This window comes from Williamsia sp. z71, from assembly GCF_059553375.1.
This window is the reverse complement of record NZ_JCANWX010000007.1, coordinates 114,239-229,581: the sequence shown is the minus strand read 5'-3', so window position 1 is coordinate 229,581 and position 115,343 is coordinate 114,239. Positions and strand designations below refer to the sequence as shown.

General features: G+C 64.4%; 97 protein-coding genes and 2 pseudogenes (1 of these 99 cut by a window edge). 57 read left to right on the top strand and 42 right to left on the bottom strand.

The features are described from left to right. Positions 1-256: 256 nt before the first annotated feature. From AC51GR_RS18365 to AC51GR_RS18350, 4 genes are read left to right on the top strand one after another with little or no spacing between them, the layout of a single operon-like run. Positions 257-1,198 (top strand): ABC transporter ATP-binding protein, encoded by a 942-nt coding sequence (locus AC51GR_RS18365; RefSeq protein ID WP_496326240.1) that lies wholly within the window; start codon positions 257-259, stop codon positions 1,196-1,198. Further along, the gene (locus AC51GR_RS18360) at positions 1,195-2,013 is read left to right on the top strand and encodes an ABC transporter permease (RefSeq protein ID WP_496326084.1); all 819 of its coding nucleotides are present in this window, start codon (positions 1,195-1,197) and stop codon (positions 2,011-2,013) included. Before AC51GR_RS18365 ends, AC51GR_RS18360 begins: the two co-directional genes overlap by 4 nt. Continuing rightward, a complete protein-coding gene (locus AC51GR_RS18355; protein WP_496326083.1) occupies positions 1,953-3,167 on the top strand; it encodes a sensor histidine kinase in 1,215 nt (404 codons plus the stop codon). Before AC51GR_RS18360 ends, AC51GR_RS18355 begins: the two co-directional genes overlap by 61 nt. Continuing rightward, the gene (locus tag AC51GR_RS18350) at positions 3,164-3,784 is read left to right on the top strand and encodes a response regulator (RefSeq protein WP_496326082.1); all 621 of its coding nucleotides are present in this window, start codon (positions 3,164-3,166) and stop codon (positions 3,782-3,784) included. Before AC51GR_RS18355 ends, AC51GR_RS18350 begins: the two co-directional genes overlap by 4 nt. Before the next feature lie 36 nt (positions 3,785-3,820). Here the strand turns inward: AC51GR_RS18350 and AC51GR_RS18345 are convergent, their stop codons facing one another. Together AC51GR_RS18345 and AC51GR_RS18340 are read right to left on the bottom strand one after the other, a co-directional pair. After that, entirely contained in the window at positions 3,821-5,194 is a 1,374-nt protein-coding gene (locus AC51GR_RS18345; RefSeq protein ID WP_496326081.1) for an aspartate aminotransferase family protein, read from the bottom strand. After that, positions 5,191-5,652 (bottom strand): Lrp/AsnC family transcriptional regulator, encoded by a 462-nt coding sequence (locus AC51GR_RS18340; protein WP_482138426.1) that lies wholly within the window; start codon positions 5,650-5,652, stop codon positions 5,191-5,193. Before AC51GR_RS18340 ends, AC51GR_RS18345 begins: the two co-directional genes overlap by 4 nt. 190 nt (positions 5,653-5,842) lie before the next feature. On the opposite strand from AC51GR_RS18340, the gene AC51GR_RS18335 reads away from it, so the two are divergent. Continuing rightward, a complete protein-coding gene (locus AC51GR_RS18335; RefSeq protein WP_496326080.1) occupies positions 5,843-7,336 on the top strand; it encodes a gamma-aminobutyraldehyde dehydrogenase in 1,494 nt (497 codons plus the stop codon). Then, positions 7,303-8,769: an NAD(P)/FAD-dependent oxidoreductase gene (locus AC51GR_RS18330; protein WP_496326079.1), complete on the top strand. Its 1,467-nt coding sequence runs from the start codon at positions 7,303-7,305 to the stop codon at positions 8,767-8,769. The genes AC51GR_RS18335 and AC51GR_RS18330 overlap by 34 nt, the downstream gene beginning before the upstream one ends. 97 nt (positions 8,770-8,866) lie before the next feature. Here the strand turns inward: AC51GR_RS18330 and AC51GR_RS18325 are convergent, their stop codons facing one another. Further along, the gene (locus AC51GR_RS18325; RefSeq protein WP_496326078.1) at positions 8,867-9,733 is read right to left on the bottom strand and encodes a universal stress protein; all 867 of its coding nucleotides are present in this window, start codon (positions 9,731-9,733) and stop codon (positions 8,867-8,869) included. Between the two features lie 60 nt (positions 9,734-9,793). Continuing rightward, positions 9,794-11,311: an APC family permease gene (locus AC51GR_RS18320; RefSeq protein ID WP_496326077.1), complete on the bottom strand. Its 1,518-nt coding sequence runs from the start codon at positions 11,309-11,311 to the stop codon at positions 9,794-9,796. Between AC51GR_RS18320 and AC51GR_RS18315 the strand changes: the two genes are divergently transcribed. Then, positions 11,293-12,999, top strand: coding sequence for an HNH endonuclease signature motif containing protein (locus tag AC51GR_RS18315; protein ID WP_496326239.1), 1,707 nt, complete (start codon positions 11,293-11,295; stop codon positions 12,997-12,999). The two genes, AC51GR_RS18320 and AC51GR_RS18315, sit on opposite strands and share 19 nt — an antisense overlap. Before the next feature lie 9 nt (positions 13,000-13,008). Here AC51GR_RS18315 and AC51GR_RS18310 read toward each other — a convergent pair whose 3' ends face one another. Both AC51GR_RS18310 and AC51GR_RS18305 read right to left on the bottom strand, forming a co-directional pair. Further along, complete coding sequence (locus AC51GR_RS18310) at positions 13,009-13,884, bottom strand: SDR family NAD(P)-dependent oxidoreductase (protein ID WP_496326076.1); 876 nt, start codon at positions 13,882-13,884, stop codon at positions 13,009-13,011. Positions 13,885-13,902: 18 nt separating this feature from the next. After that, complete coding sequence (locus tag AC51GR_RS18305) at positions 13,903-14,550, bottom strand: TetR/AcrR family transcriptional regulator (RefSeq protein WP_496326075.1); 648 nt, start codon at positions 14,548-14,550, stop codon at positions 13,903-13,905. A 114-nt stretch (positions 14,551-14,664) separates the two neighbouring features. Between AC51GR_RS18305 and AC51GR_RS18300 the strand changes: the two genes are divergently transcribed. Genes AC51GR_RS18300 through AC51GR_RS18290 form a run of 3 tightly spaced genes read left to right on the top strand, consistent with a single transcriptional unit; the run spans position 14,665 to position 18,405 of the window. Further along, positions 14,665-16,014: a hypothetical protein gene (locus AC51GR_RS18300; protein ID WP_496326074.1), complete on the top strand. Its 1,350-nt coding sequence runs from the start codon at positions 14,665-14,667 to the stop codon at positions 16,012-16,014. Beyond that, entirely contained in the window at positions 16,011-17,471 is a 1,461-nt protein-coding gene (locus AC51GR_RS18295; protein ID WP_496326073.1) for an acyl-CoA reductase, read from the top strand. Before AC51GR_RS18300 ends, AC51GR_RS18295 begins: the two co-directional genes overlap by 4 nt. Positions 17,472-17,487: 16 nt before the next feature. Continuing rightward, complete coding sequence (locus AC51GR_RS18290; protein WP_496326072.1) at positions 17,488-18,405, top strand: HpcH/HpaI aldolase/citrate lyase family protein; 918 nt, start codon at positions 17,488-17,490, stop codon at positions 18,403-18,405. Between the two features lie 76 nt (positions 18,406-18,481). Here the strand turns inward: AC51GR_RS18290 and AC51GR_RS18285 are convergent, their stop codons facing one another. From AC51GR_RS18285 to sdhC, 4 genes are read right to left on the bottom strand one after another with little or no spacing between them, the layout of a single operon-like run. Then, a complete protein-coding gene (locus AC51GR_RS18285; protein ID WP_496326071.1) occupies positions 18,482-19,273 on the bottom strand; it encodes a succinate dehydrogenase iron-sulfur subunit in 792 nt (263 codons plus the stop codon). Then, positions 19,273-21,027 carry a succinate dehydrogenase flavoprotein subunit gene (gene sdhA / locus AC51GR_RS18280; RefSeq protein WP_496326070.1) on the bottom strand — a complete coding sequence of 585 codons (1,755 nt, stop codon included), beginning with the start codon at positions 21,025-21,027 and terminating at the stop codon, positions 19,273-19,275. Before sdhA ends, AC51GR_RS18285 begins: the two co-directional genes overlap by 1 nt. A 28-nt stretch (positions 21,028-21,055) precedes the next feature. Then, positions 21,056-21,508, bottom strand: a complete 453-nt coding sequence (locus AC51GR_RS18275; protein ID WP_496326069.1) for a succinate dehydrogenase hydrophobic membrane anchor subunit — start codon at positions 21,506-21,508, stop codon at positions 21,056-21,058. Positions 21,509-21,521: 13 nt separating this feature from the next. Then, entirely contained in the window at positions 21,522-21,926 is a 405-nt protein-coding gene (gene sdhC, locus AC51GR_RS18270) for a succinate dehydrogenase, cytochrome b556 subunit (protein ID WP_496326068.1), read from the bottom strand. Between the two features lie 224 nt (positions 21,927-22,150). Between sdhC and AC51GR_RS18265 the strand changes: the two genes are divergently transcribed. From AC51GR_RS18265 to AC51GR_RS18255, 3 genes are read left to right on the top strand one after another with little or no spacing between them, the layout of a single operon-like run. Further along, positions 22,151-22,573 carry a cytidine deaminase gene (locus AC51GR_RS18265; protein ID WP_496326067.1) on the top strand — a complete coding sequence of 141 codons (423 nt, stop codon included), beginning with the start codon at positions 22,151-22,153 and terminating at the stop codon, positions 22,571-22,573. Then, positions 22,566-23,873: a thymidine phosphorylase gene (locus AC51GR_RS18260; RefSeq protein WP_496326066.1), complete on the top strand. Its 1,308-nt coding sequence runs from the start codon at positions 22,566-22,568 to the stop codon at positions 23,871-23,873. Before AC51GR_RS18265 ends, AC51GR_RS18260 begins: the two co-directional genes overlap by 8 nt. Beyond that, positions 23,870-24,985 carry an adenosine deaminase gene (locus AC51GR_RS18255; RefSeq protein WP_496326065.1) on the top strand — a complete coding sequence of 372 codons (1,116 nt, stop codon included), beginning with the start codon at positions 23,870-23,872 and terminating at the stop codon, positions 24,983-24,985. Before AC51GR_RS18260 ends, AC51GR_RS18255 begins: the two co-directional genes overlap by 4 nt. Positions 24,986-25,079: 94 nt before the next feature. On the opposite strand, the gene AC51GR_RS18250 is transcribed toward AC51GR_RS18255, so the two are convergent. Continuing rightward, positions 25,080-26,375 carry a SatS C-terminal domain-containing protein gene (locus AC51GR_RS18250; protein WP_496326064.1) on the bottom strand — a complete coding sequence of 432 codons (1,296 nt, stop codon included), beginning with the start codon at positions 26,373-26,375 and terminating at the stop codon, positions 25,080-25,082. Between the two features lie 157 nt (positions 26,376-26,532). Here AC51GR_RS18250 and AC51GR_RS18245 point away from each other — a divergent pair, with 157 nt between their 5' ends. Continuing rightward, positions 26,533-26,697 (top strand): hypothetical protein, encoded by a 165-nt coding sequence (locus AC51GR_RS18245; protein WP_496326063.1) that lies wholly within the window; start codon positions 26,533-26,535, stop codon positions 26,695-26,697. Positions 26,698-26,716: 19 nt separating this feature from the next. Here AC51GR_RS18245 and AC51GR_RS18240 read toward each other — a convergent pair whose 3' ends face one another. After that, positions 26,717-27,820, bottom strand: a complete 1,104-nt coding sequence (locus tag AC51GR_RS18240) for a C40 family peptidase (RefSeq protein WP_496326238.1) — start codon at positions 27,818-27,820, stop codon at positions 26,717-26,719. Continuing rightward, the gene (locus tag AC51GR_RS18235) at positions 27,820-28,137 is read right to left on the bottom strand and encodes a type VII secretion target (RefSeq protein WP_496326062.1); all 318 of its coding nucleotides are present in this window, start codon (positions 28,135-28,137) and stop codon (positions 27,820-27,822) included. The genes AC51GR_RS18240 and AC51GR_RS18235 overlap by 1 nt, the downstream gene beginning before the upstream one ends. A 52-nt stretch (positions 28,138-28,189) precedes the next feature. Between AC51GR_RS18235 and upp the strand changes: the two genes are divergently transcribed. Beyond that, positions 28,190-28,813 carry a uracil phosphoribosyltransferase gene (upp, locus tag AC51GR_RS18230; RefSeq protein ID WP_496326061.1) on the top strand — a complete coding sequence of 208 codons (624 nt, stop codon included), beginning with the start codon at positions 28,190-28,192 and terminating at the stop codon, positions 28,811-28,813. Positions 28,814-28,829: 16 nt separating this feature from the next. On the opposite strand, the gene AC51GR_RS18225 is transcribed toward upp, so the two are convergent. The 5 genes from AC51GR_RS18225 to AC51GR_RS18205 are packed head-to-tail and all read right to left on the bottom strand — an operon-like array spanning position 28,830 to position 33,170. After that, positions 28,830-29,243 (bottom strand): VOC family protein, encoded by a 414-nt coding sequence (locus tag AC51GR_RS18225; RefSeq protein ID WP_496326060.1) that lies wholly within the window; start codon positions 29,241-29,243, stop codon positions 28,830-28,832. Between the two features lie 30 nt (positions 29,244-29,273). Next, a complete protein-coding gene (locus AC51GR_RS18220; protein ID WP_496326059.1) occupies positions 29,274-30,053 on the bottom strand; it encodes an ABC transporter ATP-binding protein in 780 nt (259 codons plus the stop codon). Positions 30,054-30,085: 32 nt separating this feature from the next. Beyond that, positions 30,086-30,682 (bottom strand): hypothetical protein, encoded by a 597-nt coding sequence (locus AC51GR_RS18215; RefSeq protein WP_496326058.1) that lies wholly within the window; start codon positions 30,680-30,682, stop codon positions 30,086-30,088. A 9-nt stretch (positions 30,683-30,691) separates the two neighbouring features. Next, positions 30,692-32,323 carry a phospho-sugar mutase gene (locus AC51GR_RS18210; RefSeq protein WP_496326057.1) on the bottom strand — a complete coding sequence of 544 codons (1,632 nt, stop codon included), beginning with the start codon at positions 32,321-32,323 and terminating at the stop codon, positions 30,692-30,694. A 7-nt stretch (positions 32,324-32,330) separates the two neighbouring features. Continuing rightward, positions 32,331-33,170: a purine-nucleoside phosphorylase gene (locus AC51GR_RS18205; protein ID WP_496326056.1), complete on the bottom strand. Its 840-nt coding sequence runs from the start codon at positions 33,168-33,170 to the stop codon at positions 32,331-32,333. A 109-nt stretch (positions 33,171-33,279) separates the two neighbouring features. On the opposite strand from AC51GR_RS18205, the gene AC51GR_RS18200 reads away from it, so the two are divergent. The 3 genes from AC51GR_RS18200 to AC51GR_RS18190 are packed head-to-tail and all read left to right on the top strand — an operon-like array spanning position 33,280 to position 36,431. Beyond that, the gene (locus AC51GR_RS18200; RefSeq protein ID WP_496326055.1) at positions 33,280-33,972 is read left to right on the top strand and encodes an enoyl-CoA hydratase/isomerase family protein; all 693 of its coding nucleotides are present in this window, start codon (positions 33,280-33,282) and stop codon (positions 33,970-33,972) included. A 41-nt stretch (positions 33,973-34,013) separates the two neighbouring features. Then, on the top strand, positions 34,014-35,213 hold the full coding sequence (locus AC51GR_RS18195) for an amidohydrolase (protein ID WP_496326054.1): 1,200 nt from the start codon (positions 34,014-34,016) through the stop codon (positions 35,211-35,213). 36 nt (positions 35,214-35,249) lie between these two features. Then, complete coding sequence (locus tag AC51GR_RS18190) at positions 35,250-36,431, top strand: M20 family metallopeptidase (RefSeq protein WP_496326053.1); 1,182 nt, start codon at positions 35,250-35,252, stop codon at positions 36,429-36,431. Between the two features lie 36 nt (positions 36,432-36,467). Here AC51GR_RS18190 and AC51GR_RS18185 read toward each other — a convergent pair whose 3' ends face one another. After that, the gene (locus AC51GR_RS18185) at positions 36,468-36,956 is read right to left on the bottom strand and encodes a gamma-glutamylcyclotransferase (protein WP_496326052.1); all 489 of its coding nucleotides are present in this window, start codon (positions 36,954-36,956) and stop codon (positions 36,468-36,470) included. Positions 36,957-37,075: 119 nt separating this feature from the next. On the opposite strand from AC51GR_RS18185, the gene AC51GR_RS18180 reads away from it, so the two are divergent. From AC51GR_RS18180 to AC51GR_RS18155, 6 genes are all read left to right on the top strand, one after another. Then, positions 37,076-38,494, top strand: coding sequence for an NAD(P)H-quinone dehydrogenase (locus AC51GR_RS18180; protein WP_496326051.1), 1,419 nt, complete (start codon positions 37,076-37,078; stop codon positions 38,492-38,494). Between the two features lie 147 nt (positions 38,495-38,641). Beyond that, complete coding sequence (locus AC51GR_RS18175; RefSeq protein ID WP_496326050.1) at positions 38,642-39,817, top strand: aminotransferase-like domain-containing protein; 1,176 nt, start codon at positions 38,642-38,644, stop codon at positions 39,815-39,817. Positions 39,818-39,894: 77 nt separating this feature from the next. Further along, the gene (locus AC51GR_RS18170; RefSeq protein ID WP_496326049.1) at positions 39,895-41,466 is read left to right on the top strand and encodes an HNH endonuclease signature motif containing protein; all 1,572 of its coding nucleotides are present in this window, start codon (positions 39,895-39,897) and stop codon (positions 41,464-41,466) included. A gap of 111 nt (positions 41,467-41,577) precedes the next feature. After that, complete coding sequence (locus tag AC51GR_RS18165) at positions 41,578-41,892, top strand: hypothetical protein (protein ID WP_496326048.1); 315 nt, start codon at positions 41,578-41,580, stop codon at positions 41,890-41,892. Positions 41,893-41,900: 8 nt separating this feature from the next. Then, a complete protein-coding gene (locus tag AC51GR_RS18160; RefSeq protein WP_496326047.1) occupies positions 41,901-42,500 on the top strand; it encodes a DUF3558 family protein in 600 nt (199 codons plus the stop codon). Between the two features lie 342 nt (positions 42,501-42,842). Next, the gene (locus tag AC51GR_RS18155) at positions 42,843-44,048 is read left to right on the top strand and encodes a hypothetical protein (protein WP_496326046.1); all 1,206 of its coding nucleotides are present in this window, start codon (positions 42,843-42,845) and stop codon (positions 44,046-44,048) included. Between the two features lie 12 nt (positions 44,049-44,060). Here AC51GR_RS18155 and glpK read toward each other — a convergent pair whose 3' ends face one another. Further along, the gene (gene glpK / locus AC51GR_RS18150; RefSeq protein WP_496326045.1) at positions 44,061-45,569 is read right to left on the bottom strand and encodes a glycerol kinase GlpK; all 1,509 of its coding nucleotides are present in this window, start codon (positions 45,567-45,569) and stop codon (positions 44,061-44,063) included. Between the two features lie 141 nt (positions 45,570-45,710). On the opposite strand from glpK, the gene glpD reads away from it, so the two are divergent. Beyond that, positions 45,711-47,456 carry a glycerol-3-phosphate dehydrogenase gene (gene glpD, locus AC51GR_RS18145; RefSeq protein ID WP_496326044.1) on the top strand — a complete coding sequence of 582 codons (1,746 nt, stop codon included), beginning with the start codon at positions 45,711-45,713 and terminating at the stop codon, positions 47,454-47,456. A 27-nt stretch (positions 47,457-47,483) separates the two neighbouring features. Here glpD and AC51GR_RS18140 read toward each other — a convergent pair whose 3' ends face one another. From AC51GR_RS18140 to AC51GR_RS18125, 4 genes are all read right to left on the bottom strand, one after another. Next, positions 47,484-47,891, bottom strand: coding sequence for a Zn-ribbon domain-containing OB-fold protein (locus AC51GR_RS18140; protein WP_496326043.1), 408 nt, complete (start codon positions 47,889-47,891; stop codon positions 47,484-47,486). Positions 47,892-47,905: 14 nt separating this feature from the next. Continuing rightward, entirely contained in the window at positions 47,906-49,117 is a 1,212-nt protein-coding gene (locus AC51GR_RS18135) for a thiolase family protein (RefSeq protein ID WP_496326042.1), read from the bottom strand. Between the two features lie 64 nt (positions 49,118-49,181). Beyond that, on the bottom strand, positions 49,182-49,793 hold the full coding sequence (locus tag AC51GR_RS18130) for a TetR/AcrR family transcriptional regulator (protein ID WP_496326041.1): 612 nt from the start codon (positions 49,791-49,793) through the stop codon (positions 49,182-49,184). Between the two features lie 108 nt (positions 49,794-49,901). Then, positions 49,902-54,488, bottom strand: a complete 4,587-nt coding sequence (locus tag AC51GR_RS18125; RefSeq protein ID WP_496326040.1) for an ATP-dependent helicase — start codon at positions 54,486-54,488, stop codon at positions 49,902-49,904. 337 nt (positions 54,489-54,825) lie between these two features. On the opposite strand from AC51GR_RS18125, the gene AC51GR_RS18120 reads away from it, so the two are divergent. The 4 genes from AC51GR_RS18120 (at position 54,826) to AC51GR_RS18105 (ending at position 57,681) form a co-directional block, all read left to right on the top strand. Next, complete coding sequence (locus tag AC51GR_RS18120; protein ID WP_496326039.1) at positions 54,826-55,005, top strand: CbtB domain-containing protein; 180 nt, start codon at positions 54,826-54,828, stop codon at positions 55,003-55,005. Positions 55,006-55,019: 14 nt separating this feature from the next. Then, the gene (locus tag AC51GR_RS18115) at positions 55,020-55,832 is read left to right on the top strand and encodes a CbtA family protein (RefSeq protein ID WP_496326038.1); all 813 of its coding nucleotides are present in this window, start codon (positions 55,020-55,022) and stop codon (positions 55,830-55,832) included. Then, positions 55,733-56,371 carry a histidine phosphatase family protein gene (locus AC51GR_RS18110; protein ID WP_496326237.1) on the top strand — a complete coding sequence of 213 codons (639 nt, stop codon included), beginning with the start codon at positions 55,733-55,735 and terminating at the stop codon, positions 56,369-56,371. The genes AC51GR_RS18115 and AC51GR_RS18110 overlap by 100 nt, the downstream gene beginning before the upstream one ends. Before the next feature lie 71 nt (positions 56,372-56,442). After that, positions 56,443-57,681: an acyl-CoA dehydrogenase family protein gene (locus AC51GR_RS18105; protein WP_496326037.1), complete on the top strand. Its 1,239-nt coding sequence runs from the start codon at positions 56,443-56,445 to the stop codon at positions 57,679-57,681. Here the strand turns inward: AC51GR_RS18105 and AC51GR_RS18100 are convergent. From AC51GR_RS18100 to AC51GR_RS18055, 10 genes and pseudogenes are all read right to left on the bottom strand, one after another. Further along, a pseudogene (locus AC51GR_RS18100) lies at positions 57,675-57,796 on the bottom strand (IS3 family transposase); the annotation flags it as partial. The gene AC51GR_RS18105 and the pseudogene AC51GR_RS18100 overlap by 7 nt on opposite strands. Positions 57,797-57,804: 8 nt before the next feature. Beyond that, entirely contained in the window at positions 57,805-58,878 is a 1,074-nt protein-coding gene (locus AC51GR_RS18095) for a porin PorA family protein (RefSeq protein ID WP_496326036.1), read from the bottom strand. Positions 58,879-59,128: 250 nt separating this feature from the next. Continuing rightward, entirely contained in the window at positions 59,129-59,956 is an 828-nt protein-coding gene (locus tag AC51GR_RS18090) for an SDR family NAD(P)-dependent oxidoreductase (protein WP_496326035.1), read from the bottom strand. Between the two features lie 46 nt (positions 59,957-60,002). Next, entirely contained in the window at positions 60,003-60,968 is a 966-nt protein-coding gene (locus tag AC51GR_RS18085) for a PDR/VanB family oxidoreductase (RefSeq protein WP_496326034.1), read from the bottom strand. A 35-nt stretch (positions 60,969-61,003) separates the two neighbouring features. Continuing rightward, positions 61,004-62,218 (bottom strand): cytochrome P450, encoded by a 1,215-nt coding sequence (locus tag AC51GR_RS18080; RefSeq protein ID WP_496326033.1) that lies wholly within the window; start codon positions 62,216-62,218, stop codon positions 61,004-61,006. A gap of 347 nt (positions 62,219-62,565) precedes the next feature. Continuing rightward, complete coding sequence (locus tag AC51GR_RS18075) at positions 62,566-63,342, bottom strand: SDR family NAD(P)-dependent oxidoreductase (protein ID WP_496326032.1); 777 nt, start codon at positions 63,340-63,342, stop codon at positions 62,566-62,568. A gap of 28 nt (positions 63,343-63,370) precedes the next feature. Then, positions 63,371-64,588 (bottom strand): TetR/AcrR family transcriptional regulator, encoded by a 1,218-nt coding sequence (locus AC51GR_RS18070; protein ID WP_496326031.1) that lies wholly within the window; start codon positions 64,586-64,588, stop codon positions 63,371-63,373. After that, the gene (locus AC51GR_RS18065) at positions 64,585-65,025 is read right to left on the bottom strand and encodes a MaoC/PaaZ C-terminal domain-containing protein (RefSeq protein WP_496326030.1); all 441 of its coding nucleotides are present in this window, start codon (positions 65,023-65,025) and stop codon (positions 64,585-64,587) included. Before AC51GR_RS18065 ends, AC51GR_RS18070 begins: the two co-directional genes overlap by 4 nt. Further along, positions 65,022-65,498: a MaoC family dehydratase N-terminal domain-containing protein gene (locus tag AC51GR_RS18060; protein ID WP_496326029.1), complete on the bottom strand. Its 477-nt coding sequence runs from the start codon at positions 65,496-65,498 to the stop codon at positions 65,022-65,024. Before AC51GR_RS18060 ends, AC51GR_RS18065 begins: the two co-directional genes overlap by 4 nt. Continuing rightward, positions 65,498-66,682 carry a lipid-transfer protein gene (locus tag AC51GR_RS18055; protein WP_496326028.1) on the bottom strand — a complete coding sequence of 395 codons (1,185 nt, stop codon included), beginning with the start codon at positions 66,680-66,682 and terminating at the stop codon, positions 65,498-65,500. The genes AC51GR_RS18060 and AC51GR_RS18055 overlap by 1 nt, the downstream gene beginning before the upstream one ends. A gap of 225 nt (positions 66,683-66,907) precedes the next feature. Here AC51GR_RS18055 and AC51GR_RS18050 point away from each other — a divergent pair, with 225 nt between their 5' ends. The 10 genes from AC51GR_RS18050 (at position 66,908) to AC51GR_RS18005 (ending at position 78,177) form a co-directional block, all read left to right on the top strand. After that, on the top strand, positions 66,908-67,732 hold the full coding sequence (locus AC51GR_RS18050) for an SDR family NAD(P)-dependent oxidoreductase (protein WP_496326027.1): 825 nt from the start codon (positions 66,908-66,910) through the stop codon (positions 67,730-67,732). Then, positions 67,729-68,598 (top strand): enoyl-CoA hydratase-related protein, encoded by an 870-nt coding sequence (locus AC51GR_RS18045; RefSeq protein WP_496326026.1) that lies wholly within the window; start codon positions 67,729-67,731, stop codon positions 68,596-68,598. The genes AC51GR_RS18050 and AC51GR_RS18045 overlap by 4 nt, the downstream gene beginning before the upstream one ends. Positions 68,599-68,625: 27 nt before the next feature. After that, a complete protein-coding gene (locus AC51GR_RS18040; RefSeq protein WP_496326025.1) occupies positions 68,626-69,615 on the top strand; it encodes a DUF7064 domain-containing protein in 990 nt (329 codons plus the stop codon). Positions 69,616-69,779: 164 nt separating this feature from the next. Continuing rightward, positions 69,780-70,988, top strand: coding sequence for an acetyl-CoA C-acetyltransferase (locus AC51GR_RS18035; RefSeq protein WP_496326024.1), 1,209 nt, complete (start codon positions 69,780-69,782; stop codon positions 70,986-70,988). A 40-nt stretch (positions 70,989-71,028) separates the two neighbouring features. Continuing rightward, complete coding sequence (locus tag AC51GR_RS18030; protein WP_496326023.1) at positions 71,029-73,206, top strand: 3-hydroxyacyl-CoA dehydrogenase NAD-binding domain-containing protein; 2,178 nt, start codon at positions 71,029-71,031, stop codon at positions 73,204-73,206. Continuing rightward, positions 73,199-74,341 (top strand): acyl-CoA dehydrogenase family protein, encoded by a 1,143-nt coding sequence (locus tag AC51GR_RS18025; RefSeq protein WP_496326022.1) that lies wholly within the window; start codon positions 73,199-73,201, stop codon positions 74,339-74,341. The genes AC51GR_RS18030 and AC51GR_RS18025 overlap by 8 nt, the downstream gene beginning before the upstream one ends. Next, positions 74,338-75,153 carry an SDR family NAD(P)-dependent oxidoreductase gene (locus AC51GR_RS18020; RefSeq protein WP_496326021.1) on the top strand — a complete coding sequence of 272 codons (816 nt, stop codon included), beginning with the start codon at positions 74,338-74,340 and terminating at the stop codon, positions 75,151-75,153. Before AC51GR_RS18025 ends, AC51GR_RS18020 begins: the two co-directional genes overlap by 4 nt. Beyond that, the gene (locus AC51GR_RS18015; RefSeq protein ID WP_496326020.1) at positions 75,153-76,205 is read left to right on the top strand and encodes a phosphotransferase family protein; all 1,053 of its coding nucleotides are present in this window, start codon (positions 75,153-75,155) and stop codon (positions 76,203-76,205) included. Before AC51GR_RS18020 ends, AC51GR_RS18015 begins: the two co-directional genes overlap by 1 nt. Before the next feature lies 1 nt (position 76,206). Further along, positions 76,207-76,617: a hypothetical protein gene (locus AC51GR_RS18010; protein WP_496326019.1), complete on the top strand. Its 411-nt coding sequence runs from the start codon at positions 76,207-76,209 to the stop codon at positions 76,615-76,617. 30 nt (positions 76,618-76,647) lie between these two features. Then, on the top strand, positions 76,648-78,177 hold the full coding sequence (locus AC51GR_RS18005; protein WP_496326018.1) for a long-chain-fatty-acid--CoA ligase: 1,530 nt from the start codon (positions 76,648-76,650) through the stop codon (positions 78,175-78,177). A 56-nt stretch (positions 78,178-78,233) separates the two neighbouring features. On the opposite strand, the gene AC51GR_RS18000 is transcribed toward AC51GR_RS18005, so the two are convergent. Then, positions 78,234-80,162, bottom strand: a complete 1,929-nt coding sequence (locus tag AC51GR_RS18000) for a flavin-containing monooxygenase (protein ID WP_496326017.1) — start codon at positions 80,160-80,162, stop codon at positions 78,234-78,236. Between the two features lie 361 nt (positions 80,163-80,523). Between AC51GR_RS18000 and AC51GR_RS17995 the strand changes: the two genes are divergently transcribed. Continuing rightward, entirely contained in the window at positions 80,524-81,726 is a 1,203-nt protein-coding gene (locus AC51GR_RS17995; RefSeq protein ID WP_496326016.1) for an acyl-CoA dehydrogenase family protein, read from the top strand. Between the two features lie 90 nt (positions 81,727-81,816). Continuing rightward, entirely contained in the window at positions 81,817-83,679 is a 1,863-nt protein-coding gene (locus tag AC51GR_RS17990) for an acyl-CoA dehydrogenase (RefSeq protein ID WP_496326015.1), read from the top strand. 65 nt (positions 83,680-83,744) lie between these two features. Here the strand turns inward: AC51GR_RS17990 and AC51GR_RS17985 are convergent, their stop codons facing one another. Both AC51GR_RS17985 and AC51GR_RS17980 read right to left on the bottom strand, forming a co-directional pair. Continuing rightward, positions 83,745-85,268 (bottom strand): AMP-binding protein, encoded by a 1,524-nt coding sequence (locus tag AC51GR_RS17985; protein ID WP_496326014.1) that lies wholly within the window; start codon positions 85,266-85,268, stop codon positions 83,745-83,747. Then, entirely contained in the window at positions 85,268-87,415 is a 2,148-nt protein-coding gene (locus AC51GR_RS17980) for an acetate--CoA ligase family protein (protein WP_496326013.1), read from the bottom strand. Before AC51GR_RS17980 ends, AC51GR_RS17985 begins: the two co-directional genes overlap by 1 nt. Before the next feature lie 316 nt (positions 87,416-87,731). Here AC51GR_RS17980 and AC51GR_RS17975 point away from each other — a divergent pair, with 316 nt between their 5' ends. The 7 genes from AC51GR_RS17975 (at position 87,732) to AC51GR_RS17945 (ending at position 94,754) form a co-directional block, all read left to right on the top strand. Then, positions 87,732-88,628, top strand: a complete 897-nt coding sequence (locus AC51GR_RS17975) for an alpha/beta hydrolase (RefSeq protein WP_496326012.1) — start codon at positions 87,732-87,734, stop codon at positions 88,626-88,628. A 33-nt stretch (positions 88,629-88,661) separates the two neighbouring features. Then, on the top strand, positions 88,662-89,177 hold the full coding sequence (locus AC51GR_RS17970) for a flavin reductase family protein (RefSeq protein ID WP_496326011.1): 516 nt from the start codon (positions 88,662-88,664) through the stop codon (positions 89,175-89,177). Then, positions 89,174-90,082, top strand: coding sequence for an alpha/beta hydrolase fold domain-containing protein (locus AC51GR_RS17965; protein WP_496326010.1), 909 nt, complete (start codon positions 89,174-89,176; stop codon positions 90,080-90,082). The genes AC51GR_RS17970 and AC51GR_RS17965 overlap by 4 nt, the downstream gene beginning before the upstream one ends. Before the next feature lie 256 nt (positions 90,083-90,338). Further along, positions 90,339-90,866: a TetR/AcrR family transcriptional regulator gene (locus AC51GR_RS17960; protein WP_496326236.1), complete on the top strand. Its 528-nt coding sequence runs from the start codon at positions 90,339-90,341 to the stop codon at positions 90,864-90,866. Then, entirely contained in the window at positions 90,863-92,401 is a 1,539-nt protein-coding gene (locus AC51GR_RS17955; protein WP_496326009.1) for a flavin-containing monooxygenase, read from the top strand. Before AC51GR_RS17960 ends, AC51GR_RS17955 begins: the two co-directional genes overlap by 4 nt. Continuing rightward, entirely contained in the window at positions 92,398-94,104 is a 1,707-nt protein-coding gene (locus AC51GR_RS17950; protein WP_496326008.1) for a GMC oxidoreductase, read from the top strand. Before AC51GR_RS17955 ends, AC51GR_RS17950 begins: the two co-directional genes overlap by 4 nt. Further along, on the top strand, positions 94,104-94,754 hold the full coding sequence (locus tag AC51GR_RS17945; protein ID WP_496326007.1) for a hypothetical protein: 651 nt from the start codon (positions 94,104-94,106) through the stop codon (positions 94,752-94,754). The genes AC51GR_RS17950 and AC51GR_RS17945 overlap by 1 nt, the downstream gene beginning before the upstream one ends. A 126-nt stretch (positions 94,755-94,880) precedes the next feature. Here AC51GR_RS17945 and AC51GR_RS17940 read toward each other — a convergent pair whose 3' ends face one another. From AC51GR_RS17940 to AC51GR_RS17930, 3 genes are read right to left on the bottom strand one after another with little or no spacing between them, the layout of a single operon-like run. After that, complete coding sequence (locus tag AC51GR_RS17940) at positions 94,881-97,613, bottom strand: molybdopterin-dependent oxidoreductase (RefSeq protein ID WP_496326006.1); 2,733 nt, start codon at positions 97,611-97,613, stop codon at positions 94,881-94,883. Between the two features lie 14 nt (positions 97,614-97,627). Then, entirely contained in the window at positions 97,628-98,440 is an 813-nt protein-coding gene (locus tag AC51GR_RS17935) for an FAD binding domain-containing protein (protein ID WP_496326005.1), read from the bottom strand. Continuing rightward, on the bottom strand, positions 98,440-99,798 hold the full coding sequence (locus AC51GR_RS17930; protein ID WP_496326004.1) for an 8-oxoguanine deaminase: 1,359 nt from the start codon (positions 99,796-99,798) through the stop codon (positions 98,440-98,442). The genes AC51GR_RS17935 and AC51GR_RS17930 overlap by 1 nt, the downstream gene beginning before the upstream one ends. Positions 99,799-99,930: 132 nt before the next feature. On the opposite strand from AC51GR_RS17930, the gene AC51GR_RS17925 reads away from it, so the two are divergent. Both AC51GR_RS17925 and AC51GR_RS17920 read left to right on the top strand, forming a co-directional pair. Then, entirely contained in the window at positions 99,931-101,412 is a 1,482-nt protein-coding gene (locus tag AC51GR_RS17925; protein WP_496326003.1) for an APC family permease, read from the top strand. A gap of 319 nt (positions 101,413-101,731) precedes the next feature. Beyond that, complete coding sequence (locus tag AC51GR_RS17920) at positions 101,732-105,115, top strand: pyruvate carboxylase (RefSeq protein ID WP_496326002.1); 3,384 nt, start codon at positions 101,732-101,734, stop codon at positions 105,113-105,115. A 57-nt stretch (positions 105,116-105,172) separates the two neighbouring features. On the opposite strand, the gene AC51GR_RS17915 is transcribed toward AC51GR_RS17920, so the two are convergent. After that, a complete protein-coding gene (locus tag AC51GR_RS17915) occupies positions 105,173-107,101 on the bottom strand; it encodes a flavin-containing monooxygenase (protein WP_496326001.1) in 1,929 nt (642 codons plus the stop codon). Positions 107,102-107,317: 216 nt separating this feature from the next. Between AC51GR_RS17915 and AC51GR_RS17910 the strand changes: the two genes are divergently transcribed. From AC51GR_RS17910 to AC51GR_RS17895, 4 genes are all read left to right on the top strand, one after another. Beyond that, positions 107,318-107,956, top strand: a complete 639-nt coding sequence (locus tag AC51GR_RS17910) for a nitroreductase family protein (protein ID WP_496326000.1) — start codon at positions 107,318-107,320, stop codon at positions 107,954-107,956. 88 nt (positions 107,957-108,044) lie between these two features. Next, entirely contained in the window at positions 108,045-109,631 is a 1,587-nt protein-coding gene (locus AC51GR_RS17905) for a class I adenylate-forming enzyme family protein (protein WP_496325999.1), read from the top strand. After that, positions 109,628-110,251, top strand: a complete 624-nt coding sequence (locus AC51GR_RS17900) for a TetR/AcrR family transcriptional regulator (protein WP_496325998.1) — start codon at positions 109,628-109,630, stop codon at positions 110,249-110,251. The genes AC51GR_RS17905 and AC51GR_RS17900 overlap by 4 nt, the downstream gene beginning before the upstream one ends. Further along, a complete protein-coding gene (locus tag AC51GR_RS17895) occupies positions 110,248-111,360 on the top strand; it encodes a CaiB/BaiF CoA transferase family protein (protein WP_496325997.1) in 1,113 nt (370 codons plus the stop codon). The genes AC51GR_RS17900 and AC51GR_RS17895 overlap by 4 nt, the downstream gene beginning before the upstream one ends. 22 nt (positions 111,361-111,382) lie before the next feature. On the opposite strand, the gene AC51GR_RS17890 is transcribed toward AC51GR_RS17895, so the two are convergent. Beyond that, positions 111,383-112,279 carry a hydroxymethylglutaryl-CoA lyase gene (locus AC51GR_RS17890; protein WP_496325996.1) on the bottom strand — a complete coding sequence of 299 codons (897 nt, stop codon included), beginning with the start codon at positions 112,277-112,279 and terminating at the stop codon, positions 111,383-111,385. Between the two features lie 129 nt (positions 112,280-112,408). Between AC51GR_RS17890 and AC51GR_RS17885 the strand changes: the two genes are divergently transcribed. The 3 genes and pseudogenes from AC51GR_RS17885 to AC51GR_RS17875 all read left to right on the top strand — a co-directional run. Further along, positions 112,409-113,053, top strand: a complete 645-nt coding sequence (locus AC51GR_RS17885; protein WP_496325995.1) for a GntR family transcriptional regulator — start codon at positions 112,409-112,411, stop codon at positions 113,051-113,053. A 153-nt stretch (positions 113,054-113,206) separates the two neighbouring features. Then, positions 113,207-113,838: pseudogene (locus tag AC51GR_RS17880) on the top strand (transposase family protein); the annotation flags it as partial. Between the two features lie 205 nt (positions 113,839-114,043). After that, positions 114,044-115,343: the 5' portion of an HNH endonuclease signature motif containing protein gene (locus tag AC51GR_RS17875; protein ID WP_496325994.1), read on the top strand. The gene runs 407 nt beyond the window's last position; only the first 1,300 of its 1,707 coding nucleotides appear in the window; it begins with the start codon at positions 114,044-114,046; its stop codon lies beyond the right edge, outside the window.

Genomic DNA, 115,343 nt, shown 5'->3' with positions numbered 1-115,343 from the left:
GTAGATCAATTCGTTTCGATGACATTTGTCATGGCTCTGGCATGAGTATCCGTTCGGCTTTTGATGATCGGGCGCACTGGTGGGGTCAACAGATGTGGGTGAGCCTTGAAGGCATGACGGCAACACATCGCAACCACCGAATTCATCCGCCGAGTCATCGCGAAACAGGCGCGCAATCAAGCAGTTTCGAAAATCTGATCAAAGACATCCATCGGATCGGCCCGGCACCCGTGGGCGGCCGAACGTGGGGGCAATGATGAAGACCGTGATCAGCGCCCGAGGGTTGCGCCGCACCTACGGCCAGGGCAAGGACGCATTCGAGGCGGTCAAGGGCGTCGATCTCGAGATCGCGGAGGGCGAGGTGTTCGCCCTGCTCGGCACGAACGGTGCCGGAAAGACGTCGACCTTTGACGTGCTGGAAGGGCTTGTCGCACCGTCTGCCGGCGAGGTCGAGGTCTTCGGCCTCGATCCACGCCGAGACCGCAAATTGGTGCGCCCGCACGTGGGCATCATGTTGCAGTCCGGCGGGCTACCTGCCGAGTTGACCGTCAGCGAGACCTTGGAGATGTGGCGCGGCACCAGCTCGAATCCGACCACCGTGGCCGCAGTCTTGGCGCAGGTCAACCTCACAGACCGCGTCCACGTGCGTGTCGGAGCGCTGTCCGGCGGTGAAAAGCGCCGCGTCGACCTTGCCTGCGCGTTGCTGGGGCAGCCCCGGTTGCTCTTCCTCGACGAACCGACCACCGGTCTGGATCCGGAAAGTCGTCGCGCCACATGGCGTTTGCTGACCGAGCTCAAGGCCTCCGGGGTGACGATCGTCCTGACCACGCACTACCTCGACGAGGCCGAAGAACTTGCAGACCGCATTGCGATCATGCACAAGGGCCAGATCGCCCGCCGCGGAACACTCCGTGACATCGTCGACGAGCATCCTGCGCGAATTGTCTTCGACCATCCCGGTCCGGCTCTGCCGGCGATGACCGGCGCGCGAGTCGACGCCCAGGAGCGCGTTACCGTATACACCCACGACCTGCAGGGTCACCTCTCTGAATTGCTGGCCTGGGCTGGAGGCCGTGGCCTGCAATTGGGTGGCCTCGAAGCCCGTGCCGCGTCCTTGGAATCGGTCTTTCTCGAGGTCGCAGCCGATCCGGCCGTCGCGTCGAAGTCCACCCCCGACCTGATCGGAGCACACCGATGATCAGCAGTACCGTACTTACCTCAGGCGGCTACGGGCGGCGTCCGCTGAGCGCTCTGGCCAAGGCGGAGTACCAGCAGTTTGTCCGCAACAAAACCCTCGTGGTGCTGGGAACAGTGTTCCCGGTGGTGCTTCCGCTGACGACGTACTTCATCGCCCGCGGTGAGTCCGGTGCCACAGCGGAGGTCGCGACCACGGGCCTGGAGATGTTCGCGTTGATGGCTTTTCTGTTCGTGCAGTACTACTCGGTGCTGTCGATGGTCACCACCCGCCGTGGGGAAGGAGTATTGAAGCGGCTGAGAACGGGTGAGGCAGCCGATTGGCAGATTCAGACCGCCCCGGCCGTGCCCGGCGCCCTGCTCACCGTGATCGGTGGTGTGATCGTTTCGGGAGTGATCTACGGCGCCGGTGCGCCCGCGCCCGTCAATCCAATCGCGCTGGTCATCGCGATGGCCGGTGGAATCATCGTCTTCTCGCTGCTCGGCCTGGCGACGAGTGTGGTCACCAAGAACGCGGAGGCAGCGCAGATCACCTCACTACCGGTGATGATGCTCGCGATGGCCGGCCTCGCATCGATCCGTGGCATCCTTCCCGATCGCCTCGGCGATGTGGTCTCCTGGACACCGTTTGCGGCTCTGTCCGAACTGATCTCGGTCGGCGCCTCCGGCCTGCCGGCCACTGCCGACGAGTCTGCCGCCACGCTCGATTTCGCGGGCACGTTCGGCGAGATGGCACAACCTCTTGCGACACTGGGCATATGGATCGCACTGTCGCTCGCAATCGTCTCGACAAGGTTCCGCTGGGACGACCGTGGATGACCGGGGTGGCGTCCCGGTGGCGGGAGCTGTCGGGGTCGGCGAAGTTCCGGCTCTGCAGTCAGCTCATACTCCTGTCCTCCATCGTCGTAGGGGTGGTCGTTTCGGTGGACAGAACGGGCGACGTTCCGTGGTCGGCGGCCGGGATCGTCATCTCCGGGGCCGCAGCTCTTCTCGCCCTGCAGACCCGGCCCGAGCTGTCGGCATGGCCCAACGTCGGACCGCGCAGTTGGGCACTACCGGTCGGATCCGCAATGTTCCTCGTGGTCTGGCTGTTCTGTGCGATCATGGCCAACCTGGCCACCGACGAATCCGACATCGACGCCGCACAGACGGTCGGCAACTTTGCCGCACTGCTGTCGATGCTGTCGATCATTCCTTTCTTGCGGGGCAAGTGGTGGTTCGTCCTCGGCGTCAGCATCGCCACCGGCGCAGCGTTCGAGGCTTCTGCGCCGTCGGCGCTCCGGGTGGCCGCGACCACGTTCTTCATCGGCGCCTTGTTCGTCGCCACCACGCTGTTGACGATGTGGGGCCTGGAGGTGGTCGACGAGCTGGAGCACACCAAGGCCGTCGAGGCCCGGTTGCAGGTTGCCGAAGAGCGATTGCGTTTCGCCCGGGACCTGCACGATGTGGTCGGTCGCGGATTTTCCGCCATTGCAGTCAAAAGTGAACTCGCCGCGACGCTTTCACGTGCCGGAGCGGGTGACCGGGCGGCCGGCGAGATGGATGAGGTGAAGGCACTCGCCGTCGAATCGATGAACACGATGCGCGAGCTGGTCCATGGCTATCGCGGCATCAACCTCGAAGGTGAGGTTGCCGGTGCCCGTTCACTCCTGGCCGCGGCGGGTTGCCTGCTTGTTGTCGAAGGTGATCCGGCCAAGGTGCCCGCACGTTTCCATGAGGTGGCGGCATGGGTGGTGAGGGAGGGTACCACCAACATCGTCAGACACTCAGCCTCGACTTCGGCGACCCTCTCGATCGGTGCAGGGGGAATGTCGCTGCGTAACAACGGTTCCCGTAAGGAAGTGGTGGAAGATCCCGGCGAGCATTCCGGACTTCGTGGCCTGTCGGAGCGTCTCGCGCATGTCGGTTCTGGCCTTGAAGCCACCATGAGCGGAGAGACTTTCACGCTTGAAATACTCTGGGAGAAAAAGTGATTCCGGTACTGATGGCCGACGACGAAACCCTCATCCGCACTGCCATGGCGGCCATGCTCGACCTCGAAGACGATCTCGATGTCGTCGCGAACGTCGGGTCGGGTGAAGAACTCCTGACCATGTGGCGACAACGTGTCGCCGAAGACCGGCCCCTTGCCGTCGCGGTAATCGACCTGCGGATGCCGGGGATCGACGGCATCGACACCGCCACCGAGCTTCTCGCGTTGACTCCGGGCGCCGGCATCCTGATAGTCACCAGTCACGGCCGGCCGGGTTACCTCAAACGTGCGCTCACCACGGGCGTGCGGGGCTTTCTGCCCAAGACGACGTCGGCTGCCACTCTTGCCGAGGTCATCCGCACGGTTCACGGCGGCGGCCGCCATGTCGATCCGCAGCTGGCCGCCGAAGCGATCAGCGCCGGCGACACGGTGCTGACCGCGCGTGAAGCCGACGTCCTCGAGTTCGCCATCGATGGTTCCTCGGTGGACGAAATCGCCACGCGCGCACGCCTGTCGGTCGGGACCACCCGTAACTACCTGTCATCGGCAATGGCGAAACTGGGTGCATCGAACAGGTACGAGGCGGCCCTCAAGGCCCGCAGACTCGGATGGATCTGAGCCGGTGCCTGCCGGTGTCGCCCGGTGCTCTGGTGCTCAGATCTTCGTGTACGCCTCGGTCAGCACCGAACGCAGGATCTGTTCGATCTCGTCGAACTCGGCCTGTCCGCAGGTCAGTGGGGGAGCGAGCTGGACCACCGGGTCTCCCCGGTCGTCGGCGCGGCAGTAGAGTCCGGCGTCGAACAGTGCGGTGGACAGGAAATCACGCAGGACCCGCTCGGATTCGTCCGGTGTGAACGTCTCCTTGGTGGCCTTGTCCTTCACCAATTCGATCCCGTAGAAGTAGCCTTCGCCGCGGACATCGCCGACGATGGGTAGATCACTGAGTTTGTCGAGCGTCCGCCGGAAGTCCGGGGCGAGTTGCTTCACCCGGTCGTTGAGACCTTCGCGTTCGAAGATGTCGAGGTTGGCCAGTGCGACCGCCGCCGAAACCGGATGTCCGCCAAAGGTGTAACCGTGGGCGAACGAGGTGGCGTTGTCGTTGAAGGGCTCGAACAGGCGATCGGTGGCGATCATCGCGCCGATCGGTGAGTAACCCGAGGTCATGCCCTTCGCGCAGGTGATGATGTCGGGGACGTAGTCGAAGTCGCTGCAGGCGAACATCGATCCGATTCGGCCGAAAGCGCAGATCACTTCATCGGAGACCAGCAGCACATCGTGCTTGTCGCAGATCTCCCGAACCCGCTGGAAGTATCCGGGCGGTGGCGGGAAACAGCCGCCGGCGTTCTGTACCGGTTCGAGGAAGACCGCGGCGACCGTGTCCGGTCCCTCGAACTCGATGGCCTCTTCGATGCGGTTGGCGGCCCAGAGACCGAACTCCTTGGGGTCGTCGCCGTGTTCGCCGGCCCGGTAGATGTTGGTGTTCGGAACGCGGAACGCTCCCGGCGTGAGTGGCTCGAAGGCTTCCTTCAGCGCCGGGATGCCGGTGATCGCCAGTGCGCCCTGCGGTGTGCCGTGATAGGCGATCGATCGCGAGATCACCTTGTGTTTACCGGGTTTTCCGGTCAGTTTGAAGTACTGTTTCGCGAGCTTCCAGGCGCTTTCCACGGCCTCACCACCGCCGGTGGTGAAGAAAACCCGGTTGAGGTCGCCCGGTGCGTAGTCCGCCAGGCGTTCGGCCAATTCGATGGCCGGCGGTGTCGCGTACGACCAGAGGGGGAAGAAAGCCAGTTCCTTGGCCTGCTTGGCCGCGGCCTCGGCGAGCTCGACGCGGCCGTGTCCGGCCTGCACCACAAACAGTCCCGACAGGCCGTCGAGATAGCTGCGGCCGCGATCGTCGAAGATCCGGACGCCCTCGCCGCGGGTGATGACCGGCGGGGTGGTGGTGTCGCCGTGCCTGGAGAAGTGGCCCCACAGGTGGCGGGCCGAGCGGTCGCCAAGGGTGGTGGTGTTGTTCTCGACTGCGGTCATCGGGTACCCCAATTGTATTGTTGTTTGACCAGTTTCAGGTAGACCAGGGTCTCTGTCCCGGTCACGCCAGGCTGCGATCGCACCTTTTTGTTCAGTACCTCGAGCAGGTGTTCATCGTTCTCGCAGACCACTTCGATGACCACATCGAATGATCCGGCGGTCAGGACCACGTAGTCGATCTCCTCGACCTCCGCGAGTGCCTCACCCAGGGCCGCGGTGTCTCCGGTGCAACGGATTCCGATCATCGCCTGGCGGGCGAAACCCACCTGCATCGGATCGGTCACCGCGACGATCTGGAGGACACCGGCCTCGCCCAGGCGCTGAACCCGGTTACGCACCGCAGCTTCCGAGAGTCCCACTGCCTTGCCCACCGAGGCGTACGAGCGGCGGCCGTCGGCCTGGAGCTCCTCGATGATCTTCTTGGAGATGTTGTCTAGGACTATTGGCTGCTCGGTCATGGCTCCGATTCTTCTCGATGCGCTGGCCGGTTCGATCGTTGCATCCCATATGCTACGGATTCCGCAATAATCTGCAACCCAAACGGGGGAAATTCGTTGTCTAGGGGCGGTATGCATCGCGGAATGCGCAGTGCCTCGGTATGGTGGCCGGCAGATACCCACTGAGGACGACGGCCCGCGAGGACTGAATATGACCACTGGTTCAACAACTTTTGCTGCCGGCTGGGTGGACGGGCGGGAGCGCGCCGGTGCCGGAGATGTCCACGATGTCATCGATCCGGCGACCGGTGTCGTCGTCGCGTCCACGAAGCTGGCCACGGCCGCAGATGTCGACGAGGCGGTCGTTGTCGCGCGAAATGCGTTGGGGCAGTGGTCCGGTGCAACACCGGCCGATCGAAGTGCGGCGCTGAGGTCGTTGGCGTCGGCGATGTCGGAGGCGGCCGATGACCTGGCAGCCGAAGAAGTACGTCAGACCGGCAAGACGATCCGCCTGGCCACCGAGTTCGACGTCCCGGGTTCGGTGGACAACGTCGAGTTCTTCGCCGGCCTGGCCCGCAACCTCGAGGGCAAGGCCAGCGCCGAGTATTCGGGCGATCACACGTCCTCGATCCGTCGCGAGGCGGTCGGGGTGGTCGGATCGATCACGCCGTGGAACTACCCATTGCAGATGGCGGTGTGGAAGGTCATCCCGGCGCTGGCAGCCGGATGCACGGTGGTGCTCAAACCCGCGGAGCTGACACCACTGACCACGTTGACGCTGGCCCGTCTCGCCACCGAAGCGGGCATCCCCGACGGTGTCTTCAATGTGCTGACCGGGACCGGGGCCGAGGTCGGGGCCGCGATCGCCGGCCACGCCGGGGTGGACATGGTCACGTTCACCGGGTCCACCGCAGTCGGTCGTCAGGTGATGTCGCAGGCCGCGGCCAATGGCACCAGGGTCCAACTCGAACTCGGTGGCAAGGCCCCGTTCGTGGTGTTCGAGGATGCCGACCTCGACGCGGCGATCCACGGCGCGGTGGCGGGCGCGCTGATCAACTCCGGCCAGGACTGCACGGCCGCGACCAGGGCCATCGTCGCCCGGTCGCGGTACGACGACTTCGTTGCCGGTGTCGGCGAACTGATGTCGAAGATTCGGTTGGGTGATCCCGGCGATCCGGCCACCGACATGGGCTCGCTGATCTCGTTCGGCCACCGGGACAAGGTGGCCGCAATGGTCGACCGCGCCCGGGTGGCCGGGATCCGGGTGGTCACCGGTGGTCGCGCACCCGACGGTCCGGGCGCCTTCTATCAGCCGACCCTGCTCGCCGACGTCCCCGAGGACGCCGAGGTCTACCGCGACGAGATCTTCGGTCCGGTGCTGACCGTCAGTGCTTTCGATGACGACAACGACGCGATCCGGATGGCCAACGACACCGTCTACGGTCTGGCGGCGTCAGCGTGGACGCGGGACGTCTACCGCGCCCAGCGGGCGTCACGCGAGATCCGCGCCGGATGTGTGTGGATCAACGATCACATCCCGATCATCAGCGAGATGCCGCACGGTGGGGTCGGGGCCTCGGGCTTCGGCAAAGACATGTCCACCTATTCGCTCGACGAATATCTCACCATCAAACACGTGATGAGTGACATCACAGGAGTACCGCACAAACCATGGCACCGAACGATTTTCACGCTGCCGCACTGAGCGGTTCGGGCTCGCAGAACGGCTGGGCTCTCGAGCCGACCGTTCGCGGAACCGCGATGGTGGCCGGTGCGACCCCGGCTCCCTACTGGCTCGACCGGCCACTGCGACCCGGGGCCCGACCCCGTCTGACCGGGCAGCACGGCGCGGATCTGGTTGTCGTGGGAGGCGGTTTCACCGGTTTGTGGGCTGCCGTCCAGGCGGCCGAGGCCAACCCGCAGCGATCTGTCATCCTGCTCGAAGGTGACCGGATCGCCGAGGGCGCGTCGGGCCGCAACGGCGGATTCTGCTCGGCGAGCCTGACCCACGGCCTGGTCAACGGTATGGAGCGGTACGAAGACGAGCTGCCCGATCTGCTCCGGATGGGGGTCGAGACCCTCGACGCGATCGTCGACGCGATCGCCAGACTCGGGATCGATGCCGACGTCGAGCGGACCGGAGAGCTCGATCTGGCCAGTTTCGACTGGCAGGTCCCCGGACTCAAAGAGCTTGTGGAGCAAGCGCATCAACTCGATCAGCCGTTGCGCTTCCTCGACGGTGACGAGCTCACGAAGCATCTGCGCAGTCCGATGGCTCGCGGTGCCGTGTACGACCCGGACGTGATGATGATCGATCCGGCGAAGCTGGCCTGGGGCCTGGCCGCTGCGGCCGAGCGACTCGGGGTGCGGGTCTTCGAGCACAGCGAGGTGACGTCGCTGACCTCGGTGGGAGACCGGGTGACCGTTGCCACCGGATACGGCAGCGTTGACGCGGCGCGGGTGGTGGTGGCCACGTCGGCCTCGAAGCCGTTGCGCCGCAAGCTCGGTTACCTGATGGTGCCGGTCTGGGACTACGCGATCATGACCGAACCGCTGTCCGAGCGGCAATTGTCTGCGATCGGGTGGTCCGGACGGCAGGGGCTGGCCGATTCAGGCAATCGATTCCACTACTTCCGGCTCACCGCCGACGACCGGATCCTGTTCGGCGGCTGGGACGCGGTCTACTACTACCGCGGTGACACCGATCCCCGCCTCGCCCAGAAGCCCAGTGAATTCGGTCTGCTCGCAGAGCATCTGCTCCAGGTGTTCCCACAGCTCGAGGGCATCACCGCGACCCACACCTGGGGCGGTGTCATCGATACGTGTTCGCGGTTCAACAACTTCTGGGACGTCAGCATGGGCGGCAAGGTCGTCTCCGTGCTGGGATTCACCGGACTCGGCGTGGGCGCCGCGCATTTCGGTGCCGCCACCGCGCTCGACCTCGTCGACGGCAAGGACACCGAACGCACCCGCCTGAAGATGGTGCAGTCCAAGCCGATCCCGTTCCCGCCGGAACCGTTGCGCTGGTTCGGGATCACCCTGACCCGTCGAGAGTTCGCGCGTGCCGACCGCAATCAGGGCCGCCGCGGACTCTGGCTCAAGGCGATGGAGGCCGTCGGCCTCGGCTTCGACTCCTAGCCCCCACGCCCCCGCACCCCGATGATGTGCCCTTTTGGCGGAGCCCACCTGGGGAAATGCTCGCCAAAAGGCCACATCATCGGGGTGCGGGGGCCGGTCAGGGGGTGAAGCCCTTGGGGACGACGACGATCGGGGCATCGGTGTTCTTCAGGATGCGGGCGGACATCGACCCGAGAAACGCCCGGCGCGGAGGGGCCAGGTGTCCGGAACCGATGACCACGACGTCACCGCGCGACCATTGCAGCTGTTCGAGTGCCTCTTCGACGGTATTGCCCTCGGCAACAAGGGATTCGATCTTCACCGCATCGCCACAGCTCTTTTTGGCGAGTTCCAGATTCGCGGTGGCCTGGCTGATGTGCCGTTGCCGGACCGCCATGGACTCCTCGTCTTCACCGGGTAGGTCGTCGTGCGAGACCAGGGAGAGCAACCGCAGATTCAGCCCGGCCTTCTTGGCCAGATCCAATGCGAAGGGCAGGGGGCTGTCTTTCGCATCCGTGGTGGGGATGGCAACGGTCAGGGTAGGGATGACCGGACGTTCGAGGCGGGCGTAGCCCCGCGGGGCCAGGGCAACCGGTACCGGTGACGCATGGGTGAGGGCCGACGAGATGCTGCCCAGGGTGTGTTTGCCCAGGATGCCGTCGCTGGTGCCACCGACGACGATCATCGTGGCATGGCTGTGCACCGCAAAGTCGATGAGCGCCTGCGGAAATGAGTTGGCCACCGGTGTGTGCAGGGCGACCTCGATGTCGTCGGGGATGTCGGCGGCTGCCTCTTCGAGCCACTGATGTGCCTTCTTGACCAGGGCTTCCTGGAACGTGACCCGGCCCGGGGTGCCGTCGGGTTCGACCTCCCGGACCACACACACCAGGTCGATCGCGGCACCGGTGGTCTTCGCGATGGCGATCGACAGGTTGACCCCGTCGTCGCCGGTATCGGTGTAGAGGTAACCCACTGTCAGTCTCATGAGTTGGTGCTCGCTTCCATCGATGCCGTTGGGGTGCACAGGTACCGGGCGACACCGTCGTCAGTAGACATCGGGCACCTTGACCTCGGTGTTGGAATTGAGCGTCCTGCCCTTCCAGAAATCCTTCGGACCGAATGCAAAACACAGCAACATCAACGGGATTCCGAGCACCAGCATGCCGACCCCCATGATGAAGACGCCACCGACACCGCCGATCGAGGTGGAACCGTAGTCGGTCGCGTACATGTCGAACGCGCTCTGGAAGAAGGCCCAGGTCATCGCCAGGGCTCCGATCAGCGGGAAGATGCCGCGGAAGAAGAGGTTTCGGGCCGACTGCCGCAGGGTCCGCCGGAAGTACCAGACACAGGCGTACGCGGTGATGCCGTAATAGAAGGCCACGGCGAGGCCGAGGGACGAGATCGAGTCGCCGAGTGTGTCCTCGCTGACCAGGGAGAGCACCAGGTAGAATATCAGCGCCGAGGCGCCCATCACGGCCGTGCCGAACGCCGGTGTCATGTACCGGGGGTGGATGGTGGCGAAGCGTTTCGGGATCGCGCCGTAGACGGCCATCGACAACGTTCCGCGGGCGGTCGGCAGGATCGTGGACTGGGTCGAGGAGAGTGCCGAAATCGACACCGTCAGCAACAACAGGGAGGCCATGATCGAGCCGGCGACAGGATCTCCGAGGATCGTCAGGACGTCGTCGGCGTTGTTCGGATTGTTCAAACCGATTCCGTCCTCACCGAATCCGGCAAATGACTGAATCGCGTAGGCGACCAGAACGTAGGTGCACACCAGGATGATCGTGGTGATGACCGCGGCCCGGCCGGGGGTCTTGGCGGAGTCCTTGGTCTCTTCACCGACCGCGAGGCACGCATCCCAGCCCCAATAAATGAAGATGCACAGGATCACCGCTTCGGCGATGGACGAAGCGGTCAGCCCGCTCGGCCACAGCCAGGACAGGCTCGGGTTGATGGCCTGCGGGCCGGCCTTGTCGAATCCGACCTTGAACAGTGCGATGACACTCGCGACGATCAGGACGCCGAATTGGATGACGACGAGGACGTTCTGCATGCGCTCGCTGATCAGGATGCCGCGGATGCTGACCCACGTCATCATCACGATCAGCGCGGAGCCGAGGATGACCTTGATCCAGAGGTTCTCGGCCCACGAGTCGAGGTTCAAGAACTTCAGCAGATAGACGCCGGCGATCTCGGCGACGTTGGCCAGCACGATGATTGCCGACACGGCCAGTCCCCAGCCGCCGATCCAGCCGATCCACGGGCCGAATGCCTTGGTGCCCCAGGTGAATGTGGTGCCGCAGTCGGGGGTGTCTTCTCCGAGTTCCCGGTAGGCGAAGGCGATGAGCAGCATGGGGATGAAGGCCAGGACGAACATCGCCGGTGCCTTCTCGTGCACGGCTGCCACCACAAATCCCAGGGTGGCGGCCAGACTGTAGGCGGGGGCCACCGCCGAGAGTCCGATGACCACGTTGCCGAAGAGTCCGAGCGATCCGCTGCGAAGGCCCTTGGCTGGAACAGTTGGACCTGGCGCTTCCGATGCTTCCGATATGGCCATGTATGTCTCCCGACGGTGAGGGATTCGAACACGCCCACAGTACGATTTTCGTGGTGTTGGCGCTGCACAACGACGGTATTGTTTCCAAACAAGAAACATCTCGACTGAATCGGTTGTCTGGATGCGATCCGAACGACATTCCGGCTATTCAGCTCGGCCATGGTGGAGTGGCGGGTCTTCCACAGTCCCGTAGGCCATCCACAGATGTGCGTTTTTCGCCGATGTCTGTCATGGCCCCAGAGCACAATAGGAAGCATGTTCGAAGACGGGGTGGAAGCAGCGTTCGGGGACCTGGGTGTGGCGTCCCCGAAGGTGTCCGGGAACGCCGCGAAAAAGCCGAGGATGGCCGCAGCTTCCAGAGGTACCCCACCCAGGACGGCTTGGCTGACATTGTCGCTTCGATGAGCGCCGAGAATGCGCTGTTGCTGGACAAGAGAGTGCAGGAGCTGGCGTCCAAGGTCTGCGGGGGAGATCCACGAACCAAGCCCCAGCGGCTTTCCGACGCGCGCGCAACGATGGGTGTCGACTTCGCCTGTGAATGCGGCGACGAGAATTGTGAACACGGATTCCGCGAGTCTGATGATGATGGCGACGGGTCTGCGCTTTTCGTTGTCCATGTGGTGGTGGACCAGGCGACGGCCGAAGGCCGGGCGAGTAACCCGGGCTTCATCGATGGGCACGGGGTGATCTCTGGAGATCACGCCGGCGACATCGCCCGTCGGCGTGATGCACGAATCCGGCCGCTCGGTGGCGAGTTGGCAACGAACCGGTCAACTGGAGAAGGGGCCGATGACAATGCCGGGGGCGTGAGCACATACGCCCCCGAAGCTCCCGAACGCGACCCTGAGATGACTACAGCTGAGCGACTCGCCGAATGGAAGCGACTTACGAAGTTGGGCAAAACAGTAGCGAAGGATGCTGCGGCGAAGCAAGATTCGGATGCCGCTCTCGGCGCAGAAGCCGAATGGGTGGCGAATGTCGCTACCGTCCCCGAACCCGCTGGGGCGTCGGCCGGCTCGGACGCCAAGAACCACACCGGTGAGGACGACGCTTTGCACGAAGTAGCGGCGGAAGAAGTTGAGCCAACGAGCACGGACAAGACCAGGAATGGCCGCAGCCACAGACGCGGCACGGGACCGTTCCCCACGCCCATTCCTATGTCCATGAGCATTCCGTCGAATCCCTATCGGCTGTCGACGGCGCTGGACGCGTTCATGCGTATTCGCGATGCTCATTGCATCTTTCCCGGTTGCAATCGTCCGGCGTGGCTATCCGACGTCGACCACACCGAAGAATACGACCACGAGAAACCTGAGGCCGGGGGACGGACCTGCCCGGAAGACACCATGTGCCTGTGCAGATTTCATCACCTGCTGAAATCCTTTGGCGACTGGATTGACGTCCAGGAGCTCGACGATGAGGGTCGCAGCCGGGTTGTGTTCATCAGCCCAGAAGGTGACCGCTTCAAAGGTCCCGCATGGACAGGTGAGGATCTGTTCCCAGAGTTGACGGTCATGACGTGGATCGGTGCGAAACCGCGACCGGCCAGTGAGGGTCTGCAGCTCCGGACGCAGACCCGCCTGGCAAGCAAACATGCTCGACGACAAGCTGAATGGGAACGTAACCGCCGAAGGCCTGCTGTGCCACTGCCTGAGGTAGGCCGTAAACGTCTGGTCGATACTGCCTGATAACCGGATCTAGATACCCAAGGCGGCCAATAGTTTTTCGCTCTCGGTCCACAGGCGGGCCGCTGCGGCATCATCGAGTGCGGCCGCGGTCGGCTCCTCTTCGTCCCGGAGATGGAAGTAGCGTCCACCGTCGCGACCGCCCTCGGAGTCGGTGGCCAGCCAGCGGAGAGTCTCGGCCGGTTCATCGGGTGCGACAGTGACGGCAGTGGACATGTGCGCCTGCATGTACTCATCGCCGTGTGAAGCGAAATTGCTGGCGACCACCCCCGGGTGCATGACCTGGGCCACGATCCCGTCGGCGGCCACCCGCCGGGACAGTTCCCGGGTGAACAAGATGTTTGCGAGCTTGGCCTGCCCGTATGCCGCGGCGGAGCGGAACCTGCTGAGGCTCTGCATATCGTCCCAGTCGATACCTCGGCTCATCTTGTGCGCATTCGAGGACACCGCGAGCACCCGGGTCGAACCGGGCGCCGAATCGTTTGCGTTCGCCACGAGCAGTGGCATCAAGTCCCTGGTCAGCACGAACGGGGCGAGATGGTTGGCGGCGAAGGTGGCCTCGGTGCCCTCCGGGGTGACCACGCGCCGATCCCGTACGCCGCCGGCGTTGTTGATGAGTACCTGGACGCGCGGCGTGAGCTCGGTGATCTCGCCGGCCACTCGCTGAACATCGGCCATCAGGTCGAAGTCACCGCGCAGCATGATGAATTCACCGCCGTCGCAGACGGATTCGGCGATCTCGAGCTCGGCGTCGGCGCAGCGCCCGGGGTCGCGGCCGACCCCGATCACCTGCCAGCCCATCGCGACGAGTTTGCCTGCGGTCGCCTTACCGATTCCCGAGCTGGCACCGGTGACGACGGCGACCGGACTGCTGGTACCGAATTCCATGGTTGTCTCCTCGTGTCGTCATCGTGGTCGAAGGCCGTTGAGTAGTAGGCCGACGGTGAAATGGACCTGCGTGTCGAGCTCGGTCGGGGTGGGTTCCCGGCCATTGACGATGGCGCGCACCCAGCCGCCGACCACCAGGGACAAGAACGCCCGGGCGGCGAGGTCGGTGTCGGTCGACGCGATCTCCTCGGCGGCGACCGCACGGTCGAACAGGCCGGCGACGAACTCGATCACCGGTTTGGCGCTCTGCCGATAGTTCGATGTGAAAAGCTCCGGGAACCGGTAGCTCTCGGTGTTGATGATGCGTTGCAGCCGAACGCCATTGGGTGTCATCACCTGACGGATACGCAGCCGGGCAATCGTCTCGAGGGTTTCGGCCAGGTCGCCTCGGTCGGCATCTTCGAGTGCCTGTGCGGGGACGACCTGTCGTTCGATGGCCCGCTGCGTGGCGGCGTGGAACAACGAGGCCTTGTCGGGGTGGCGCGCATAGACGGTGCGCTTGGTCATGTGGACCCGCGCGGCGATCATCTCGATCGTCGCGAGTTCGTATCCGTGCTCGAGGAACAGGTCGAGCGCGGCATCGAGTAGCTGTTCATGGCGGGCCTGGGCCTGTTCACGCGTCGGACGGCCTGCGCCACGGTGAACGGATGGCTCCCGTTCTGTCATCACACCCCTCGCCGAAGTTGCCTCTTGCGCTCTCGCATTCGGTACAGGTACGAATGATACGCACAAGGTGCCATTAAGTGGAACTGGCGCGACGATAATTGAAAGGTTGACCAAGTGACCTCAGCCATCGAGAAGTTGGTGAGTTCGGTCGATGCGGAGGACCGCTTCGATCATTCGCCCGCTGACCTGCTCCCGGTCCAGATCGAAGCGCTCGACGAGCGATTCCAGGACCGCAGAGGTCGCATCAAACTGCTCGGTCACCGGGCCCGGGAGGGCGGCATCTCCGAGGTCCGCAGTCGCGAGGACATGGTGGGGTTGCTGTTTCCGCACACCGCGTACAAGAGTTACCCCGAGAGCTTCCTGATCGAGGAGAAATGGGACCGCCTCGGCAAATGGCTCGGGACGGTCTCCCCGTATCCCATCGGCCCGATCGACACCGCTGACATCGGCGACATCGACGAGTGGATCGGGCGCCTGGCGGCTGCCGGGCACTATGTGTCCTGCTCGAGCGGCACCACCGGAAAATCGGCGATGCTGCCGGCCAGCGACAAGGACATGGCGTGGTCGAGGTTGGACACGGTCAACGTCTTCTCGTGGGGTTCGGGCGTCACGCCGGCCGCGGACCGGCGGATCATGGGATTGGCGCCCACCGCCTCGGTCCCCAAGAACGAGGTCATCGCGGATGCCCAGCTCGCGGCGTTCGGCGATCCGGCCCGGGAGCGGTTCCGGCTGCCGATCCCGCCGATCACGGTCGGCTCGCTGACCCGGATGGTGGTCCTGCGCAAGAAGATCGCCGACGGTACCGCGCGGCCCGAGGAACTCGCGGACTTCGAGCGGACGTCTCTGGAGCGTCAGGAAGGCCTCGACAAGGCGATGATCAGCGGCGCCGAGGCGCTGATCGAGTACCGCCACGAAAAGCTCTACCTCGCGGGGATGTGGAACTCGCTCTACCAGCTGGCAAAGCTGGTGCGCGACATGGGCTACTCCGCGAAGGACTTTCATCCCGACAACTGCATCTACGTCGGCGGTGGACTCAAGCGGGCGCAGCTGCCACCGGACTATCAGGAGTTCGTCCACCAGACCTTCAACATTCCGGCCAGCCGGGATTTCCAGAACTACTCGATGCAGGAACTCAACTCCGGAATGCCGAAGTGCCAAGCGGGGGAGCGCTATCACGTACCGCCGTGGATTGTGCCCTTCGTCCTCGACGAATCCGGTGAGGCCCTGCTTCCGCACGAGACCGGTGAGATCGAGGGGCGCGCAGCCTTCTTCGACCTCTCGCTCGATGGCCGCTGGGGTGGCGTCATCACCGGTGACAAGATCTCGCTCGACTTCAGTCCCTGCGCCTGTGGCTCCAAGGGTGCATCGATCCGCGACAACATCGCCCGCTACGCGGATATCAAGGGCGACGACAAGATCGGCTGTGCCGGCACCGTCGATGCATATGTGAGAGGTCTGTCATGACAACGATCGACACCGGCCGGGCCGTGAACACCGACGGGGCAGGGAACACCGGCAGGGCAGGGGACACGACGGTCTCGGCACCGTTCTTCCTTCGCGGGGAACTGTTCGAGGGCGACGAGGTCTCGCATCGCTCCCGCGATCTCGGGGTCACGTTCACCACTCCGGAGATCGCGATGGACAAGGTGGTGCACCCGCGCACCGAACTGCCGCCGCTACTCAACGTGCCCCTGGCCGAGATCATCGACTTCCTCGTCGAGACCGGCCGGCGGATGAACGATCCGGCAAACCCGTTCGTGCAGGACTGCATCGACCGGATGGCCTCGACGCACGTATTGCCGCGTTCGGTGCTGCAGGCGCAGGTCCGGGGTGCTGCCGCTTACCTCGACAAGCGGGTGCTCGAAACCGTCGTTGAGCAGAACTTCCCCGACCCCAAAGCGCTCGATGAGTGGATCCCGAAGGGGGACTTCACCGGTCGTAAGAGCTTTGTCCGCGCCTTCGCTCCACGGCTGGTCCATGTGCTGCCGGGCAACTCGCCCGGTGTCGCCGTCAAATCCATCGCCCAGGGTGCGATGGTCAAGGCCGTCAACCTGTTCAAGATGTCATCGAGTGATCCGTTCACCACCGTCGCGATCCTGCGGACCATGGCCGAGATCGATCCGGACCACGCGATCGTGAAATCGATGTCGGCGGTTTACTGGCGCGGTGGCGACGACCAGGTGGAGCGCGTGCTCTATCGCCCCCAGTACTACGACAAGATCGTGGCCTGGGGCGGCGGCGATGCGATCAACAACGTGGTCAAGTACCTCGGCCCGGGATTCCAGCTGGTGTCGTTCGATCCCAAGACCTCGATCTCGATGGTCGGCGGGGAAGCATTCGCCTCCGATGAGACACTCGACCTCGCTGCCGAGCTGGCTGCCACCGACGTCATGATCCTCAACCAGGAAGCGTGTGTGGCCAGCCGTTTCGTCCATGTCGAAGCGAACCGGGAGGACGCCGACCGGTTCTGTGAACGCCTCCATACGCATATCGTCGCTAAGGCCGCGGAGTCCGGCGACCGTCGGCCCCTGGAGATGGACCTGCGCGAGCAGGTCGACACATTGATGATGCTCGACGACGAGTTCCGGGTCTGGGGCAAGACCGACGGCACCGGCCTGGTGATCCGTTCCGATGAACCGGTCGACTTCCATCCGATCAACAAGACCGCCAACGTGGTGCGGGTCGACTCCCTCGACGACGCGATGAAGTACGTCAACGTGGCGACCCAGACCGTGGGCTTCTATCCGTTCGACCGGATGTGCGACTATCGCGATCGACTGGCCAGCGGTGGCGCGCAGCGGATCGTCCATCTGGGTGAGGCGGGACCGAGCACGATCGGCAATCCACACGATGCGATGTACCCGCTACATCGCCTGGTGCACTGGATGGCCCATGAGGATGGCGTCGACATCGGCCGATAGGGGATCATGTTCATTTGTGAACGCCTCTAAGATTTCCATCGCCACCGACCCCGACGACATCGGCTCGCGCATCGATCCGGTGCTCGCCCGGAGTTGGCTCCTGGTAAACGGTTTGCAGAACGAACGCTTCCAGCCGGCCGTGCAATCGCGCGCCGACATCGTTGTCCTCGACATCGAGGATGCGGTGGCCCCGAAGGACAAGGTCGCCGCCCGCGACCACGTCGTTCGGTGGCTTGCCGCCGGAAATCGCGACTGGGTGCGGGTGAACGGATTCGGGACCCAGTGGTGGGCCGACGATCTGGCCGCATTGAGCGACGTCAAGGTCGGCGGCGTGATGCTGGCGATGGTCGAGTCGGTGGACCACGTGACCGAAACCGCCAAGCGGCTACCGGGTGTGCCGATCGTGGCCCTGGTCGAAACTGCCCGGGGACTCGAGCGGATCAGCGAGATCGCCTCGGCGAAGGGCACGTTCCGCCTCGCCTTCGGTATCGGCGACTTCCGCCGGGACACCGGATTCGGCGATCAGCCGGCGACCCTGGCCTACGCGCGGTCACGGTTCACGATCGCGGCCAAGGCTGCGCACCTGCCGAGCGCGATCGACGGACCGACCGTCGGGTCGTCGGCGCTCAAGCTCAGTGAGGCCACCGCGGTCAGCGCGGAGTTCGGGATGACCGGAAAGATCTGTCTGACACCGGATCAGTGCGCCGCGGTCAACGAGGGACTGTCGCCCTCGCACGAAGAGGTCGCGTGGGCGCTGGAGTTCTTCGCCGAATACGAGCGCGACGGGGGAGAGATCCGCAACGGATCAGACCTGCCCCGCATCGCCCGCGGCACCAAGATCCTGGATCTGGCCCGCGCGTACGGCATCGAGTTCAACCAGGAATACGACGACCCGGACCATATGCCGGCGCCGTCGGACACCTACCACTACTGATCGCCCGTCTCGAACACGAAAATGGTCGCCGCCCTCGAAAGGGCGGCGACCATTTTGTCAGTCGGATCAGTGCGATCTAGCGGGCAAACATCAACGCGCGCTTGACTTCCTGGATCGCCTGGGTCACCTGGATGCCGCGAGGGCAGGCGTCGGTGCAGTTGAAGGTGGTGCGGCAGCGCCACACACCGTCGACGTCGTTGAGGATGTCGAGGCGTTCGGCGGCACCTTCGTCACGGCTGTCGAAGATGAACCGGTGTGCATTGACGATTGCTGCCGGACCGAAGTAGCTGCCTTCGTTCCAGTACACCGGGCAACTCGTGGTGCAGCAGGCACACAGGATGCACTTGGTGGTGTCGTCGAAACGGGCGCGGTCGGTCTGGCTCTGAATGCGCTCGCGGGTCGGCTCGTTGCCGCTGGTCATCAAGAACGGCTTGACGGCGCGGTACGCGTCGAAGAACGGCTCCATGTCGACGACGAGATCCTTCTCCACCGGCAGACCCTTGATGGGCTCGATGGTGATGGTGAGCTCTTTCGACTTGTCCTTGGGCAACATGTCTTTCATCAACAGCTTGCAGGCAAGGCGGTTCACGCCGTTGATCCGCATCGCGTCGCTGCCGCAGACGCCGTGTGCGCACGACCGGCGGAACGTCAGGGTGCCGTCGAGGTAGCCCTTGACGTAGTGCAGCAAATTGAGAAGGCGGTCGGTCGGCAGAGCCGGCACCCGGAAACTCTCGAATCCCTGTGCGTCGGGATTCTCCGGGTTGAACCGGCTGATCTTGAGCGTGACCATGGTCGCCTCTTCGGGGACCGGAGGCAACGGGGGGTTGTTGTCACTGTGCGCGGCGGCGATATCAGTGGTGAGAGTCATCAGTACTTCCGCTCCATCGGTTCGTAGCGGGTCTGGACCACTGGCTTGTAGTCCAATTCGATCGGGGCGATCAGGCCGTCGCCCTTTTTGTAGGCCATCGTGTGCTTCATGTAGTTCGCGTCGTCGCGGTCCGGGAAGTCCTCCCGAGCATGTCCGCCACGCGATTCCTTGCGGTTGAGCGCACCCACCACGGTAACCTCGGCCATTTCGAGCAGGAAGCCCAGCTCGATGGCCTCGAGCAGATCGCTGTTGAAACGCTTGCCCTTGTCGTGCACGCGGATGCTGTTGTAGCGCTCCTTGAAGCCGCGGATGTCGCCCAAGACCTTGGTCAGGGTCTCGTCGGTGCGGAACACCGAGGCGTTGGCGTCCATCGTTGCCTGCAGTTCGGTGCGGATGTCCGCGACGCGCTCGTGTCCGTGCTCGGACAGGATCGTCTCGAGCCAGTCATCGACCATGGCGGTCGGTGCCTCGGGGAGCGGGGTGAAATCGGTCGAGAGCGCGTACTCGGCGGCCGCGATGCCGGCGCGACGGCCGAACACGTTGATGTCGAGCAGCGAGTTGGTGCCCAGACGGTTGGCGCCGTGGACCGAGACGCAGGCACATTCGCCGGCGGCATACAGACCGTGGACGACCTCGTCGTTGTTGCGCAGGACCTCACCGTTGATCTTGGTGGGGATACCGCCCATGACGTAATGGCAGGTCGGGAACACCGGCACGTACTCGGTGACCGGGTCGACACCGAGGTAGGTACGGGCGAACTCGGTGATGTCCGGGAGCTTCTCGTTGAGGACGTCCTCGCCGAGGTGGGTCACGTCGATGTAGACGTAGTCCTTGTTCGGTCCGGCGCCACGGCCCTCGAGGACCTCCAGCACCATCGACCGCGCGACGATGTCGCGGGGCGCGAGGTCCTTGATGGTCGGGGCATAGCGCTCCATGAAGCGCTCGCCGTCGGCGTTGCGGAGGATTCCGCCCTCGCCGCGGACGGCTTCGGAGATCAGGATGCCGAGACCGGCCAGACCCGTCGGGTGGAACTGGTGGAACTCCATGTCCTCGAGCGGCAGGCCCTTGCGGAAGACGATGCCCATGCCGTCGCCGGTGAGGGTGTGGGCGTTGGATGTGGTCTTGTACATCCGGCCCGACCCGCCGGTGGCGAAGACGATCGACTTGGCGTGGAAGACGTGGATCTCACCGGTGGCGAGTTCGTAGGCGACCACACCGGTGGCCACCTGCTCACCCTGCTCGTTCTCGGTGAGGCAGATGTCGAGTGCGTAGAACTCGTTGAAGAACTCGACATCGTGCTTGACGCAGTTCTGGTACAGCGTCTGCAAGATCATGTGGCCGGTGCGGTCGGCGGCGTAGCAGGCGCGGCGGACCGGGCTCTTGCCGTGATCGCGGGTGTGTCCGCCGAAGCGGCGCTGATCGATCTTGCCCTCAGGGGTGCGGTTGAACGGCAGCCCCATCTTCTCCAGATCGAGAACGGCGTCGATGGCCTCTTTGGCCATGATCTCGACCGCGTCCTGGTCGGCGAGGTAGTCGCCGCCCTTGACGGTGTCGAAGGTGTGCCATTCCCAGTTGTCTTCTTCGACGTTGGCCAGTGCTGCGCACATTCCGCCCTGAGCCGCGCCGGTGTGGCTACGGGTGGGGTAGAGCTTCGTCAGCACGGCGGTGCGGGCGCGCGGCCCGGCCTCGATGGCCGCGCGCATCCCGGCGCCGCCGGCGCCGATGATGACTACGTCGTAACGATGTTCCTGCATGTGTTTGTTGCTCCGATTCGGGCCGGGTCTAGACGCTGTTCACGTCGAAGGTAAGCAGGGCGTAGGTGCCGGTGAGCAGCACCAGGATCATCGACAGGCCCAGCAGCACGTTCAGCCAGAAGCGGGTCGAGTCCTTGCGGGAGTAATCGGCGATCACGGTACGGACGCCGTTTCCTCCGTGAAGCTGGGCGAGCCACAGCATGCTGATGTCCCAGACCTGCCAGAACGGCTCTTTCCAGCGGGCGGCGACGAACGAGGCGTCGATCCGGTGCACACCGTCGTCCCAGGCCAACATGATGAACATGTGGCCGATGGTCAGGATGATCAGTGCAAGTCCGGAGAAGCGCATGAAGAGCCATGCGTTCTTCTCGAAGTTGCCGCCCTTGGGCCGGCGCGGTGAGCGCGGGTTGTCGAGGCTGGCCGGACGATCGTGGTCGGTGCCGTAGGTTTTGGCGATCCGAGGTGCTTGTGATGCGGTCATCTGCGGCGCCTTCCTAAATGTGTTCCACGAGCAGCTGCAGCAGACGTACCGTCGCTGCGCCGAAGATGATCACGAACAAGGTCAAGATCGTCCACAGCATCTGACGCTGGTACTTCGGGCCCTTGGACCAGAAGTCGACCAGGATGAGCCGGACACCGTTCAACGCGTGGTACAGCACGCAGGCGACGAGGCCGATCTCCATCAGACCGATGATCGGGTTCTTGTACGTCTCGATGATCTCGGAGTATTTGTCCGGATCGATCCGGATCACTGCCGTGTCGAGTACGTGTACAAAGAGGAAGAAGAAAATAGATACGCCGGTTATCCGGTGCAGCACCCAGGACCACATGCCTGGGTCGCCCCGGTACAACGAGCGCTTGCGCACCGGTTTGGGCGCGGTCTCGGTAGGAATGCTCATCGAGAAATTGGCCTCCAACATCGTTGATGGACGCGTCGAGCGCGGTTCCGGGCTGCTCGATCGTGGACCCACGTCACAAACCATAAACCTAAGCTGTTGTGAGAAAGAATCCTGCCCGAGTGGAGATGAGCTGCAACACATCTCGAATTAGGTTTGCCTTACCAAGGTTTTGGCGTGTACGTGACGTCCGGCTGCGTGGGCGTCGATGGCGAAAGGGTTGTCCTGTGGCACCGGAAATTGACTGGGAAGTATTGCGCGACAAGGCGGTTGGGGCAATGAGGTCTGCCTATGCGCCTTATTCGGGCTATCCGGTGGGTGCGGCCGCAATAGTCGACGATGGACGTTTTGTGACCGGTTGCAATGTGGAAAATGTCTCATATGGATTAGGCCTGTGCGCGGAGTGCACTTTGGCCGGAAACCTCCACGTAAGCGGTGGTGGGCGACTGATCGCTCTGAGTTGCACCGACAGCCGGGGCGAGATCCTGATGCCCTGCGGGCGTTGCCGGCAGGTGTTGCTCGAACACGGCGGACCGCAGATGTTGATCGATCACCCCGGTGGCCCGAAGTCCTTGGGCGAGTTGCTGCCGGACCATTTCGGTCCCTCTGACCTGGCCGCCGGGCGAGTGTCGGGTGACGGCCGTGGCTGAGGTTTTCGACGCGGTCTCGGTGATCCGGACAAAGCGTGATGGCGGGGCCCTGAGCGATGGCCAGATCGATTGGGTGGTGAGCGCCTACACCGCCGGCCTTGTCCACGACGAACAGATGTCCGCGCTGGCGATGGCGATCCTGTTGCGCGGCATGGACCGTCGGGAGATCGCCCGGTGGACCGCCGCGATGATCAACACCGGCGAACGCATGGATTTCACTGCGCTGCAGCGCGGTGGTGAGCGGTTGGTGACCGTCGACAAGCATTCGACCGGCGGCGTGGGCGACAAGATCACGTTGCCGCTCGCCCCGCTGGTGGCGTCGTATGGCATTGCGGTGCCGCAGTTGTCGGGACGTGGCCTGGGTCACACCGGAGGGACGTTGGACAAACTCGAAGCCATTTCGGGCTGGCGCGCCGACCTCACCAACACCAAGATCACCGAACTACTCGAATCGGTCGGTGCCGTGGTGTGCGCGGCCGGTTCGGCGTTGGCGCCCGCCGACAAGAAGCTGTACGCACTGCGCGACGTCACCGGAACCGTCGAGTCGATCCCGCTCATCGCCAGCTCCATCATGAGCAAGAAGATCGCCGAGGGGACCAGTGCACTGGTGCTCGACGTGAAGGTCGGTTCCGGAGCGTTCATGAAGTCGGAGGCCGACGCCCGCGAGCTCGCCCAGATCATGGTCGAGATCGGCAATGACTCCGGTGTGCGGACGACGGCGCTGCTGACATCGATGTCCGAGCCGCTGGGCCTGACGGCCGGTAATGCGCTGGAGGTTGCCGAATCGTTGGAGGTACTCGCCGGCGGCGGCCCGCCCGACGTGGTGGAACTGACCGTGGCACTGGCCCGCGAGATGCTGGCCGCCGGTGGCATCACCGGGGTCGACCCGGCCGACAATCTTCGCAACGGCAAGGCGATGGACCTCTGGGAGGCGATGATCGCCGGACAGGGCGGTGATCCGAATGCCCCTCTGCCGCAGGCGGATCACGAACAGGTCATCAGAGCCGGGAAAGCCGGGGTGATCGAGTCGATCGACGCGATGGCGGTCGGGGTCGCGGCCTGGCGTCTGGGAGCGGGCCGCGAACGCCAGGGCCAGGCCGTGCAGGCCGAAGCGGGCGTCCGATGGCATGCGGTGGCCGGGCAGACGGTGCGGGTCGGGGACCCGCTGTTCACCATGTACACGCAGACACCGGAGCGATTCAGCGCCGGAGCTCACGCACTCGCAGAGGCGGCGGTGATCGGTTCGGTGGCCCCGCAGACCGGGTCCCGGGTGATCGATCGGGTTACCGTCGAGGAATGACATCATCGCCGCTGGATCTGTCCTCCATCGCGCTCGCTCCCAAGGTGCTGCTCCACGATCATCTCGACGGTGGCCTGCGTCCGGAAACGGTGCTCGAGCTCGCTCACGAAGCCGGGTACACATCACTGCCCGCCGACAACAACGCAGACCTCGCGACATGGTTCCGGGAGGCGGCCGACAGCGGCTCGCTGGTCCGATATCTGGAGACGTTCGAACACACGGTGGCCGTGATGCAGACCGTGTCGGCTCTCGAACGGGTCGCCCGGGAGTGCGCCGAGGATCTGGCGGATGACGGCGTTGTCTACGCCGAGGTCCGGTTTGCGCCGGAACAGCATCTCGAGGCGGGGCTGACACTCGACGAGGTCGTCGAGGCGGTATTGCGCGGCTTCACCGACGGCACCGCCGAGGCCGCTGCCCGGGGCCGCCGGATCCAGGTTCGCACCCTGGTCACCGCCATGCGACATGCAGCGCGCTCCCGAGAGATCGCCGAGCTCGCCGTCCGATACCGGAATCAGGGTGTGGCCGGCTTCGACATCGCCGGCGCAGAGGCGGGCTACCCGCCGAGCCGTCATCTCGACGCGTTCGAGTACATGAGGGCCTCGAATGCACCGTTCACCATTCACGCCGGCGAGGCCTTCGGCTTGCCGTCGATCCATGAGGCCATCAGCTTCTGTGGTGCCGACCGGCTCGGACACGGGGTCCGGGTCATCGACGACATCACGTTGCCCGAGGGTTCCGACCTCGCCGCGGACGCATTCAATGGTGCGCAGCTGGGGGACGTCGCGAACTATGTCCGGGACAAGCGGATCCCGCTGGAACTGTGCCCGAGCTCCAATGTGCAGACCGGTGCGGTGGCGAGCCTGGCCGAGCATCCGTTCAATGTGCTTGCCCGTCTACGGTTCCGGGTCACCGTGAACACGGACAACCGACTGATGAGCGATACCAGTATGAGTCGGGAATGCAAGGTGCTCGTCGACCAGTTCGGCTACGGATGGTCTGATCTGGAACGCTTCACGGTCAACGCCATGAAATCAGCGTTCATCCACTTCGACGAACGCCTGTCCATCATCGACGACGTGATCAAGCCGGGTTATGCGGTGCTGATCGGCTGACCAGCCCTGAAAAACTGGCCAATACGGGGGCGGCGAGGGATATGTTCCCTCGCCGCCCCCTTATTTGACTGGTTTCAGGGCCACCCCTCGCGTACTAGCCGCGCTTCTTTTCCAAGCGGGTATCGAAGTCGTGCTCGAGTGCTCGCCACGCTTCGGACTCGTTGTCGAACGGCGGGCTCGGTGCCATCCGCTTCGGGTCGGGGTTGAGTGCGTAGTCGACAAACCAGCCGAGCGGGGTGGTCGAACCCAATGCCTCGGCCACCGAATCGTCGTCCGCATAATCTGCTGCGTCCGTGAGCAGTTCGACGGCCAATTCGAGTTGCTTGCGGTCGATGCGGCGGGGACCGTCGAGGATGTCGTCGGTCAGACCCGGCAGCACGTAGACGTTGTCCTCGTAGACGTCGATCTCCAGAGAGCCGTCGGTGGCCGCGACCTGGATGTCCTCGAAGGTGCTGATCGGCGACAGGTCGTGGTCGTTGTCGTCGGCCAGGTACCGCTCCAGCGCGCGCTTGGAGGTGAATGCGTAGATCTTGCCGTTCTTGCCGAGAAAGACCGGGTCGTCGTCCAGATAGCAACGGAGCGAGAAGAATTCACCCTCGGCGGTGACGATCTGGATGGGGTCGATACCGACCGAGGCCCAGAAGTCGTCTTCGTCGATTTCGTCGTACTCGTCGTCGTCTTCATCAACGAGGTCGTCGTCGTCGTCTTCATCGTCTTCATCGTCAACGTCATCACCGGCGACGATCTCGACGTCCTCGTCTTCGTCGGGCTCGTCCTCGTCTTCCGCGCTGGCAGCGGCGAGGAGCTCGGCCTCGGCCACCGCGACGGCCTCGGCGTCGACCTCGGGAGTGCTGATGACGTCGTCGATCGCGTCGATGACGTCGTCCCAACGCTTGTCGATGAGAGTGCCGATGCGCTCCCACAGTTCGGCGCCGTCTTTGCCGACGAAGTTGCGCGTACCTGTGGTGACCGCGCCCAGGATGGGATTGCCGTTGAAGAACTTGGTGATCGGCGTCAGTTCGCAGACCTCGCCGATGATCCGGACGATTTCGAGAACATCTTCGAGCTTGGCGATGACCTCGGGCGTCGGGTCTTCGGCAGCGAGTTCCGGGACAGCGATGAGGTCGTAGGACTTGTCCTGCGCCGGTTCGAACTCGTCGGCCTTGAGTCCGACGACGGTGTTCCAGGCGGGGTGCTCATCGAGATCGTTCTCGGCGCCCGAGCGGACGAACGCGACGAGGTCTGCGACCGAGCTGAATCCGTACAGATCTTCGTCGAGACCCAGGAACGCCTCCCACTCGTCATCACCCTCACGCCAGCGGGGAGCCCACAGGGTAAAGGTGTTGCCTTCAGTGATCACGAGTTCAATTGGGACGATGTCTCCGGCCATGGGGACAGAGCCTAGTCACCGATGATGACCATGGGCCACCTCGCCTCACCATTACCGCTGTGGCTTTGCCATGAATTTGTCACCGGCTCTGAGGTGGGCCGGTGAAAGCCCTCGAAAGTGGGGTGCGATCCGACCGTGCGATGGGACGATGGCGGGCGTGAGAGATCCAGAGACGATGGAGGATGCGGAGCTGCGCCCCGGCCTGGTTGCGGCGCAGCAGGCCCGCGAGTTGGCCATCGCGGTGGACGACGCCGACGAGTTGCCTTACATCGAGGCGCGGATCCGGCGCTACGCGGACGAAATCGTTCGCCGCGGTTTGTAGTCACCACGCGGGGTGGGGCTCACGTGGGCCGGTAGAAGCCCTCGAATGTCTGGTCGAGGTTCGTGGTCCGGACTGCTGAAACGCTGACCGGGTCGCCGGCCTCAACCATTTGGCCATTACCGATGTACATCGCGACGTGTCCGGACCAGACGGCGAGATCGCCGGGTTGGAGGTCGGCCTGGGAGACCGCGACCCCGGCGGTGTCCTGTTCTTGGGCGAGGCGGGGCAGTTCGACGCCGGCCTCGCGGTACGCCCACTGGGTCAGGCCGCTGCAGTCGAGGCCCACGCCCGGAGTGGTCCCGCCCCACACGTAGGGCACGCCCTGCTGGCTCAACGCGGCCCGCACTGCCTTGGCGGCGCGCTCGTTGGGGGCATGGGCGACGGAGCCGTCGGGCAGGGTGATCGCGACGCCGGTGCCGTCGGGGTTGATCGCGGACAGGCCGGCGGGGACCGTCGATGCGGCGTTCGGGTCGTGCGGCAGTCCGGTTTCCGGCGTGGTCGGCGGTGCGGCCGCGGTGGCTGGCCCGAAAGCGGCGTGTGCGAGATTGCCGAGTTCGGTGCCCACCCGGACGAGTTGGGTGGTGACCGGATCAGTGGTGGCCGGGCCGGTGGTGGCGGGTGCGGGTATCCGGCCGATCTGGAGGATTCTGTCGGTGTCGGCGGCCAGCTTCGTTCGGGTGCGTTCGACGACGTCGATACCGCGTTGCAGGTGGGCCATCGCGACCGGGAGGATCGCCGTGATGCCCGCCGGGGTGAACAGCGTCGGGCCCATTGCGACCGCGATCGTGACGAACGATTCCAGGATGGCCTCGAGTTCGAGGGCGCCCTGCCGCACGGTGTCACCGGCCGACTCGATGACGTCGGCGATGGCGACGCTGTCGTCGGAGTAGGTGGCCGCCGCGACGACCGCTTCGTCCAGAACTGCGATGGCCGAGTTCGCGCCGGTCCCGGACCACTGCGGTTTGAGTTCGGTGTTCACTCGGTACTGGCCGGCGCGCGAATCGTCGAGAACTGTTGCGATGGCCCTCAATTGGGTGGCGGGTGCACCACCGGGCAGGACGCCGGTCCCGAGGGTGGCGAGCAATGCCTGCAGCGGCGCGATCAGGATCTCGACGGGGATCATCACATTGCCTCGACCTGTTGGTCGCTGATCTGGCGCGCATTTCCGTGATCGGTGCCGGAGTACGTAGCGGCGGATTGCTGTAGGTCGGTGGCCAGCGCGTCGATCCGGGCCGCGAGGTCGGTGAGCGCGCGACTGTGCCGGTCGGTGACCATCACCGCGGCCGCCGCGAACTCCGCTCCCATGAGTCCGAACGCCGGCATGAGCGCGGCCGCCTCGATGCGCCCGGTGGCTGCGCATGCGGCGATCTCGGCGCCCACCGATCGCGTTCCGGCAGCAGCAGCGGTCAGGGCGGCGGGTTCCACGGATACCGAAGTCATGGGTTTACGACGCGATGAGACGGCGGTCTGGTTCCCCTCGTATGGTTATCGCATGCAGATCCGGACTGTCGATCATCCCTTGGCCGCGGCCAGACTGACCACCTTGCGCGACAAGAGCACCGATAACGCGGCGTTTCGCGGGGCGTTGTCAGACCTGACCCAGATGCTCATCTACGAGGCGCTGATCGGTGCTCCGGTGACCGAGATCTCGGTGTCGACGCCGGTGACCGAGACCAAGGGTGTCCGACTGGCCACGCCTCCACTGCTGGTACCCGTGCTGCGGGCCGGCCTGGGCATGGTCGAGCAGGCGCACGCGATGGTGCCAGAGGCCAATGTCGGATTCGTGGGCATCGCTCGCAACGAGGACACCCATCAGCCCGTGCCGTATCTCGAGTCGCTGCCCGACGACCTGTCCGGCCAGCCCGTCTTCGTCCTCGATCCGATGCTCGCCACGGGTGGTTCGATGATCCACACGATCGAGTTGCTGGTGACCCGCAAAGCCACCGACATCACCGCCGTGTGTGTGGTGGCCGCGCCCGAAGGTGTGACGGCACTGAGTGATTCAGGACTTCCGGTTCGGCTGGTGACTGCTGCCATCGATGACGGCCTCAACGACGTCGCCTACATCACACCGGGTCTCGGCGACGCCGGTGACCGCCAGTTCGGGCCCCGCTGACCGGGACGTAGCCGGATCAGATGGCCGGCCGGCGGGTGTAGAACTCGAGGGCGATGCCATCAGGGTCGCGGAAGGCGATGAGGTGTCCGATCATCCCGGCCACGATCCCGTTGTGTTCGATCTGGGCGGTGTCCAGTATGGATCGCCAACGTTCCAGTTCGTCGAGGTCGGCGACTTCGAAGGCCAGATGATCGAGCCCGGGGCGGAACTCGGAGAATCTGTCGGGTTTCGCACGCGCTCCGTGTGAGATGAGGCTGATGCTGAGCCCGCCGCTGTGGGTCAGCATCGCCTTGTCGGCGCCGTCCGTCTGTCGGCGGCCGGTGACCTCGAAGCCGAGGACCCATCGGTACCAGTCGATACTCCGGTCGAGGTCGGCAACAGTGATGCTGACGTGGTGGATGGCACCGATCGACGGAAAGTCAGCTGTCATGGGTTTGCCTTTCGGTTGTCGTGTGCGGCTCTAGCTGCTGCGCGCCGTCCACCGTCCGCCATCGCGGGTGACCGTGACCGGGTGGTCGAAGCACTTGGTGATCGTCGCCGATGTGAGGGCCACCTCGACGCGGTCGGCGATGACCGTTTCGCCATCCCGCAGCAGCAGGGCATGACTGGTGCTGGTCGGCAGGTCTTCGAGGTGGTGGGTGACCATGACACTGGCCAGGTCGGTGACCTCACTGCGGAGTTGGTCGATGCTGGTCAGCAGCTGTTCGCGGGCGGCGAGGTCCAGGCCGGTGGCGGGTTCGTCGAGTAACAGCAGTGACGGTCGCGGCATGAGTGCGCGCGCGATCAGGGTGCGGCCGCGTTCGCCCTGACTCATCGTGGTCCAGACCGATTCGCGGCGTGCAGACATCCCGAGCAGCTCGAGGAGGTCGTCGGCATGGCGATGCTCGGCTGCGGTGTAGGTGCGACGCGGGTCGAGTTCCGGGGTGTTGGTCAGTCCGGACAGGACGACGTCGTGTGCCCTCAACGGAAGATCAAGTCGGTGTCGCGGGTCGACATGTCCGATGTGCGTACGCAATTCCCGCATGTCGACGCGGCCCAGGCGGTGGCCCAGGACATCCACCGTGCCGCGGGTCGGGTGCCCGAATGCGCCGAGGATGTGCAGAAGCGTCGACTTGCCTGCCCCGTTGGGCCCCAGCAGTGCCCAGTGCTCACCGGGACGGACGGTGAAATCGATGTCCCGCAACAGATATCGTCCACCTCGGACCACGTCGATCGCGGCGGCGTGCAGAACCTCCGGCATGGGTGCAGTATCCGATTCGGTTGGTGTCACGATCAATTGGTCCAGTAGTAGAGCATCGGCTCACGCGAGGAGACCACGCCGTTGGTTGCGATGGTGAGGGTCGACGGCGTCATCTCGTACGTGGTGTCCAGGTTCAACGCCACGAACTGGTTCCCGGTACGGGTCGGACCCGGGATCTCGACGCCCAGACCGTTCGCCAGGCCCTTGTAGTAGTACGGGCCGGACGGGCCTGACTGGCAGATGACAATTCTCGACTGGTCCGTCTGGCCGACCATGACAACGCTGTCTTCCGGCCCGTTGCAACGCGGACCGCTGACAAAGCCCTGCTGATCGGTGCCCGGGACATTCGGGACCGGAGCGACGGGCGTCGAGGTCGTCGTGGTCGGTGTCGGCGAGGGGGTCGCGGTCACGGTCGACGGCTCGGCCGTCACGGTGTGCGTCGACACCTGCGGGCCGGCACTTGTGCTGCTGTCCTCGGCCTCGGCCGTGGAGTCATCCGACGGGATCAGGAGAAAGCCGAGGAGGACGGCCAGCGCCAACACGAGTGCGCCGGCCACGATCGCACCGATCACAACCGGTGACGACCATGGAGATCGCGGTGGGGGTGTCGGGTAATGGTTTCCGCTCACGCGCTCACCCTACCGGCGACCAGCGTCGCAGTAGGCGGTGATTTGAGCGGTGATCGCGGACATTCGAGCCTGCGCCGCACCTCGTGCGGTGGCCAACGGCGGGCCCGGGGTTTCGGCGACCTCCAGGTAGAACTTGAGCTTCGGTTCGGTGCCCGATGGTCTGGCGATGACCCGGATCCGGCCGGTTCCCGAGGTGCCGGTGAGCTGCACGGCATCGGTGGCCCGGCCCGGTGGACGTTCGAGTAGATCCTCGGCGTCGACCGCGATCCCGTCCAGGTGCTGCGGCGGATTCGTCCGCAGGTCCGTCATGATCGCCGCGATCTGGGCGAGGTCGTCGACCCGCAGCGAATACTGGCCGTTCAGGTGGACACCGTGCTCGGTTGCGATTTCGTCGAGACGGTCGGCGATGTCGCGATCGGAATCGGCGAGACCCTGGGCGAGGACACTGAGCGCGACCGCTGCACTGATGCCGTCCTTGTCCCGGACGGCGTCCGGGTCGACGCAGTGGCCGATGGCTTCTTCGTAGGCGTAGACCAGGCCGTCGCCGGCCCGGACCAGCCACTTGAACCCGGTCAGCGTTGCCGCGTAGCGGACCCCGGCCGCTGCGGCGATCTTCCCCAGCAGGCTGCCGGAGACGATCGTGTTGGCCACCAGCACATCCTGGCCGGCGTGCTCGGCGATGATCTGGGCGCCGAGGAGCGCACCGGTCTCGTCGCCGGTGAGCATCCGCCAGGTGCCGTCGATCAACGCGCCGACGGCACAGCGGTCGGCGTCGGGATCCAGGGCGATGGCGATGTCGGCGTCGATGTCGGCCGCGAGCGCCAGCAGCAGGTCCGCCGCACCGGGTTCTTCAGGGTTGGGGAACGCCGCCGTCGGGAAATCGGGATCGGGACTGTGCTGCAAGCCGACGACCGTGACGTCGTGAAAGCCGCACTCACGCAGGGCTTGTACCGCGATGTCGCCGCCGACCCCGTGCAGGGCGGTCAGGGCAATCCGGATCTTACGGTGTTCGCGGTGGCCGAACCGCGCCACGATGCGGGCCAGGTATTGCTCGATGTTGTCGCGGGCCCGGTTGTCGGGTGTCACCGCGGTCCGCGGTATGTCGATGGCCGGAGCGGTGGCCGCGATCAGCTGTTCGATCTCGGCGTCGGCAGGCGGAACCAGTTGTGCCCCTTGGTCCAGGTACACCTTGTAACCGTTGTCGGCAGGCGGGTTGTGTGAGGCGGTGATCTGGATTCCTGCGACGGCGCCCAGGCTCCGGACGGCGAAGGCGACGAGCGGGGTCGGGCCGGGGTCGGGCAGCGCGACCACGTCGAATCCCTGTGCGGCAAGGACTTCCGCGGTGGCGGCGTAGAAGTCCTCCGATCCGTGGCGGGCATCTCGCCCGACGACCACCGTGCCGCCGGCATGGCCGTGGTCGATCAGCCATTGCGCGACGCCGGCAGTGGCCTTGGTGACCACGGCGACGTTCATGCCCAGCGGCCCGCCGCGGACCGGACCGCGCAGCCCCGCGGTACCGAAATGGAGTGTGTCGGAAAATCTCTCGGCGAGATCATCGCTGTTCAACGCCGCGATCTCGGCTCGGGTCGCAGGGTCGGGATCGGCGTCGATCCAGGCCTGCACCGCATCCGGAGTCGTCATCGCCGCCTCAGATCTGTTCGATCACCTGGGCCAGCAGGTGGCCCATCCGGGTGGCCGAAGCGCGGCCGACTTCGAGAACTTCTTCGTGGTTCAGCGGCTCGCCGGTGATGCCGGCGGCAAGGTTGGTGACCAGGGAAATGCCCAGGACCGACATCTTCTCCGCGCGGGCGGCGATGGTCTCGTGCACGGTCGACATGCCCACCAGGTCGGCTCCCAGGACGCGCAGCATGTTGATCTCGGCGGGCGTTTCGTAGTGGGGGCCGGGAAGTCCGGCGTAAACGCCTTCGGCCAGCGTGGGATCCACGGCCTGCGCGATCTTTCTCAGACGCGGGGAGTAGGCGTCGACGAGATCGACGAATTGCGCGCCGATCAGCGGGGAGCGGGCCGTGAGATTGAGGTGATCACTGATCAGTACCGGTTGGCCGACCGCCATGTCACTGCGCAGACCACCGGCCGCGTTGGTCAGCACGATCGTCTCGACCCCGCACTTGGCGGCGGTCCGGACCGCGTGGACGACGCTGCCCAGTGGATGTCCTTCGTACGCATGGGTTCTGCCCAACAACACCAGCACCGAACGGCCGCCGATGCGCAGCGAGTGGACGGTGCCGGAGTGTCCTGCCGCACTCGGCGGGGTGAAGCCGGGCAGCTCCGCCATCGGGATGCTGGTATCGGCGGTACCCAAGGCGGCAGCGGCCGGCGCCCATCCCGAGCCGAGGACCACGGCCACGTCGTGACCCGGTTTGCCGGTTGCCGCGGCGATCGCGTCGGCGGCCGCCTGCGCTGCGCCGGTGGGGTCGATCGTCGGATCGGAGCTGGTTGGAATCACGTCGGGTCCGTCGGTTGCCATGGGACAACCCTAAGGCGAAATGGGGTGGGGTTCGCGCTCTGTGGGGGGTCTGCTGCAGACAGTGAGTGTCCGTCGAATCGAAAAAGGCGGCGACCGCTAGGCTCGCGACATGCCGTACGTGACCACACATGACGCCGTCCACACGCTCTATCTGGGCGCAGAGGGTGACGACAGTGATTCCGACAATCGCTTCGGAATCGACTGGCTCGACGCCATCAATGCCTGCCTCGATGAGGTCGCCGACAACAAGCCGGGCGCGCTGGTCATCACCGCGACCGGAAAGTTCTTCTCCAACGGCCTCGATGTGGACTACATCGGAGCCAATGGCGACAAACTTCCGGCGTACCTCGACCGCGTCCACGCCCTGTTCACCCGGATCCTGACGTTCCCGCAGCCCACCGTTGCCGCGGTGAACGGTCACGCTTTCGGTGCCGGTGCCATGTTGGCGCTGTGTGCTGACCACCGGGTGATGCGGACCGAGAGAGGTTTCTGGTCGCTGCCCGAGGTACTGCTCGGAATGCCGTTCACCCGGGGCATGGCGACGCTGATCCGGACCCGGTTGACCGACGCCACGGCCACCGAGGCGATGACCACCGGCCGTCGGTACGGCGGTCTCGACGCGGTTGCGGCCGGAATCGTCGAGCAGGCCGTCGACGTCGAGGCGCTGGTCTCCACGGCCACCGACATCGCCGGGGGACGTAGCGCGCTGGCCGGACCGGCTCTGCAGATGATCAAGAAGGGTCTCCGCGAACCACTGCTCGCCGACCTCGCATACCCGACGCCGCCCAACCTGGTTGGTTAAGTCGGATCAGGCCGCAATCGCGATGGTGAGACAATGAACCGATGACACAGATCGGGCAGCGAGGCGCGCGTGCCGTACAGGCAGTGGCCGGCGACCTGATCGAGTTGTCCCATTCGATACATGCCGAACCGGAATTGGCGTTCTCCGAACATCGCAGCGTCGCCAAGGTGACCAGTCTGCTCGACGGCTACGGCTTCGACATCACCACCGGGGTTGCCGACCTGCCCACGGCGTTCACCGCGTCCTACGGCTCGGGTGATCTGGTGGTCGGTCTGTGCGCCGAGTACGACGCCTTGCCCGGTTTGGGGCATGCGTGCGGCCACAACATGATCGCCGCGACCGCGGTCGGTGCGGCCCGTGGTCTGGCAGAGGTCGCCGACGAACTCGGCATCACCGTCGTGGTCCTCGGCACGCCCGCCGAGGAGACCGGCGGTGGGAAGATCGTGATGGCCCGGGCCGGCGTTTTCGATCCGGTCGCGATGGCCTTGATGGTGCACCCGGGCCGGATGGACGAAGTGGCCAGCCGGTCATTGGCCTTGGATGATCTGGCAATTCGGTACACCGGTGTCGAATCCCATGCCGCTGCTGCACCCGAACGCGGCCGCAACGCCGCGGACGCAGGCACCATCGCCCAGGTGTCCCTCGGATTGCTCCGTCAACACCTGAAGGCGGGCCAGCAGATCCACGGAATCGTCAGCGACGGCGGCACCGCCCCGAATATCGTGCCCGGGCACAGCGAATTGCTCTATTACCTCCGTGCCGTCGATGAGGCATCGCTGGCAGATCTTCGCGAGCGCGCCGAAGCGTGTTTCGCGGCCGGTGCGCTGGCGGCGGGTTGCACGTACGAGATCGCGACCGTGTCGCCGACTTATGTTGAGCTCCGGCACGATCAACGACTGCTCGCGGCCTACCGGGGTGCGATCGCCGACCTCGGACGCGAGGTCATGCCGGCCGCACTCGAGGGAGTTCGCCCCCTCGGCAGCACCGACATGGGCAACATCAGCCATGTGCTGCCGTCCATCCACCCCATGATCGGAATCGATAGCAACGGCGCCGGAACCCATGAGATCGAGTTCGCGGCCGCTGCGGCGTCGCCCTCGGCCGATCGGGCGGTTGTCGACGGCGCACTGGCGCTGGCAGCCACCGCCGCACGCGCAGCGGCAGATCCGCAGTGGCGTGAAGACCTCCTGCAGGAGCAGGAAAAACGAATTGGTTCAGTCCCGCGCAACGCGGGCAGATGACGATGAGTGTGTGACGAGAATATGAGTGGGCAATACGTGGACGCAGAACGTTTCCTGAAAGATCTGGACGGTTGGATCAACGCCAACACCGCGCAGTTGGTGGCGTGGCGTCGGGATTTCCATACCCATCCGGAACTGTCGCGAAGTGAGCTGCGCACCACCGGCATCATTGTCGACGAACTGACGAAGGCCGGCCTGTCCCCGCGGGTGCTGCCCCAGGGTGTCGGTGTGGTCTGTGACATCGGCCCGGCCGGGCCATTGGTGGCGCTGCGCGCCGACATGGACGCACTGCCGATCTCCGAGCTGACCGGGCTGCCGTTCAGCTCGAGCGTCGAGGGCGTCTCGCATGCTTGTGGGCACGACGGGCACACCGCGATGTTGCTCGGGGTGGGCAAGGCCCTGGCATCGATGGAGAATCTGCCGATCGGTGTACGGCTGGTGTTCCAGGCAGCCGAGGAAGTGATGCCCGGTGGCGCTCTGGATGCCGTCACCGCCGGTGTCACGCGTGGTGTGTCGCAGATCTATGCGCTGCATTGTGATCCGAAACTCGAGGTCGGCAAGGTCGGATTGCGGCGTGGTCCGATCACCTCGGCGGCCGATCATGTCGAACTGGTGTTGCATTCACCCGGAGGCCACACGTCGCGCCCGCACCTGACCGCGGACCTCGTGTACGCCATGGGCACCGTGATCACCGGACTGCCCGGGGTGCTGTCGCGCCGGATCGATCCGCGAACCAGCACCGTGATGGTGTGGGGTTCGGCACATGCCGGCGATGCGCCGAATGCGATTCCGCAAGAGGGCCGTTTGCGTGGCACGGTGCGTACGGGCGACCACGCCACCTGGGCGCTACTCGAGCCGTTGGTCCGGGAGATCATCGAAGGGCTGCTGGCGCCGTTGAGCGTGCGCTACGACCTGATCTACAAGCGTGGTGTCCCGCCTGTGGTCAACGATTCGATCTCCACCGAGATCTTCCGCGACGCGATCTTGTCGGTGAGCCCCGACGCACTGGCCGACACCGCGCAATCCGGTGGTGGAGAAGACTTTTCGTGGTATCTCGAAAACGTTCCGGGTGCGATGGCGCGGCTCGGGGTCTGGTCCGGCCGCGGACCGCAGGTGGACCTGCATCAGCCGAACTTCGACCTCGACGAGCGTGCACTCGCGGTCGGTGTGCGGACGCTGGCCGGAATTGTCCTGCAGGCGAGCCTGCGCAACCGCTAGCGGTCGCGGGCGGCCGGGCTGGCCGGGCTATCCGGGCTAGTGATCCGGTCCGGGGCTATCTGGTCCCGGACCGACATTCCGTGATTCGCGGACGCGGAGCTGATGCACGTAATCCGATGGTGCACCGGCGATTTCGGCTGCCTCGGACATGACGCCGAGGTAGCGCGCGGACGGCAGGCCACCTTCAAAGGCATCCAGGACGTACAGCCAGGCGAGGACCGGACCGTTGGCTGTGGTGATGCGGCAACGGATCTTGCGATGGATCCCGAGTTCGGACCCCTCCCAGCGGTCGAGGCTGGACTCGTCGTCCTCGGTGACGTCGTACAAGACGACAAATACGCGGGCATCGGGATCGTCGCGATCCTCGGTGACCGTTGCCAGTGCGCCTTCCCAGCCGATGTCGCCGCCGCCGAACGTCAGTCGCCAGCCGTACAGCCACCCGGTGCCCGCCATCGGAGAGTGCGGGGCACGCATGAGCATCTGCTCGGGATGCATGTTTGAGCCATAGGCGGCGTAGATGGGCACGGAGAGGAGCCTAGATGGTCAGCTCCCCATCGGGAAAGTGCAACAGGCGATCGACTAGATTCTCTAGTGGCGCCACCCCGCCGGCAGGCCCATCCGACATCCCTGGGAGTTGACCTGAAATGACCAAAATCGTGATCCTCGGTGGAGGACCCGCCGGCTACGAGGCGGCACTCGCCGCCGCCACCTACGGTGCCGACATCACCATTGTCGACAGCGACGGAATGGGCGGTGCCTGTGTCCTGTGGGATTGCGTGCCGTCGAAGACCTTCATCGCATCGACCGGGATCCGGACGGACGTCCGCCGCGCCGTTGACCTGGGAATCAACCTTCGATACGACGGTGCGCTGGTGTCACTGCCGCAGATCCATCAGCGCGTCAAGGACCTCGCCTTTGCCCAGTCGTCCGACATCCGCTCCCGGCTTCTGAGCGAGGGTGTCCGGATCATTCACGGCCGTGGCCGCCTCGCTACACCCGAGGCCGGATTTGCCCGACACAAGATTGTCGCGACGCCGTTCGGAGCCGACGGCAGCGAGGAAGCCGAAGAGATCCTCGACGCCGATGTGGTGTTGGTCGCAACCGGCGCGTCGCCCCGAGTTCTTCCGGACGCCAAGCCCGACGGTGAGCGGATTCTCACCTGGCGTCAGATGTACGACCTCAATGATTTCCCCGAACACCTGGTCGTCATCGGTTCGGGTGTCACCGGTGCCGAGTTCGTGCACGCGTACACCGAGCTCGGAGTTCCGGTGACGTTGGTCTCGAGTCGGGACCGGGTGCTGCCGCACGAGGACGAGGACGCAGCACTCGTCCTCGAAGACGTGTTGGCCGAGCGCGGCGTCACGCTGGTCAAGCACGCACGTGCCGACAAAGTCGAGCGCACGGCCGATGGTGTGAAAGTCATTCTTGCCGATGGGCGCACCGTTGAGGGTTCTCACTGTCTGATGACAGTTGGATCGGTTCCGAACACGGACGATCTCGGACTGGAGAATGTCGGCCTGGAACTCGGTCGTGGCGGTTACCTCAACGTCGACCGGGTATCGCGGACCGCAGTACCCGGTATCTACGCCGCCGGGGACTGCACCGGGCTGCTCCCGCTGGCATCCGTGGCCGCCATGCAGGGACGTATCGCGATGTACCACTCTCTGGGTGAAGGTGTGTCGCCGATCCGCCTCAAGACCGTTGCGTCTGCGATCTTCACGCGGCCCGAGATCGCGACCGTCGGTGTCAGCCAGCAGGCCATCGACTCCGGTGAGTACCCGGCCCGAACGGTGATGCTCCCGCTGGCGACCAATCCGCGAGCGAAGATGAGCGGTCTGCGCCGTGGCTTCGTGAAGATCTTCTGCCGTCCGGCAACGGGTGTTGTTATCGGCGGAGTCGTGGTGGCGCCCAATGCATCTGAACTCATCCTTCCGATCGCTCTCGCGGTGCAGAACAAGCTGATGGTCAGTGACCTGGCGCAGACGTTCTCGGTTTACCCATCGCTGTCCGGTTCGATCACGGAGGCCGCTCGGCAGCTCGTCCGGCACGACGACCTGGACTGACCCTTCCCACAATTTGGGAAACGCATTTCATTTTTCGATTAAGGCGCGCTAGCCTGGGTTTTGCGACTCACACTGGCGCGCCTTATTCGGTGACCACTCTCATCACCAAGCATCGTTGATACCTGCTGCTGTGGAGAGTGATTGCCTGTGTCTGTTGTCGAAAGTTCTTACGCACCATCGCACGCGTTGGCGAACATTCGCGGCTCGGCGATCCGCGATCTGCTGAAGCTGACCGAACAACCTGATGTGCTGAGTCTGGCCGGCGGTTTGCCTGCCACCGACTTGATCCCTGCGGCGCGGATCTCCGAGTCGGCTGCGCGCATCAGCGCTGATCCCGCCGCATTGCAATACACCGTGAGCGCAGGGGTGTACCCGTGCCGCGAGGCGGTGGCCCGATATCTCGGGACCGATGATCCCGGTCGCGTTCTGCTCACCCATGGCTCGCAACAGGCGCTGTTCCTCTTGGCGCATGCCCTCGTCAATCCCGGTGATCTAGTGGTGGTGGACGATCCGGTGTACGTGGGCGCGCTGCAGGTCTTCCAGTCGGTGCGGGCGCGAGTGCGTGCGCTACCGATCACTGCGTCGGGATGCGATGTCGGAGCATTGCGTGAGTTGCTCGAGGCGGGCGAGCGTCCCCGGATAGTGCACACCGTCAGCAACTTTCACAATCCTGCCGGTGTGACGGCCACGGCCTCGACGCGAATGGAACTGGCGCGGTTGTCCGATCGCTATGGATTCATCGTTGTCGAAGATGATCCGTACGGCCGGTTACGGTTCTCGGGTGATGACGTCGAACCGATTGCCGCGCATGGTGATCGGGTGGTCCGGTTGGGATCGGCATCGAAGATTCTGGCACCCGCGCTGCGGGTGGGTTGGATGACTGGTCCACCTGAGGTGATTTCAATGGTGGAATTGTTACGCCAGGGTGCGGACCTGTGCGGATCGACCTTCAGCCAGTTGATGGTGGCCGAGTTGCTCGATGACGAAGCGTGGCTCGATATGCATGTGGCCCACGTACAGGATGAATACCGTTTGCGTGCAATGGCTTTGACCGGTGCGCTGCGTCGATACCTGGGACAAATGGTTCAGTTTTCGGAGCCCGAGGGTGGCATGTTCTGCTGGGCACGGATGCCGGGAGTGGACACTTCGCAATTGTTGGTGAATGCCGTGGCCGGCGGTGTGGCATTTGTGCCGGGTGCTGCGTTCGGGGTGGAGGCAGACTTCAGCGACTGCCTGCGACTCAGCTTCTCTGCTCTTGGGCCCGAGGAGTTGGACGAGGCGGTTCGGAGATTTGCTGCGGCAGCGGAAAATTCATCGAAATAATTCGAAAAGGTGTTCGACATGAGGTGTCTTCTGGGGTAGACTGATTGAAAGCGTTATGATCAGATGTGCTGGGGGGCATGATGTCTGACGATCCACCTGTTGACTCTTCGGTTGATTCCTCGCCGGTTCCGGTACTGGTGCGCATGTACCTCGAGTTGGAGTTGCTCGTTGCCGATATCGCGGACTGCGCTGATTCCGATATGTCTGGCGCGGAAGTCAATGAGCTTGTGCGGGTGCATGAACGGATCGCCCGTAAGGTCGAGTTCACCGGGTTGCGTCACCTGTTGCGGGTCTCGGATCGGTCATCGTTTACCGAAGCCGGGTATTCGTCACTGTTCGGTTTCACCCGTAGCGAGTTGCGGCTGAGCAAAGGGCAAACCATGTCCCGGATCCGGGGCCTGGAGGCGGTCGGCCGATTCCATACGTTGCAGGGTGAGGTGTTGGCGCCGAAATGCCCTGCGGCCGAGCAGGCGTGGTCGAAAGGTTTGATCGGGGCGGCGCATATGGATGTGATGTTGGATGTGCGCAAGCAGATCCCGTCGGCCTCGGATCCGGCAGTGTATGACGTGGTCGATCATTGGATGACCGAAGAGGCCGTCGGCCAGGATCCCACCCAGTTGACCGCCGCCGGCCGCGCGGTGTTGGCCCGGGTCGACCCTGATGGCCGGTTGACCGATGATTCGGATCGGGCCCGTAAACGGTCGCTGGGTATCGGGGATCAGGGGGTGGATTTGATGGCCAAGATCACCGGCACCCTCGACCCCGAAACGCTGGCCTTGTTGAGGACGGTGATGGATGTGTGGGCGGCGCCGGGGATGAACAATCCGGCCGACCCGAACTCGCCGACCGGGGCGTCCGATGATCCGAAGCAAGATCAAGAGCTGATCAAGGCTGCCGCCGAACGCGATACCCGCTCGAAGGGCGAACAATTCCACGACGCGCTCAAGGCGATCCTGAAGACGATTTTGGAGTGCAATCTGCTTGGGAAGTCGCATCGGGGTTTGCCGGCGCAGTTGGTCATCACGATGACCAAAGAGCAGCTTGACGAGTGTGCGGGGATCGCCAGAACGGCGTCGGGGGTGGACATTCCGGTCAACGAGGCCCTGAATTTGGCGGCGCGGTCGGACAAATATCTGGCTGTCTTTGCTGACCACTCCGCTGAGGTGTTGTATCTCGGCCGGACCAAACGCACTGCGCAGAAGGGGCAACGGTTGGCGTTGTTCGTCCGGGATCGGGGGTGTTCGCATCCTGGTTGTACCAATCCGGCGACCTGGGTCGAGGCCCATCATCTGCTTGCCTGGATCAATGGTGGTTTGACCGATATCGACATGATGGGATCGGCGTGCCCGCCGCACCACAAACTCATCGGTGATGGACCGCATCAGTGGCAGACGATCATGATCACCGAAGGGCCCGACACGGGTCGGGTCGGCTGGATACCGCCGGCGTCGGTGGATCCGGAACGGAAACCGCGGGTCAACCGGGCCCAGCATGTCAACGAAACCTTGGCAGCAGCCTGGGAGAAGGTACTGGCCGATCGCCGGGCCGTGTTGGCCGAAAAGTTGGCGGAACTGACGGACCGCGAACCTGAGGTCCAACCCGATCCCGAGTCGAATGGGCCTGACCAGGGCGAACAGTTGGATGAGTAGCGGGACCGCCCACATCGTGTTCAGCGAGATTGCCGAGTTCAACACTGGTTGGAACCGAACGCTACCGGCTAACGTCGTACCTCAGGTGGGAGATCTCTGCGAGGAGGGGACATGGCCGACGAAGTGCAGTTCACCGATGAACAGTGGGAAACGGTAGCCAAGGCTGCAGAGACGTTTGCTCAGGCGTTGGTGGAAGAGGAGGCGGCCTTGCGAGATCTGCTCGCCGTCAACTGGGCCGGGAACTGCGTTGAGGGCAAGGCCGTATTTGAGAATCTCCGGCAGCTCTTGCATGGTGCCGACGGCTCGTTCAGTCAAGCTATGGATTCAGAGTCAAGTTACCTTAACCGGCTGGCAGCTCAGTGCCGTTCGTCGAAGTTGGATCTTGTCGGCGTTGACGTGGAAGCTGCCGACGGGATTTCCAATTGAATTGTCGCGTGGCCGGACTGCTGGCAACTTTGTTCTTCGTTGTGTCTTGCCAGAGTGTCGCTGAGACAACTGATGCCGTCTCGGCACCCAGCGATTCTGGGCCAAGCCTTACAGAGACGTCGGGTACTCCAGTTCCGTTGCCGTTCGAGACTAAGTTTCCCGAACGATGGAATCCATCCAATGACGGGACTCCTTATGAGCCGTGCGTCGCATTTTCGAGCGCTGAGCTTAAGCGATTCAATATCGACCCAGGGGAAATTGAAGATGCTGCCATTGTGAACGGCCAGGGCGTGCGGGGATGTAGATGGATAATGAGAGAGACGTTTTCGCTCGGGCAGGTTGTAACGAATTCGGTCTCGCTGAATGAATATCGAAAAACCACACCGGAGTTAGATTGGAAGCCAGACATCCTTGTAGAGGGGAGGGCAGTTGGGGTGTTTGGTCTTAATGATCACGAAGGTACTTGCTCAACGTATGTGCAGTCGTTCTCGGCTGCCGTGGTTACGAACGTCCTAATATCGACGGCGCCCGAAGCGCGTTCGACGATGGAGTCTTGTCGAATAGCGGAGGACTTCACGCGTGCATACATTGGAAAAATTCCGGGGTGAAATAGTGAATACGATCGCCTTCGGTACGGGATTCCGTCCTTGTTTGATTCTTCAAAGTATATCTTGTTTTTCGGGCTACTGATTTCGGACGAATCGCTGTAGTTTGGTTGCTTCGCGGTAAGGCCGCTGTGACTATCGATGGGTTAGGACGGACCAGACGCATGTTGACGTGCGTCGTCACTTCGATGACGTTGCGGGAACCGTTGCTCTACACTTCTGCAGCAAGTCGGCGCTGGGGAGTGCTGTGAGGGGGATCGGGGGGAGATTGTGGCGCCGAGGTCGATTGATCCGACGGATTGGGTGAGCCATGCGCTCGATGAGATGCGTCGGGTGTGCGCGAGTATGCAGCCCAGTTCGGCAGAGGCTGATGCTGAGGCGATCAGGCTGATTGCCAGTCGAATCCAGGCAGCTGCGGCGGTCTATGAATCCGCTCTTCCGAAGCTGTATCCGGAAGGGGAGTTCAGCGGTGAAACTGTCAATGGCTCGCACCGAGCAACGGTCGCCGGGATTCGACACACCGACAGTTCGGCAGCAATCGGACTGAAAATCGCGGATCAGATTTCAGCCATCGCGGGGATTCTGTCGCAAACGCAGGGCAACGTTGCAGATCTGGACGCCAAGTTCGGGGACGGTGGCGGTGACAACACCATGGAGCGAGCGGTGCATCGGGCCCTGATCGCAAAGACGATGACGGATTCGTACAGCAACCCGGTCATCGGCGCGAACGGCTCACTGCCCGAGTACGACGCCGCCCCGCTGCCGCAACTCGGTGCGGGCTTTGAGCCGAGTCTGGCGAATGCCCTTGGTGGAGGTGGTTCGGGCGGCGGACCAGGAGACACCGGTCCTGCGCTACTCGCGGGATCGGGCGCGATCGGTGCAAATGGCCCAGACGGTCCAGGCGGGCCGAATGGCCCAGGCAATGATCAAGCTGCCTACATGGGAGGTCAGGCCGGCGACACGCCTTTCACTCTCGGAAGCGGTCGTGACGGTTCTGGTGAGAGCGGAGACGGATCGACGCCCGGCCCGCTCAACGGGGCGTTCGGTGCGCCGGTGGCCGGCGGTGCCGGTGCCGGCGGACTGACGTCGGCCGCGGCGCTGAACGGTGCACGCGGTGGGGTGTCCGGTATCGGTTCTGGAATGGGTTCGGGCGCCGGACGCGCCGGTGGCGGGGGAGTCGGAGGCAGCGCACTCGGAGGCGCCGGCTCGGAAGCTGGTCCGCTCGGGCGTCGGATAGCTGCTCCGCTGGTGACACCGGCAACCGGCGCCAATCAATCGGCCGGCGCCACACCCTCGGCCGGTTCCCGGGGCGGAAGTCCGATGGGGTCACCTGCCGGCGGCCGCGGAGCGGGGAAAGACAAGGACGGGGAGCATCGCGCGCCGTCGTACCTGCACACCCGCGAGAACGGGGAAGAAATGGTCGGGCGCCTGCCGCTGGTGGGTCCACCCGTCCTCGGTGATTGGGCCCGTGTCCTGGATCTGGGACCAGATGAAAGCTCAAAATCACCCGACGCGCCTGGCGGTAAAGGCCCAGACGACACACAACAGTAGCGACCGCCCAGCTCAGGCCAGGTCGTAGCTCCGTTCGACGGCGGTGTTCCACTCGGCGAAGCGCTCATCTCGATCGTCGACGGCCATCGCGGGTTCCCACGATTTGTCCGCTGCCCAGTTGTCGCGGATCTCCTGCTCGCTGTCCCAGTAACCCACCGCCAACCCGGCCGCGTAGGCGGCACCCAGCGCCGTGGTCTCGTTGACAACCGGCCGGACGACCGGAACGCCGAGAATGTCGGACTGGAACTGCATGAGCAGCTCATTGACGACCATTCCGCCATCGACCTTGAGGGTCGACAACGTCACGCCGGAGTCGGCCTGCATTGCCTCGATCACCTCGCGCGTCTGGAACGCGGTGGCCTCCAACGCCGCTCGCGCAATATGACCCTTGTTGACAAACCGGGTGAGGCCAACGATGACGCCACGCGCGTCGGGCCGCCAGCGAGGTGCGAACAGGCCGGAAAAGGCAGGCACGAAGTAGACGCCGCCGTTGTCGTCGACGGTCTGAGCAACCTCTTCGATATCGCCTGCGGCACTGATCAACCCCAGATTGTCGCGCAGCCACTGGATCAGGGATCCGGTCACCGCGATCGAACCCTCCAGTGCGTACACGGGCTTGTTGTCGCCGATCTGATAGCAGACGGTGGTCAGTAGGCCGTGTTCGCTGTGGACCACTTCTTCACCGGTGTTGAGGAGCAGGAAATTACCTGTGCCGTAGGTGTTCTTGGCTTCACCGACCGCCAGGCAGGCCTGTCCGAATGTGGCTGCCTGCTGATCGCCGAGGATGCCGGCGATGGGGACATCGGCGAGTGGACCCCGCTCGCGGACATGGCAATACACCTCCGACGAACTGTGGATCTCCGGTAACAGGCTCATCGGGATCTGCATCTCTCGGCAGATGTCCTCGTCCCAGGCCAGCGTCTCCAGATCCATCAGCATGGTTCGCGAGGCATTGGTGACATCGGTGAGGTGTCGTCCGCCGGATGGTCCGCCGGACAGATTCCAGATCAGCCAGGTATCCATTGTGCCGAAGCACAATTCGCCGGCCTCGGCGCGTTCTCGAACGCCCTCTACGTTGTCGAGAATCCACCGGATCTTCGGGCCGGAGAAGTATGTCGACAAGGGCAGTCCGGTGCGCTGCTGGTACCGGCCGGGACCGTCGTCACCGGCCAGTTCTTCACAGAGCGCTGCCGTCCGGGTGTCCTGCCACACGATGGCGTTGTACACCGGTCGGCCCGTCGAGCGATCCCAGACCACGGTCGTCTCACGCTGATTGGTGATTCCCAGCGCCACGATGTCGGCGGTCTCGAGGTCTTCGGCGGCTATCGCAGCCGCGACGACCCGGCGCGTATGGCGCCAGATCTCCAGGGCATCATGCTCGACCCATCCGGACTGCGGGAAGATCTGCGTGTGCTCGACCTGCTCCGAGCTCACGACACGTCCGGAATGATCGAAAATCATGCAGCGCGTCGACGTCGTTCCCTGGTCGACTGCGGCTACGTACCCCCTGCTGTTGCTCACGTCCCCGAGTGTTCCATGAACTGCCCGTAGAGTCCGCTGTGTGGCCCTCGACGTGTCACCGGTGCCGGTTGGAGTGGCCAGATAGTTACCAGCGGGTAACCTTGGCGCAAGAGTGTCCGCCCGGCTGAATGGGAGATCGCGATGAGCGCAGCAACTTTCGATCCGGATCGGCCCGCAGACCTCGGGCCCCGCTACCGGGAAAACGCCTGGCAGCGCCTCTCGACCGAACAGTTCGACGTGGTGGTCGTCGGCGGCGGCATCGTCGGCGCCGGAACTGCGCTCGACGCCGCAACCCGCGGTCTGCGGGTGGCCCTGGTCGAAGCCCGCGACATCGCATCGGGCACGTCGAGCCGGTCGTCGAAGATGTTCCACGGCGGACTGCGCTATCTCGAACAACTCGAGTTCGGTCTGGTCCGCGAAGCGCTGCACGAACGTGAACTGTCCCTGAGGACGCTGGCCCCGCATTTGGTGAAGCCCCTCCCGTTCCTCTACCCACTGACCCACCGTGTTTGGGAGCGTCCCTACGTCGCAGCCGGACTCTTTCTCTACGACTCGCTCGGTGGGGCGAAATCGGTTCCCGGACAACATCATGTGACCCGTTCGGGGGCGCTGCGGATCGCGCCGTCGCTGAAGCGGAACTCGCTCACCGGCGGGATCACCTACTACGACACTGTGGTCGACGACGCCCGGCACACCATGACCGTGGCGCGTTCAGCCGCCCACTACGGCGCGGTGATCCGGACCTCCACCCAGGTCACCGGCTTCCTCCGGGAGGCCGATCACGTCAGCGGTGTCCGGGTCCGCGACACCGAGACCGGCGAGATGGCCGACATCCGCAGCCACTGTGTGATCAATGCGGCGGGGGTCTGGACAGATGAGATCCAGGCGCTGTCCAAGCAGCGTGGACGCTTTCGGGTCCGCGCCTCCAAAGGTGTGCACATCGTCGTTCCGCGTGATCGCATAGTCAGTGAATCCGCCATCATCCTTCGAACGGCCAAGTCGGTGCTGTTCGTGATCCCGTGGGAGACCCACTGGATCATTGGCACGACCGACACCGACTGGAATCTCGACCTCGCCCACCCGGCTGCCACGGCCGCCGACATCGACTACATCCTCGAACGGGTCAACGAGGTACTGGTGACCCCGCTGACCCACGCCGACATCGAAGGCGTCTACGCCGGTCTGCGTCCACTGCTGGCCGGAGAGAGCGACGAGACGTCGAAACTCTCCCGCGAGCATGCGGTTGCCGAGGTGGCGCCGGGCCTGGTTGCCATCGCCGGCGGCAAATACACCACCTACCGGGTGATGGCCGCAGATGCGGTGGACGCCATCACCGACTTCATCCCCGTCCGGGTGGCACCGTCGATCACCGAGAAGGTGCCGCTACTCGGCGCCGACGGCTACCACGCGTTGATCAACCAGTGCGATCAGCTCGGACAACGACATGGGCTGCACCCGTACCGTATTCGTCGCCTGCTCAATCGCTATGGCTCGATGATCGACGAGGTCTTGGACTACGCCAAGAAAGATGCAAGCCTGCTCGAACCACTGACGGGTGCCCCGCAATACCTGCGGGTCGAGGTTGTGTACGCCGTTGTCAGTGAAGCGGCGCTGCACCTCGAAGACATCCTCGCCCGGCGGACCCGGATCGCGATCGAATACCCCGACCGCGGTGTGAACTGCGCGGCCGAGGTCGCGGATCTGGTTGCGCCGCTGTTGGACTGGGATGCCGAGCAAACCGCGTTCGAGATCGAGACCTACCTGGCCCGTGTTGTCGCCGAAGTCGCCTCGCAGCGTCAGCCCGACGACGAATCCGCCGATGCCCTACGTGCGGCCGCTCCGGAATCACGGGCCGAACTCCTGGAGCCGGTACCGGTTCCGGACTGACACTGCCAAAAGTCGGCAGACGCCAGATCAGGCGGGCTCGTACCGCAAAAGCGTGACGTCGTCGTCGGGGTAGTCGAAGAAGACCGGCTTGACCCGCATGCCCACCGTGATGTCCTCGGGTGCGACGTTGACCAACTCGGTCGACAGGCGGGGACCCTCGTCCCACTGCACCACGGCCACCAGCTGCGGCACCGAGTCTGCGAAATGCGGGGACACCGGCTTACGCGCGATGGTGAAGGTGTAGAGCGTCCCCAGTCCGGAGATCTCGCGCCACTCGAGGTCGTCGGCCAGCGTGCCGGGCGCCAGGATGCGCGGATAGAACACGTACTGCTGCAGCGACGGTGAATACTGGATACGGATCTTGTGCTCCGCCAACGCATCCCAGAAGGGTGCGGTCACCGGCGTTTTCACCGGCATCGGTTTGGTGAACGTCATGAGGTGATCGCTTTCTAGTCGCCCTGGAGAACAAGTGTGGTCTGCTCGCCCATCACGCCGCCGTTGCCGGAGACGAATGCGCGGTTGCAGTCATCGACCTGCGCGGCCCCGGCCCGGCCCATGATCTGGCGGGTCGCGTCGCACACGTGGTGCATGCCGCCGGCCAGTCCGGCCTGTCCGAAGCCCAGCTGGCCACCGGCGGTGTTCAGGGGGAAGTCGCCGCGGAACGTCAGGTCATGTGAGTTGACGAACTCCATGCCCTTGCCCTTTTCGCAGAAACCCGCGTCTTCCAGGCTCATCAACACCGTGATGGTGTAGCAGTCGTAGATCGAGACCATGTCCATGTCGCTGCGCTCGAGGCCACTCATCCGGAATGCGGAGTCCGCGGCCTGGGTGATCGGGGTCTGCAGCAGGTCCTCGGCATAGCTGGGGGTCTTGTAGGCGACATGCTCGCCGAATCCCTTGATCCACACCGGCCGGTTCTTGCTCTTCTTCGCCAGCGCCGCGGACGTCACCAGCACGGCGGCACCACCGGAACACGGCATCACGATCTCGAGGCGGTGAAGCGGATCGGCGATCATCGGGCTGGCCAACACGTCGTCGATGGTCAGGGTCTTCTCGTAGAAGATCGCATCAGGGGTGTGATTGGCGTTGACCCGTTGATCCACAACAATTTTCGCGAGTGCGCGCTCGTCGTATCCGTACGCGGAGCGATAGAGCTGCGCGATCTGACCATACGGTCCGTTCTGGCCGAGGTTGCCGAACGGGATGTCGAACTCGGCCTGCGGTGAGCCGTAACGGTTCGACGACGACCCGTAGAGCAAGATGTCGGTGAGGCTCTCGGGCAGCGGCTTCTTCTCGTTGTACGGCACGCCGTAATCGGCAGGCAGCACACACAGAACGGCTTCGCAGATACCGAGTTCCACGGCCGCCGCGGCCCGCCAGACCATCGCGGAAGCCGATGCTCCACCGAGGTCGACGATCTCGGCGAAGTTAACCTTCGCGCCGAGGTACTCGGCGATGGTGGAGGGCACGAACATCTCGGACTCGAGCAGCGTCGAGGTGACGATCCCATCGATCGTGACACCGGTCAGGCCGGCGTCCTCGATCGCCGACGCCGACAGCGTCGCCCACTGTTCAAGGGTGAAGCGCGGCGTCCTGGTGGAAACCTTTTGCGGTGGTAACTCGGTATAACCGACGATTGCCGCATCGCCTTGAAACCCCATGGATGCTCCTGCGCGTGGAATAAGTGGAAGTGACGGTCATCCGCCAACCTACTAGAACCCGAATCTAGTTTTCAACAGTCTGCTCGACCGGGCCGAACAGGAAGTCCATGAATCGGTTGCAGAGCCGGTAGACGTCCTCCATCGTTCCGTCGTGGTAGATCGCCGACGTGAGGGCGGTGTTGATGATCGACCACAACATGATTGCGGCATCGGCGGCAGCACCCGGGCCGAGCCGGGCGAAGTCACCGGCCAGGGTCTGTTGGCAGACGGTGAAGAACTCGCCGAGCAGCGCTTTTGCGTTGGCGTCCGAACTGGACTGCAGGATCACATGGACCTTGAAAAAGTGCGGGCGCCGCTCGAAGGAGGAGATGACCGCGTTCATCTTGGCGCGGATCTGATGCTCCGACAGGTTCTCCCCGGACCGCGCATAGGCCGGCGCCGCCCAGTCCAACAGCACCGCCGCATAGAGATGCTCTTTGGAAGAGAAGTAGCGGTAGAGGGTGCCGAGAGCGACCCCGGCTTCCTGGGCCACGTCACGGATCTGGATCTGCTCGTACTCCTCGGCCTTGAGTGCGGCGTTGGCGGCCTTGATGATGCTCAGCCTCCGTGCCTGCTGCCAGGCAGGCAGCTCCGAACTGAGCGTTGCCGCCGCAGTGGAAGGTGCCTGTTGCGCCATGAAGGTGTTCCTTTGCGTGTGGGAGCCGTGAACTGCCCGGTGTTTGCCGAGCTAGGTACACAGTAAATTGTGCCAACCGACCCTGTCCGCCACCCGCGAGGTTTCGGGTCAGCCGGTTCTCCGCAGCCGAAGCCCCCGGGGTGTGGCGGCGAATCCGCTTTCGCGTAGATGTGATGCCAGGTCACTGGTCTGGACCGGGTCGCCGTTCACCCGTTCGACGTGTAGCCGGTCGACGTGACCGCGGACGACCACCTTTGCCAGAGCTCCGGCGGCCGCCTCCAGATGCGCGACGCTTTCACTGAACGTCAGCACCGTCTTTCCGCCGCGTTCGACGAACAACACCAGGTGCCCATCGACGAGAACCACAAGCGCACCCGGCTTCCGGCCGGGCCGGTGCCCTTCGAGCTGTTTCGGCCACGCCAGTGCCGCACCGTACGGGTTGGCCGGGTCGGTGGCGGCGAGCGCCAGCGCCGAGGTCCCGGTGGTCTCGGCCTCGTCGCGGAGCCGATCGACCGTTGTGGTCGCGGCGAACTGGGCGCCGCCGAGCCCGTCGATGTAATACCCGCGACGCACCTTGCCGCTGTCCTCGAACCCGCTGAGTGCCTTGTACACCCGTGAGAAACCGCCGGCGATGCCCTCGTTCATGACCGCGCCCTTCGTCACCACGCCGTACCGATCGAGCAGTGCCGAACACTGCGCGGCCACTGCTCGGGTCGGGTCGGACGTGGGCTCGGGCAGGGCAAACCACCGTCCCGTCATCGACAGCGGAGCCGTACGTGGGGTGCGGGCGAACCGGCTGCGACCGCGATGTGCCGGGGCACTGCGGGTGGCTCCCGACTTGCGACCGGGGCCGAGCAGCGCCCGCACCGGGGTGAAGGTGTCGTTGCTGATCCGTCCGGCCCAGGCCAGATCCCACAGCGCCGTCTCCAGGTCGGCGGCCAGTGGAGCGACTCCGCCGAGCGTCAACGCATCGCTGAGTTGCCGAAAGAAGAAGGCGCCCCCGGAGGCGAGCTGGTCGAGTAGCCGGTTGTGCAGATCCGTCATGTCGATCTCGACCGGGATCGGGAGGCTGTCCTCGGCCACATCCGCCGGATGAAGGCTGATCCAGCCATCAGACCCGGAGAGTCTTCCGTGGCCGGCCCAGAGCACCTCGCCGCCCGCGGTCAATTCGTCGAGCATGTCGGGGCGATAGTCGGCCACCCGGGCGGGCAGGACCAGTGACTCCCACGCCGAGGCCGGAATGGGTACTCCGGCAAGTTGATCGATCACCGCGGACACACCGTCGATGCCACGCAACCGCGAGCGCTTGGTGACGTGCTGCCAACCGGTGACGAATCGGGCATATGTCTCGTGACTGACCGGCGCGATCTCGGCGCGGCTCGCAGCGAGTGAACCCCGACGCAGCACCGCGAGTACCTCGGTGTTGCACCACTGTTCGCCGCCACTCATGGTGCCTGCGGGCTCGGGCCGGAAATCGCCCTCGACGACCCGGCGCTGTCCGGCCAGCCGGACCAGGGTGTCGCGCACCACAGCGATACTCAGGCCCAGCCCGGTGGCGGCGTCGGATGCCACAAACGGTCCGTGGGTGCGTGCGTAGCGGCCGACGATATCCCCGAGCGGGTCGTCGACCGGTTCGAGGAACGCCAGCGGGAGTCCCTGGGGCGGAGGAATTCCCAATGCGTCCCGCAGTCGTCCGGCGTCTTCGGCGGCCGCATACAACTGTGCCTCGCCGCGCTGGATCGTGATGGCCCGGCCCGAGGCGACGAGTTCGTCGAGCAGCGGTTGTGGATCGTCACCGGTGAAGCGCAGGCCCACATCGGAGGCGCTCAGTGGTCCGAGCCATCGCAACAGGTCGGCGATGCCTTCGAGGTCGCGGGCCTGTCGATCCGGATGTAGCCGCTGCAACTTGGCCTCGGTATCGGCGATCACCTTCGCGTCGAGCAACTCCCGCAGATCGACGCGACCGAGAAGTTGGGCCAGCAACGCCGTGTCCAGGGACAGCGTGGCCGCCCGGCGCTCGGCCAGCGGCGCGTCGTCGGAATACATGAAGGCGCCGACATAGCCGAACAACAGCGATGAGGCCATCGGAGACGGGGTCTGTGTTTCGATCTCGATGATCCGCAGCCGCCGCGTTGCGATGCGGGTGAGCAGGTCGGTGAGCGCAGGCAGGTCGTACACGTCCTGCAGGCATTCGCGAAACGCCTCGAGGATGATCGGGAACTGCGGGTACTTGCGGGCCACGTCGAGTAGCTGCGCACTGCGCTGACGTTGCTGCCACAGCGGCGCGCGACGTCCCGGATTGCGGCGCGGCAAAAGCAATGCCCTGGCTGCACATTCGCGGAATCGGGAGGCGAACATGGCAGATCCGCCGAGTTGCTCGGTGACGATCTGCTCGATCTCGTCGGCCTCGAACCCGAACAACGCCGCGCCCGGCGACTGGTCGTCGGTATCGGGAAGTCGGACGATGATCCCGTCGTCCGCTGCCGAGACCGCTCCGTCGATGCCGTAATCCTGCTCGAGTCGTGCCGCGACAGCGCTGGCCCACGGCGCATGCACCCGTAAACCGAAGGGGGAGTGCAGGATCACCCGCCAGTCGCCGAGCTCGTCACGGAATCTCTCGACCAGCAGGGTGCGGTCCGTGGGCAGATGCCCGGTCGCGGCCTGCTGCTCGGACACCAGCTGGGCCAGGTTGTCGCGGGCATAGTCGTTGAGCCCCAGCCGCTTCGCGTGCGACTGCAGCTTCTTGTCGTCGATGAGTTCGCCGACAAACCGGCCGATGGCCTCACCCAGTTCGGCCGGTCGGCCGATGCTGTCGCCATGCCAGAACGGCAACCGTCCGGCCTGTCCGAACGCCGGCGTGACCAGGACTCTGTCGTGGGTGATGTCCTCGATCCGCCAACTGGTGGCACCCAGGGCGAAAACATCGCCGACCCGCGACTCGTAGACCATCTCCTCGTCGAGTTCGCCTACCCGCGTCTGCTTTTCGCCGACCATGTACACCGCGAACAACCCGCGGTCCGGAATCGCACCGCCCGAGGTGACGGCCAGTCGCTGCGCACCGGGCCGGCCGGTCAGTGTGCCCTGCGCCCGGTCCCAGACGATGCGGGGCCGCAGTTCGGCGAACTCGTCGGACGGATAGCGTCCAGACAGCAGATCGAGGGTCGCATCGAAAACAGGCCGGGGCAGCGTTGCGTACGGCGCGCTGCGTCGGATGGTCTGGTACCAGTCGTCGACACCGATACTGCCGGTGGCGCAGGCGGCGACGGTCTGCTGCGCGAGGATGTCGAGCGGATTCGCCGGGACCGTGAGTTCTTCGATCAGTCCGTCGGTCATTCTCTCGACGGCGACCGCGCAGCGCAGCAGATCGGCCCGATGCTTGGGAAACAGCACACCCTGGCTGATCTCACCGACCTGATGCCCGGCCCGTCCGATCCGTTGGAGGCCGCTTGCCACCGACGGTGGTGCCTCGACCTGGATGACCAGGTCAACGGCGCCCATGTCGATGCCCAGTTCCAGACTGCTGGTGGCGACGACACACCGCAGACGTCCGGCCTTGAGTTCTTCTTCGATCTGCCCGCGGACCTCTTTGCTGACCGAGCCGTGATGTGCCCGGGCGAGCAGGGGAGCGGCACCTTTGCTGGCGCCACTGGCCATCACCTGTGCCGGCGCGCCCCCGGGGACACGGGGATTCGGGAGCGATTCCGGTGCCTGACCGATCCGCGCGGCGTGCACCTCGTTGAGGCGGGCCGTCAGCTGCTCGGCGAGCCGCCGCGAATTGGTGAAGACGATGGTCGACCGGTTCTTCTCGATCAGATCGACGATCGAGCTCTCCACATACGGCCACAACGAGCCGGCCGCGGGCGCCGAGGCCTCGTCGTCGATCTCGTCAGTGCCCGCGATCACCGGGATGTTGGTCATGTCGGCAACGGGGACCTCAACCGATAGGTCGAAGGTCTTCATCGCCGGCGGCTGCACCACCGTGCACGGGCGACTGCCGGACAGGAACTCGGCTACGCGCTGCGGTGGTCGCACGGTCGCGGACAATCCGATGCGCTGCGCGGGTTTGTCCAGGAGGTCATCGAGACGCTCCAGGGAGACCGCGAGGTGAGTGCCGCGTTTGGTTCCGGCCACCGCGTGGACCTCGTCGACGATGACGGTCTCGACCGAGGTCAGCGTCTCGCGGGCCGACGACGTCAGCATCAAGAACAGCGACTCGGGTGTGGTGATGAGGATGTCCGGTGGCTTGCGCAGCAACTGCCTGCGCTGGGCGGGTGGCGTATCGCCGGACCGCACGCCGACGGTGATCTCGGGAACGGGTTCGCCCAGATCCTGTGCTGCCCGGGTCAGGCCGATCAGGGGCGCGCGCAGGTTGCGTTCGACGTCGATTGCCAGTGCCTTGAGGGGCGAGACATAGAGGACACTGGTGCCGGCGGCCTCGGCTCCATCGGCGGCCGGGTGGGCGGCGAGCCGGTCGAGCGCCCAGAGGAAGGCCGACAGCGTCTTTCCGGACCCGGTCGGTGCCACCACCAGCGTGTTCTGGCCGTCGGCGATCGAGTTCCAGGCACCCAATTGAGCTGCGGTGGGTTCGGGAAACGCCGCCGTGAACCACGCCCGGGTGGGCGCGGTGAACCGGCCGAGGACCTGCTCGGCGTCGATGCCGGCAGACTTCGGCGAAGGGGGCTTGCGGGCGGCCATTGCTCCATGATCCATGAGTGGTCTGACAGTGCCGCCGGCGCCGGATCTGACCGGCCTTCTGCACAGCCGCCTTGACCGGGCAAAACGCGCCGGTTTAGAGTCAGGCCCACGCTGTGTGGACGGGAAATCCGGTGAGAGTCCGGAACGGTCGCGCCACTGTGAGTTCCACGGATTCACCAGGATCCGCCGGACCAAGTCAGAGCACCGACACACGAGCGAACATCCATCGCAAACGCGGGCGCGTCTACCCGCGAGAGGAGTTCAGTTGTCGAGTCCTGCAGTATCCCATGCATTCCCAGGTGGCCGATCGGGGCCGGGTGCACATCTTGCAGTCGCCGTGCCCGACGTGTCGGTGGTCAACACCGCGCTGTGGTTGACGGCGACCACCTTCGTCGCGGCCCTTGCCTATTATTTCCTCGGCTATGACCAGGGCGCGGTGTCGGTGTTCGGCGCCGACACCCATGTGCACGAGTTCGTGCACGATGCGCGCCATTTCCTCGGCTTCCCGTGCCACTGACGGGCGCTGGGACCATGGAAAAGAAGTTCATCGGGGCCGGGCTGCTCGCCGGGATCGTTGCCGGTCTGGTCTCCTTCGTGTTCGCCCGCATCTACATCGAGCCGCTGGTCGACCGGGCCGTCGCCTACGAGGGCGCGCGTTCGGACGCGGAGATCGCCGTCGCCGACGGTGTTCACGAACACGGCGAAGAGGTGGTCAGCCGCACCATCCAGCAAAATCTCGGGGTGGGTGTCGGGACAGTTGCCTTCGGCCTGATCATGGGGGCTTTTCTGGCCGTCGCGTTCACGGTTGCCTGGGCATACGTCGGGCGCCGCCACCCGCAGGTCGATCCCCGTTCGGTGGCAGGCCTGCTTGCCGTTTCCGGGTTCGTCGCGGCCTACCTGATCCCGTTCTGCGCGTATCCGGCGAATCCTCCGGCGGTCGACCTGGAAGGCACCATCAACGGGCGAACCAGTTCGTTCCTCACCATCATTGTGCTGTCGGTGGTGTTCATGATCGGCGCGTGGGTGCTCGCGTTGTATCTCTCACCCAGGATCGGCGGGCTGTATGCGGCGATCGTCTCCGGTGCCGCTTACCTGGTGGCTGCCGGGATCGCGATTCTGCTGTTGCCGAAATACGACGAGATACCGGGGGAGCTTCTCGACGGCGACACCCTCGTGATGTCCGGGTTCCCGGCCGATGTCTTCGGCGATTTCCGCTTCTATTCGGTTCTGAACCAGGTCATTCTCTGGACTGTTCTCGGATTGGCGTTCGCGGTGATCCTGACCGTCATCGGCAAGCGTCAGGCACGGGCGGCTCAGGTACCGGTCTCTGCGAGCGCCGGCTGAAACTGCGACTGATCACCGCGGCTCGGACCGGGCCCAACGCGGCACTGAGATTCGGCGCCGATGATTCGCTCGACAAACGCGGCCGCGCCGATTGTGCGCGGCTGCGTTTGCCGGTCTGCGATCAGATACGGATCGGGCCGCAGCGTGCGACGATCGAGACCGCTGAGTTGATCGGCGCCCATGGCCGGGTCGACCCCCGGCTGGCGTCGATCGATCTCGGATCCTGGGTGCAGCGCTCCCCGGAACAGATCGACCCGACCGAACTCGGTGCCTGGATGACAAACCCGGACGTCGCGTCGCATGGCGGCGAGAGTGTCGCCAATTTTGTTGCGCGATTGGATGGTTGGTTGGGGGACTGTCCGGAGGCGGATCTGATCGCGGTCGTGACCACCGGTACCGCGCAAGGTCTGGTGGCAGCAGCACTCGGGTGCGATTTCTGGAGCGTCGAGGTTGCGCCCGCTCGCCTCATCGACCTGTCGCGGGGCAACGCGCGGTGGCGGGTCCGGTTCGGAGGGTCAGTAGGTGGACCCGATCCCTGAACCAGGCACAAGAACTGGAACTTGTTCTAGTGTTGAGTATCGAGTCGATACGCCAACGCTAGGGGATTTGAATGTTCGAGTGGTCCGAAGAAGACCTGATGGTGCAGGACGCGGTCCGGAGCTTTGTCGACAAGGAGATCCGTCCCCACGTCGATGAGCTCGAGACCGGGAACCTGCCGCCGTACGACATCATTCGGCTGATGCTCAAGTCGTTCGGTATCGATGCCATGGCGGCCGACGCACTCGAGAAGGACCTTGCTCACGAAGAGGCGGTGGCGCGTGGTGAGGCCGAGCCGAAGTCGGGGTCCGGCGGCGGCAGCGGCATGACCTCTATGGCGTCGATCTTGAACATCGAGTTGTCCGGGGTGAGCCTGGGCATCGTCGCGTCGATGGGTGTCAGCATGGGCCTGACCCCCTCGACGATCCGGTCGAAGGGAACGCTGGCGCAGAAGAGGCGGTGGCTGCCCGATCTGGTCACCTTGAACAAGGTCGGTGCCTGGGCCATCACGGAACCGGATTCGGGTTCGGATGCGTTGGGGGGCATGAAGACAACGGTCCGGCGGGACGGCGACAAGTACATCCTCAACGGTCAGAAGACGTTCATCACCAACGGGCCGTACGCCGACACGGTGGTGGTGTTCGCGAAGCTGGACGAGGGCGATCCCGATGTCGATCGGCGACACCGCAAGGTCCTGACCTTTGTTCTTGACAAGGGCATGGAGGGCTTCACGCAGGGCAAACCGTTCAAGAAGATGGGCATCATGTCGTCGCCGACAGGTGAGCTGTTCTTCGACAACGTCGTGCTGGAAAAAGACCGTTTGCTGGGCGAGACCGAAGACACCGGAACGGGCAGCGGCGGTGACGGGGCCAAGGCAGGCTTCGCGATGGAGCGGGTGGGCATCGCGACGCTGTCTCTCGGGATCATCAACGAATGCCAGCGGTTGTCGATCGACTATGCGAAGCAGCGCACCCTGTGGGGCAAGCCCATTGCCGATCTGCAGTTGATCCAGCTCAAGCTCGCCGAGATGGAGGTGGCCCGGTTCAACGTGCAGAACATGGTCTTCCACGCGCTCGAGCGTTCGAAGGCGGGTAAGCCCCTCGATCTCGCCGAGGCGTCGGTGATGAAGCTCTATTCGTCCCGGACAGCCACCGACGTCGCCATGGAAGCCGTGCAGCTGTTCGGCGGCAACGGCTACATGGCCGAATACCGCGTAGAACAGCTGGCCCGTGACGCGAAGTCGCTGATGATCTACGCCGGCAGCAACGAAATCCAGGTCACGCACGTCGCCAAGGGCGTGTTGGCCCGGTAGGCGAACGCTGGGTCTCGGCTCGGACGTTGCGGGCCGCAGTGAGGGGCTGCGCATCGTCCCGGTCACGTTGTGTGACCGGGACGATGCGCCATCGGAAGAAGGCGGTACGGGCGAAAGCGTCTGTCAGCGGTCTGCTTTGTGGCGATCGGTTGTCCGGTCGGCCGCGTTTGTTTCACCGGCTGCCGTGGCTGCCGGAGAAGGCCGGCGACGAAGGAATCCGACAACGATGAGGACCACACCGATGATGGCGAGCCCGAGGGGAGCCCAGATACCCAACAGGTTCAGCTGGGTCTGACTCTTCGAGAGCTTGTCGGCGGCGGTGGTGATCGATTCGTCGGAGGTTGCCACCTTGATCTGTGACATGTCCATCAGGGGAATGGTTTTGCCGTCCACCTGCATGTTGAGGATTGTGGTCTGGTCTTGTTCGTTCTTGAACGGTGCGCCGAAGTCGGAGTCGACCCACACAGCGACCGCGTTGATCGTGGTGAATTGGAGGGGCACCTGGTCGGGGGCGGCTGCCAGTGCCGCCCGGATACCGTCAGCTCGATCAGCCGCCACGGTGGGCAGCAATGCTTCGATCATCGGTTTGGGCAGTGTGCTTCCATCGCCGGTCTGCGCCATCGCCGCGATGCCGGCCTTGAGCGGGCCGAGAACGTCGGGGTCGGCAACCGGTGCGGTGGTGGTACCGGAGAACTCGTGAACTTCGCGACCGGACAGTTCGCTGGTTTTGACGAACTTCACGGGCTGCGCGGTCTGGGTGACCGAGTCATACATCAGCGCGTCGTCGGTGCTGGGATCCATGGGGAATGACAGTGTCACTCCGCCTTTTTGGTCTTCGACGTCGGTTCCGCTCGGAGCGTCGACCTGTGAGTAGTCAACGCGACTGATCGCGTAGGTATGGGCGTCGGTGGACTCTCCGGTCGGCAGCTTGGAGACGGCGGTGACGGTGACAACTGCGGTATCCCCGTCCACCTCGTCGACTGTTGCCGAGCGTTCGATGGAGATCGGTGTGGCCTCACCGAGTGTGAATGTTGCCGGGTCGATCTGACGGAGTTCGCCGTCGAACGTCGACGAATCGTTTGTGTCTTCCGGAAGTTTCGAAACGTACGGCACCGCGACAAACTTGATCAGCATCGCCAACGCGATGAGTAGGGCGCCAACAATGATCATTGCCAACGAGCTGCGGCGTATCGCCATCAAGATCTCCTCTGGATAGTTGTCGAACCGGCGAAATGGATGTGGAGCGTGTCGATCGGTCAGGAGTGTCGGGTGCCACATCGGGTATGAAATATGTTGTGGCACACAGTGAGGAATGGACATGCGAAACCGGCACACCTCGGGGAACGATGGGGTGTGCTTGGCTGCTGTTGAACGATGAGGCGGCTCGGTGGGAGCGGATGTGCGGGGGTGCACGCGGGAGTCGTGGGCCCGCGTGCACCCCAGGCGACTACTGCCTGGACGCCGTGGCCATTCCGAACTTCACCATGTCCGGCACGAACGGCTGGTTTGCGAGCAGACCACCATCGACCCGCACCACTTCTCCGTTGATGCCCCGTGAGTCGTCGGATGCCAGGAAGGTGAACACCTTGGCCAGTTCAGTCGGGCTGTTGAGCGCCTGCGCCATCGTGTGCTCGAGGTAGATGTCCTTGATCGCCTGTGGCAGTTGCTGTGCCGGCGGCGTTGTGGTCGTGCCCGGGCAGATGGCGTTGCAGCGCACGCCTTCTTTGCCGTACTGCGTTGCGGTGTATTTTGTCAGCGCCAGGATGGCGGCCTTGGTCGCACCGTATCCGGTCAGGCTGGTGTCGCCGGCGAACGCGTGGGTCGACGCCGTGTTCACGATCGCCCCACCCCCGTCCCGCAAGTACGGGAGTGCGTGTTTGGTCAGGAGCATCGCGGAACGAAGGTTCACGGCAAAGACATTGTCCCAGACCTCGATCTGCATCGTCGCGATGTCGCCGTCGTCGGGCGGGAACACCCCGGCGATGTTCAGGATGATGTCCGGTGCCCCGACCTGATCGACGGTCTGCTGCACCAGTTGCTCGATCTGTGCTTCCTCACGAAGGTCCACCTCGATGGCGAGCGCGGTCTTCTCGCCGTGTCGCTCGTTGAGGATCGAGGCAAGGCGTTGCGCACCTTCGAGGTTGATGTCCGCCAGAACCACGCGCGCACCCTCGGCGGCCAGCTCGGACGCGCTCGCGCCGCCGATGTTGAGTCCGCCTGGTTCAACGCTGGTTGCACCGGTGACGATCGCGATCTTACCTTCTACACGTCCCATATCAGTTACTCCTTCATCAGATGATCGGTCGAAATGTATTGGTGCATCACAGATCCAGCACCAGGCGGTCGCCGTGGCACCGAGAAACGCAGATCAGGATGTATTGGCCGGCGAGCCGTTCCTCGTCGGTGAGGATCTCGTCGCGGTGGTCAGGTGTTCCCTCGACGATGATCTGTTCGCATGTTCCGCACATGCCTTGCTGGCATGCGGAAGGAACGTCGACGCCGCCCGATTCAAGGGTCTTGAGGATGGAGACGCCGGGTTTGACGGTGAACGACCGATCCTGCTTCGCCAGAACCACCTCGAATTGTGAGTCGCCATCTGTGCTTCCTGACTGCGCCGCAATGAACCTCTCTGTGTGTAAAGATCCATCCGGCCATGTCGCGCAGTGTGTTTCGATGGCATCGAGCAGTCCGGCCGGCCCGCAGCAGTACACCGCGGTGCCGGGCTGAGATTCCCCGATCGCTGCGGGGAGATCGATGAGCCCGGTGCGGTCCTGGGGTAGCAGGGTCACCCGGTCGCCGTACGAGGCGAGTTCGTCTCGGAACGCCATCGAGTCGAGGCTGCGTCCACCGTAGACAAGTGACCAATCGGCGCCCGCGGCATCGGCCTGTCTGATCATCGGCAGGATCGGCGTGATACCGATCCCGCCCGCGACAAAGACATATCGCTGATGGTCGTCCAACTCAAAAGCGTTTCGGGGAAGACTGATTCGCAACGCGGTACCGCGATCGAGAACGGTGTGTACCTCATCCGATCCACCCCGTCCGGTGGGTTCTCGCAGCACTGCGATCCGGAACGTGCCGGTGTCCGACGGATCGCCGCACAACGAATACTGCCGCACAAGCCCCGACGGCAGGTGTATGTCGATATGTGAGCCGGGCGTCCACGACGGGAGTTCGGCACCGGTGGCCGGTTTCAGCCCGAAGGCCTTCACCCGGTCGGCGACGGTCTCCGCACTGTCGACGACGACGTCGATCAATTCGATGTCGCGGGCTCGCAGATCGGTCATTGCCAGGCCCCTTTCGGCCGAGATCTGTTGCAGCGTCACTGAGTCCATGTGACAGGCAGCTGGTGAACACCGAAGATACGGGCGTCGTTCTTCATCTGGATCTCCGATGCCGGCACCGCGAGCCGCAGATCGGGGAATCGTTCCAGTACGGTGCCGAAGACAACCGCGAGCTCCAAGCGGGCCAGCGGCGCGCCCAGGCACGAGTGCAGGCCGTGACCGAAGGTCAGGTGCCGGCTGGCGTCGCGATGGAAGTCGAGACGATCAGGCTCGTCGAACACCGACGGATCACGGTTGCCCGCCTCGGTCGAGAACATCAACAGGTCGCCCTTGGCGATGTGCCGGCCTTCGATCTCGATGTCTTCGGTGGTGGTGCGTGGAAGGCTGCCGATGATGTCGAGGTGGCGCAGCAACTCCTCGACGGCCTGTGGCATGAGCTCGGGGTCGTCACGCAGTTCCGCGAGCTGCTCGGGATGCTCGAGCAGGGCGAACAGTCCGAGTCCGATCATGTTGCCGGTCGTCTCGTGTCCGGCCATCAACAGAAACGTCGACATGCCCGCCACGTCGATGACGCTCAGATCGCCTGATTCGATGTGCTTGACCAGAAGGCTGATCAGGTCGTCGCCCGGCTCGGCCGTTTTGATGGCCACCAGTTCTGCGAGGTATCCCATCACGTCCCCGATGGCCGAGGCGATGTCCTCGGGTGTGCTGTCGGCGGCGAGCACAGCGCGGGTGCGTTCCTGGAAGAAGTCGTGCTTGTCGTACGGAACGCCCAGCAATTCGCAGATGACCAGCGACGGAAGCGGCAGCGCGAGGGTGTCGACGATGTCGGTCGTTCCGCCTTTCGCCAGAATGTCGTCGATCAGCCCGTTGGCGATCCGTTCGATGTTGGGGCGCATGGCCGCCATGCGGCGCGGGGTGAACTCCTTCGCCAGGATCTTGCGCAGATTGTCGTGCTGCGGCGGGTCCATCGCCACGAAGAAGCCGGGCACTGCTTCGTCGCCGGCATCTCCGCGCGAAGAATCGTCGATGCCGCGCACACTCATCCGCGGATCTGCGATCACCGAGCGGACATTGTTGTATCCGGTGACCAGCCATCCGGGTGTGCCGTTGAAACTGATCTGCTTCAGGTTCTCGTCGTCGAAGTCCTTGTACCGGGCGTTCGGCGAGAACGGACAGGTCCGACCGAAGGGGAACTGGGCGAGGTCATCTGTCTGAGTGGGCGATACGTCGTGTGCTGGGGTGGCGGTCATCGGTGGCTCCTTCATTGGCGGCGAAAGACGGCAGGATTCTGCAGTTGCGAGCGCGGGCCGAGCGTGAGGGTTCTCCCGCGCGAATGTGATGGCGGGCACATCAGTTGTTAACGGTGATTATAGTGACATGACCCACACGTGTTAGTCAATGGATTCGGCGAGGTGACTTCTCGAGAGGCGCTCGAGTCCAAGAGGGTGAGCGTTGACCTGCGGAACTACTGCTATATATGGGATTTGGCTGATACGCGACTAACCAAGACCCATTGCGTTGGCGGTGGGGCTTGGTTAGTGGCGAGACTGCGGGCGATGAACCGCCTCGAAGTTAGTGATAAATATGAAGGTGATTGTCAGATGGCAGATGCCCGCTGGAAGTGTCCGAGCAGATCCGGATATCGCACGAGGTGGGCCCCGCCGTTGAGGTCGAGATTCTCGCCGGTCAGCCAGGAGGCATGCGTCATGTAGACCGCGGCGTCGGCGATTTCCTCGGGCGTTCCGGATCGCCCCAGTGGCGTGTTGGCCAGATAGTCATCTTGCAGTCCCGGAACCGACATCGATGGCGTGGTCAACGGTGTCATCACGATGCCCGGTGCGATCGCGTTCACCCGGATACCACGCTCGGCGAGTTCGAGTGCGGCGACCTGGGTGAGCATGGCCAGCCCTGCCTTGGCCGAGCAGTACGCGCTCAGTCCGGTGCCTGGCTGCCGGGCGTTCAGCGACGACAGGGAGATGATCACGCCGCCGTCGTCCATCGACCGCGCCGCGTGCTTGATCACTGCGAACGCGCCGGTGAGGCAGACATCGACCACGCGCTTGAACTTCTCGATGGAGAGGTCGGTGATGGCGCCGGCAACGCTGAGGCCGGCACTGTTCACGGCGATATCGAGGCGTCCGCGCCGGGCGCGGACGGATTCGAACAGGTTCTGTACGGATCCCTCGTCCGCGACATCGACCTCTACGGCGTCATGCGGTGAACCAAGTTCGGAGGCAAGGGATTTCGCTAGTTCAAGGTTTCGGTCGGCTACGGTTACGGCCACGCCGTCGTTGGCGAGTGCCTGCACGATGGCAGCGCCGATGCCGGACGCGCCCCCTACGACGACTGCGCAGCGTAGATCGGTGGAAGACATATGTGAGGTCCCTTTCGGGGTAAAAGATTCATGGCAGTTCGAGTCCGGTCGGCAGGACCATCGCGTGGGCGAGGGCCGAGAGTTCCTCGGTGATGCCGGGGCGGGCTTTGAGTTCTGGATTTTGTGAGACGTCGGTGATGACGGCGATGGTGGCCTGGGACAGTGCGCGCGCATCGCTCGTACTGAGATGCCCGGCCAGGGTGCAGATCACTTCGACCCATTCGGCGAGGTACTCGCGCTGCGTCTCCCTCAGGGAGGCTTGTTCGTCCTCGGAGAGATAGAGCAGATCGGCGGCCAGGATATGCATGGTCCGCCCGTGAACGCCCAACGCCTGCCGAATGTATGTCTCGACGAGGGCACCGAGCACCTCGTGCGGAGTGGTCGCATGCGAGAGCGCCTCAGCGGTCACATACAGCAAGCCTTCGGCGCCCCGTTCGAGAATTGCCCGCAGTACCTGTGTTTTACCGGTCACGTGCTGGTACAGGGTTGCCACGGACATCCCCGACGCCTTGGCGATGTCATCGATGCGCACGTCGTAGAACCCGCGCTCATCGAAAAGCGTCGTCGATGCCGTCAGTATCCGTTCCCGGCGACCCGCCGGTTTGCGGTGTACCGGAGTCGGTATCGACTGTGTACCGGCGCTGACGTGCGGAAGGTTGCATCCGATGATCGCCTTCGCCAGCGCGGACTGGATGGCGATCAGTCGCTCCGGGGTGAGGCTGCCGCGGATACTCGGCGTGTTCGAGTACATCGTGAGTACCGCAAAGCCGAGCAATTCCGCTTGGTGCGTGGTGACCTCGGGATTCGCCGAGAGGATCATCGCCGCAAGGCGATCCCGGTTGGAACGGAACTGCGCCTGGAATTCGATGCGCTCGGCTTCCTTGAGGTGCCGCTGTTCGCGGCGCCACAGGGTTGCCTCGTCACCGTTTGCGGTGATGTCGCTCAGACCGTCGAGGAACAGGTCGAGGACTTCCTGCGCGGTGCTACCGGAACCGGCGGCCCGGTCCGTCAATTGCTGTGTCAGATCGACCTGGGTACGCAACGCCTCTACCAGGAGGGCGTACTTGCCTTTGAAATGCCGATACACCGCCGGACCGGTCAGCCCGACTGCTGACCCGATCTGGTCGATACTGACATTCTGGTAGCCGAGGTCCTGGAAGAGCAGCGTCGCGGCGCGAACGATCTGTTCGCTTCGGGGTCCTCCGCGGGTGGGTGCTGCGGAGCCGGCTTCGGCAGTGTCCGTCATGGGACCAGTGTCGCACTCGAACCCTGGTCAGCGCCGGACCACGCCACCACCGCGGTTCCGGCCAGAGTTCGTGTCCCATCTGCCAGAGTCACATTCAACTCGAGCACGGCTCGCTGTTCGTCGTCGGCGACGATGATTTCTTTTACCGTGGCCGTCAGCTCCGGCTCGGCTCGGACCGGGGTGATCGCGGTGAACCGCGCAGACAGTTCGCGGATGCTGCTCTGCGGGAATGTGTCGGTGAGCAATCGGCCCAGATACGCCATCGAGAGCATTCCGTGGGCGAACACGTCGTCCATGCCGGAGGCGCGCGCCGAGTCGAGATCGATGTGGATCGGGTTGTGATCGCCCGATGCCCCGGCGAACAACGCCAGTGTCGTACGGGTAACGACCCCGGGCTTGAGTGTCGCGACGACGTCGCCGACGGTGGGTGTGCTCATTTTGTCCCTCCCGGGTTCTTGATGACCCCCGCAGGGTTCTTTATGACGCTGACACTCTCCAATTCGGCCACGATGTCGCCTGCGCGGGTCACGGTGGTGCGTCGCACCAGGAAGTCAAGAGCGCCACCGGCTTTGGAGTATGCGTCGACATACCGTGTCTCGAACCGGACCCGGTCACCGGCATGCACATCGGCGAAGTAGCGGAATCGCTGTTCGCCGTGCAGGACGTTGCCCAGGTCGACGCCGTGTGCCGCGAGATCGCCGAATACGTCGGAGTTCTCCAGTTCCAGTCCGAACAGGAAGGTCGGGGGAGCGAGGACATCTGGGTGACCGGCGGCTATCGCGGCGTCGCGGTCGCGGTAGATCGGATTCTCTTCACCGATGGCGTCGGCGAACTGGCGGATACGTCCGCGTTCGACATCGGTGACGATCGGCGGTGAAACCACCTCGAGGATGGCGTGATCGAGTGCCATCAGGACACCTTCTCGTATAGGCTCACGACGCACGCGCCGCCGAGACCCAGGTTGTGCTGCAACGCAATCCGCGCGCCTTCGACCTGACGGTCGCCGGCGGTGCCGCGCAACTGCCACACCAGTTCGGCGCACTGGGCCAGTCCTGTCGCGCCCAGGGGGTGTCCCTTGGACAACAGGCCGCCGGACGGGTTGGTCACCACGCGACCGCCGTAGGTGTTGTCGCCATCGAGGATGAACTTCTCGGCGGTGCCCTCGGGGGTGAGGCCCAGGCCTTCGTAGGTGATGACTTCGTTGGTGGAGAAGCAATCGTGCAATTCGACGACGGGTATGTCGAGCGGGTCCACGCCGGACGCTTCATAGACCTCCGCGGATGCCTTGGCTGTCATGTCATAGCCGGCGACCCGCATCATGTCGGTCGTCTCGAAGGTGCCGGGAAGGTCGGTGACCATCGACTGTGCCCGCAACCGGATGCTCGAGTCGATGCCGCGGGATCGGGCGAACTCTTCGCTGCACACGATGGCTGCGGCCGCACCATTGGTCGGTGGGCAGCACATGAGCAATGTCAGCGGTCCCCAGATCTGTTTGGAGTTCATGACCTGCGCGAGGTCGATCGGGTCACGGAACACCGCGAGCGGATTGCGTCCGGCGTGCGAACGGGCCTTCACCGACACGCGTCCGAAGATCTCAGAGGACACCCCGTAGCGCTCCATGTAGGTCACGCCCGCGCCGCCGAACATCTTCGCGGCCGCGGGTGCCACGGCGTCGCCGCCGGGCCGCGAGACCGCGATCTTTTCGCCCCGCTCGGTGGGGCTCGGTCGATCGCCATAGGCATTGACCAGCGCACCGGGCTGCATCTGCTCGAAGCCCAGGGCCAGCACGCAGTCCGCGGCACCCGATGCCACGGCCTGGCGCGCCAGCCACAGCGCGCTCGACCCCGTCGAACAGTTGTTGTTCACGTTGATCACCGGGATGCCGGTCATGCCGATCTCGTAGAGAGCGTTCTGGCCCGACGTCGAATCACCGTAGACGTAGCCGACAAAGGCTTGCTGGACGTCGGCATAGCCGAGGCCGGCGTCCTTCAGGGCTGCAAGGGCTGCGGTGGAGCCCATCCGCTCGTAGGTCTCGCTCTTTCCGGCTTTGGTGAAGGGCATCATTCCGACGCCACTGATGCAGACATTTGTCATGGGACCACCTTTCGGTCATGGGGTATATCGAGGGTCTGGGTCCAGATAAGCACATAAAGTCAGGACTAACAATAAGCCGAAACTGCCAGCATAATTGGCTATTGACTCCCAACTTCTTCTGAAGTTAGTATTCACCCCAGTGACTCGGGTCACAAGCCGTGGACGGTGGCTGGGCCCGCGTCGATATCGCGTCGCGCGAAGATCGAACAGAACTCAGGAGAACGCATGAGCGTGCAGAAGCTTCAGGACAAAGTCGCAATGGTCTCGGGATCGGGCCGTGGCATCGGGCGGGCCGTAGCCCTCAAACTCGCTTCCGAGGGCGCCAAGGTGGTCGTCAACGACCTCGACCCCGAGCCCGCGAGAGAGGTGGTCGCCGAGATCGAATCACTTGGCGGGCAGGCCGTTGCGTGTGTGGGGAGCGTGACGGACCCGGAGTTCGCCGATCGGTTCGTCGCGGCGGCGGTCGACAACTTTGCCGCCATCGACATCATCGTCAACAACGCCGGATACACCTGGGACAACGTCATCCAGAAGATGACCGATCAGCAGTGGGCCGACATCCTCGACGTCCACTTGACTGCACCATTCCGGATCCTGCGGGCCGCGCAGCCGGTGATCAGCGCGGCGGTCAAGCGCGAACGCGAAACCGGTTCGGTCCCGTGCCGAAAGATCGTGAACATCTCCTCCACATCGGGGCTGCTCGGAAACCCGGGGCAGGCGAATTACTCGTCGGCGAAGGCCGGGATGATCGGTCTCACCAAGACGATTGCCAAGGAATGGGGCCGCTACAACGTCACCTCGAATGCCGTCGCCTACGGCGTGATCAACACCCGGCTGACGTCGGTGACCACCGAGGCCAAGACCATCAAGGTCGAGGACCGCGACATTCGAGTCGGTGTCGATCCGGCTGTGATGGAGGCCGCGACCAAGCAGATCGCCCTTGGCCGTGCGGGCACTGTCGAGGAGGCCGCCGGCGCTGTCTACCTGTTGTGCAGCCCGGAATCGAGCTACATCACCGGCCAGGTCCTCGTCTGCGGTGGCGGGTTGTGACGGACACGCTCGTGGCCACGACTGCGGCGGCAGGCCGCTACGAAGAAGTGGGCTATGACGTCGCCGACGGTGTGGCCGTGGTGACGCTCGACGCCCCGCAGCGGCGAAACGGCATGCGGGTACAGATGCTGGTCGACGTCTTGCACGCGCTCGATCGTGCGGACAACGACCCGAACGTGCGGGCCGTGATCGTCACCGGTGCGGGCCCGGCCTTCTCTGTCGGCGCCGACCTCGACGGCCCCGAAACCCTCACGCGCGCAATTGTAGAGGACGTCGACGGACACACTCCGACGGGCTATCGCGAACCTGCCGGACGCATCAGCGAGCGACTGTTCGCGATGCAGAAGCCGGTGATCGCGGCCCTCAACGGTCACGCAATCGGCGGCGGTGCCACCATCGCCGCCGCGATGGATGTCCGGATCGCCAGTGCTGACGCGCGGTTCGGGTTCGTGTTCAATCGCCGTGGCGTCGTGCCCGAGGGTGCGTCCACATGGTTCCTGCCACGACTGGTGGGTGTGGGCCGTGCGACGGACTGGATTCTGTCGGGGAGGGTCTTCGACGCCGCCGAAGGATATGAGGCCGGCTATCTCACCAAGGTTGTTCCGGCAGACCAGGTGATGACAGCGGCGCGTGAGTACGCGCAGCAGTTCGTCGCCGACACATCACCGACATCGGTCGCGCTGTCCAAGCGCCTACTCGCCTCGTCATGGTTGCATTCGCATCCCGGGCCTGCAGCCGCCGAAGAATCCCGAACCTACGCCGGACGCGTCGACTCGGCAGACGCGTGCGAAGGAGTCATGTCATTCCTGGAGCGTCGGCCGGCTGTTTTCCCTCCACTCGATCCCTCACCAGCACAACGATTCTGACCCATAGGGGTCCAACCGAGGAGAATCATGACAAGCCAACCGTTCACAGTGTGCAAGTATGGCGCCGATGCCGAGGGCACCCACGACTTCGCAGGCATCGACAATTTCAACGAGAGTGTCTACTTCAACTTCGTCGACCCTGTCTCACAACTAGGCGGCCTCGTCCGCATCGGGAACCGGCCGAACCTCGGCTACAGCGAGACCTCGGTGCAACTGACTCTGCCCGGCGGCGCCATTGCGTTCCGTGCCGGCCGCACACCCTGCGACACCAACGACAGTTTCTCGGGCCAGGGGCTCGAGATCACGATCAAAGAACCCACCCGCACCGCGGAGATCAAATACCAAAACTCTGTTGCGCGCGTGACACATCCGTCACTGATGGCTGAGCAAGGCCGGATCGCGCTGAAGAACGCGCCGGCAGAGGAGTGCGAGATCTCCCTCTCGTACACGGCGTCGAGTCCGATGTTCGTCATCAACGGCGACGGCGACGGTGATTGCACACCGGGTAGTTCGACGATCGCGAGCGATCACTACGAGCAGTTCGGTCACCTCTCGGGCACCATCCGGGTCGGCAAGCGCACCTGGGTCCTCGATGAGGTCACCTCGTTCCGTGATCATTCGTGGGGTCCGCGCGAGTGGGCGTCGTTCACCGGCGAATGGGTCGCCGGATGGCTCATGGACGGAACAGCTTTCAGTGCATACGGGGAATACGAGCCGTCGGGCGTGCGCGTCAGTGCCGGTGCGGTTCTGACCACCGACGGAGTCGCCCACCCGATCACCGACTATCGCGTGCTCACCGACTACGCCGGTGAATCCACCTATGCGGGACGCCATACCGGCATCATCTCGGCGGAGGGCTTGCCGACCATCATCGTGGACGGATCCATCCGCCACTTCGTGCCGGTCACCCAACGTACCGAGGACCGCGCGGTTCGGATGGCGCAGATGACGGTCGACCTCGCCGAAGGTCACGGGGGATGGGCAGTGGCCGAGTTCCTTCGTCCCATTCGCGCCTAGTCCTCGAGTCTGTCCCGGGTTCAAGTGCCCCAAGTGATTCCAGTTCATCGATGAGATACCCCGGCGGCCGACCGGGAAACTCTACACAAGTTGCTCCGTGACGCCTACCGGCCCGCCGCGGTTTCTGCAGGCGCCGGATCGCGCAAGAAAAGGATACGAATCCCATGCCACATGAAGTCTTTGTCTACGACGCACTGCGTACCCCACGCGGTCGCGGTCGCGGCGGATCGCTGCACAGCGTCAAGCCGATCTCGCTGGTGGTCGGTCTCCTGGACGCACTGCAAGAGCGCAATCCGAACCTCGACACCGCACGCGTCGACGACCTCGTGCTCGGCTGCGTCAGCCCCCTGCGCGATCAGGGAGCCGACATCGCGCGCATCGCCGCGATCGCCGCCGGATTGCCGGAAACCGTTGCAGGCGTCCAGCTCAACCGGTTCTGTGCCTCCGGACTCGAAGCGGTCAACACCGCGTCGCAGAAGATCGCGTCGGGTTGGGAGACGCTGGTTCTCGCGGGCGGCGTCGAAAGCATGTCGCGGGTGCCGATGGCCTCGGATGGCGGCGCCTGGGCCAACGATCCGGAAACCAACTTCACCACCGGCTTCGTGCCACAGGGCATCGGTGCGGACCTGATAGCCACACTCGAGGGATTCACCCGGGAAGACGTCGACGCCTTCGCTGCGGAATCCCAGCGCCGGGCGGCGGCAGCCTGGGACGAGGGACGCTTCGCGCGTTCTGTTGTTCCGGTGCGCGATCGCAACGGCACCGTCGTCCTCGACCGTGACGAGCACTTCCGGCGTGGCACCACCATCGAAACGCTTGGGAAGCTGAAGCCCGCCTTCACCGGGATCGGTGCAGCCGGGTTCGACGACGTCGCATTGCAGAAGTATCACTGGGTCCCGAAGATCGACCACGTGCACACCGGTGGCAACTCTTCGGGCATCGTCGACGGTGCGGCCATCGTGGCCCTCGGGAACGAGACGGTCGGGCGGGAACTGGGGCTCACGCCGCGCGCCCGGATCGTCGCCGGTGCCGTCAGCGGCTCGGATCCGACCATCATGCTCACCGGACCCGCACCCGCGAGCCGCAAGGCACTGGCCGTCGCCGGTCTGTCGGTCGACGACATCGACATCTTCGAGATCAATGAGGCCTTCTCATCGGTCGCGCTGCGCTTCATGAAAGACCTCGGTATCCCACACGAGAAGGTCAACGTCAACGGTGGTGCCATCGCCCTGGGCCACCCGCTCGGCGCCACCGGCGCGATGCTCATCTCGACCGTCATCGACGAGCTCGAACGTCGTGACGAGCGACGAGCTCTTGTCACCCTTTGCGTCGGCGGTGGCATGGGCATTGCCACCATCGTCGAACGCGTGTGAGTACAGCCCCCGACCCATCGAGAGAATCGTGACCCCCATCGTGAGCACCACTACCGCAACCAAATTCGGCACCATCGACTGGGCCGACCATGAATCCGGTGTCGTCATCCTGACCTTCGACGACCCGAGCCAATCCGTGAACACCATGAGCGCCGCGTGGTCGGAATCGCTGGGCCTGGTCCTCGACCGCCTTGCCGATGCCGCCCCGGTCGGCGTCATCCTCACTTCGGCGAAGAAGACCTTCTTCGCCGGTGGAGACCTCGGCGACCTGCTCGCGACGACCCCCGAGCAGGCCGCCGAGCTCAGCGCTTTCGCCGACGGCGTGAAAGCGATGCTGCGCAGGCTCGAGACCCTTGGGGTCCCGGTCGTCGCTGCGTTGGCGGGCAGTGCCCTGGGCGGCGGTCTGGAGATCGCACTGGCGTGCCATCACCGCCTCGCCGTGGACGATCCGTCGCTGCGGGTCGGGCTGCCAGAGGTCACGCTGGGCCTGCTGCCCGGTGGCGGCGGCGTCGTGCGCACCGTCCGCCTCCTCGGCCTGGACACCGCACTGGATCGAGTTCTGCTGTCCGGCAAGACATACACGCCGCAGCAGGCGCTCGAACTCGGGTTGCTGGACCGGGTGGTGGGCACCGTGGATGCGCTGATTCCCGCCGCGATCGAGTGGATCGGCGCCAACGCCGACGCCGCGCAGCCGTGGGACCGGAAGGAACCGATCCCCGGCGGTACCGCCTACACCCCCGCGATCGAGGCGGTCCTGCCGGCACGAGCTGCGGCGCTGCGCGCGGCGGCACACGGATCGCCCAATCCGGCAAAGGAGAACATCCTGGCCGCAGCCGTCGAGAGCACCCAGGTCGACTTCGAGTCGGCGTCCAAGATCGAGACGCGCTATTTCGTGGATCTCGCCACCGGGCCGATCTCCAAGAACATCATCCAGGGCACGTTCTTCGACAAGCAGACGATCAAGTCCGGCGCGAGCCGTCCCGCCGGATTCGCTCCTCACCGTGCCGAGTTCGTCGCCGTGCTCGGCGCCGGCATGATGGGGGCAGGAATCGCGCTGTCCTGTGCGCTGTCCGGGATGCGTGTCGCACTCAAGGACGTCGACCTGGCTGCGGCGGAACGGGGTAAGGACTACGCGCGCAAGGCGCTGTCTAAGCAGGTTGCAAGGGGTAGCCGAACCGAGGAGAGCGCTACGGTGGTCCTCGACCGCATCACCGCGGTCTCTGCGCCTGCAGATCTCGCCGGTGCTGATCTGGTCATCGAGGCGGTCTTCGAGGATCCCGCGCTAAAGAAGCAGGTGTTCGCCGAGATGCTCGAGTTCGTCGCACCAGACGCAGTTCTGGGCTCCAACACGTCGACGCTGCCGATCACCGAGCTGGCCGACGGCGTTCGGAGCCCCGAGGACTTCATCGGGCTGCATTTTTTCTCGCCCGTCGAGCGGATGGACCTCATCGAGATCATCGTCGGGGACAAGACCAGTGACGCGACCCTGGCGAAAGCCTTCGATATCGCTCTGCAGATGCGCAAGACCCCGATCGTCGTCGGCGACGGTCGTGGATTCTTCACCAGCCGGGTGATCCTGCAGCGCCTGATCGAGGCGGCTGCGATGATCGGTGAGGGCATCGACCCGCATTCCATCGAGCAGGCGTCGCTGCAGGCCGGCTACCCGGTCGGCACGCTCGCGTTGCTCGATGAGCTCACCCTGAGTCTCCCGCTGAAGATTCGCGGACAGTTCCGCGAAGTTGCCGAGCGGACCGGTGCGCCGATGGCCGAGCATCCCGGAGACGCTGTGCTGACCACGATGGTCGAAGAGATCGGCCGGCCGAGTCGTGCTGCGGGAGCGGGTTTCTACGACTACGAGGGCGGCAAACGGCAAACGATCTGGAGCGGCCTCGCCGAGGCGTTCCCGCCCGCATCCGGCGTAGCGAATCTGGCGGATCTGCGTGACCGGTTGCTCTTCTCCGAGGTGCTGGAGACGGTGAGATGCCACGAGAGCGGTGTCCTGCGCTCGGACGCCGATGCCAATGTCGGCTCATTGCTCGGCATCGGATTTCCGACCTGGACCGGCGGAACCACCCAGTTCCTGGCCGGATACCCGGGCGGCACTGCTGCCTTCGTCAAGCGAGCGACCGAACTCGCCGAGACGTACGGTGAACGCTTCGCGCCGCCGGCGTCGCTGCTGGAGCAGGTCGTGCCAGGTCAGGTCGTGACAGATGCGTAGAAACCTCTACACCGCAGAGCACGAGGCGTTCCGCTCCGCGTTCCGTACCTTCCTCGATCGCGAGGCGGTGCCCAACGTCGAGAAGTGGGAGGAGGCCGGGACGGTGGACCGGGCGTTCATCAGCGCCGCGGCGTCCGCCGGGTTCCTGGGTTTCGAGTTCCCCGACACCTATGGCGGACTGGGAATCTCGGACTTCCGCTACAACGCGGTGATGACCGAAGAAGTGGTCGCCTCCGGCATGGCCGGTGACACCTTCAGCATGCAGAACGACATCATCGTTCCGTACCTGCGAGACCTCACCGACGACGCGCAGAAGGCTCGGTGGCTGCCGAAGTTCACCGCCGGGGACTGCGTGACCGCCCTCGCGATGACCGAACCCGGCGCCGGCTCCGACCTGGCGGCGATCCGAACCACCGCACGGCGCGACGGTGACGACCTCGTCATCGACGGCACCAAGACGTTCATCACCAGCGGCGCCACCTGCGACATGGCGATAGTGCTGGTCCGGACCGGTGAAAGAGACGGCCGCGGAACATCATTCGTCGTCGTCGAAGCCGGTACTCAGGGATTCGAGCGGGGACGGCCGATGCACAAGATCGGACGCAAGGCACAGGACACCGCAGAGCTGGTGTTCACCGACTGCCGGGTGCCGGCGTCGAACATCATCGGCGAACCGGGGCGCGGATTCGGATCGGCGATGGTGAACTTGCCGCGAGAACGCATGTCGATCGCCGTGTCCGCGGTGGCATCGGCCGCGCATGCGCTGTCGCTGGCGCTCGATCATGTCCGCGACCGGGTCGCGTTCGGCGGCCCACTGGCGCAATTGCAGTCGGTGCGGATGTCGATCGCCGAGATGCACACCGACGTCGCCGTACTGCAGAACTACGTCGACCAATGCGTGCTGGCACTCGATGCAGGTGAGCTCACCGCAGACGAGGCCGCGGGGGCCAAGTACAAGGCCACCGATCTGCAATGGAACGTCATCGACACAAGCCTGCAGCTGTTCGGCGGATACGGCTACATGGAGGAGTATCCCATCGCACGGATGTGGCGCGACGCACGAATTCAGCGGATCTACGGAGGAGCGAACGAAGTCATGAAGGACCTGGTGGGTCGGGCGGTGGTGGGGCGATGAGCGCACCACTGCAAGGACATGGTGCGCTACCGCTGCGGGGACGGGTGGCACTCGTGACGGGCGGTTCGCGGGGAGCAGGGCGGGCGATCGCCTTGCGACTGGCCCGCGACGGAGCGAGTGTGGCCGTGAACTATCGACGTGATCGTGACGCTGCGGACGAGGTCGTCGACGAGATCGTCGCGGCCGGCGGAACTGCGCATGCATACCAGGCGTCCATCGACGATGCGACTGCCGTCGAGGCGATGGTCGATGCGATCGGAACCGATCTCGGTGTCGTCGATCTGCTGGTCAACAATGCCGGTTCCGCGAGTCGGGGCAACGATGTTGCCTCGACGTCTCGCGACGAGTTCGAGTCTCTGCTGAATGTCCACGCACTGGGACCGATCCGGTTGATCCAGCTCCTGTTGCCGGGTATGCGCAAGGCCGGATCCGCTCCCGGCGGGCGTGGCGACATCGTGATGATCTCCAGTAACTCGACCACGTCGGCCCCACCGAACTCGGCGCCGTACACGATGGCGAAGTCGGCGATGGAGACGTGCATGCGGACACTCGCGCGAGAGGAACTCGACCACCAGATCCACGCGAACATCGTCGCGCCCGGTCTGATTGCGACCGACATGGGACGCCGCCTGGTCTCGGCGGCACGTGGCGCCGACATCGGCGACCTCGACTCGTCGTCGCCGTTCGGCCGGGTCTGCCGGCCCGAAGACGTGGCAGGTGCGGTGGCCTTCCTGGCGTCACCCGACTCGGGCTACGTGACCGGCCAGCGCCTCGTCGTCGACGGTGGCGGCGCGAAGGCGGCATTGTTCTGATGACTGAAACCAGCATGCGGACAGATAATTTCCTCGAAAACCTCACGACCGATCTCGATCGTGCGCTGCACGCGAACGGATCCCTCACCCTGACCGACGTCGACAAACGCGGCGAAGGCAACTCGTGGGAAACCTACCTGGTCACCGCGTCTTGGAACGGAGCGGCCGGTGAAACGAATGCAACGTATGCAGTGAAGCGGCAGCCGATCAGCGGCATCGTGGGGGACTATGACGTCGCCCGGGAAGTCGCACTGCTCGAGGCCGCCGACGCGATCGGCATGCGCGTACCGAAGGTGATCTCACATGACATCGGGACCGAGGGCAACCGCGGCTGGTTTGTCATGGAGAAGGTGAACGGACAGATCCCGATGCCACCCACGGTGTCCCGGATCGTGCCGGATCCACAGACGCGGGAACGCCTGGGACGTGATGTCGCACGCGAGATGGCGCGGCTGCACACCGCCGATCCGCACGCGATGGGGCTGACCGCACTGGGGCCGGTTCCTGACCCCGGGAATACCGGTCGACTCGAGAACGACAAGTGGGCGCAGGTCTACCGCGATGTCGTCGACATCCCGATCCCGATTCTCGACCTCGCCTTCGCCTGGCTCGACCACCGCAGTGATGCCGTCTCCGGACGGGTATCACTGGTTCACAATGACTTCCGGATCGGAAATCTTGTCATCGACGATGGATCCATCACCGGGGTTCTCGACTGGGAGACCGCGCACTTCTCCGACCCGACTGCTGACATCGCCTGGTTTGCGCAGCGGACCTCGAGGGGCCGTTCACCGCTGCTGTGCAAACTGATCGAACTCGAGCCATTTCTCACCGAGTACGAGGGGGCCGGCGGCTGGCGGCCCGATGACGCGGCGCTGAACTGGTGGGCGGTGCAGTCCCTGACCAAGACAGCAGTCGGCTGTCTGCAGGCCGTCGACATCTACTCGCGCGGCGAACGAGACGAACTGCGGTATTCGAATATGGCGCACAGCGTCTACTTCAGTATCGCTTGGCTGGGAAAGATGTTGCGCGACAAAGAATGGGGCCACTGACATGACCGTCTACTCCACCGATCTCACCCAGGTGCTCGCCACCGTTCGTGAAACCCTCGTGCAGCGCGTCGCCCCAGGACTGACCGATGGCGGGGCGCGCCTGGAACTCGGCGCCGTTGTCGAGGCACTGGACAACCTCGCCGAACGGACCTCGTGGGACAGCATCGCACTGGCCGACAGCATCGCGCGGACCGAGGAGTTGGTCGCCGCGCTCGGGCTGACGGCAGCATCGGACGGCACTCTCACCGTTGAGACCCTGCGACAACAGCGCCGCAGGATCTCCGAGCGACTCGCGGACACGTACAGCGCCCCCGGGCAGGTACCCGGAATCGTGGACGCTGTGACCGAGTTCACCGGGCCCGATGTCCGAGTGCAGATCTCGACCGCGATGCGTCACAGTCTGCCGGACTGAACCGCGCCCATGCCTGCAGAAGGGTCACCTATGCGTGTGCACGATCTTCTCGACTATTGGGCGCAGAGGTTCCCCGATGAGGTGTATGTCGACGATGGGGACCGCCGGCTCACGTGGCGCGAGATGCGTGAGGCGACCCTGCAGGTAGGCAACTGGCTTGCCCGGAGGCTGAACCCGGGGGACCGGTTCGCCATGCTCGACCGGAACTCACCGGAGATGGTGGCACTGTACTTCGGCGCCTCGCGTGCGGGCGTCGTGCCCGTGCCCCTGAACTTCCGGCTGGCGCCGGTCGAGTGGCGCTACATCGTCGAGGACGCGCAGTGCCGGCTCGCCGTCGTACACGAAGATTATGCGTCGTCGTTCGGTGGAGTTTTGCCGGACGTCGCGGTGTCGGTGTTGCGAGATGACGCGCCGACGGTCCTGCACTTCGATTCGACTGTCGCGCAGAACTCGACGGAGCCGATCGAGGAGATGGTTTCGACGGACGCGGTCTATCACCAGATGTACACGAGCGGGACCACAGGAAAACCCAAGGGTGCCATGGTGACCCACCATGCGGCCTGCATGAACGCGTGGCAGATCCAGGTGGCGCTCGATTCGAACCGCAAACGCACCTTGTGCGTGATGCCGTTGTTCCATGCCGGTGCGGCACTGCAGATTCTGGCGTACACCGCGGGCGGTTGCTCGATCCGGATCGTGCGGGACTACGACCGTGACACGGTTCTTCGGTTGATGTCGGACTTGCGAATACAATTGCTGACACTCGCGCCGGCGATGATCCAGGACATGGTCGGCAGTACGCCGGTACACGAACTCGACTTCAGTGCGCTGGACCTGCTGGTGTACGGCTCCGCGCCGATGGCCGGCGAGGTGGTACAGAAGGCGATGGCTGTCTTCGGCTGTGAGTTCGCGCAGGCGTACGGGATGACCGAATGTTGCGCTGTGGCGACGATCCTGGCCCCAGAGGACCATCGTCGGGCGCTGCGGGACGACCGGAGGATCCTGACGTCCGCGGGGAGGGCGGTGTTCGGTTCGGCGGTGAAGGTCATGCGCGCTGACGGAACAGACGGTCAGGTGGGAGAGGTCGGGGAGATTCTCGTTCGTGGGCCGCAGGTGATGAGTGGCTACTGGGGGCTGCCAGAGGACACCGGGTCGACGCTGGTCGACGGTTGGCTGTGCACCGGCGACGCCGGATACATCGATGCCGAGGGTTTTCTCTACATTTCTGACCGGGTGAAGGACATGATCATCTCGGGTGGTGAGAACATCTACCCGCGTGAGATCGAAGAGGTTCTGTTCGGGATGGACGGTGTCGCCGATGTCGCCGTGATCGGCGTACCGAGTCAGCGGTGGGGTGAGAGCCCGATCGCGATCGTGGTCCGGGCCGCGGGTGCAGAGGTGTCGGCCTCCGACGTCGTGTCTCATTGCCGCGAACGCCTCGCCCGTTACAAATGTCCGGTAGAGGTCGTGTTTGTGGATGCGCTGCCGCGCAGTACAACTGGAAAGATTCTGAAACGCGAGCTGCGGGAGCCGTACTGGGGCGGCGCGTCGTTGATGTGACACCGGCCGCCGGTTGAAGGGGTTCCCTTCAACCGGCGGCCGGAGGCGTATCTGTCCTAGCCGCGTGCCTTCTCCACAAAGTCCTCGGGTCGCGGTTGTGCGGTACGAGCCCAGTACTCGTTGACCGGCCACGGCGAGTTCGTCACCACCCGACCACTGGAGTTGCGGTAGTAGCTGCTGACCCCATCCATGGCATAGACCATGGCGTCGTTGGCAGCGTCGAGTTCGGCGTTGTACTGCTCATACGGCTCGGCCCGGCACTCGATCGACGACAGGTCGTCGGTCACCAACCGTGCAATCGATTCGACGACGTAACGCACCTGGGCCTCGGCGATGGTGATGTAGCTACCGCCGGGAGGATTGGTGTTGGGGCCGTAGAGGAAGAAGAGATTTGGGAACCCGGGTGTGGTGATGCCCAGATAAGCCCGTCCGTCATCGTCGGTCCAGCTCTCGCGCAACGACGTTCCCTCGCGGCCCCGGATCTCCATCGGGTACAGGTACCGCTGCTGCTGGAAGCCGGTGCACAGGATGAGCACGTCGACCTCTCGTTCTTCGCCCTCGGCCGTGACGATCCCGGTCGGTGTCAACCGTTCCACCCGATCGGTGAGCAACTCGACGTTGGGCTTGCGCAGCGTCGTGAACCAGCCGTTGTCGATGAGCAGGCGCTTGCCGAACGGTGGGTAGTCGGGCAGGGTGCGACGGACCAGGTCCTCGTCATTTCCGAGCTGCTGCGTGAGGTAGGCCGTAAAGTGCGCGCGGTAGGCGTCGTTGAGGGAACTGACGAGTTTTCCCTTTTCCTCCCGCTTCGGGTCCACTGGCAGTGCGGCGTACGTGCGTTCGGTGTAGAGCCAGTACAGGCGGAACCGATACCAGCCGCGGTAGAACGGAATGTTGTCGTAGAGCCAGTGTTTCGTCGCGTCGGACTGCTCGAAGTAGTGCTCGTTGGGTGCGATCCACTGTGGCTGCCGTTGCAGCACGGTCATCGACTCCACCCGGTCGGCGATCGCCACCACCAACTGCATTGCGCTGGCACCGCTGCCGACGACGGCGACCCGCTTGCCGGTCAGGTCCAGTCCCTCCGGCCATTCCGCGGAGTGCACGATCTGGCCGGTGAAGTCCGCCGCCCCCTGGAAGTCGGGAACGAGGGGTACAGAATGCAGCCCGGCGGCCGTCACCAATGCGGTCGCCCGCAACTCCTGCGTCGCGCCGTCGGGGCCGGTGACAGTGAGGACCCAGAGCTGTTCTTCGTCGTTCCAGGTTGCTGTGTCAACGGAATGCCCGAGCCGGATCTGGTCGGTCACACCGTATTCGTCGGCGACGTCAGAGACGTAGGAAAAGATCTCGTCGCGGCGGGCGAAGTACTCCGACCAGTTCTTCGGGCGGAACGAGAACGAGTAGAGGTCACTCGGAATATCCACGCGCGCGCCGGGGTAACGATTGGACCACCACGTTCCGCCGATGTGGGAGTTGCGCTCCAGAATGGTGTAGGGGATGCCGGCCTTCTCCAGATTGATCGCACAGGTCAGCCCGGATACGCCTGCCCCGACGATCGCCACGCCGAAATCGGCTCGTGAGGAAGAGATCTGGTCACCGACATCGGCGGGGAGGTACGGACTGAAGCCGAGCTGCTCGGCGATCATCGGCGCATAGTCCTGCGAGATCGACTCGCCCATGACGGTACTCATCAGCCGGGCGAGGTCGGAGCCGGTCGGTGCCGCATGGGTCACGGGTTTGCCGTTGCACCAGTCGAGTACGGCATCGGTGACGGCATCGCGGATCTCGGCCTGCGCCTGCGCAGGGAGTCCGCCGTCGTTGAGCTCCTCGAATCCCTTGGGCGCGGCGGGACGGTAGGGGGCATCGAGCCACTTCTCTTCGCCGGTGAGCTGATACAGGACAGGTATCAGGCACCCGATGTTGCCGGCGTCGACGGCATTGCGCACGGTCGCACGGTCGAGGGCGGGATTCGGTAGGACGGTGGGGTTCATGGGTCTGCTTCCGATGATGGTTGAGGGTCAGGGAACGAAATTGGTCGATGACAGCGAGCCGCTCCGTTGTGTGTTGGTCAATCGTCCGGCGACGTTCTGGCGATCCTGCCGCGCGCTCGATGTCTCCGGAGAAGTCCGGTTGAAAGTCGTGTTAATGCTAACTATGCGAGCCGAAGAAGGTCAATGGTCATTCACCTGGCAAAAAGTGCATTGACATTAATGCTCACTATGTTACCTTACTCACACCACGGTGTGACCGAGTCGAGATCGCGGGTCCTCGTGAGATTCAAGGAGAGCGGTCGCGTTCCATTCCACCGAATGATGGCGCCACCGGACCAACATCCGCATGAAAGGCATGAACATGACTGAGACCCTGAGCCCGGAGACCCTCCCCACGCCGTCGAAGGAAGCCGACTACCTTCAGCGTGCGCGCTCTATCGCATCGCTGATCAGAGAGGAAGCGGCGGCGATCGAACGTGACCGGACGATCACCAAGCCCGTTGCCGACGCATTCGTCGAGCTCGGACTCCACGGCATGCTTGTCCCCGAGGAACTCGGCGGTGGCGGACTGCTGCCCAGTGAGGGCATGCGGGTCTTCGAAGAGGTCACCAAGGCCGACGCCTCCGTTGGTTGGGCCTGGATGGCCAGCGAATGGGGCACCTCCGGAGTGCTCGGTTATCTTCCGCCCCAGACCGCCGCGGAATTGACCAGCGGGGACGAGAAGTTCATTGCCGCAGGCCAGTTGCTGCCGCGCCACCCCGGCATCGAGGTCGAAGGTGGCTACATCATCGACGGGGACTACTCGTTCGCCAGTGGCTCGGACCACGCGACCTGGATCGGTGCAGGCTTCTTCGTCGCCGACTCCGATGGCAAGCCGATTCTCGGGGAGAACGGCCAGCCGCAGGCCCGTATCGCTTTGCTGCCCAGGGACAAGGTCGAGTTCTCCAAGAATTGGGATGTCTGGGGTCTGGCGGGCACCGGCAGCCATGACTACCGGGTGACCAAGCAGTTCGTGCCTGCCGAACACACCACCCCGACGTTCGGCGGTACCGCGACTCGCTCGGAGGTCATGTACAAGCTGACCAACGAGTTCGCCGGTGGTTTGCCCCACGCGCCGATTGCGCTCGGAATCGCCTCGCGGGCATTGGAATTGGTGGCCGAGTTGACCACCGGAAAAATGCGCCCGAACTACACCGTTCCGGTGGGCGAGGCCGACTTCTTCCGGATCGACTTCGCTCGCAAAGAAGCAGAGCTTCAGGCCGCTCGCCTCTACACCTACGAGGTCACCCGCTCGGCGGAAGCTGCGGTCGCTGCGGGTGAACCCATCACACCCGAACACATCGCGCGGGTGTCGCAGATGCTCGCCTGGGTTCACGAGGTGGCACTCGGTGTCGTCGAGTTCTCCCACCGTTGGGCAGGCACCAAGAGCATCGGCTCCACCAGCACCCTGGGCCGTTATGTTCGGGACATGCACGTGGCGACCCAGCATCTGCTCGTGGACCCGAAGATGCTGGTCGATTCCGCGGGTGTCCTGCTGCCGATCTATGCGAGCGCGCAGGACTGAAGAAGAGTTGGCAAGCCGGCCGCACCTCCGATAGGGGTGCGGCCGGCGTTTTCTGGCCTGCGGGCCCACAAGTTGGAGAGGTACCTTTCGATGGGGCACTACAAAAGCAACCTGCGCGACGTGGAGTTCAATCTGTTCGAACTGCTCGGCCGCGACGCCGTTCTCGGAACCGGACCGTTTGCCGAGGTCGACGTCGAGACTGCCAAAGTCGCTCTACGCGAGGTCGATCGTCTTGCGCGCGAGATCCTGTCCGAATCGTTCGAGGACTCCGATCGCGCCGCGACGGTGTTCGATCCGGTCGCTCACACCGTGACGGTCCCGGCGTCATACGCGGCGACGTACAAGACCTGGATGGGCGCGCAGTGGTGGCGGTTGCGCGTTCTCCCCGAACTCGGTGGCACCGCTGCGCCGAGTTCCCTCAACTGGGCACTCGCCGAGTTCGTCCTGGGGGCACATCCGACCCTCTGGACCTACGTCGGGTTCCCGACGGCCACCCGCGTCGTGTATCGGCGTGGGAACGATCGCGACAAGAGGATCGCACAGATCGTGGCGGAGAAGGGTTGGGGCTCAACGATGATGCTGACCGAGCCCGACGCCGGCTCCGATGTCGGAGCCGCACGCACGAGGGCCACGCGCAACGACGACGGGACGTGGAACATCGAAGGCGTCAAGCGGTTCATCACCGCCGGCGAGCATGACCTCGCGGACAACATCCTGCATCTGGTCCTCGCGCGACCGGCCGGCGTCGACGGTGCAGGTGGTGCCGGCACCAAGGGGCTCAGTCTCTTCCTGGTCCCGAAGTATCACTTCGATGTGGAGACCGGTGAGCTCACCGGCGAACGCAACGGTGTCTACGTCACCGGCGTCGAGAAGAAGATGGGCGTGAAGGTATCAGCGACCTGTGAGATGACGCTCGGCGACAAGGTACCCGCCCGTGGATGGCTGCTCGGTGATGTTCACGACGGCATCGGCCAGATGTTCGATGTCATCGAGGATGCGCGAATGATGGTGGGCAGTAAAGCGATCGCGACGCTGTCGACCGGCTATCTCAATGCACTCGCGTATGCAAAGGTGCGCGTGCAGGGGGCTGACATGACCCGGACCGCTGATCGGGATGCCCCCCGGGTCCCCATCACCGCGCATCCCGACATTCGGCGGTCGCTGCTGACCCAGAAGTCATATGCCGAAGGAATGCGTTCGCTGGTGTTGTACACCGCATCCTGGCAGGACGAGATCGCTGCGGGTGCTGCCGCCGGAACCGACACCGAACTCGCCGAGGCCGTCAACGACCTCCTCCTCCCGATCGTGAAAGGCTATGGTTCCGAACGCTCGTGGACCGTACTGGGGACGGAGTCGCTGCAGACGTTCGGCGGATCCGGATACCTGCAGGACTACCCGATCGAGCAGTACGTGCGGGACGCCAAGATCGACACCGTGTACGAAGGCACGACGGCAATCCAGGCGCAGGACCTCTTTTTCCGCAAGATCGCCAGAAACAGAGGCGTGGCACTCGGTCACCTGCTGGCCGAGATCACGTCGTTCACCGATGCTTCCACGGGTGGAGGCGATCTCGACGCGGAGAAAGCCCTCCTGCGGGAAGCGGTACGCGGCGTCGAGACGATCGTTGCGAAGATGACCGCCGACCTCATGGCGTCCGATTCGAAAGTCGACGGGGGGCGGGCGGAGAACGTCTACAAGGTCGGGCTCAACACAACCAGGTTGATGTACGTTCTCGGTGACGTCGTGGTGGCTTGGCTCTTGCTGCGTAGTGCTGTGATCGCACTCGAGGCGCTCGATGCCGGCCCCACGCAGGCCGACAAGGCCTTCTATGAGGGCAAGGTGGCGGCGGCGAAATTTTTCGCGCACAATGTTCTTCCACTCGTTCCGGCGCACGTCCGGATCGCCACCGAAGTCGATGATTCGGTGATGAGCCTGTCGGAAGAGGCGTTCTAGCGTTCACCGGGACCGACCGGCGCAGGACCGATCACGCCCGAGTCGCAAGACTCGGGCGTGACCTGTCAGTTCCAGTACGGCGCTTTCAAGCGGCGCTTGAACAGCTTCCCGGTGTCTTCGCGCGGCAGGTTCTGTTCGAACACGACAACCTTGGGTACTTTGTACTTCGCGAGCCGGGACGCGACATGTGCGCGCACGTCCTCGGCGGTGAGGGTTCTTCCGGCGTCCGGTTGAACGTGTGCCGCAATGGATTCGCCGAAGTCCGGATCGGGTATCCCGAATACCGCCACATCGGCGACGCCTTCGAGGTTGAGGATCGCCGATTCGATTTCGGTGGGGTAGATGTTGACGCCGCCGGAGATGATCATGTCACCTCGGCGATCACTGAGATACAGATAGCCGTCGGCGTCGACGTATCCGATGTCGCCGACGGTGAGGTAGTCGTCGTACCCGTCCGGTGTCAATTCCCGGCGCTTCGCGTCGTTGCCCAGGTAGGTGAAGTCCGGCCACGACGAGAACGGCCTGAGGTAGATGTCACCTTCGTGTCCGACGGCTGCGCGCGTTCCGTCGTCGGACAGGATCAGTACATCGGCATCGGCGAGCGGCTTGCCGACGGTTCCTTGGTGGGCGAGCCATTCGGCGCTCGAACACGCCACAGCGGCACCGGATTCCGATCCTCCATAGTATTCGTGGACTATCGGGCCGAACCAGTCGATCAGCGCGTGTTTCACATCTACCGGACAGGGCGCCGCGGCGTGTACGACCCCGGTCAGCGATGTCAGGTCATAGCGTTCCCGGATCGCCGCCGGTAGCTTCAACAAGCGCACGAACATGGTGGGTACCGCCTGAACATGCTCGATGCGGTGCTGCGCGACAAGGCGTAGCAGTTCCTCCGCATCGAATCGCGGCATGATCTCGATGTTCATCCCAAGAGCGAAGGCGAACTGAAATTGTGTATTCGGGGCGGTGTGGTACATCGGCGCGGCGACGAGTGTTGTTCGCGCAGCACCGAATGCAAAGGCTTCGACCACCACTTTGTGCAGATCCGCGACCTGGTCCGCGGCGATCGGCTGACGCAGGATACCCTTCGGCAGCCCAGTCGTTCCCGATGTGTAGATGACGCTCATCGGTGGCTCGTTCGACGTGGCTGCGTGGGGTTCGTGGGTACGGACCAGGGTCTCGAGATCCGGGTACCGCCCGGAGAGCTCAGGTCTGGAGATCTTGTATGCCGACGTGATCGATTCGGGTACCTCGACCTCCACGATCTTCGTGTTGTCCGGCAGCACGGCCTCGACTGTGGGGAGAAGGTCGGTGTGCACGAACACCACCCGTGACCCGCTGTCGGACAACACATGCCCGAGGTCGTCGGAGTTGCCGTGCCAATTGGCCGGCACCGGTACGGCGCCGATGGCCGAGCCGGCGAGGGTAGCCTCGACGAACCGGATCTCGTTGCGCAGCACCAGCGCGTATCGATCCCCGTGTTCGACCCCAAGACCTACCAGCGCCGCGGCCAATCGTGAAGCGCGGTCGGTGACCTCGGCGTGAGTGCGAACATCTGTGCCGCAGCGAATGATCCGATCAGTTCGCACTACTTTCCCTCCTGGGTCCGTGAGTCGGGCCGAACGATGCACAACGCATCGACGGCAACCAACCCGTCCTCGGTGACGAGCACCGGGTTGATGTCAAGAGATTCGATCCAATCGTGGCAGGCCGCCGACAACTTCCCGATTCCCACCAGGAGGTCCGCAAGCTGCCCGAGATGCCACGGGGCTGCGCCCCGGTACCCGTGCATGAGTCGCAGGTCCCGGAACTCTTCGATGAGTGCCTCGGCGTCAACTCGGGTCAGCGGTGCCGGGCGTCCGCCGACCCGTCCGAGAATCTCCACGAGGATGCCGCCGATGCCCAGCACCACCATCGGACCCAGCTCGCTTCCACCTTCGATACCGACCAGCAATTCTCCGCGCGCGGCAGTCATCGGCTGCACCACGACGACATCGGAGACGCCGTGCCGGGCCGCGATCGCCCGCATGCTCGCGACGGAGTCGGCGAGGCCTTCGCGGGGAATTGCCAGACGCACGGCGCCGAGTTCGGTGCGGTGTGGAACGTCCGCCAGCTTCACCGCATACGGCCCGTCGAAATCGGGCGCGACCTGGTCCTTCGCCCCGACAAGCGAGTACGGTGCGATCGGCACACCGAAGCTCGACAACAGGTCCATGGCGTGACCGAAGGGCAAGAAGGGGCGACCGTCGCCGGTCTCGGGGAAGGGGCCGGTGGGGCGGGGCAGAGGCGCGACTGCTTCGGCTGGTGGGTGCGAGGTGCCGCGATTGCGGACAAACGTACCCATCGTCCGCAGTCCCCGCAGTGTCCCGCGCAGCCCGTAACCGATGGCGACGGAACCGTCGGTGCCGATCACGTCGGACGCATACGAACCGACCGGCCCTGCCCCGGCTGCGATCGCGACGGGCTTTCCGTGCCGACGTGCGGCTTGCACGCAATCGTCGATGAGCCTTCGGTAGACCGGTGAATCGTCACCCTGCCCCCACATGTTCACGAATACGACGGCGTCGAGCTCAGGCGAGCCGACGTAGCGTTCGACGATGTCGGACCAGAAGGTCGCGCCGAACCCGGTGGTGTCGAGCGGGTTGGGTACGGTGATACCGGGAATCGTGTCGGCGACCCACTCAGCGAGACTGTCCAGGGGCGGAAGGGTGAGCCCCTCGGCTTCGGCGAGATCGAATGCGAGAGAGGCGAACCCGCCGGTCCCTGCGACAACTGCGATGTTCTCTACGGAGTTCCACTTCGCCGGGTCGAGCTGATCGACGATCGACAGATGGTCGACGAGTTCTTCGATGTCGTGCGCAGGCTGGATCCCGGCATGACCGAACGCGACGTCATACGCCCAGGCGTTTCCGGCCAGTGCTCCGGTGTGTGACGCCGCCATCTGCTGTGTGCGGCTACTTCGCGCGAGTTTGAGTGCGACGATTGGTTTCCCGGCTTCGATGCAACGCCGCGCCGCGGCGAAGAAGGCCTCTGGACGACGAATGCTCTCCACGATGAGTCCGATGGCAGACGTGTCCGGGTCGCCGGCGAGGAAGTCGAGATAGTCGGCGATGTCCGTGGTTGCCTCGTTGCCCGCCGAGATGAGGCGTGAGATGCCGACACCGGTCCGACGAGCCGCCTCGATGGCGACGCCGCCGATCATCGCTCCGCTGTGGGACACGACGGACACTCCACCGGCCGGCGGATGATAGTTCGCCGACGCGGTGAGATTCAGACTGCGGGGAACACTGATGTAACCCAAGCTATTCGGGCCGACCATCGCCATCCGGCCGCGTTTCGCCGCCGAGACCAGTCGTGACTGCAGCGCGGCGCCGTCCGCACCGAGTTCGGAAAAGCCTGCCGCGTAGACGATGAGACCTCCGCAGTCGAGATCAGCGCACTCTTCGGCCAGTGCCACGGTCCGCTCGGCCGACATCATCGACAGCACCGCATCGATCGGACCCGGGATGTCGGAGATGGACCGGTAGGCCGGCACACCGAGGACCTCGGCCGCCGTTGGATGGACGAAAAAGACCTGGGCCGCACTCTGCAACGTCGGAGCGATGAAGGGCGCCGCCGGGGACTTGTCGCTGAGTCCGACCACGGCGATGGTCTTCGGGTTCAGGAGTCGGTCGAGGGTCGACTCCGCGCCGACGCCGTGGTCGGCCGCGGGAGCATCGTGTGAGGTGACGGTCATGTCTGGGATCTCCGGTTCATCGGCGCGTGGTCGCACGTGATCGTGCGTGGCGCGCGTGGATAAGACGTTGTCGGCGGTGCCGCTGCGAAACGGATGTGTCCGGACCCGTCAGGCGCGAGTTCCGGCGCGGGGCCCGGGACACCGGGTATTGGGTACTGCACAAAAAGTACCTTGTGAAGACTGATTCTGGTAGTGATCGGCCTATTGGCCGAGAAAGTCCAGGAAAACTCTTCCGTAGTTAGTATGAACTATGTAATATCAATCACAACGCCGACCGTGCCCGGGTGTCGGCATCCACATTCATCTCGGAGGAATCATGGCCAGGACCCCTGCTCTCGAACGCGTAGAAAAGATGTACTTGGAGGGCTTTCCCGATCCTGAGACGGCAACGGTCGATGATCTGCGTGAGGCCTATGACCGCCTGTTCCTACAGTTCGAACTCCCTGTCGGCGTAGTGCCCGTCGAAGGTGACGTCGATGGTGTGCCGACCCTGACCGTCGCAGCTTCGGGCGCCACCACAGACAAGGTCCTCGTCTGGTTCCACGGCGGCGGCAACATCATGGGCACCGCGCGCGGGTTCCAAGAGCTCGGCCACAATTTGTCGCGCGCATCCGGAATGTCGGTGGTACTGGCCGACTTCCGGCGGGCGCCGGAGCATCCGTTCCCGGCTGCAGGCGACGACGCGGTTACCGTCATCTCCGCACTCGTCGCAAAGCACGGTGCGAAAAATATTGCGGTGGGCGGTGATTCGGCAGGTGGGGGACTGGTACTCGCCGCGCTCGTCGCGTTGCGTGAGCGGGGCGAAGCCTTGCCCGCTGCGGCGGTCTTCATCTCTCCGCTGCTCGACATCACCGCAAGCGGTGGCACCATCGACGAGTTCGACGGCGTCGACATCGCGGTGTCGCGCGGTTCGATCGGCAACATCAGTGCTGCGTACCTACAGGGGCATGACCCCGCCGACCCGAAGGCGTCGCCCCTGTTCGCGGAGTTGAATGATCTTCCTCCGGCGCTCTTCATGGTCGGTTCCAAGGAGGTGCTCCTCGATGATTCACGGCGTGCGGCCGAGAAGATCGTCGAAGCAGGCGGTTCTGCGAGCGTTTCCGCTTACGACGACATGGTTCACGTGTGGCCGCTCTTCTCGGCGATTCTCCCCGAGGGCATCGAGGCCGCAGACGAGGCCGGGGCTTTCCTTCGGAAGAACCTCTGCGACTGATCCACCCCCGTCACCCACGAAAGGTCTGCCGACATGGCTGAACATCAACTCGACGAACTGACGTCACGATTCCGTGATGCCATGGCAACAGTCTGCACGCCGGTTGCGGTGGTGACAGCCATGGACGGACAACGTCCACATGGCACCACCGTGAGCGCCTTTGCGTCCCTGTCGATGTCGCCGCCGTCATTCCTCGTCTCGCTCGATCGGGGCTCGGAGTTGTTGGGCCTGGTGCTGGCCTCTGGAGCGTTTGGGATGAACGTTCTCGGCAGCGAGCAGTCGGCGCTTGCCGCACAGTTCGCGCGGAAAGGCGCTGACAAGTTCGACGGCGTGACGTGGCGCGTGGACGCCGGTGTGCCGCGCATCGCCCAAGTGCCTCACTGGATGGCGGCAGAGGTGATGGCGACGACCGAGGTTGCCGATCACATCGTCGTATTCGGTCGGGTGATCGACGTGGTGAGTGAGACGATTGCGCCCCTGACCTACCATGCGCGAAGTTTCGGCACTCACGCCGCGTTGCCGCCGACGAGCAGCGTGGTGCGTCGATGACGACGACCTGTGAACACGACGGAGCCCTTGCGCGGGCCCGCGACTCTTTTGCGGCGGTGTTCGGGAACGGGCGGCTCGGCCTCGGCGAGTTGCGGCGCAACCTCGACACAATGATGACCGAATCCGCACTCGCGGAGGATGTCTCGGTCGAAGAAGTCGTTGTCGGCGATGTTGCGGCGCTCCAGGTGACCGCCGGCGTCGGTACCGGGGCCGGGGCCGGGGTACTCGTCTGGTTCCACGGTGGTGGCTATGTCATGGGCAGTCCCCGCGGATACGCCCACGCCGCCGCCGCCCTGTCGCGCGCACTGCGGATGCCGGTGATCGTTCCCGACTACCGGTTGGCACCAGAACATCCGTTTCCCGCCGCGCTCGACGACGCGGCAGCAGTCGTTGATGCAGTAGTTGCGCGATATGGCGCCGAGAACGTCGCGGTCGGGGGTGACTCCGCAGGCGGCGGTCTCACGTGTGCGGTACTGGTTCATGCCCGGCAACGCGGTGCGACCCTCCCCGCGGTCGCCGTCGCCGTCTCACCGCTCGCCGACTTCACGGCGTCGGGTGCGAGCATCGAGTCCAATCGCGAGACGGACCCGGTGATCACGGCGCGTTCGCTCCGCAATCTGGCCGCTGCATATCTATGTGATCATGACCGTTCGCTTCCTCTGGCCTCACCGGTGTTCGCTGATCTCGCCGGATTACCTCCGATCCTGTTTCTGGCCAGTGACAGCGAAATTCTTCTGGACGACGCGGTTCGCCTTGACGAACGGGTGCGGGCGGGCGGTGGTATCAGCGTCCTCTCGGTCTACCCCGACACCTGCCACGCGTGGACGCTCTTCACCGATCTTCTTCCTGCGGCGCGAGAAGGCGTAGCCGAGATATCGGACTTCATCAGGCAAGTACTGCCATAACGACGGCGTGGGAACCTGAAACCTGTCGAATCCGAGGCCGCCGAGGGTAAATAGCCCTCGGCGGCCTGGTATTTGACAGTTTCCAGGGTCATTTTCTTGGCGCTGGCAGCAACAACTTACAAACAGGCTGGACTGTTTCTTAGTTCTCAGCTAGCCTCGCTGTGTGGCGACGAACACATCAACGACCGATGGCACGAACGGGTCTGACAACCCGGCTGTGACGCCCAGTCGTACCCAGGCGCAGCGGACCGCGGAGATGCGGGCCCGGTTGCTCGACGCGGCGATCGGTTGCCTCATCGACAAGGGATACGCCGGGACGAGCACCCAGGAGATCTCCCGCCGGGCGGGAGTCTCCAGAGGGGCGCAGCTCCATCACTTTCCGACCAAGGAATCACTGGTGGTCGCGGCCGTCGAGCATCTGGTCGAGCAGCGACTGGCCGAGATGCTCGACGCCCATGTGGCGGATGACAAGGCCGGCGTCGAACTGTTTCTCGATGCCTTCTCCGGACCGCTCTTCTACGCTGCGCTCGAATTGTGGATCGCCGCGCGTACCGATCCGGTGCTGCACGCTGCGGTCCTGCCCCTCGAGGCCCGGGTCAACGAGGCCATCCAGGCCGGGAGCGCGGCGATCTTCGGTGACCGGATGTCGCCGGAAGCCATCGAGATCAGCGTTGAACTGGCCAGGGGACTGGCGGTTTCGGCTCTTTTTCGCAATGACACAACCGACCGGGAGATGCGTGCGCGCCTCGTCCCGATATGGGAGGCAATGGTGACCCGTACATGAGTACTCAACACGCAGGCGCAGCTTCACTGGCAGCGTTGCCGGCGCAGGTGCACACGTTGATCGTCGGAACCGGTTTTGCCGGGATGGCCGCAGCGCACAAGATCCTGACCGAAAAGACCTCATCCGATGTGGTGCTCATCGAACGTGCATCCGATGTGGGCGGAACCTGGCGCGACAACACCTATCCCGGTGCGGCGTGCGATGTCCCGAGCAACCTGTACTCGTTCTCTTTCGCGCCGAGCCCCTCGTGGACGCACAACTACGCCCGTCAGCCGGAGATCTTCGATTATCTGAAGTCGGTGGCAGACCGTCACGGGATGCGTGAGCGGACGCTCTTCGACTGTGAGTTGCTCGGTGCGTGGTGGGATCCGGCCACCTCCCGGTGGCGGGTCGAGACCTCGCGTGGTGTCACATCGGCGCAGGTGCTGGTGGCGGCGACGGGCACACTGTCGAACCCGAGCTTTCCGCAGGTCCCCGGGATCGGGGATTTCACCGGGACGATGTTCCACAGCGCCACCTGGGACCACAGTTTCGATCCGGCGGGCAAACGCATCGCGGTGGTCGGAACCGGCGCCTCGGCCATTCAGTTCGTTCCCGAATTGGCCGACCCTGCAGAACATCTCACTGTCTTCCAGCGCACGCCGGCATGGATCATCCCTCGGCTCGACCGCTCGATCGGCACACTGGAACGCACCCTGTACAGGGTGCTGCCTGCCACGCAGAAGCTCGCCAGGGGTGGCCTCTACGTGTACCGCGAGGGCTATGTCCTGGCCTTGGCGAAGTTAACGTTCCTGTTGCCGCTGTTCAAACTGCTCGCGAAAAGCCAGCTGCGCAAACAGGTGAAAGATCCGGTGTTGCGGAAGAAACTGACGCCGAAGTTCACCATCGGCTGCAAGCGGATGCTGCTGTCCAACACCTGGCTTCGGACCCTGGCCCGACCCGATGTGAATCTCGTGGACACCGCGGTGACGGCAATGACCGCGGACGGGGTGGTCGACGGACACGGCGTGGAACACAAGGTCGACGCGGTGGTCTTCGGTACCGGGTTCACCGCGACGGAACCACCGGTGGCACAGGTGCTGCACGGGGCCGACGGCCGCAGCCTTGCCGAAACCTGGGACGGCAGCCCCAGCGCCTACCGGGGGACGTCGGTGAACGGCTTCCCGAATCTGTTCCTGATGTATGGGCCGAACACCAATCTCGGGCACAGCTCGATCGTGTACATGCTGGAATCGCAGGCGAACTACGTCAATTCGGCGATCGCGCAGATGGCCGACCGGAAGTTGTCCAGCATCGACGTCACGAGTGAGGCCCAAGAGGCCTACAACGCGGACATCGACGAACAGTTGACCGATACCGTCTGGAACGCCGGCGGATGCTCCAGCTGGTACTTCGACCGCAACGGACGCAACTCGGTCATGTGGCCGACGTTCACCTGGGAGTTCCGCAAGCTCCTGCGCACAACAGATCTCAACGACTTCGAACTCGGCAGCGGCGCGGTGACCCCGCAGCCCCGGGAAAGTGAGCCTGCATGAACGACTATGACGTGGTGGTTGTCGGATCCGGTTTCGGTGGTTCGGTGGCCGCACTCCGTCTGGCCGAAAAGGGCTACAAAGTAGCAGTTTTGGAGGCAGGACGACGCTTCGAAGACGACGAGCTGCCCAAGACCAGCTGGCGACTGCGCAAGTATCTGTGGGCGCCGTGGATGGGTTGCTATGGTCTGCAACGCATACACCTGCTGCCCGATGTCCTGGTGATGGCCGGGGCGGGGGTGGGTGGTGGATCGCTGAACTTTGCCAACACCCTGTACCAGCCGCCGAGGCGTTTTTTCGAAGACCCGCAATGGGGTGATATCACCGACTGGTTCGACGAACTCGACCCCTACTACGACCAGGCCCGACGGATGCTGGGCGTTGTCGACAACCCGAGCGTGACGGCCGCCGACAAGGTCATGCGCGAGGTGGCCGAGGACATGGGCGTCGGCTCGACGTTCACCACCACGCCGGTGGGTGTGCTGTTCGGCAATCCCGGTGAGCGGGTGGCGGATCCGTTCTTCGGTGGTACCGGCCCCGAGCGGACGGCCTGCACCGAATGCGGGTCCTGCATGACCGGTTGCCGGGTGGGTGCCAAGAACACTCTGGTGAAGAACTACCTGCATCTCGCCGAGAGAGCCGGCGTGACGGTCCTGCCGTTGACCACGGTGCGTGCGGTCCGTCCGGCGTCCGGCGGATACGAAGTCGTCACCCGGCGTACCGGGGCCAAGCTGCGTCGTCGTGAGAAGAGTATCTTCACCGGTCAGGTGGTCTTCGCTGCCGGAACCTACGGCACGCAGAAGTTGTTGCTCGCGATGAAGGAGACCGGTGAGCTGCCAGAGCTCTCCGATCAGCTGGGTTCGGTGGTGCGCACCAACTCCGAGGCCGTGCTCGCCGCGACCGCTCGCAACCGGGATATCGACTACACCAACGGTGTGGCCATCACATCGTCGTTCCATCCGGATGACCACACGCACATCGAGCCGGTTCGATACGGCAAGGGCAGCAACGCCATCGGACTGTTGCAGACGGTGTTGTCCGATGGCGGCGGGCGAACACCTCGGATACTCAAGACGGCCGGTGTTGCGTTACGTCATCCGGGCGCGTTCGTCCGGAGCCTGTCGGTGCGGCATTGGTCGGAGAAGACCGTCATCGCCTTGGTCATGCAGACCGATGACAACTCACTCGAGCTGGCGTCCAAGCGCGGCATCTTCGGCCGTAAGCTGACCAGCCGGCCCGGCTCGGGAAATCCGCCTCCTGAGTGGATCCCGCAGGGACATACGGCGATCCGCTTGCTCGCCGACAAGATAGGCGGCGATCCGGGCGGGTCGATGGCCGAGGTGGTCAACATCCCGATGACCGCACACTTCCTGGGCGGCTGCGTGATCGGCGCGGATGCCGAGCACGGTGTGGTCGATCCGTATCACCGCGTCTTCGGCCATCCCGGGCTGCATGTTGTCGACGGGTCGGCGGTGAGCGCGAACCTGGGCGTCAACCCTTCCCTGACCATCACAGCGCAGGCAGAACGTGCGATTGCGTTGTGGCCGAACAAAGGCGAGGTCGACCGTCGCCCCGAGGTGGGCGAAGGGTACGTGCGACTCGCCCCCGTGCCGCCCACCGCGCCGGTGGTTCCGCCGGATGCCCGCGGGGCGTTACGGCTGCCCCTGTTCGTGACCGGTTCCGAGACGATGAAGGGGGCCTGCTGATGTGGAGCGTGATCGAATCCGAAGGTGCTCCGGAGCAGCTACCGATCAGCTCGCCGCCGCCGTGGCCGGCGTCGGTGCGGGCCACCCTCTGGTGGCATCGGGCCACCGAAGAGGCGATGGTCCTCGGTGGCGGGGCATCGACCATCAACATCACCGTCGGAATGGTCGTCGACTACCTGGACTCGCCGGTCGGACCGTATCGCGAGATCCTGGCCAGTCCGGTGCTCCGGCGGCCCGGGGGTGGGCTCGGGTTGATGCCTCGCCTGTCGGTGCCATTCATTGCCGTCGACTCCGCGGCCTCGGTTCACGGAGGTCGTTCCCACTGGAAGCTGCCAAAGGTGCTCGCCGATTTCACCGGCGATGTTCTCGCGGGTGCCGGTGTCTCGGGCCGGGACTGGTTGGTGCAGACCCAGTCCGACGGGCGCGGGCCGTCCTTCCCGATCAAGGGATCACTCGGGTTTGCGCAACCGGCAGACCGCGGGCTGGACATTGCCGCGACCAGACTGACGGGCCGGGCTCGCTACGCGAAGGTCGCTGTCCTCGCCGAGGGACCGACCCTGTCCAGTTGGCTCAAGACCGGTACTCACCACGGGCTGCAGATCGTCTCCGGAACGATGGAGACCGGTACGGCCCGCATCATCCCGGCCTGAGCTCACCAACCTTCCCCGGCCCCACCCGTCGAGCGTGCCGAAACTACCGTTGACCGTGCCAAAGTTGCCGAGCTGTCCGCAGTTTCGGCCCACTCGGTGGTGATTTCGGCACGCTCGGCGGTGGGGTCAGGAGGTGAGGGCTCGCCAGACCCGGGGAGGGTTCATCGGCAGCTCGTGGATCCGGACGCCGATCGCATTGCGGATGGCGCTCTCCATCGCCGGCGCCACCGGGTTGTAGGGCGCCTCGCTCATCGACTTCGCACCCAGTGGGCCGATGGAGTCGTAGGTGTCGGCGAAATACACCTCGGTGCGGGGTACATCGGCCAGCGCCGGGATGTGATAGTTCCGCAGAACCTGGGTGATCACGTGGCCCTCGTCGATGATCATCTCCTCGTACAGCGCTGTGCCGATGGCCTGGGCCGAACCGCCTTCGATCTGTCCGCGGCACTGCCCGGGGTTCATCACCACACCGGCGTCGGCGGCCTGCAGGGACTGCAGGATGCGAACCTCACCGGTGGCGGTGTTGACCGCGACACGGAAGGCGTGCACGTTGTACGCCACCGACCGTGGGCTGCCATTGTGCGTCCCTTCGCACTCGAGCGGTCCACCCGTGGCCGCGGCGATACCGGCGAGGTCGATGAAGGCTGCGCCGGCCTGCACGCCCTGGGGTCCCAGAACACAGTCGGATGGATCTGCCCCGAGCTGGATAGCCGCGACCTCGACGATCTTTCGGCGGAGCTCGTCCGCGGCCACGCTCAGTGCCTTCCCGGCGACGACGATCCCGGCTGAGCCGAATGCGCCGGTGTCATAACCGATGACATCCGTGTCGGACTGACGGACGACGATCTGGGTGGGCGGGCAACCCAGTGCCGACGCGGCGATCTGGGTGAGAACCGTGGTGGTTCCGTTACCGAACTCGGCGGTGCCCACGGCCGCCACGTACAGACCGTCGGTGGTCAGTGACATCCGGGCATCGGCATAGTGGCCACGAGGGGGATTCGTCGAGATCATCGTCGAGGCCATGCCCTCGCCGACACGCCAATCCGGTTGGTCGGCAAAAACTTCGCCGTTGCGGAGGGGATCGGTGCGAGCCGACTGCAGTGCCTCCTGGGCCAGATCCAGACACTGATCGAGGCCGTAGCTGCCGAACTCGAGGTCGTCGTCTTCGACTTCCCATGTCACGAATGGATCACCCGGGACCGTGGCGTTGATCCGGCGCATCTCGAATGGATCGATGCCGAGTTGCGCGGCCAGTTCGTCGATCGCACCCTCGATGCCGAAGGCGACCTGCCCGAGCCCGTATCCGCGGAACGCGCCCGACGGAATGTTGTTGGTGTACACCGCACGTGCATCGACATGCTTGTTCGGACACCGGTACAGGGCCATCGATTCACTACATGAATGGAACAGCACGGGGATGCTGTGATTGCCGTAGGCGCCCGCGTCGGACAGCACCGAGACCGAGAGTGCGGTGAGCACACCGTCGGCGCCCGCGGCGGCCGTCACGTCGACGCGCATCGGGTGACGGCACGTCGCGATGGTGAACTGATCGGTTCGGGTGAACTCGTACACGGCCGGGCGGCCGGTCTTCATCATCGCCAGCACGACCAGGTCTTCGGTCAACAGTTCCTGCTTGCCGCCGAAGCCGCCACCGACGCGGGAGGTGTGGACCCGGACGTCCTCGGGAGCCAGGCCGAAGATATGGCACAACCCGTCACGGGTCAGGAAGGGTACCTGCGTACTCGAACGAATGACGTAGCGTCCGTTCTCATCCCGCCAGCCGACCGCGCCGTGGGTCTCGAGATGTGTGTGCTGGATCCGAGCGGTTTGCCACCGCCCGGACACCACGGTTCCGCCGGCGGTCCGGGCCGCATCGACACCGGCCTCGACATCCCCGGTGGTGCCACCGAACTCGACAACCAGGTTGCGTTGCGGGTCAGCGATGCGGGCATCGGTGGTTTTGTCGCCGTGGACCAGGGGTGCGCCGGGCTCGGTGGCCAGCGCCGGATCGAAGTTGGCGGGCAGCACCTCGTATTCGACGGCGATCAGCTCGCCGGCCCGGCGGGCGATGGTCATCGAATCGGCGACCACGGCGGCCACGCGCTGCCCGACGAAACGAAGCGTGGTATCGAAAACGTAGGTGTCGTCGGGGTTGTCGAGACGGTTCTCGTGGCGGGCCGTCGAAAACGCGACCCCGGGATCATCCCGATGGGTCAATACCGCACGCACTCCGGGCAATTGCTCCGCCGCCGTGGTGTCGATGGACACGATCCGGGCGTGTGGATGCGGGCTGCCGACCACGGCAATGTGTCCGAGGTCGGAGGGAAGCCGGTCCATCGTGTACGGCTCGGTGCCGGTGACGATGCGCGCGGCAGCCGGTGCCGGAATCGATCGTCCCACCGACGGCCCCGGATCACCGGCGGAGACCTTCTCTACTCCGACAACTCCGTTGATGGCATCGCAGATGGAGCGATAACCGGTGCAGCGGCACAAGTTTCCCTTCAGGCTCTGTGGGAGATCGTCCCGCTGTGCCTTGTCGAGCGCGCTGACGGTGACCACCATCCCGGCGGTACAGAAACCGCACTGGAACCCGGCCGCGTCAACGAATCGCTGTTGCAGGGGATGCATGTTGTCGGGGGTGCCGAGCCCGGCCGCGGTGGTGATCTCGGCGTCGGACACCCGGAATGCGGGGATCAGGCAGGAGTGATGTGGTTCGCCGTCGATCAGCACCGAGCAGGCGCCACAATCGCCGGCGTCGCAACCCTTTTTGACACTGTCCTCGCCCTGGTCCCGGATGAACGTGCGAAGGCACTGCCCGGGTGCGGGCTGGGCGTCGACAACTTTTCCGTTGATCTTCATATGTCTTGCGCCCTTCAGGAACCGGCGAGCTCAGCAACGACGTCCCGGACGAGAACACCGGTGACGTGACGGCGCCAATCGGCGGCGCCGTGTGGATCGGAATAGTATGCCTGCAGGGGTATCGCCGAATCAACATGGGCCGCAACCTCATCGGGTTCCATGGTTTCCGCGGCGACCACATAGGGGACGCGGGTCGCGGCCGTCACCGAGATCAGCGCGCCGGCCGGCCGGTTGCGTCCGACGACCACCACGCCGGAGCGGCCCAGCGGTGACATGGACATCTTTCGCAGCGCGGTGGGCTGGGTGAGCGCGGCAGCCGGGATCGTGATGGAGCGCAGCACATCTCCCGGTTCGAGAACGGTCTCGTTCTGTGCGGTGACGAACTGGGGCACCGAGTAGAGACGATCACTGCCATCGGCTTTCCACACCAGGAGTCGGGCGTCGAGCGCAGAGGCCATCGAAATCATCGCGCCGGCCGGGAATCCGAGGCAGATGTTGCCGCCGACGCTGGCGTTCTTCCAGATTTTGAACGACGCCAACAGCGCTCGCGCTGCGGCGGGAAACAGTCCGGTGGCAACCCACTGGGCCGGATACTGCGCGGAGATGAGCGTCTCGATGGTGCAGGTGGCGGCGATCTCGAGTCCGTCATCGGTGATGGTGAGATCGGGCCAGCGAAGCCCGCGCAGGTCGATCAGGCGACGCAGGTGCATCTGCGGTTCACTCATCAACCAGGTGCCACCGGACATCAGGCCGTCGGTGGCGCCCAACCCCGCCAGATCGGCGCGGGTACGGGGTGTTTCGATGCTTTCGATCGTGTGGAGATCCATCATCCTGCCTTGGCGATCAGTGCGGTGTGTGCCGCTGCGACTCTGCGTGCGGTGTCTTCGGCGTCGATGGTGGTCAACTCGCCCCCGCTGACAACGGTCTTTCCGTTGACCCACAGCCGCTCGATGGGCGGCACGTCACCGAGCACCAGGGCGGCCACGGGGTCTTCGATGCCGCTGTGGGCCAGGCCGTCGAGTCGCCACAGCACGAGGTCGGCGAGTTTGCCGGGCTCGATGGATCCCAGCGTGCCCTGACATCCGAGGACGCGGGCCCCTCCCAGGGTTGCCAATTCGAGGGCATCGCGGGTGGTCAGCGCGGTGGGACCGCCGATCGCGCGGGCCATCAACACTGCCTGGTGGGCTTCTTCGAGCAGGTTGCTCGATTCGTTGGATGCCGCCCCGTCGACGCCCAGACCGACGGGGACGCCGGCCGCGATCAGGTCGCGGGTGCGGGCGATCCCCGCTCCCAGCCGGCCATTGGAGCTGGGGCAGTGGGCAACTCCGCTTCCGGTTGTGGCGAGCGTGGAGATGGCCTTGTCGTCGAAGTGGACGCCGTGGGCGAACCAGACGTCGTCGCCCAGCCAGCCGACGCTCTCCATGTACTCGAGGGGTGTGCAGCCGAAATGTTCGGCGGTGTAGTCGGATTCATCGACGGTTTCGGCGAGATGGGTGTGCAGTCGGACGTTCTTCTCGCGAGCCAGCTGGGCGGAGGCACGCAACAGGTCAGCGGTCACCGAGAACGGGGAGCAGGGGGCCAGGGCGATCTTGACCATCGCATCGGGCGAGGGGTCATGCCAGCGGTCGATCGCGGCAGAGCTCGCGTTGAGGATCTGATCGATGGTCTCGACCACGCGGTCGGGTGGCAGCCCACCGTCCTTCTCACTCAGATCCATCGAGCCGCGGGTGGGATGAAAGCGCAGGCCCACCGATTGGGCGGCGAGTATCTCGGCGGCGAGCAGGTCACCGCCTTCCTTGGGGAAGACGTAGTGATGATCGGTGCTGGTGGTGCAACCGGTCAGTGCGAGCCGGCCCAAGGCACCCAGGGCGGCGACGTGCACACTCTCTTCGTCGATACCCGCCCACACCGGGTACAGGGTGGTGAGCCACTGGAAAAGGGTGTGATCAGCGGCGAGACCGCGCGTGATCCACTGATACAGATGGTGGTGGGTGTTGATCAGGCCCGGTGTCAGGACGCAGCCGGTGCCGTCGATCACCTCGGATGCGGCTGCGACCTGTGGGTCGACGCGTCCGTCGACGACCGCGGTGATCGTGGTGCCGTCGAAGACCACTGAACCGGTGCGTAACTCCCGACGCCCGGCATCCATGGTGACAATGTAGGCATTCTCGATCACAGTGCTCATGCCGTCACCGTACGACGGGCTGGTTACAAAGAAATGACAACGACCTGTCTGGGCCCAGGTGAGGAATATCATCATTTCCGTCGGATACAACGGTTGCGGCCGGTTGGCGGCGCCTCTATCGGAGGGTCTGAAATGACGGAAACCACTATTGATCCCGCTTCCAAATCCGAACCGGAACTGAAGCGGGTGATGGGTCCGGGCCTATTGCTGCTGTTCATCGTCGGTGACATCCTCGGGGCGGGGGTCTACGCGGTCACCGGCCAGATGATCGACAACGTCGGCGGGATGGCGTGGCTACCTTTCATCCTGGCGTTCGCGGTTGCCACGTTGACCGCATTTTCGTATCTGGAATTGGTGACCAAATACCCGCGATGTGCGGGCGCGGCGTTGTATACGCAGAAAGCATTCGGCATTCATTTCCTCACCTTTCTGGTGGCCTTCGCAGTGGTGTGCTCAGGCATCACGAGTGCATCCACGTCGTCCAACGTGGTCGCAGGCAACCTGCTCGAGGGACTGCACGAGTCATTCAGCAGCGCCGACGGATTGGGCTGGTTCGACGTCCCCACCGGGGAGGGCGCGCAGTTGGCGGTCGCTCTCGGGTTCATGCTCCTGCTGGCCGTGATCAACCTGCGTGGCGTCGGTGAATCCGTGCGGTTCAACGTGATCCTGACCGCGGTGGAGATCCTCGCCCTCGCGATCGTGATCATCATCGGTTTCGTGGCGGCCGGACGGGGGACCGGTGAGGGCGACATCGGAAATCTCGTGGTGTTCGAGGACGCCAACGACAAGGGCTGGTTCTTGGCGGTGACCATCGCGACGACGATCGCGTTCTTCGCGATGGTGGGCTTCGAGGACTCGGTGAACATGGTCGAGGAGACCAAGGAACCCCAGAAGATCTTCCCCAAAATGATGTTGTCGGGGTTGGGGCTCGCCTGCCTGATCTATGTCCTGGTGGTGGTCGCGGTGATCGCGGTCCTGCCACTCGACTACGACTCGGGAGACGAGGGCATCCTGCTGCACGTGGTCGAGATCGGGGCACCGTCCATCCCGATCGACGAGATCTTCCCGTATCTGACGGTGTTCGCCGTGGCCAACACCGCGCTGATCAACATGCTCATGGCCAGCCGGCTGATCTACGGCATGTCGAAGCAGCGGGTACTCCCGCGCAGCCTGAGCGGGGTCTTGCGGAACCGGCGGTCGCCGTGGAGCGCGATCATCTTCACCACGCTGCTGGCATTCGTGCTCATCATCGTCGTGAACCAGTTGTCGGGCAATGATGTCGTCGCGGCCCTGTCGGGCACCACGGGACTGTTGTTGCTCTGCGTGTTCGCGGTGGTCAATGTGTGCTGTCTCGTCCTCAAGCGCCGTAACGACAAGACCTTCTTCCGGGCGCCGCTCTGGACGCCGGTGGTCGGGGCGGTCCTGTGTCTCTTCCTGGCCGGACCATGGGCGCGCACCGACGCCCAGATGATCCAGTACAAGATCGCGGGCGTGATGTTGCTGCTCGGAGTGGTGCTCTGGGGCGTGACATACGCGGCGAACCGGATGGAAAACGGTCCCGGAGACGACGATGACATCGAGGCGCTCCTCGACGATCACGACGTGAAGACCTAGTCGCCCGACGACCTGTGACGGCCCGCCTCTCCCGGCCCGGGCCGCGGCATATCACCTGGTGGGATGAGCGCGGACATCTATCGTGTCCTTTCATATTTTGTGTCGAGTCCGACATTGGACGGCCGCACATGGCATTGAGCAGGGCAGATCTGAGGGGTTACTCGGCCCGCGCCCCGAACACACCGGTTACAAAAACCGCACAGCCACCGCCTGATCATTCGTGAGAACGCCGGCGGGTCGTAGGGTTTCTTGTGCAGGGTTCTGTGCGGTTCCCGCGGTGGGTGCAGTGATCGGCGCGAATGAAATTGGAGGCGGGTTGATGTTTCGTAAGGTGCTGGTGGCCAATCGTGGAGAGATCGCGATTCGTGCGTTCCGTGCGGCGTATGAGTTGGGTGCCGGCACGGTGGCGGTGTACCCGTATGAGGATCGCAACTCGATTCATCGATTGAAGGCGGATGAGGCCTACCAGATCGGTGAACCCGGTCATCCGGTGCGCGCATATCTGTCGGTGGACGAGATCATCGCCGCGGCCCGTCGTGCCGGGGCGGACGCCATTTATCCCGGCTACGGATTCTTGTCGGAGAACCCGGACCTGGCAGCGGCGTGTGAGGCTGCCGGGATCACGTTCATCGGGCCCAGCGCCTCGGTGCTGGAACTGACCGGGAACAAGGCTCGGGCAATCGCCGCCGCCCGCGAAGCAGGGTTGCCGGTGCTGGCGTCCTCGGAGGCATCCGATGATGTCGAAGAGTTGATGGTCTCGGCCGAATCGATGACGTTCCCGGTGTTCGTCAAGGCGATCGCCGGTGGTGGCGGCCGTGGTATGCGCCGGGTCGAGACGATCGACGAATTGCCTGAGGCGATCGAAGCCGCTGGGCGTGAGGCGAAGTCGGCATTCGGCGATGCGTCGGTGTTCCTGGAGCAGGCGGTGATCGAACCCCGCCATATCGAGGTTCAGATCCTGGCCGACGGTGCCGGAAACGTGATGCACCTGTTCGAACGCGACTGCTCGGTGCAGAGGCGCCATCAGAAGGTCATCGAATTGGCACCGGCGCCGCATCTGCCGCAGGAGTTGCGCGAAAAGATGTGCGCGGACGCGGTGGCGTTCGCCAAGAAGATCGGTTACTCGTGTGCGGGTACGGTCGAGTTCTTGCTCGACCGCAACGGCAATCATGTGTTCATCGAGATGAATCCGCGGATCCAGGTCGAACACACGGTCACCGAAGAGATCACCGACGTGGATCTGGTGCAGTCGCAGATGCGGATCGCCTCGGGGCAGACGTTGTCTGATCTGGGGTTGTCGCAGGATGCGGTCCAGATTCGAGGCGCGGCGTTGCAGTGCCGGATCACCACCGAGGACCCGACCAACGGCTTCCGTCCGGACACCGGCCGGATCACCGCCTACCGGACACCCGGCGGTGCGGGCATCCGGCTCGATGGTGGCGCGACCCTGGGCGCCGAGGTCAGCGCACATTTCGATTCGATGCTGGTGAAGCTGACGTGTCGCGGACGCGATTTCGAGACGGCAGTGGCCCGCGCCCGGCGTGCGGTGGCAGAGTTCCGGATCCGTGGCGTGGCCACGAACATCCCGTTCCTGCAGGCAGTTCTGGACGATCCCGATTTCCGGGCCGGGAATGTCACCACCTCGTTCATCGAGCAGCGCCCGCAATTGATGACCTCGCGGGTCTCGGCCGACCGCGGTACCCGGATCCTGAACTACCTGGCGGACGTCACCGTCAACAAACCTCATGGTGAGCGGCCGGCCACGGTCTATCCCCGCGACAAGCTTCCCGACATCGACATCAGCTCGCCGGCCGATGGTTCGCGGCAACGGTTGCTCAAACTCGGACCGGAGGGTTTTGCCGCCGATCTGCGGGCATCAAAAGCGTTGGGGGTCACCGACACGACCTTCCGCGATGCCCATCAGTCGTTGCTCGCGACCCGGGTGCGTACGTCCGGGCTGCTGATGGTCGCCCCCTACGTGGCGGCGGCGACACCGCAGTTGCTGTCGGTCGAGTGCTGGGGTGGCGCGACGTACGATGTGGCGCTGCGGTTCCTGAAGGAAGATCCGTGGGATCGCCTGGCCCAGTTGCGCGAAGCGATTCCGAACATCAACTTGCAGATGCTGCTGCGTGGCCGCAACACCGTCGGCTACACGCCGTATCCCGAGACGGTCACCAAAGCGTTTGTGGCCGAGGCCGCCTCGACCGGTATCGACATCTTCCGGATCTTCGACGCGCTGAACAACATCGACCAGATGCGGCCGGCGATCGACGCGGTCCGCGAGACCGGCAGCACGATCGCCGAGGTCGCGATGTCGTACACCGGAGACCTGTCCGATCCGAACGAGAAGCTGTACACGCTCGACTACTACCTGAAGCTGGCCGAGCAGATCGTCGAGGCGGGTGCGCACATCCTGGCGATCAAGGACATGGCCGGGTTGTTGCGCCCGCAAGCGGCCACCGCGCTGGTCACCGCGCTGCGCAGCAACTTCGACCTGCCGGTCCATGTGCACACCCATGACACCCCGGGTGGCCAGTTGGCGACGTTGTACGCGGCCTGGCAGGCCGGTGCGGACGCGGTCGACGGTGCCTCGGCATCGATGGCCGGGACCACCAGTCAGCCGGCGCTGTCGGCGATCGTGGCCGCCACGGCGAACACCGAGTACGACACCGGTCTGGATCTGGCTGCCGTCTGCGACATCGAGCCGTACTGGGAGGCCCTTCGAAAGGTGTACGCGCCCTTCGAATCCGGGCTGCCGTCACCGACCGGCCGCGTCTACACCCACGAGATCCCGGGCGGGCAGCTGTCCAATCTGCGCCAGCAGGCCGTCGCACTGGGCCTCGGCGATCAGTTCGAGCAGATCGAAGGCGCCTACGCGGACGCCGACCGGATGCTGGGACGCCTGATCAAGGTCACCCCGTCATCGAAGGTGGTCGGGGACCTGGCGTTGACCCTGGTCGGTCAGGGAATCAGCGCCAAGGAATTCGCCGACGACCCCACCTCCTACGACATCCCGGACTCGGTGATCGGATTTTTGCGCGGTGAGCTGGGGGAGCCGGCCGGCGGTTGGCCCGAACCCCTGCGCAGCCGGGCGCTGGCCGGGCGGGCCGAGCCCAAACCCGAAGTCGCGCTGTCGGACCAGGACACGGCAGACCTGCACGCCGCTGAGGCCTCGGTGCGTCGAAGGACGCTGAACCGCCTGCTGTTCCCGGGCCCGACCAGGGACTACGAAGAGCACCAGGTGGCCTACGGCGACACCTCGACGTTGTCGGCGAACCAGTTCTTCTACGGCCTGCGCTATGGCGACGAACACCGCGTGGAACTCGAGCCCGGTGTCGAACTGCTCATCGGTCTGGAAGCGATCAGCGAACCGGACAAGCGGGGGATGCGCACGGTCATGTGCATCCTCAACGGGCAGTTGCGCCCGGTACAGGTCCGCGACCGCAGCCTCGATGTCACCGAGTCGGTGGCCGAAAAGGCGCAGGTCGGGAATCCGAAACACATCGCCGCACCGTTCGGTGGTGTGGTCACGATCGTGGTGAACCCGGGTGACAAGCTCTCTGCCGGTGGTGCGATCGGTTCGATCGAGGCGATGAAGATGGAGGCGGCGATCACCGCACCGGCCGGCGGCATCGTCAAACGTGTTGCCATCACATCGGTCTCGCAGGTCGAGGGAAGCGACTTGCTGGTCGAGCTGGAATAGCAATTGTGCAGCGACAAGTCCGCCGGCACCCTGATGGGCGCCGGCGGACTTGTTTGTCTATCGCCGTGCGGGCTCTGTCACGTACTCCGTCAGATCGGCGCGGCGGGTCATCGTCCAGTAGTCGATGATTCGCCAGGGCAGTACCGCCACCACCCGGCCGTCGGCGTTGCGGTACCAGTTGCTCATGCCGGGGTGGGTCCACACCATCGACGCATGTGCGTCGTCGACGGCCTTGTTGTAGGTGTCGTGGACGTCCTGGCGGGGTTCGATGGCACCGAGATCGTCATCGACCATCTGGGTCAGCGCATCCATGATGTACCGGATCTGGCATTCGAGCATGGTGATGAAACTGCCGCCGTGGCCCAGGGCCGTGTTCGGTCCGGTCATGATGAACAGGTTGGGGAAGTCGGGAACGGTGACGCCGAGGTATGCGCGGGCGTCGTGCTCGCCCCACACCTCGCGGGTGGTGGCACCGGACCGGCCCACCACATCCATCGGGTAGAGCAGGCGGTCGGTGTGGAATCCGGTGGCCATGATGATCACGTCGAACTCATGGTGCGTGCCCGAGGCGTCCTCGAGCCCGGTCTCGGTGATCTCCGCGACGCCCTCGGTGATGAGTTGTACCCCTGGGCGTTTGAGCATCCGATACCAGCCGTTGTCGAGCAGCATCCGCTTCCCGAAGGGCGGGTAGTCCGGCAGGCACTTCTCGACGAGGTCGGGGCGACCTTCGAGTTCGTCGGTGAGATAACGCGTGTAGAACGCGCGGTGTCCGTGGTTGGTCTTGTTGATCGAGAGCTTGGACTCTGTCCACTCCGGGTCGACGGTCAGGGTCGGATGGACCTTGTCGTTGAAGATCCACGACAACCTCACGCGGTACCACTCGTGGTAGTACGGCACATGATCCATCAGCCAATGAACGTCGTCGCCGACCTGCGAGAAATAGACGTCATTGGGTGCGATCCACTGCGGTGAACGCTGGAAGATCGTCAGTGAGGCAACCGAACCGGCGATGGCGGGCCCGATCTGCATGGCACTGGCACCGGCCCCGACAATGGCAACGCGCTTGTCACGCAAGTCGATTCCCGGCGGCCACTGTGCTGAGTGGAAGAGTTCCCCGGCAAAGGAGTCGAGTCCGGGCAGCGGTGGGATCTTCGGGCGGTTGAGCAGGCCGACCGCGCTGATGACGGCGTTGGACGAGAACGTCACCACGTTCTGGTGATCGTCCCGGGCGGTGATGTCCCACCGCTGCGCGGCCTCGTCGTAGACCACGCTGCTGACCTCGGTGCCGAACCGGATGTTGGTCCGCAGGTCGTAGGTATCGGCGAAGTCTTCGAGGTACTGCTGGACCTCATCGCGCTTACCGAAGTGCGTCGACCACGGGTGACGGAAGAACGAGTACGAGTACAGGTAACTGGGTGTGTCCACCCCGGCGCCGGGATAGGTGTTCTCCCACCACGACCCGCCGACGTTGTCGTTCTTCTCGAGCACCACGTGGTTGATACCGGCCTTGCTCAGCCGTACCGAGGCAAGCATTCCGGCGATACCGGAGCCGATCACGACAACGGAGAAGTCTGTGGGAACCGCGCGGGTCGGATGCGGTTCGGGTGTGTCGTCGAATCCCAGCACCTCGGCCATCATCGGGCCGAACTCGTGGGGTACCGACTCACCCATGGTGAACTCCATGACCTCCATGAGTTCACGGGTGTCGAGGACGGGCAGTGCCGGCTCTCGGCCACCTGCCCACGCGGTCACCGCCTCGACTGCCGCGTCCCGGATCTCGGCTTGGACGCTGTCGGGCAATCCGCCGGTGGCGTTGTCGTCCATGCCGCGGCTTCGGGTCGGCCGGTAGGGCGCGGAAAGCCGGCGCCGGTCGCCGGTCAGTTGGTAGAGGACCGCGAGGAGGGTGGGGATGTTCGCCGACTGGACTGCTTGACCCAGCCGGGCGAGGTCGATCCCGCTCGCGGGTGCGGTTGGCTGAAGGTTCACGACACAAGACTAACCATGGGTAGTCCAGGAAATGCAAGAGCGCCGGTCATATCTGCGACTTTGGGGTCGACCGGGTAACAAGACTTGACAGAAGGGCGGTTCGCTGGCGATGCTGTGACTGCAATCACGCTAACAGCGGTAAGTAGTAGCTGGTCAGCAATCCGGGGTGGCCGCCAGGCCGCATGCCGGGGCTGATCCCGTAACAAGGAGATCTTGATGGAACTTTCCGAGGCGATGCGCACCACCGGAACCTGTCGGCATTACTCGGACGCGCCGGTTCCGGACAAGGTCCTCTACGACCCATTCGAGGTTGCCCGCTTTGGTCCCCAGGGTGGCAATCGGCAGCCGGTCCGTTGGATCGTGGTGCGCGATGACGCGAAGAAGAAGGCACTGGCCGACCTGTACCTCCCGTACTGGGAGGCCTATTACAGCGCGATCAGCGACGGTTCCCGGGACGTCGGTGCGGTACCCAAGACGATCCGCAGTGCCAACGAGTTCGCGCACAACCTCGCGACGGTGCCTGCGCTCATCGTGGTCTGCGCCGAGATCGACGGACTCCATCCCACCGACGCCGAGTTGGATCGCATCAGCGTGGTCGGCGGAGCGTCCATCTATCCGACAGTGCAGAACCTGTGCCTGGCGTTGCGCGACCAGGGCGTCGGCAGTGCGGTGACCACCTTGCTGTGTCACGAGGAACCCGCAGTCCGTGAACTGCTGTCGATCCCGGACGGCTTCATCACCGCTGCCCACATCGCCGTCGGCTATCCCAGCGGCAAGTTCCCGACCAAGCTCACCCGCAGCCGCGTCGAGGACATCGTCTCGATCGACTCCTTCGACACGCCGCTGTTCGTGTAGTCGATCCGGTTTACTTCCCCCGCACTGCTGTGCCCATCGCGCTGCTGTGGCGCATCGGCTTCGCCAGATCATGGAGTAATGAAAAGCAATGTCTTTGAACACGATTGCCTCGAGTCCGCTCGGTCGGGCCACCCTTGGTGACCAGCTACGCCGCCATGCCCGGACCCAGGGCGGCAAGCCGGCATTCATCAGCTACGACGTCGCCGGTGATCGTCATGTCTGCACCTATGCCGAACTCAACGAACGAGCGAACCGCTGTGCCGACATGTTGCGCGGCATGGGCGTCGGCCGGGGCGATCGCATTGCCGTGATCGCACGCAACCACGTCGACACCGTGGTCGCGTATTACGGCGCACTCAAGATCGGGGCCTCGTATTCCGGTATCAACGTGATGTTCGGTACGGCTGAAGTCTCGCAGCAGCTTTCACACCTCGAGCCGTCGGTGGTCCTGGCCGGTGCCGAGTTCACACCCGTTGTCGATGAGGTGAGGGACACTGCACCGGTCGGTCACCGCGTGGTGTTCGGCGAAACCGCGGTGGCGGGATGGAAGTCGTTCGACGAGTTGCTGATGGCGGCCTCGTCGGATGAACCCGACTGCGAGGTCGATGAACACGACCTGGCGATGATCGTCTACACCAGTGGCACCGAGGCCGCGCCCAAGGGCGTCATGATCACGCACCGCAACTACCTGATCTCGACCGGTCCGGCCTGGAGCTGGGGGCTGCGGACCCAACCGGACGACATCTGGCTGTATGTCATGCCATTTCACACGATCGCCGGCATCGGATCGATGACCACATTGACGATGATGGGCGCCACCCTGGTTCTGCCCGCGACCACCGAGGCGGGCGCATCGCTGTCGATGATCCGGGACGAGAAGATCACTGTTCTGGCACAGACACCCACGTTCTACATCGGCCTGTCCGGGCATGCCGATTTCGGGCCGGACTCCGTGCGTACGGTACAGCGCTGCATGACTTATGGAGGTCAGGTGTCGCCGCATGCCATCGCGTCGTGGGCGGATGCCGCGCCGGGCATCACCTGGGGCACGTATTGGGGGCAGTCCGAGCTCTCCCAACTGGGCAGCGTGGGCTGGTTCCACACACTCGATGACATCCCGGACGGCGACCCCACGTGGATCGGAAAGCCGGTTGCGCATCTGGAGGTCGAAGTCATCGACGCCGAGGGGAACCCGGCGGAATCCGGTGAACTGATCTGTCGTTCGCCGTCGGTGATGTCGGGATACTTCAAGGACCCCGAAAGGACCGCGCAGGTCATCCGGGACGGATGGGTACACACCGGTGACATCGTTCGACGCGATGGCGACGGCAACCTGTTCTTTCTCGATCGCAGCAAGGACATGATAAAAACCGGTGGCATGAACGTTTCTTCCCAAGAAGTCGAGCGAGCCCTGCAGAGCCACCCCGACATCGTTCGCGCCGCGGTGGTCGGCCTGCCCGACGACTACTGGTCGGAGGTCGTCACCGGCTTCGTGATCCTGCGCGAATCGGCCACATTCGACGCGGATTCGCTCATGACGCACTGCAAGCAATCGATCGCAAGCTACAAGACGCCCAAGAAGATTCATGCTCTGACCGAGCTGCCGGTGGACCCGCAGGGCAAGGTGCTCAAGCGTGAGCTCCGCCGTCTCTACGCCGAGGCGAGCTCACGGTGACGGCAGAGCAGGCTCCCGCCACGAACCAGCGAGGTGCGGCGCGCCGCGCCGAGATCGTCTCGGCCGCAGCAGATTTCTTTGCCAGGCAGGGCTATCACACCGTCGGTATGCGGGAAATCGCCGAAGCGGTGGGTATCCGGGGTGCGAGCCTGTACAACCACTTCTCGAGCAAAGAGGAGATCATGTACGCGATCGCGCTCCGCATGACCCGTGATCTCCAGGAGCTGCACATGCCACTTCTGGACGCCGCCGGAACTCCGAAGGAGCGGCTGTCGAACCTGATGCACGCGCACATCCGGAGTCTGGCCGAGCATCAGACCGAGCATCTGGTGAGTCTGCGTGAGCAGACAGCATTGACACCCGAACACCTCGCGGAGATCACCGATATCCGGAAGTACTACCAGCGGCGGGTACGCGACGTGATCGCCGCCGGCGTCGCTGCCGGCGAGTTCCATACTGCCAATCCCCATCAGGCGGCGGTGGCGATCCTGGACATGATGAACGGCATCAGCTGGTGGTTGCACGAGGGTCAGGACGTCGCCGCACTGGCCGATACGTACACCTCGTATGCGGTCGACGGAGTGCTGCAGACCGGCGCCGCCGGACGGAGTGACCGATGACGGGCCCGTTGACGGGTATCCGCGTGGTCGAGATGGCCGGCATCGGTCCGGTGCCTCACGCGGCGATGATCCTGGCCGACCTGGGCGCCGACGTGGTTCGCGTCGATCGGCAAACCAAGGCAGCGGCGGCAGATGGTGTTGCCGATGCGGATCGCGCAATGTGGCGCGGCCGTGCGCTGGTCACCGCCGACCTCAAGGATGAGACCGATCGGGAACACGTACTGGATCTGATCACGTCTGCGGACGTGTTGCTCGAAGGATTCCGGCCCGGGGCCATGGAACGGCTGGGCCTGGGCCCCGACATCTGTCACCAGCGCAATCCGCAGCTGGTGTACGGCCGGATGACGGGTTGGGGCCAGAGCGGGCCGCTGTCCCAGCGGGCGGGCCACGACATCAACTATCTGGCGCTGACGGGCGTCCTGGGTGCGATGGGGCCTGCCGACGGACCGCCGGTGCCGCCGTTGAGCATGGTCGCCGACTTCGGCGGTGGATCGATGCTGCTGGTTCTCGGAGTCCTCAGTGCGCTGTGGAGTCGCGACAGCGACCGGGCAGGGGTGGGTGGACGCGGGCAGGTCGTCGACGCATCGATGGCAGACGGCGCGAACCTGTTGTCGCAGTTGCTCTGGTCATGGCGGGCCGCCGGCCGGTGGTCCGACGATCGGGGCACCAACCTGCTGGACGGGTCGGCGCCGTTCTACCGGACCTACGAGTGCGCGGACGGTCGGCACGTGGCGGTCGGATCGATTGAGCCGCCGTTCTATTCGCAGCTGGTCAACGGACTCGGACTCGTCGAATCCGATCTGCCGGATCGATGGGACAAGGAACAGTGGCCGACGCTGACCAAGGTGTTCGCCGACGTGTTCGCCACGCGTCCCCGCGATGGCTGGGCAGTGGTCTTTGCCGACACAGATGCTTGCGTGACACCTGTTCTCGCGTTCGGTGAGGTCGCTTCGCACCCGCAGATGGCTGATCGGGGGGCCATCGTCGAGATCGACGGTGTGGCCCAACCTGCCCCGGCGCCACGCTTTTCGCACACTCCCGTTCCGGTTCCGGTGGCTCCCACCGAACTGTCACTGGAGGAGTCGGTCCGGAACTGGGCTCCACGCTGAGGTGGCGAGTCTTGACGAACACTCAAGCCGGCGGGAAGTTACCCGCCCGGCTGAGCTGTCCGGGTACGTCCTTCGAGAGCTGTTTGCCGAGCCATACGGCTGTCTCGGCCAGTGATTCGAGCTTGACGCCGGTCGCGACACCCGATCGGTCGAGGGCATAGATGAGGTCTTCCGATGCGATGTTGCCCGTCGCGGCCGGTGCGAACGGGCAACCACCGAAGCCGCCGATGCTGGCGTCGAGCGCTACCGCACCGAGATCGAGTGCGGTCGATGCGTTTGCGTAGCCGGTGTTTCGGGTGTTGTGAAAGTGCCAGCGCAGCGGCACATCCGGTGCGGTGCGGGCAGCTCCGGCGGCCAGTGCGCGGACCTGAGCGGGCACCCCGACACCGATCGTGTCGGCCAGGGCGATCTCATCCGGTCCGGCCTCTGCGACTCGGGCGATCAGCTCGGTGATCCAGGCAGGGTCCACGTTGCCGGAGAAGGGGCAACCGAACGCGGTCGCGATGGTCACAGTCGTACGCACGCCCGCCGCCTTTGCCTCCGTCGCAATCTCACTCCAGGCCGAAATGCCCTCTGCAACAGTGCAACCCTGATTCCTGGTGCTGAATTCGTCGGTCGCGACCACCACCACGTTGACCTCGTCGACGCCGGTGGTGAGCGCGCGATCGAGACCCCGGCGGTTGAGCACCAATCCGATGTACGAGACCCCGTCGACACGTGGGACCTGGGCCATCACTTCTTCGGCGCCGGCCATCTGCGGGACCCGTGCGGGGTTGACGAAGCTGACGGCCTCGACGCGTTTGACTCCGGCCGCGATGCTCCGTGTGATCAGTTCGACTTTTGTGTCAACCGACAACACAGTCTTCTCGTTTTGGAGACCATCGCGGGGACTGACCTCGACCAACTGCACCGTTTCCATCCACCCATAGTGCACGGAACTGCCTTTGTATGCACCCGGCTGATGCGCAACAGCGTCGCCGGGGGCAGGAGGGGAGACAAACGGTCGTAGTCCGCCTAGATTGTGAACAACAATTGAGGGAGGGCTCACGTGACCCGAGCGGTCGACAAGGTGTACGCGCATATCCGGGAAGGCATCTTCGACGGAAGGTATCGTCCTGGTGCGCGGTTGGGCGAGGTCGAGATCGCGGATGTGACCGGGGCCAGCCGGACGCCGGTCAGGGAGGCGCTGCGGCAACTCGAGATGGAGGGCCTGGTCGAGGTTCTGCCGCATCGCGGCGCCCGGGTCTATGACTGGACTGTCGACGATGTCGAGGAGATCTACGACCTGCGGATGGTGCTGGAGGCAATGGCCGCATCCCGGGCCGCCGAGAGGATCGGGACCGAGGACCTGGCGCGGCTGGCCGAGTTGTGCAATCTGATGGACACCGCGCTTGCCGACAAACACGTCGAGTTGGTCGCTCAATACAACGACGAGTTCCATGAGATCGTCCGGATTGCCGCCGCGAGCTCCCGGTTGACCACGATGTTGGGCAACGTCATCCAGGTCGCGCTGGTGATGCGCACGTTCCAGCGTTACGATCCGGACGAATTGAGCCGCAGCTTTGCTCATCACCGCGACCTCGTCGCCGCCCTGCGCGCTCACGATTCGCTGTGGGCCGAATCGGTGATGCGAGCCCACGTTCGAGCAGCCAAAGCTGTTCTGGTGCGAGAACTGTCGGCCGAAGCCGGGTAGCCGCGTCACGCGCCAGAATCGCCTGTCGTACCTGTTAAGTCTCAGGACATCGGTGACAGTTCTGTCTCAGGACATCGGTAACACTTCTGGTGGTGTTGGTGGTGACACTTGCCCCCCGAGTAACCGAGGTCTGGTGCCGACGGATCGACTGGGTTGGTGCCGAGGAATGAACCAATAGATCCCCGATTCGTCTTGTAATCACGCAACGGCCCCCTGATGCACCACGTGGGCGGTGGCCCCATTCTGCCCTGAGCGCGGCCTGAGTCGGAAAACGTTCTACGCCATACGTGCTCGCACCATCACTGAAGGACAGGCGGCAGCGTTGGAACCGCGCTCCCGTCGCCCAAGGACCCGCCCGCACCAGATCGTCGACGCGGTTAAGGAACAGGCACTGGGGGTGCGGGCGGCGTTGGAGTCCTCAGGCCTAGATCGCGGACCGATCAGTGTGCGACAAGATCCGCGCGATGGGATTGGACCAGGTTCCGGCCACGGCATCGCTGGCGCGGATCTTCCGCGAGGCCGGCGTTGCTCGCCTCGAGTCCAAGAAAAGCGCAGGGCTGCGTGGCGGCGGTTTGTCTATCCAGCGCCGAACGCATGCTTGCAACTCGATGCCACCGAATACGTCCTCACGGCGGCCGTTCATGCGTGATCTTTCAATTCATCGGTGGCCAATCCGGCTTCGCATTAGCCTCCCATGTGGCGTGAAGCGAAACCGAGAAGGCCGCCATCGCCACGGAATTGCCCTCAATCCATCACGAGGCGGAAATCTCGGCTCCTCGTTGGCGATGTTCTCATCGAACACACCCAACCCGACCCAGGCGTGAGATACGTCGGCAACGGAAAATCCAGCGGCTTGCAACTCGAAACCCGGTGAACTGTGACCGATGTCCCGACACAATACCTGTCACCAATGTCCCGGCGCGGAACTGTCTCCGATGTCCCTGTGACTTCACAAATTGTCTGTCGTACCCCCGGTCTAGACTCAAATGTATGTTCGAGGGGGAGATCGAAGATGCAGGTGGGGACGATGAAATCGGTCCTGTCGAGTCGCTGGGTGTCAATGAGTTGTTGCGTAACACCGAGCTCGCGATGGTCCAGCAGTCGCGGATGGAGTGGGAACGTTATGCCGCTGCGGCAATGCTGCACCGACATCTCGTTGAGCCGACCGCCGGGACCGAGGCGGAGCTGCGGGCGCTTGATCCGTTCGCGCAGTGTGCGGCGAGATTGTCTGCCGCACAGGGCCTGACGCAGCGGACTGCGGAGTTGCAGATCAACCGTGGGGTGGCGCTGCGCGATCGACTGCCTGCGGTCAATGCGCTGTTGAAAGCCGGGCGCATCGCCGCGCACCATATTCCTGACATCATCGCCCGCACCGAGTTGATCGAGGGCTCAGCCCATATGGCCGATATCGATCGGGGGATCGCCGAGGCGCTGGGTCGGCGGGGGTCGTGGTCGAAGGGCCGGATGCGAGACATGGTCGATGCCATCATCTTCCGCCGGGACCCGGATCTGGTCCGGAAGAACCGGGAGGATGCGAAAAACAATCGTGGGGTGTGGGCCAACAACACCGAACACGGCATGGCGGTTTTGGACGCGCATTCCACGGCCGAGGAATTGACGTTGATCATGGCGCGGCTGGAAAAACTGGCGATGGCCACGTGTAAGGCCGATCCGCGGAAAAAGGCTGATCGGATGGCCGATGCGTTGTTCGCCACCGTGATGGGCCGTGAGTTCCGCTGCGAATGCCCGAACGATCCGAAACATCCCTGCACCGCCGAGATCGTCACCATGCCTGCGAGCCAGGTCGTTTCAGGGGTGGATGTGAAGATCGTGCTGCACGTGATCGCCGACCAAGCCACCCTCGAGGGCACCGCCGACAATCCGGGCTTCATGGACGGACACGGCGTGATTTCCGGCGATCACGTTCGCGACATCGCTGCCCACCCGAAAACCGTGCAGCGACCGATGGGCAACAAACCTGCGCCGGCTCCGGCGCAGCCCGAGCCGGAGACGCCGAAGCCGAAGCGGCCGACCGTGTACATGCGTGGACCGCAGAACCCACCTGCCGAAAACCTTCCCGCCGGCAGCAACGACAACGCGATCGTCGCGGCGCCGTTCCCGCAGGTGATTCCGCTGCCGGCCACCCAACCCGGTGACCAGTACCGGCCGTCAGCTGTGCTCGACAGTTTCCTCCGGATCCGGGATGTGTACTGCATGTGGCCGGGCTGTGAACACAAAGCCTGGGGCGCCGATCTGGACCACACCTGCGAGTACAACCACAAAGACCCCG

Excerpts from the sequence above, each read along its gene's own strand:
- AC51GR_RS18205 (WP_496326056.1), bottom strand. The coding sequence starts at position 33,170 with ATGGCAACCGACGGACCCGACGTGATTCCAACCAGCTCCGATCCGACG.
- AC51GR_RS17940 (WP_496326006.1), bottom strand. The coding sequence starts at position 97,613 with ATGAAGATCAACGGAAAAGTTGTCGACGCCCAGCCCGCACCCGGGCAG.
- AC51GR_RS18295 (WP_496326073.1), top strand. The coding sequence starts at position 16,011 with ATGACAACGATCGACACCGGCCGGGCCGTGAACACCGACGGGGCAGGG.
- AC51GR_RS18085 (WP_496326034.1), bottom strand. The coding sequence starts at position 60,968 with ATGACCGATCTGCGAGCCCGCGACATCGAATTGATCGACGTCGTCGTC.
- AC51GR_RS17905 (WP_496325999.1), top strand. The coding sequence starts at position 108,045 with ATGTCTTTGAACACGATTGCCTCGAGTCCGCTCGGTCGGGCCACCCTT.
- AC51GR_RS18005 (WP_496326018.1), top strand. The coding sequence starts at position 76,648 with ATGCGTGTGCACGATCTTCTCGACTATTGGGCGCAGAGGTTCCCCGAT.
- AC51GR_RS18360 (WP_496326084.1), top strand. The coding sequence starts at position 1,195 with ATGATCAGCAGTACCGTACTTACCTCAGGCGGCTACGGGCGGCGTCCG.
- AC51GR_RS18220 (WP_496326059.1), bottom strand. The coding sequence starts at position 30,053 with ATGCCGGAGGTTCTGCACGCCGCCGCGATCGACGTGGTCCGAGGTGGA.
- AC51GR_RS18135 (WP_496326042.1), bottom strand. The coding sequence starts at position 49,117 with ATGGGGTTTCAAGGCGATGCGGCAATCGTCGGTTATACCGAGTTACCA.
- AC51GR_RS18250 (WP_496326064.1), bottom strand. The coding sequence starts at position 26,375 with ATGGCCGGAGACATCGTCCCAATTGAACTCGTGATCACTGAAGGCAAC.
- AC51GR_RS18180 (WP_496326051.1), top strand. The coding sequence starts at position 37,076 with ATGACCAAAATCGTGATCCTCGGTGGAGGACCCGCCGGCTACGAGGCG.
- AC51GR_RS18015 (WP_496326020.1), top strand. The coding sequence starts at position 75,153 with ATGACTGAAACCAGCATGCGGACAGATAATTTCCTCGAAAACCTCACG.
- AC51GR_RS18035 (WP_496326024.1), top strand. The coding sequence starts at position 69,780 with ATGCCACATGAAGTCTTTGTCTACGACGCACTGCGTACCCCACGCGGT.
- AC51GR_RS18020 (WP_496326021.1), top strand. The coding sequence starts at position 74,338 with ATGAGCGCACCACTGCAAGGACATGGTGCGCTACCGCTGCGGGGACGG.
- AC51GR_RS18325 (WP_496326078.1), bottom strand. The coding sequence starts at position 9,733 with ATGAGACTGACAGTGGGTTACCTCTACACCGATACCGGCGACGACGGG.
- AC51GR_RS18050 (WP_496326027.1), top strand. The coding sequence starts at position 66,908 with ATGAGCGTGCAGAAGCTTCAGGACAAAGTCGCAATGGTCTCGGGATCG.
- AC51GR_RS18240 (WP_496326238.1), bottom strand. The coding sequence starts at position 27,820 with ATGATCCCCGTCGAGATCCTGATCGCGCCGCTGCAGGCATTGCTCGCC.
- AC51GR_RS18285 (WP_496326071.1), bottom strand. The coding sequence starts at position 19,273 with ATGACTCTCACCACTGATATCGCCGCCGCGCACAGTGACAACAACCCC.
- glpD (WP_496326044.1), top strand. The coding sequence starts at position 45,711 with ATGAGCGCAGCAACTTTCGATCCGGATCGGCCCGCAGACCTCGGGCCC.
- AC51GR_RS17980 (WP_496326013.1), bottom strand. The coding sequence starts at position 87,415 with ATGACCGTCACCTCACACGATGCTCCCGCGGCCGACCACGGCGTCGGC.
- AC51GR_RS17925 (WP_496326003.1), top strand. The coding sequence starts at position 99,931 with ATGACGGAAACCACTATTGATCCCGCTTCCAAATCCGAACCGGAACTG.
- upp (WP_496326061.1), top strand. The coding sequence starts at position 28,190 with ATGCAGATCCGGACTGTCGATCATCCCTTGGCCGCGGCCAGACTGACC.
- AC51GR_RS18310 (WP_496326076.1), bottom strand. The coding sequence starts at position 13,884 with ATGGAATTCGGTACCAGCAGTCCGGTCGCCGTCGTCACCGGTGCCAGC.
- AC51GR_RS18115 (WP_496326038.1), top strand. The coding sequence starts at position 55,020 with ATGGAAAAGAAGTTCATCGGGGCCGGGCTGCTCGCCGGGATCGTTGCC.
- AC51GR_RS18255 (WP_496326065.1), top strand. The coding sequence starts at position 23,870 with ATGACATCATCGCCGCTGGATCTGTCCTCCATCGCGCTCGCTCCCAAG.
- AC51GR_RS18365 (WP_496326240.1), top strand. The coding sequence starts at position 257 with ATGAAGACCGTGATCAGCGCCCGAGGGTTGCGCCGCACCTACGGCCAG.
- AC51GR_RS18355 (WP_496326083.1), top strand. The coding sequence starts at position 1,953 with ATGGATCGCACTGTCGCTCGCAATCGTCTCGACAAGGTTCCGCTGGGA.
- AC51GR_RS17920 (WP_496326002.1), top strand. The coding sequence starts at position 101,732 with ATGTTTCGTAAGGTGCTGGTGGCCAATCGTGGAGAGATCGCGATTCGT.
- AC51GR_RS17930 (WP_496326004.1), bottom strand. The coding sequence starts at position 99,798 with ATGAGCACTGTGATCGAGAATGCCTACATTGTCACCATGGATGCCGGG.
- AC51GR_RS18170 (WP_496326049.1), top strand. The coding sequence starts at position 39,895 with ATGATGTCTGACGATCCACCTGTTGACTCTTCGGTTGATTCCTCGCCG.
- AC51GR_RS17945 (WP_496326007.1), top strand. The coding sequence starts at position 94,104 with ATGTGGAGCGTGATCGAATCCGAAGGTGCTCCGGAGCAGCTACCGATC.
- AC51GR_RS18065 (WP_496326030.1), bottom strand. The coding sequence starts at position 65,025 with ATGAGCACACCCACCGTCGGCGACGTCGTCGCGACACTCAAGCCCGGG.
- AC51GR_RS17950 (WP_496326008.1), top strand. The coding sequence starts at position 92,398 with ATGAACGACTATGACGTGGTGGTTGTCGGATCCGGTTTCGGTGGTTCG.
- AC51GR_RS18235 (WP_496326062.1), bottom strand. The coding sequence starts at position 28,137 with ATGACTTCGGTATCCGTGGAACCCGCCGCCCTGACCGCTGCTGCTGCC.
- AC51GR_RS18060 (WP_496326029.1), bottom strand. The coding sequence starts at position 65,498 with ATGGCACTCGATCACGCCATCCTCGAGGTGGTTTCACCGCCGATCGTC.
- AC51GR_RS17910 (WP_496326000.1), top strand. The coding sequence starts at position 107,318 with ATGGAACTTTCCGAGGCGATGCGCACCACCGGAACCTGTCGGCATTAC.
- AC51GR_RS18335 (WP_496326080.1), top strand. The coding sequence starts at position 5,843 with ATGACCACTGGTTCAACAACTTTTGCTGCCGGCTGGGTGGACGGGCGG.
- AC51GR_RS18195 (WP_496326054.1), top strand. The coding sequence starts at position 34,014 with ATGACACAGATCGGGCAGCGAGGCGCGCGTGCCGTACAGGCAGTGGCC.
- AC51GR_RS18070 (WP_496326031.1), bottom strand. The coding sequence starts at position 64,588 with ATGACGGACACTGCCGAAGCCGGCTCCGCAGCACCCACCCGCGGAGGA.
- AC51GR_RS17990 (WP_496326015.1), top strand. The coding sequence starts at position 81,817 with ATGGGGCACTACAAAAGCAACCTGCGCGACGTGGAGTTCAATCTGTTC.
- AC51GR_RS18025 (WP_496326022.1), top strand. The coding sequence starts at position 73,199 with ATGCGTAGAAACCTCTACACCGCAGAGCACGAGGCGTTCCGCTCCGCG.
- AC51GR_RS17935 (WP_496326005.1), bottom strand. The coding sequence starts at position 98,440 with ATGGATCTCCACACGATCGAAAGCATCGAAACACCCCGTACCCGCGCC.
- AC51GR_RS18275 (WP_496326069.1), bottom strand. The coding sequence starts at position 21,508 with ATGACCGCATCACAAGCACCTCGGATCGCCAAAACCTACGGCACCGAC.
- AC51GR_RS17955 (WP_496326009.1), top strand. The coding sequence starts at position 90,863 with ATGAGTACTCAACACGCAGGCGCAGCTTCACTGGCAGCGTTGCCGGCG.
- AC51GR_RS18155 (WP_496326046.1), top strand. The coding sequence starts at position 42,843 with ATGCAGCCCAGTTCGGCAGAGGCTGATGCTGAGGCGATCAGGCTGATT.
- AC51GR_RS17965 (WP_496326010.1), top strand. The coding sequence starts at position 89,174 with ATGACGACGACCTGTGAACACGACGGAGCCCTTGCGCGGGCCCGCGAC.
- AC51GR_RS18165 (WP_496326048.1), top strand. The coding sequence starts at position 41,578 with ATGGCCGACGAAGTGCAGTTCACCGATGAACAGTGGGAAACGGTAGCC.
- AC51GR_RS18075 (WP_496326032.1), bottom strand. The coding sequence starts at position 63,342 with ATGTCTTCCACCGATCTACGCTGCGCAGTCGTCGTAGGGGGCGCGTCC.
- AC51GR_RS18125 (WP_496326040.1), bottom strand. The coding sequence starts at position 54,488 with ATGGCCGCCCGCAAGCCCCCTTCGCCGAAGTCTGCCGGCATCGACGCC.
- AC51GR_RS18320 (WP_496326077.1), bottom strand. The coding sequence starts at position 11,311 with ATGGCCATATCGGAAGCATCGGAAGCGCCAGGTCCAACTGTTCCAGCC.
- AC51GR_RS18225 (WP_496326060.1), bottom strand. The coding sequence starts at position 29,243 with ATGACAGCTGACTTTCCGTCGATCGGTGCCATCCACCACGTCAGCATC.
- AC51GR_RS18095 (WP_496326036.1), bottom strand. The coding sequence starts at position 58,878 with ATGGCGATACGCCGCAGCTCGTTGGCAATGATCATTGTTGGCGCCCTA.
- AC51GR_RS18130 (WP_496326041.1), bottom strand. The coding sequence starts at position 49,793 with ATGGCGCAACAGGCACCTTCCACTGCGGCGGCAACGCTCAGTTCGGAG.
- AC51GR_RS17960 (WP_496326236.1), top strand. The coding sequence starts at position 90,339 with ATGCGGGCCCGGTTGCTCGACGCGGCGATCGGTTGCCTCATCGACAAG.
- AC51GR_RS18210 (WP_496326057.1), bottom strand. The coding sequence starts at position 32,323 with ATGACGACTCCGGATGCGGTGCAGGCCTGGATCGACGCCGATCCCGAC.
- AC51GR_RS18105 (WP_496326037.1), top strand. The coding sequence starts at position 56,443 with ATGTTCGAGTGGTCCGAAGAAGACCTGATGGTGCAGGACGCGGTCCGG.
- sdhA (WP_496326070.1), bottom strand. The coding sequence starts at position 21,027 with ATGCAGGAACATCGTTACGACGTAGTCATCATCGGCGCCGGCGGCGCC.
- sdhC (WP_496326068.1), bottom strand. The coding sequence starts at position 21,926 with ATGAGCATTCCTACCGAGACCGCGCCCAAACCGGTGCGCAAGCGCTCG.
- AC51GR_RS18345 (WP_496326081.1), bottom strand. The coding sequence starts at position 5,194 with ATGACCGCAGTCGAGAACAACACCACCACCCTTGGCGACCGCTCGGCC.
- AC51GR_RS18140 (WP_496326043.1), bottom strand. The coding sequence starts at position 47,891 with ATGACGTTCACCAAACCGATGCCGGTGAAAACGCCGGTGACCGCACCC.
- AC51GR_RS18055 (WP_496326028.1), bottom strand. The coding sequence starts at position 66,682 with ATGACAAATGTCTGCATCAGTGGCGTCGGAATGATGCCCTTCACCAAA.
- AC51GR_RS18040 (WP_496326025.1), top strand. The coding sequence starts at position 68,626 with ATGACAAGCCAACCGTTCACAGTGTGCAAGTATGGCGCCGATGCCGAG.
- AC51GR_RS18305 (WP_496326075.1), bottom strand. The coding sequence starts at position 14,550 with ATGACAGAACGGGAGCCATCCGTTCACCGTGGCGCAGGCCGTCCGACG.
- AC51GR_RS18315 (WP_496326239.1), top strand. The coding sequence starts at position 11,293 with ATGCTTCCGATATGGCCATGTATGTCTCCCGACGGTGAGGGATTCGAA.
- AC51GR_RS17895 (WP_496325997.1), top strand. The coding sequence starts at position 110,248 with ATGACGGGCCCGTTGACGGGTATCCGCGTGGTCGAGATGGCCGGCATC.
- AC51GR_RS18090 (WP_496326035.1), bottom strand. The coding sequence starts at position 59,956 with ATGGGACGTGTAGAAGGTAAGATCGCGATCGTCACCGGTGCAACCAGC.
- AC51GR_RS18000 (WP_496326017.1), bottom strand. The coding sequence starts at position 80,162 with ATGAACCCCACCGTCCTACCGAATCCCGCCCTCGACCGTGCGACCGTG.
- AC51GR_RS17970 (WP_496326011.1), top strand. The coding sequence starts at position 88,662 with ATGGCTGAACATCAACTCGACGAACTGACGTCACGATTCCGTGATGCC.
- AC51GR_RS18340 (WP_482138426.1), bottom strand. The coding sequence starts at position 5,652 with ATGACCGAGCAGCCAATAGTCCTAGACAACATCTCCAAGAAGATCATC.
- AC51GR_RS17975 (WP_496326012.1), top strand. The coding sequence starts at position 87,732 with ATGGCCAGGACCCCTGCTCTCGAACGCGTAGAAAAGATGTACTTGGAG.
- AC51GR_RS17995 (WP_496326016.1), top strand. The coding sequence starts at position 80,524 with ATGACTGAGACCCTGAGCCCGGAGACCCTCCCCACGCCGTCGAAGGAA.
- AC51GR_RS18010 (WP_496326019.1), top strand. The coding sequence starts at position 76,207 with ATGACCGTCTACTCCACCGATCTCACCCAGGTGCTCGCCACCGTTCGT.
- AC51GR_RS18200 (WP_496326055.1), top strand. The coding sequence starts at position 33,280 with ATGCCGTACGTGACCACACATGACGCCGTCCACACGCTCTATCTGGGC.
- AC51GR_RS18330 (WP_496326079.1), top strand. The coding sequence starts at position 7,303 with ATGGCACCGAACGATTTTCACGCTGCCGCACTGAGCGGTTCGGGCTCG.
- AC51GR_RS17890 (WP_496325996.1), bottom strand. The coding sequence starts at position 112,279 with ATGGAAACGGTGCAGTTGGTCGAGGTCAGTCCCCGCGATGGTCTCCAA.
- AC51GR_RS18080 (WP_496326033.1), bottom strand. The coding sequence starts at position 62,218 with ATGACCGCCACCCCAGCACACGACGTATCGCCCACTCAGACAGATGAC.